Genomic DNA, 115,343 nt, shown 5'->3' with positions numbered 1-115,343 from the left:
TATCACCAGTTCATCTACTGTTTGTGTAATAGTGATGACTACAGACCCATGTGCTATTTCATAAGTATTGCCATTTTTTTTGTTTTGTAAATGACTACCCACATAATCCAATATCGTGGGTAAAACTTTATCGTATTGTTTACTATTAAACAAAGCTATTGCTTCATCCCACTTTTCTTCTTGTCTGGTAGCTACTTTTTTTGCATGTATTGGCGGAAAATAGGTGTTGTTTTTATTCATTTTACCATAGTTAATTGATGGATCTAATATTTTCTTAATAGAGAACCTCATTCAGTACCAAATCTGACTCTAATGTTCAGCCTTTTTAAGAACATGATACCAAATAAGTACTTCTTAGGAGTAAGCAAACCACCTTGTTGTAAAGATGGTTTGCTTTTTTGAATCAAAAGTTTTAGAAAGCTCTTACTGCTCGCATTTTTATGTTGCTCCCTGCTGTTCCTTTATTTAGGAAAAATGCCGCTCCATTGTTGTCGAAATAAATTAACCAAGCCGTATTACTATCATTTTGTGATGAACTCCAATAAAAAACACCAGAAGCTAAATTTGATCCTCCATTTAAAACTGCAGTATTATTTATTGTTGCTCTGTGGGTATGCATTTCCTGTAACGCATCTTTACTGGGTAAAAACCAATCGGAATATCCTCCAGAGGTACTGTTTGATGCAATATCTGCTGCAATACCAGCTGTAGCGCACTCAGCTAAAATGGCAGTTGTATTAGCTTGACCTTGTCCTATCTCTGTTCCAATAGCCCCAGCTATATTTGTGCCTTGACAACCCCATCCCCCAATTATAGGAAAGTCACTAACAGTACATACCAAACCATGACTAATATCTGAAGGATCTAGCCAAAAAATAACACCTCCATATTTAAACTCACCAATTTCATTTACATCATTAAGATTAACTGTAGCTATAGCTGTTTCGATACCTTCTGAATTACTTACAGAAATATTTGCTGTAATTGTAGGGTTGGTTTCAAAATCGAACAAGGTAGCATCGGCAATTGTTAATTCTCCAGTACTGGCATTTATACTTAACGCCCCAGCAGGTGTTTGAGAAGCAATACTAAAACTTAAGATTCCTATACCATTGGTCTGAACGGTACCAAGGATAGATCCATTGGTAGAGTTTTCATCAATAGTTGTATTGAATTGCTGGATACTTAATTCATTTACATTAGTAAGGTTAATTGTCACATCTGCACTCTCAGTATTTCCAGCATTATCAACAGTAACAGTTGCCGTAATCGCAGGGTTTGTTTCATAATCAAACAAGGTAGCATCAGCAACGGTTAACTCTCCCGTACTAGCATTTATACTTAATGCTCCTCCTGGCGTTTGAGAGGTAATACTAAAACTTAATGTTCCATCACCAGTAGCTTGCACTATACCAAGCGACTGCCCATTGGCTGGGTTTTCATCTATAGTAGCGGTAAAATCCTGAATACTTACTTCATTTATATTAGTAAGATTGATGGTGGCTGTCAAGTGTTGCATACTCCCTGAATTATCAACCGAGATAGTAGCTGTAACTACCGGATTAATTTCAAAATCAAACAAAGTAGCATCAACGACTGTCAACTCTCCTGTGTTCGCATTTATGCTTAAAGCTCCATTGGGTGTTTGAGAAGTTATATTAAAAATTAATGCTTCACCTCCGGTAACTTGAACAACACCTAATGATTGCCCATTGACTGGATTTTCATCTATGGTAGTTGTAAAATCCTGAAGACTTACTTCATTTACATCGGTAAGATTGATGGTAGCTGTCACATTTTGTGTATTTCCAGAATTATCAACCGAAATAATTGCCGTAATTACAGGATTTACTTCAAAATCAAATAATGTAGCATCAGCTACTGTTAATTCTCCTGTACTGGTATTAATGTTTAATGCTCCTTCTGGTGTTTGAGATAGTAAGCTGTAACTTACCGTTCCATCACTGGTAGCCTGAACTATACCAATAGTATCTCCATTTATCGGATTTTCATCTATCGTAACACTAAAATCTTCAGTAGTTAACTCTTTTAGATTATTTAAGTTAATGGTTATTTTTGCTGTATTTTGAGCCCCCTCAGCAGAAACAGTTGCCGTAATTGTAGGGTTTGTTTCGAAATCGAACAAGATGGCATCGGCAACGGTTAGTTTTCCTGTTTTTTTCTCTATAGCCAATGCTCCTGCTGGTGTTTGCGCAGTTATACTAAAACTCAAGGAGCTGTTATTATCTGTTTGAACTTGACCGAGAACCTGCCCATTTGCAGGGTTTTCATCGACCGTTACTTTCAAATCTTTAAGATTTATTTGAATATCATCATCTTTGCTACAACTAAAATTAAGTAACAATATAATTAGTAATAAAGGGGAAAATTTCAATGTTCTTTTCATGTTTATTTAACTTTTATTTTTTGGTAGTTTAGATTGATAAAATCTCCTGTTACCTTATAGAGAAACAGAAAACTGTTTCTTCTACAAGATGTTAGGGTTGTTGTAACTACAATCTATTGTTATATGTGTTAGTAGAGTTTTTGAGAAGTGAGAGGTACTCCTTTCAGGTATATAGGTGTCTATTTAGGAGTATAGCCTTCCATTGGTTTATTCTTCATTTCTTCCAAAAAGGATAAACAATACAACTCCTACAAGTATGAGAAGAAATCTAATCACCCAACCGATGGTATTCCCCCACAGATCTACCCAAGAGAGCACTCTGATATTGTAATTAAAAATGGAGAGTACAATAGACATGATACCCATTGCTGCCAGTAATAATCCTCCTTGACCTAACTTTGTTTTAATGTTTTCCATATGCTTTTGTTGATTGTTGATGATAAAAGTATATGGTATAAGCAGAGAAAGAAATAGATAATCTATTTCTGAAGCTTTAGAATAAATAAACGTGATACTTAAAAAAATATTCGCAAAAGAGTCGTTATACTATGTTAACAATGCATTTAAAAACAGTTCTTTTTATATAGAAAAAAACATATTTTTTCCCCCTTTACAAAAACAAAAAAACTGATTACCAACGCAATATCTCTAAAAACACTATACCTGATCCAATTTTAGTAACGATGAGTAATACTGCATTACGTATGCTTTATCTGAGATATTCTTTATTTTATATACCAAACATTTTATAGTAAAGAAGGTATTAGTTTTTTTGTAAAATATAAGGGATTACTAAGGTAACTACTGTCCCTTTTTCATTATATTTTTTTCGATCTTCAACGACAACCGATCCTCTCGTTTTAAAGTCTTTTGATAAGATCTCTAATCGCTCTGAGGTTATGATAGTGGACAATGATTTCTTTTCTTGATTTTTCTTCTTCTTCAAAGAGTCAATCCCAACGCCATTATCTGAAATCTTACAAATCAAATCATTATTCAGATATGATAAGTGTATCTCAATGATTTTCTCTTCTTCTTGATTAATAAAAGCATGTTCTATAGCGTTTTCAACAAAGGGTTGAATAAGCATGGGTGATATTCTAAATAAGGTTTCATCTATGGCATCTTCTACAAAAACAGTATACTTACACGATTTACTCTCTAAAGTTTGAAGCGCCAGGTAATTTCTTACTGCTTTTAATTCTTGGGATAATAGAACGGTTTTATCTCTTGAATTTTCTAATATAATACGAAGTAACTTTGAAAATTTGGATAAATATGAAACTGACTTTTTTTCTTCTTTATTTAATATCATTCCTTGCAAAACAGAAAGTGAATTAAATATAAAATGAGGAGTCATTTGTGAACGTAACAGTTTTTGTTCGATTACAATATGTTGAGTTTTGGATTTTTCATTTCTCAGTTTTAAAAAGAAAATGATGGCTCCCAAAAGTAATATTATAACTAAAAAAGCAATTATACCCAGTAATAAATCACGTTGTGATTTTGCTAAATCCTGAGAGGTTTTTTTTACAGTTTTTGTTAATCTTAATTCTCTTTTTTCTGCAGACTCTAATTCATTTTTGTATTTGTACTCATATTCTAATGCTGTCATTCGCTCAATCCCCTTTTTATTTAGAAGGCTATCACTTATCACTTTGAATTTTTGATGGCTAAAAAATGCTTCTTTAAAATTGCCCGTATTCTTATAAATATTTGAAAGTAATTCGTAGGCATCTTTTTTGAAATCTAAAAGATCGTGTTGTTCAGAGAGCTCTTTACTTTTTAAAACATTAGATAATGCTTTATCATATTTTTTTTGATTTGCATAAACAGTGGCTATACCCAAATAAGAATTACATAACCCTAAATTATCTTCAATCTCTAGATTAATCGTTTTGGCTTCTGTATAACTTTTAAGTGCTTTTTTGTTGTCTTTTAGTAAAAATAAATAGACATCACCAATATTATTTAAACAAGTAGAAATCTGATCTTTATATAATATCTCCCTACTTATTTCTAAAGCCTTGTTTAAAAAAATGAGGGCATTTTCACTATCACCTTTTCTATTATAAACTATTCCTAAGTTATTTAAAGCATTACTGATATATCGTTTATTTCCTACTTTTTCCTCTATTTTTAAAGACTCTTTATAATTTTGTATCGCTTTTTCATATTGCTGATTCATTTTATAAATAATCCCTATATTATTTAAAGCCTTTGAGATAGCTGAAGTGTCTTTTATTTTTTTTGCAATAAATAATGATTTATTGTAAAACTCTAAAGCAAGAGGGTTGTTTCCTTTTTCATGATATAAAATACCTATATTATTTAAGCAACTCGAAATTTCAACCTCATTATTATATTTCCTATTAATGGCTAATGCTTTATTTAAACAATTTAGCGCCTCATCATAATTACTCATATCGGAATGAGCATAAGCAATGTATTTTAAACTTACAGCAATATTTTTTTCATTTTTAATCTCTTTATTAATTTGTATAGATTGTTGATGATATCCTATAGATTTTCTATACTCATGATTATAATATGCAGTAATTCCTAAACCGGTATAGCATTTTGATAGTCCTTCTTTTAAATTAATAATTTCATATAATAGAATGGCTTCATGAAAGCTTTTAATAGCTTGATCAAACTTTGATCGGGTGGAAAAAACAACTCCGTTTAAGTATGCTACTTTTGCTTTTCCTTTTGTATAGTTTAACGCATTACTTAATTTTTCAGCTTTCTCCAAGTATAATTTGGTAGAATTCACATCTTTTCGAAGATACGAAGATGCTAAATCATATAATAAATTTACTCGAATCGTATCATTTGTTTTATGTTTTTCTAATTCATTTTTTAGACTGTCAATCTTGTTATTCTGAGCTTGTATGCCTTCTGAGAAAAGAAAAAAAACAAATGTTATGAAAATATATTTAATAGAATTCATAAAACGAATTTACTGTTGCTTGCAGAGGTGATTGAATCCTTTTTTATTTCCTGAAAACGAGGAAAATTAACATCTGAATTCAAAACGGAAAAGTCCTTAACTTCTCTAAACAAAGATACAATAGTATTAGAGACCGTTCTATTTATTTCAAAAAGAAAACAACGTTTTTGCTCTACAGTTCAATATAACAAGTATGTCTTAAAAGCTAGTAATTTCTGCTCTTATTCACCATATCAAAAACACACTTAACACCAATAGCAGTAGAAAACTATTATTTACATCTAAAATTATAAACTTAATTTTCTCTACTAATTTTAAAGCTGCTGTGTATAGTAGTTATAATCTGATAATACTCTATCTATGAATTGCAACGGTTTTTCTTCTGGACTAACCTCCATCAGGGAACTCACTTTTTCTGATAATTGCAAAATTACATTGTGTTTTCCATCTCGTTTTGCTGCTGTATAAACTGCTTTAATTTTTCTGATTTGAGCATCATCAAAAACAGTTACCTGAGGATAAACAGGAAGGTAGTCGTCCGCTACTTCCACTAAAATGGTATCTTTAAAAGATACTCGTTTTTTTTCATCAATTACAGTAGTATTAGCCGCCATATCACCTAATCGTTGTCCTTTTCCCCGTAATAATATGACGCAAATTGCAACGCCTCCAGAGCTTATAGAAATATCGACCAAGCGCAATAACCATCGAATTAAATAATCCGAAAACTTTGGTCTGGAACCGTCTAACTTTGCTACTTTTATTTTCATAGCTGCCTTTCCCGGGGTTTTTCCATCCCAGAATGTCTCCCAAAGTAAAAAGTATAAGAAAAAAGGCAATCCAAATAGTAAGGAAAGTACCCATTGATTGGTCACGGCATCACTCAGTACTCCTACTACAAAAGCCATGATAAAAACGTAGACGATTAAAATCATCAAATCTATTAAATATGCCAGAATACGTTCTCCTATCCCTGCGATGTTTTGCTGAATACTTACATTTTGGGCAGTTTCTATTTGAAAATTATCCATTAATTATGTTTCTTTGATCCTCCTAATTAATATTCACATGCGTGAAGCTACTTTCATTAAGCAAAATAAAGATAAATGGTTAAAATTTGAAAGCGTTCTGAATAATAATGCTCAAATCTCCCCTGATGAGCTATCCGGACTATATATTGAAATTACGGACCACCTCAGCTATGCCCAAACATTTTACCCTAATAGTCAAACACTTGCGTACCTAAATGGACTTGCTTCGTCTGCACATCAAAAAATATACAAAACTCGAAAAGAAAAAAAGAACAGGCTGTTGTCTTTTTGGTTTCATGAATTCCCCTTAGAATTTTATACCTATCGAAAAGAACTCTTACTTGCTTTTCTTATTGCTGTCCTATTTACCGCTATCGGCGCTTATTCTGCTGCTACAGATGGAGCATTTGTTCGCTCTATCCTCGGAGATGGGTATGTAAACATGACCCTGAATAATATTGCCAATGATGATCCTATGGCTGTATATAAAAAAATGGGAGAAACAGATATGTTTCTGGGAATTACGATTAACAACATACGAGTTGCCCTGAATTGTTTTATTCTTGGGATTTTGTTTGGAATCGGTACCTTATATATGTTGATGAGCAATTTTATCATGCTCGGTTCTTTTCAGTACTTTTTTTATGACAAAGGTCTTTTATGGGAAAGTGCCCGAACGATCTGGATTCATGGTACTATCGAAATAGCTGCAATTATCATAGCAGGCTGTGCCGGTCTGGTTGTTGGAAAATCAATATTATTCCCCCAAACATATACGCGTCTTACTTCTTTTATAAGAGGAGTAAAAGCTGGACTCAAAATTGTAATCAGTACCATCCCTTTCTTTATAATAGCTGGTTTTTTAGAAGGTTTTGTGACCCGACATACAGAAATGCCTGACTGGCTAGCAATACTAATAATCCTTATTTCACTAGGTGTTATCCTTTTTTATTATGTGATATATCCTACTCAATTACATCAAATATCAACCAATGAACAATAATACGAACTTCATTCAATTTAAAAAACGAAGAGAATTAGGAGAAATTCTTACAGATACTTTTGCTTTTATCAGAAATAACGGGAAACCATTATTAACTCTGTTACTAAAGACTTCTGCAATTCCATTTATATTATTATTGATTGCTGCTGGTTACTACACATATCTATCCGGCGATATCTTAAACTTAGAAGCCTTACAGCATGGAAATTTAATTGATACAGGAAGTTTATTTGTATCTGCGGCATTCCTCTTTATTACACTAAGTGTGTTTTATTCTTGTCTATTTGGATCTATCATGTTTTTTATCAAAGAATATATCAAAAATAAAGGCACTGTAGATATTGATAATACTACCATACAAATAAAAGATGCCTTACCTAAGCTTATTGGGGTTGGTTTAATCAGCATGTTGATTATCTCTGTTGGTTTTTTTATGTGTATACTCCCCGGAATCTATTTCTATGTTCCTCTGAACTTAGTATTTTCCATTATGGTGTTTGAAGAAAAAGGAAGTTCCGAATCAATCTCTGATAGTTTTTCCTTAATAAAGGGAGAATGGTGGATGAGCTTCGCTACTCTATTTATCGTTAGCATTATTATTTCTTTTATTGGTTTTATATTTTCTCTTCCTGGGGTTATTTATACATTAATGCAAACCTTTACAGCTTCCGAACAAGGGTCTATTGCAGATTTTTCGGTTAATCAAGACTGGGTATTTATCGCACTAAACACCTTATCTTCATTACAATATGTCTTATATGGCATTATGGCTATTTCTGTAGCTTTTATTTATTATAACATCAAAGAAAAGAAGTTTTCTACAGGAGCGTTTGAAGAAATCGATTCTCTATAATAGTTTTATGATTCGCTGTTTTTTATATCATTTCCTTTTGAAGAAAATATACCTTTTTCTTCTTCTTTGTATTTCTTTCTTTGTAGAGACCAATGCTCGTACCTTACAAGAAAATGATATTCAGCAAAAGAGGGAAATTCAGTATGATCTGAATACAGCGCCTACCATCAGAACACTCGATGCTGATAAAATTCAAGAGTTTTCCGATCAAAAAGAATTTGATTATACAGAACAGGAAGAATCGGATAACTGGTGGTCCCGTTTTAAAGACTGGATCTCTCAATGGTGGAGAAAACTGATGAACTGGTTGTTTGATATTGATAGTGTAACCGGTTTTTGGTTATACGTACTGCAAAGTCTTCCGTATATCTTAATTCTTCTTATTCTGTTACTAATAGCATGGTTATTCCTGAAAGTTAATCCCAAAGAGATCCTTTTAGAAAAAACACCTTCGCCAGATGTTTTACTGTCAGAGGAAGAAGATATTATCCATAATAAAGATATCCAACAACTGATAGATCAAGCTATATCTGATAAAAATTACCGCTTAGCCATTCGCTACTACTATCTTTTGGTTCTCAAAAAACTTTCTGCTAAAGAAATTATTGAATGGGAAGCACAGAAAACAAATGAAGACTATAGCAATGAGGTAACAGATAAGCTTATAAAAAAACAGTTTAAAACCATTACCAGAATCTATGATTTTATTTGGTATGGAAGTTTTGAAGTGAATGAAAAACTATATCGTCGGGCAGAAAAAGAGTTTAAACATATAACCACCTTAATACAATCGTAATTTGAGAAATAAAAAAACAAACATATTACTGGTTGTACTAATACTGATACTCGGTTTATTAATCTATGTAGAGACTAGTAAGCCTATTCCTGTAAACTGGTCTCCCAGTTATTCTAAAATTGATAAAATTCCTCTGGGGAGTTATGTATCTCATCGGCTGATCAAAGCATCATTAGATGATTCTATACTCAAAGATATTAACCAACCTCCTTATGAATACCTTACTGATAATCCTAATCAAGAAGGGAGCTATGTGTTTATTAATAATCATATTGATTTTGACAAAAGTGAAATGAACCAGCTGTTAGCATGGGTTGCTAAAGGGAATACCTTATTTATCTCTGCTAATACCATCGAAAAAAAACTGCTGGATACCTTACTGATAAAAACAGACCAGGAAACATCTTATGATCAGGTCACAATACATCCGCTGGTTGCTTTGGTGAATCCTATGCTAAAAAAGGAATCCCCTTTTCTATATGACAGAAATAATTACACCCGATATTTTTCAGCAATTGATACCACCCATGCTACAGTTCTGGGAGTAACGCAAATATATAGAGATAGCTTACTTATAGATCAGCCCAAATTCAATTATATAAAACATTCTTTTTATAAAGGGAATATTTTTCTTCATACTTTTCCCGAAGCATTCGGGAATTATTTCATGCTCAAAGATGGTAACTATCACTATACGCAAAACCTCTTTAGTTACATAGATGCTCAGAAGCCAATACTTTGGGATCATTATTACAAAGCTGGAAAAATATTCAACACTTCTCCCTTATATATACTACTCAATAACAAACACCTGAAATGGAGTTATTATTTTATACTCATAGGAGGAGTTTTATTTATTATTTTTGAAGGAAAACGCAAGCAGCGAAGTATTCCTATTATTCCTCCATTAAAAAATCAAACTATTGCTTTTACCAGAACAATTAGCGGGATGTATTTTGAAAAAAGAAAACATCGGGAAATAGGAAACAAACAAATTCTGTTATTTATGGATTACATCAGGAATCAATTGAGAATTCCTACGGATTCCATAACAGAGCAGACCCTGTCAGATATCGCTGCCAGAAGTAATAACGAATTAGATGACACTAAAAATTTATTTACTTACTTTAACGGGTTTAAAGAGAAAACAGTAGTTACCCCGGATGACCTGATCGAATTAAATCGCTTAATCACGAATTTTAAAGCTAAGTAAATACTAAAAACTACCATATGGAAAATGAAGAGTCAATAAATAACCCCTCCTCCGAGCCTATACAATCTATACCAGAACAGCATCAAAAACTTGATTTCGAAAATCGAATACAGCTTGGGGAGTTACAGGAAGCAGTAGCACAATTAAAATCCGAATTAGCCAAAGTAATTATTGGTCAACAAGATTTTATTGAGTTACTCATCGTCTCCTTATTGGCAGATGGTCATGTATTAATAGAAGGAGTTCCCGGTATTGCAAAAACAGTAACAGCTAAACTATTTGCCAAAACGCTAAAAACTGCTTTTAACCGGATTCAGTTTACCCCGGATTTGATGCCTAGTGATGTATTAGGAACCTCTGTTCTAAACATGAAATCAGGAGATTTTGAATTTAAAAAAGGACCTGTTTTTTCTAATATGGTGCTTATCGATGAGATCAACAGAGCTCCTGCCAAAACACAGGCTGCTTTATTCGAGGTGATGGAAGAGAAACAGGTAACAATTGATGGTATTCGATATCCGATGGAACCTCCTTTTATGGTATTAGCAACCCAGAATCCAGTAGAACAAGAAGGAACCTATGCCCTTCCTGAAGCACAATTGGATCGTTTTCTTTTTAAGATAAATGTAGCCTACCCTTCTATAGAAGAAGAAATCGAAATTCTGAAATCACATCATGAACGAAAAGCAATAAAAGCCATAGAAATGATTACTCCTGTTATTACTCCGGAAAAATTAATGGAATTTAAAAACAAAACTCAGGAAGTAATTATAGAAGATAAAATAATAGGATATATCGCTGAGATTGTTACCAAAACCCGTACACACCCTCACTTATATTTAGGTGGTTCTCCCAGAGCTTCTATTGCCATTATGAATGCTTCCAAAGCATTTGCAGCCATTAACGGAAGAGATTTTGTTACTCCCGAAGATATAAAAAAATCACTATTCCCTGTACTAAGACATAGAGTTATCCTTGCTCCAGAACGGGAAATGGAAGGAATGACGACAGAAAACGTACTGGAAATGATATTACAATCTGTAGAAATCCCCCGCTAGTGTTTTTAGAATTCATCAAATCGCTATACCTGACCAAGAGAGTATTTTACCTACTGGCTGCTATCATCATCCTCTTTTTATTCTCTAATTGGTTACCAGGAATATATCCTATCATATGGATGATCGTATGGGCTGTACTTCTGACATGCTTATTTGATGGTATCACCTTATACAAATACAAAAACGGAATAAAGGCACATCGCTTACTTCCTGATAAATTTTCAAATGGAGATTATAATGCCATTCCTGTCCAAATTACAAATAACTACCCCATTCGGATTCATACTGAAATTATAGATGAAATCCCTATCCAATTTCAAAAAAGAGATTTTTTAAAACAGATCTCTATTGCCTCGAGGGAGGTAGTAAATTTTGAATATACAATACGACCTGTACAAAGAGGAGTATATACCTTTGGCCACTTACATATCTATGCGTATACGAATATTGGTTTAATCAAAAGAAGGTTTCGATTTGATAAAGAAGCAGCTGTAAAAGTTTACCCTTCTTTTATTCAAATGAAAAAACATGATTTTCTGGCAATCAATAACAGAGTTAGTACACTAGGGCTTAAAAAGATTCGGAAAATCGGACATACGATGGAGTTTGAGCAAATAAAAGAATATGTAGTAGGTGATGATGTTCGAACAATCAACTGGAAAACTACTGCAAAACATGGACACTTGATGATCAACCAATATCAGGACGAAAAATCACAACCCATTTACTCCATTATCAATGCCAGCCGGGTAATGAAAATGCCATTTAACGGGCTAAGTCTTTTAGATTATGCTATTAATAGTGCATTGGCTTTTTCTAATATTGCTCTAAAAAAGCACGACAAGGTAGGATTGCTAAGTTTTTCTAATAAAATCAATAATTTTTTACCTGCACAAAGAAAAAAAACATATCTGAATACGATTTCTGATAGTTTATACAATATAGATACGGAATTTCTTGACGCTGATTTTGGAATGCTATACGCGCAGATTAAACGGCAAATCTCTCAGCGAAGTCTCCTGCTACTCTATACAAACTATGAGCACATCTCTTCATTAAAAAGACAACTTCCTTATCTAAAATCTATTGCTAAAAAACACCTGTTAGTGGTTATCTTTTTCGAAAACACAGAACTACAACAAGTAATTCATAAAAACACCTCCGACCTTCAAGGTATTTATGACAAAACTATTGCTCAGCAATTTGCTTATGACAAAAAAACAATGGTCAAAGAACTTCAAAAACACGGTATTCAATCCGTATTAACTGCTCCGGAAAACTTAACCGTTAATACGATTAATAAGTATTTGGAGATTAAAGCCAGAGGGATTTTATAACACTATTTTTTATTGTTTTGAAAATCCCTGCTCAATAATCAGATGCAACTATGTTAAATGCTATCCCGAAATTAACAGCCATTCTCTATAGAACATTTGTACCTGTACCTAAGTTATTTCGGATAAAATTACATTTCATCACTCCTTTTTGACAATTGGTCACATTTTTTTCATTTATACCTCTCCATTTGCTGACATTTGGAACATCAAAAACAATAAAACCATATACGATGAAAACAGTAATATTATACCTAACATTTCTTTTAATGAGTTTATTTAGTACAGCACAGGAAGTTTCTGGAATTACCATTACTGTTACCACACCTAATGTGACAGGGGATCAGGGAGAAGTAATATACGGTTTATACGATCAAAACACTTTTATGAAAGCTGCTCCCATTCAGGCAGCAAAAAGTAATATAAAAAATGGAGTCGCTACGATTACTTTTACAAATGTCCCAGAAGGAAACTATGCCATTTCATGTTTTCATGATACCAATGGAAATAATAGAATGGACTTCGAAGCTAATGGAATGCCAAAAGAAAATTATGGGATATCCAATAATAACATGAGTTACGGTCCTCCAGTATGGGCAGATGCCAAATTTGAAGTTGCCACAGAAAATATCGTTATGGAGATACGGATGTAATCAATCCATCATTGTTATAGAGAAAAAATCAGCATTATCAAAAAACGAACCCTCATCAGCTATAAAATGTGTTTTATAGCTGATTTTTTATTTATACTAAAAATATAAGCTAATTGTTTAACAAATAATAAAATAGATAAAAACAATTTTTTTAATCAAATACGATAAGATTAATCAATCGCTTTTTGTATTTTTGTTTAAAACCTAGGACTCTATGACAATTACACAACTACGATACGTTCTTGCTGTAGCAGAACATCAAAATTTTACCAAAGCTGCAGAGAAAACTTTTGTTACCCAACCTACCTTAAGTATGCAAATTCAGAAACTGGAAGAAGAACTGGATATACTTATCTTCGATCGTAGTAAAAAACCAATCGAACTGACAGATGTAGGAAAAAAACTAGTACAACAGGCCCGAAATATCGTTAATGAGAGTGAACGTATTCAGGATATTGTGGATCAACAAAAAGGGTTTATAGGAGGAGAGTTTAAAATTGGTGTAATTCCTACTATTATGCCCACCTTACTTCCTATGTTCTTAAACAATTTTATAAAAAAGTATCCCAAAGTAAAACTAAAAATAGAAGAACTGACAACAGAAGCCATAGTAGAACGTCTATTAGATGGACATCTCGATGCTGCCATTGCTGCTACTCCTTTGGAAAATGAAAGTATAAAAGAGCGTGTTCTGTATTACGAACCTTTTGTAGGCTATATCCCTTCAAATCATCGACTCAACCAAAAGAAAAACATCGATATTAGCGATCTCAATGTGGATGATATGTTGTTATTAGAAGACGGGCATTGCTTCAGAGATGGAATTCTGAATTTATGTAAGACGCAAAAGGGTTTTGACGAAGATCATTTTCAATTAGAGAGTGGTAGTTTTGAAACTTTGGTAAAATTATCTAATGAAGGATTAGGAATGACATTATTACCTTACTTACATACCTTGGACATCAATCCTAATGAAAAAGAATATCTTCACTATTTTAATGAACCTTCTCCTGCTAGAGAAGTGAGCCTTATCTTTAATAAAAGTGAATTAAAGATGCATATTATAGATGCATTACATTCTACTATAGCTGGAGTTGTTAAAGGAGCTATTACATTTCAAAATGTTCAAATTATAAGCCCTCTTTCAAAAGCAAAAAGCGACTGAAAAGTCGCTTTTTTTCTATGATTTTAAATGTATTAAACATGGTTGTAATTCTGGCCGCTCCGCGGTGAGAGAATGAATCCATATTTTTAATTCTTCAATCTCATGAGGAAGTAATCTATTTACTGCTTTAATTACTTCTTTTGTAAAAAGATTCACATCAAAACTGACTTTTTTAAGAACAGCTTTTGTGTAATCAAACATTGCTCTAGCCATAAATTAATAGGGGATTAAATTATAAAGTTAGATAAAAATATGTAAGAACTTTCTTACAATCTTTATTGATTGCTAGTCTAATATACATAAATTAATCCAATAATCTGGTATCTTAGCGCTTATTTAACAAAATTAAAAATTATTATCCCCATCCAGAATATCTCCTAATCCCCCTAAAATACTACCCTCTCCTCTACTTTTTCCTCCTGCACTTGGGGCTAATGCCAGTACTCTATTTGCTAATCTGCTAAAGGGTAATGACTGGATAAAAACCACTCCTGGACCTGTTAGTGTAGCAAAAAACAATCCTTCACCACCAAAAATAGTATTCTTTATACCTCCAACTAATTCGATATCATAAGTTACTCCTTTAGAAAAACCTATAATACATCCGGTATCTATCTTTAATTTCTCTCCTGGTTCCAGTTGTTTCATTGCTGTTGTTCCTCCTGCATGGACAAATGCCATTCCATCTCCTTCTAATTTTTGCATAATAAAACCTTCTCCTCCAAAAAGACCTCTTCCCAGTTTTCGAGAAAATTCTATTCCTACGGATACTCCTTTCGCTGCACATAAAAATGCATCTTTCTGACAAATAAATTTCCCTCCATATTTCGACAAATCTAATGGAATAATTTTTCCGGGATAAGGGGATGCAAAACTTACTTTTTTCTTTCCTCCAACCTGATTATAAAAAGCTGTCATGAACAAACTTTCTCCGGTAAGCAAGCGTTTTCCTGCCCCAAAGATCTTACCCATAATCCCTTTATCTTTCTCAGAACCATCTCCAAAAATAGTCTCCATCTTTATACCATCGTCCATCATCATAAAACTACCTGCTTCTGCTATAACCCCTTCCTGTGGATCTAACTCTATCTCTACATACTGCATTTCTTCGCCATAGATCGTATAATCTATTTCATGTGCTATCATATTATATATTGTTTAATTGATTAATGAATTCAATTAATAAGTACTAAAATATGATGATCTGTTACACACCTTTTTATAAATACAGCGAGTATGGTCGTTTTTATTGTTTTACTTTGATTGTCCATTCAAAGGCAAAGGCTGAAACTTCATCTCCCGTAGCATCTCTTCCTATTGATTTCATTGTTATTGTTTGTCCCTCTCCTGTTTCAATCGCTTTTTGAACTGCCTCTTCTACCAAATGTCCATCATTACAACTAAAAAGAATTTTTCCTGTAGCCTTCTTAGAGAAAGTTGCATTATTAGAGGCAACTAACATGGATATTTTTTGTTTTTGCCTTTGTATACACCCCATAACCAATGCTCCTGTTGTTAGCTCTGCTGCCATTCCCTGAACTGCCCAAAACATAGACCGAAAAGGGTTCTGATTAATCCATCTGTGACGTACACTTACCTGGCAGCTTGCCACCGATATTTCTTTTACCCGTACACCACATAACCATGCTGATGGTAGCTTTAACATTGTAAACAAATTGATCTTTCCTGGTGTCATTTTATTCATATTATTCTCTTACTAACTATTACTTTATTGTTTTAGGCATTAATTATATTACTAATTGTTCTAATAACCAGATGCATAATTCTTACAAGAAACCTTTTTTTTACAAAAAAACCTAGATACAAGGTCATTTTTATACCTCTATATCCAGGTTTCTTCTAAATTCTTTTAATTGTTTTAAGTGCCCTATACTTTTATAAAGTAACTACTGCAATCAATCCAATTAAATCCATAAGCAGTACTTTCCATCGATACATCGTCCGTTGTCGCATAACTGAACTCCCGAAGGTGTATTTACACAACATTTTTTATTCGAACTTTTGCATCCAAAAAAACCTGCTCCCAGTATCTCTCTTTGCTCCTCTTTGTCAATTACCTGTACTCCTGTAAGCCCCAAAATACATTTTAACATGATCTGAAAATTAAGAATTAATACTGTGATAAATGTACTATTTTCATCCCCTTTATACCTACGGACATAAGCCCTAAAAAATACGTAAAAACAGTATTTAAAAAATTCCAAACCTTGCAAAAACAAATTAAAACACTGTAATACAGTTATTTAAAAACAAATAAAATAGACTCTAAAAATAGAATAGATACTCGCTTGTTAGGGCTTTTTTGTCCTTTTTTTTCAAAACACAAATGTTAATTTTATGTTAATTTATGGTACTATGTTTTGCATAATACCTTCTTTTAGATATATATTTGCATAAGAAACTATTATATACTTTAAACCGATGTCAACAAATAATCATAAAAACATAGCTACTTTTATTCATTTGAGTATTTTTTCGAAATATTTTTTTCCATTGGGAAATTATATCATGCCACTCATCTTATGGACCGTGAATAAAGAAAAGTCATCATTTATTGACAGACATGGAAAACAGGCAATCAATTTCCAGTTGAGTATATTACTGTATACTATCATATTAGGAACTTTTTCTTTTCCTTTTTTTGTCTTTAATGTTTTTGACAATATCTCTTTTGATCATTTATCTAGTTTTCATGATCTATCAATTAACTTATCAGATTCTGGAGGATTTTGGGCGTTGACAGGAGTTTCTTTTATTGGTCTACTTGCTTTAATAGGCTTCTTTTTAGAAATCATTTTTATTATCACAGCCTCCTTAAAAGCGAATAAAGGAGAAACATATACATATCCGTTAACTATTAATTTTATCAAATAATATGTAACAGTAAATGAACTATTAATATCAAACCAAATACTTCTGAAGAAATACTATAAATAATAACTTAATCACTTATTTTTATAGCTTGCCTTAACCAAAGGATATTGACATCAGGTACATTATGTGTTTGAATAATCAATCAAAAAATGAACAGTTTAACTTTTTTTAAAACCATAGCTTTATGAAGATCGAAAACACAAAAGCGCAAATGCGCAAAGGTGTATTAGAATACTGTATACTTTCGATCCTAAAGGATAATGATGCGTACGTTGCAGAAATTCTTGAAACGCTAAAAGATGCCAAAATGCTTGTCGTTGAAGGAACTATATACCCTCTTCTTACCAGATTGAAAAATGCAGGTCTGTTAAGTTACCGATGGGAGGAATCTACATCCGGTCCTCCGAGAAAGTATTACGGATTAACAGAAACAGGAAAACTATTCCTAAAAGAATTAAATACAACATGGGATGAACTACAAAATGCAGTAGCACTGGTAACCAAACAAAAAAACAAGAAAAATGAACAAGACAGTTAATATAAATTTAGCAGGTATATTTTTTCACATAGACGAGGATGCGTACTTAAAGCTACAACGTTATCTACAGGCTATAAAACGTTCATTTACCAATTCACAGGGAAGAGACGAGATTATCGCTGACATTGAAGCTCGTATGGCGGAGTTGTTTAGTGAAAAAATCAAAGACGAAAGAAATGTTATCAGTATCAAAGAGGTAGATGATATCATTAGTATAATGGGGCAACCGGAAGATTATCAAGTAGATGAAGAGATATTTGATGACGAACCCAGGCAGCCCTATACCAAGAGAACCTCTCCACGTCAATTATATAGAGATACTATGAATTCTTATGTAGGTGGAGTTAGTTCAGGACTTGGACATTATTTTAGAGTAGATCCTATTTGGTTACGATTGGCTTGGATCTTATTAACAATTTTTTCCAGTGGTGCTTTTATCCTTATTTATATAGCCCTATGGATATTTGTTCCCGAAGCCAAATCGACAGCAGATCACCTGGCGATGAAAGGAGAAGCTGTCAATATCAGTAACATTGAAAAAAAAATTAAAGAAGGATTTAGTGGAGTCGCTGATTCAGTAAAAAATGTAGATTACGAGAAGTATGGTAATAAAGTCAAAAACAGCTCGACTACTTTTTTTGAAACCCTGGCGAGTATTCTATTAGCAATTCTCAAAGGAGCTCTTAAGTTTTTTGGAGTACTCATTGCTATGGTATCTGGAATAACACTTATCAGCTTATTTATCAGCTTATTTGCTGTAGGTATTTTTGGAATTTATGATTCTCCATGGATGGAATATCTTGAAGTAGGCAATCAGCCTAATGTACCCTTGTGGTTCCTTTCGATACTCGCCTTTTTGGTCATAGGAATCCCTTTCTTTTTCCTATTCATCCTGGGACTCAAAATTGTAATCACCAACTTAAAATCAATAGGAACTCCAATCAAGTTAGGATTACTAGGATTATGGTTGCTGGCAATGGTAGGGCTAGGAGTTATTGCAGCCAGACACGCTACACAAGAAGCTTTTGAAGCAGAAATTATATCAGAAGAAAAGTTGCTTCCTGTCTCTAAAAATGATACGCTAACCCTAAAAATGGTGAAAAACAATCGCTATTTAAAATACCTCAGAGGGTCTTATGATTACAGAGTAAAAAGAGACCCTGATGGAAATAAAGTAATTGTTCTTAAAGACGTTGAAATCTTTCTTAAAACATCAGAAAATGATTCTCTTATCGGACTATCAATAGAAAAATCAGCAGAAGGAAGTTCTTATGAGGAAGCCCGAAAAAGAGCTCAGGAAATAAAATACAATTATGAATTAGACGGAAACACCTTGTTACTTAATGGGTATGCATTAACAGATTACGTAAATAAACACAGGGATCAGCAAGTTAATATCTTTTTATCCCTCCCAGAAGGAGTAACAGTGTTTGCCGATGATAATACAGCCAGATATACAAACTCATGGGAGTATGATGACTATATTTCTCTTAATGATCAGGAAGAAAAATACCTAAAAGTAACCAATGGAAAATTCGATTGTACCAATTGTTCTGAGGAACAGAATGAGGAAAAACAATCATGGGAAGAAGATGAAGATAAAGAAGAAGGTGCCGTACGTATCAACCTCAATACAGATGACGAGAATTTTAAACTAAAAATTGACGAAAACGGTGTGGAAATCAATAATCAGCCGGTAAAGCTAAAAATCGATGAAAACGGCATCGAATTAAAAAAAGACCAAGAATAATTTAATACATCAATCAAAAAACGAACAGTAACAAAAAAATGTTTGAACTATGACAACACTAGCCAAAATATTAGCCGCAGCCCTTTTATCTTTATTTATGACTTCCTGTAACATTGTTATGGATGGCGTAAAAGGTGAAGGAGAAATTGTACGAAAAGAAAAAACAATTAATGAGACCTTTACTGCTGTAAAAGCAAAAAGAGGATTGGATGTCGTATTAATTGATAGTGATGACCGTAAAGTCGTTATCGAAGCAAATGAAAACTTACATCAGTATATTAAGGTATATGTAGAGGGAAACACCCTTTATGTGACCTCAGAAAACAACATCTACCAAGCTGATCAAAAAAGTGTTTATGTATCCTATCAGGCATTAAATAAGATTACTGCTACAAGTGGAGCAGGTATTACAGCCGATAATACAATTGTAGAAAAAGATCTTACCATCAAAGCTAGTAGTGGGGCAGGTATTGATCTAAAAGTTAACTCAGATCACTTGAATTCCTCTGTCTCCAGTGGTGCTGCTATGACCCTAAGTGGAAAGGTAAACTCGCATGATGCCAGTGCCAGTAGCGGAGCCCATATAAATGCTAAAGAGTTGATCAGCAAAAAAGCTAGTGCTTCTGCAAGTAGCGGATCTGGAATAAAAATATATGTAAAAGAAGCTTTCAACGGAAGTGCTTCAAGCGGTGCCAATGTAGCTTATTATGGTAATCCTAAGAAAGTATCAAAAAACGATAGTTCTGGTGGAGATGTCATCAAACGATAAAAAGACCTCCTAAGAATACCAAAAAAAGAAAACCAATCAATTAATGCATAAATGAGTTCCTGATATTTGATATAGTTTATCAGGTAACTTGTTTATGCTATTTTCATACTGATAAGCACAAATGAATTATAAAATTACCTTATTCACTAGTTTATTATGTCTGTTTTCTCAATTTTCTATTGCACAAGACATTTCCAAAGAGTTATTGTTAGCCATCAGAAACGGAGATACAGAAACACTTAATACTCATGTCACAGCCGATGAGTTAGATACTTGTTTTTCTTTAAAAAACAGCCAATATAATTACTTGGCTATAAGCATAAAAACAAACTCTCTTACAGCTATAAAATATTTTATCGAAAAAGGAGCCAATATTGAAGGAATTTGTACAACTAAAACTCCCTTAATGTACGCTGTAAAATCTGGAAATATAGCTATTGTAAAATACTTAATTTCTAAAGGAGCTAATATCGACGCACAGACTCCTCGTGGAGCTACTGCTATAGACTATGCTGATAAGTATAAACAGACTGAGATCAAAGCATATCTAAGTAATTTGTAAAACATGATCTCAACATTAACATATCAGAAAAAAGTCCAAAACATTTTGCTTATCTACCCCCCCCCTCTTCAACGTATTACACAAAACACACAATAGACAAAAGAGATACTTTACTAACAAAACCTAATCAATCAATAGAAAAAGCTCCTTTAATCAGGAGCTTTTTCCATTTCACCGATATTTTCTTTTTTTTCAGCTGATACATCCTGCTCTTCATTCACAGACACTGTATCTTTGAGTATAACGAATAAAATTATATCCTAATGAAAAAAATACTATTTGTACTCTTAACCGCATGCTCAATAGGAAATATATCTGCTCAAAACGAAAAAATAAAAGGAAATAAAATCGTTACTGTAGAGCGAAGAACTGTAGGAGGGTTTCACACTATAGAACTTTCTGAAAACTTTAAGGTAACATTGCAAAATAGTACGGAAAACCTGGTAAGAGTTGAAACGGACAGTAATATCCAAGATGTTATTGATGTCAAAGTAACTGATAGCGTATTAAAAATACGATCCAACAAAAAAATCAAGAAAAGTAAAACACTAAACATTACCATATCTTATGTACAACCAATCCAAAAAATGATCTTACAGGATAAAGTAGAAATCAAATCAGCTGCTTTATTAGAAACCCCCAAATTACATATAGAAACGAATGGTGATGTAGAAGCATTTTTATCAGTAAAATGTGAAGAGTTATTTCTTATTGCCGGAGGTAAATCCCACCCTGAAATTCATGCTAATGCTACGAAAGTTACCTATCAAATGAATGATGGCAGTGAACTGAAAGGAATCACTAATGCCGAAGAATGTAAAATTGAATTATATAAAAAAGCTAGTGCCAAACTGGAAGGAGAAATTAACACCTTAGCTGTCAGAGCAGAAAATGATACTGATTTTTATGGGGAAAAGCTCAGTTCTCAAAAAACATCCTTATCCGCAGAAGGTTCCAGTGATTGCTATATTCTCTCAACAGAAGAAATAACAATAGACGCTAATAATAAGGCGGAAATATACCTTTTAGGGAGCCCAAAAGTAATCATGAATACCTTTGCCGATCAGGCAATTATCTATAAAAAAGATCTTAACTATAGTCCTGGTTTGTTTTAATTGAGTCGTTCTAAAATAGGGCAATACGATATTGACCTGTTTCAGGACAGGACATAATAATTAAAAGTGGCAGAAAAACTCTGCCACTTTTTTCGTTTTTATGATGAACAGATATGTAGTATATAATGGGGTATGCGATACTTCTCGCTTATCCCTAGATCACTACTTTCATCAGGAAACTTTTTTTAAACTTGGTAATCGCTCAATCGCTTTGGGAATGATTGCATACTGTTCTTTATCTACCCATATTTCTTCTATGCTCGGAAGTTGAGTTATTTCTTTAGGAATAGACATTAACCAATTCCCGCGAACAGATATCTTTTTTAATAAAGGTAGCTGTACTATCTCTTTAGGGATACTCGTCAATTGATTATTATTTAGTATCAACACCTCCAGTTTTTGTAACGCTCCTATTTCTTTAGGAAGACTTGTCAATTGATTATTACTTAATAATAACACTTTGAGATTCGTCAATGCTTCTATTGATGATGGTATTTCTTCTAAATTATAATTAGAAAGACATAACCTCTCTACATTCTTAGGATTCCGAATGGCTTCTTTCAGCAATTTCTCTCCTGATTTACTCGTACCGAATGATCTTTTACCCTTTTTAGCCCCCCTCACAAAATGATTTCCTGGAGATATTTCCTGTATATTAGGTAGCTCCTCCACCCCCTCTGGAATACCCGTCAGTGGATTATGATCCACCCACAATACTTCCAGGTTATGTAATTTCACCATAGATGAAGGTAAGTATTCTAACTGATTATAATCTAACCAAAGTTCTCTAAGTTTATGAAGATCACCCATTTCTTCCGGCAAACTTCTCAACTGATTATGAGACAGTTCTAAAATTTCCAGATTTCGCAATTGTCCTATCGTCGTCGGAATCGTTTTTAGATCCCCATTGGTTAGCTTCAAAACACGAACCCTCTCGGGGTTTCGCAGCGCTTTTTTTAAAGAATAGTATTTCTCTTTCCGTATTATATTAGTAAGAAAGCCTTTTATTGATTCTATAATTAACCCCATCAATTTTTTTTTAAATAGTTTTTGATAAAAATGAAGTAAGGCACATTGCATATCTTTTGGACTGATCAAAAATCCAAAGTATATGCGAATATCAATAACAAGCGAGTTTTCCCTTTACCCTCTATACTTGTTGTCGTAACAAAGCTAGGTGTTTTTACCTTTCCCTAAAAAAATGTAGTCATAAAATATTGTGAAGAAAACAAGAGATCGCTTTATTTTATTAAACACAAAAAAGGTAACACTTACATAACTTATGACACTTATTTACAAACAAATAAAATTATACGTATTATTTTATCACTATTTTGCAAGCATCAACGATAACAAACTACCTCTAAACAAATGTATGAGGTATTGTGTAATAGATGTCTTTTAGTTTCAAGAGGAATCCTGAAACATTTACATCATAATGATCGAATAAAATCAATAGCATATTAACCCCTTTATCAATTATGAAAGCACCTTATTTTATCGGATTTTTTTTAACAGCTATTTTATGCATTCAATGTTCTTCTGACGACACAACTCCATCTGATCCAGGTGATAAAAATGAAGAAGAAGTGCAGGAGCTTAATTATCGTTTATCAAAAATAGATCTCAATCACAGCGCTGATCAACCTTACTACATTGATGATTTTGAGTATATCTATGACGACAGTGGTAAAATTATAAACATACGCCAATGGGGGCGTCTTTTTGAAGTAACCTATCCTAATGAATCTCTTATCCAACTAAAACAAATTGAGGATAATGTTTCTAATGCGGACCTGACCGCATTGCACGAGATACATTTAAAAGATAATACAGTAGACTATATTACTCAATTGACCATTACAAAATTCAATAACGGGCAAACAGTAAGCCAATCTGATTCTATAAAATATTCCTATACTGAAAACAGATTGATAAAAGTAGAAACCTTTACTAATGATACGAATACCAAGACTGTTGATCTTTCTTATGAAAATGGAAATATTAAAGAAACTATTACAACCCTTAATGACCGCATTATCACGGCAAGATATGAGTATGATACCAAGCCCAAAATAACACTATCTGATGCCAAATTTGAAAGCCCAATATTTAATATAAGTTCACTACATTATATATTAACACATGATAAATTGGGGGTTCAGAGTAAAAATAATCTGACCTCAACACGCATTTCTTATAATTATTCTTTGTTTGCGCCTGGATATGAAGAAATTAATTACAAACATGTGATAGATGAAAAAACTGGCTTATTGAGTGTCATCGAGCATAGTGGTCGTGCAAAATCTGATGAAGAAGAAGCGTATCCCAATTATTATCCATCCAGGACATTTGATGATATAAAAGTATCTTTTGAATATGAAACATACTAAAAATTAACTTTTAAGGAACACCCCTGGAAGTTTAAATAACTTATTATCTATAAGACTACTGATCTTTTATGTGAAAAAGATAAATTGCTAGTAATTAGAAATTATTAATAAACACTAAATAACCCTCTCTTATGAATTGGTATATTACTGCTTTAAATAAATACGCTGAATTTAATGGCCGTGCACGGAGAAAAGAATATTGGTTCTTTGCACTTTTCAATCTCTTATTCGCCATTGTAGCAATTATTTTGGACAATGTGCTGGGAATCGCCATCCGTGAAATCGGATACGGTCCTCTTTATGGGATTTATGCCTTGGCAACCATTATTCCCGGATTAGCTGTTGCTGTAAGACGTTTACATGATATTGGGAAAAGTGGCTGGATGATTCTAATCGCTTTCATTCCTTTTATTGGTGCTATCTGGTTACTCATTCTTTTTACCACGGATAGTGACCCCGGAGAAAATGAATACGGCCCTAACCCTAAACAATTTGAAGATATCGCCCCAATAGAAGAACAATCATCCAATGGGGATCTTATTTTGATCTTGGTTGTTTCATGGATGCTTTTTTCTAGGACATTTTATACCTTTCTTCCGAAAATTATAGATAATTTTTATAGTTTGGGCTGGTTCAAACCATTAAGTACACTTATGGGGCTGGTATGGTCCTGTATTCCTTTAGCACTTGGTTTTATTGTAAAAGACAAGACTAAACAACTTCTAGTTTTTATTCTTGGAGGCGTATATATCTTATTGGAATTATACAGTTTGATTACACAATTTCTTTTCTAATTTACGAGCCCTATATAGACTAAAAAAATAACCTCTTTTCGAGGTTATTTTTTGTATGTATCAATCTCCGGTTTTGCTTCTGAAAATTATTTTTTTTATCACAACATCATGATAACCAAATAAAAAAGTAACATTTTGTTTTATAACGACACTTACCTATAACCAAATGTACATCAATAACCCAAAACCAACGATATGCTACTCAATTACAACCAAAAAGAGGCTAATTATCTAACCATTATTCTGACATTACTCAATGCATTTATATATCTATACATCGGTTATGAGACACATCGATTTATAGCCCGTACTATTTTACTATTAGGGCTCATCCCCTCATTCTTCTCTATTATTGCCGTATCATTGCCTAAACTAAGAGCTTCCTTAACCCCCGAAGAGATCAAATACGCTCATCGTCCGGGTATCATTGCCATCGTAGGACTGATGATTATGAATTTTCAAATTATAAGTAATAGCATCATTTCTAATAATGGTATTGCCATTTTCATCTTTTTTTCTAATAGTATTTGTATCTCTTTACTATTCTTTACTATTTTTTCTAAAAAGGCAAATAACTACACCCCTCTTGAATTTTATAAGCAGAATCAAAGTCACCTATATAAAATAGCTGTTTTTATTGCTGTTTTTTCTATGATCAATACAATGGTAATGAGTATTCGATATATGGAAATCACTCCCTTACTTGCTAACTTAATATTCTTCATTCCTTTATTTTTTACGGCCTATCAAAAAAAGAGAGTAACTAAGAAAATTTACCATATAGTATTAATCTGTTTACTCCTTATTTTATTGTCATTTACAATAGTTGTTGCATTTCAAGATCATCAAACGCCTTTATCAATTTGTCTATACTTCATCCTCACTTTAGCGCTTCTTATGTTTCATATATATGCGATAAAAATCTATACTTCAACTAAATGCATTTCTATATAGTCTCAAAACCTGGTTTCAGAAAATAAACTAAAGGGTTACTCCAATATTTCGAGACAATATATTATCAACTAAATAGTATTTATATGACTCACTCTTTTCTAACAAAAATTCTTCTATCAGATAAGAATAAAAAACGCTTGTTAATCTGTTGTTAAGTCCTTGTTAATCATATCTACTTTAAATAATGACATATGATATATTCCTTACTTTTATAAAAAAGAAATCCCGTATTCAGTAATACCTATAAAATTCATGACACCAAGAGAACTAATAGAAAAATGGATTGAAATTTTTAACGAAGGAAATGCCGATAAAATAATGGAATTATACCATACAGATGCTATTAATCATCAAGTGGCTAACCCCCCTGTCAAAGGAAAAAAAGCTATCGGAGCAATGTTTGCTGCTGAGTTTAGCACTGCTGATATGACTTGCATTCCCATAAATATTTTTGAAGATGGAGACTGGGCTATTTTGGAATGGAAAGATCCTTTAGGGCTAAGAGGCTGTGGTTTTTTTCAGGTAATGGACGGCAAAATCAAATTTCAACGTGGATATTGGGATAAGCTATCTTTTTTAAAGATGCATAATCTTCCCATCCCTTCAGCATAGGATATAGATATCAAAAAACAGTTTATTCTACTATGTAACTATCTCCCTATCTTTTTATTTTTGGTAACTAGCATATATCAGGAAAATCTTTGTTTGTTATGATCCAAACTTGTAAAAAATACATTTTAAATATAAAGAATATGTTTCGGCAAAAGACCATTACCGTCGAAACTGACAGGGATAGTGTATGTGCAGGAGATGACATGACACGACATAATAAGTTTTTGGATATTCCGGAAAACTACAGTGTAAAAAAGCTAGTCAAAACATTATCAAAACACTACCCAATAGCAAGTAACTGGGCTATTTGGGCGGGTTCTTATGAAAACCATAAGTGCATCAGAGATAGATATGGTAATTGGCTAATCGATGAAAAAACAAGTATCAAAACCTTTTTTCAGGATATCGAAACCTTTGTATTCTTTGATAAAGAATCTTTTGGAACAAAATGTACAAAAGAGATTGCTTCCTCATGAATAAGTAATCAAATTAAGGGATAATACAACCTACACAAAAAATGCCTTCACTATGTTTGCTGAAAAATGTCAGAAAATTCGGTAACATTTTAGCTGCTTTTGACATACATATATACGACCCATATGAATCAAAGTACTATATATGAAAAAACGCTACTTAAAAATACTTCAGGCATTACCTGTATATGCTGATCATGAAAACAATGCCAAAAAAATCTTGACATTAATCCCTCAAGAACTGATTCCTTTTAATCGCGAAAAAAGGAGAAATGGTATCAACTGGATGGAAATCTATTTGGAAAATGATAAAATAGGGTATATCAAGAAGCTACCCGGTGCTTTTTATAAGTGTGAACAAGTTTCTCTTGATGATGAAAGTGTCAAAGGATTTAGCTACTCCTATAGAACTGATAATACAGAAGAACAACTTCCTATGGATCGCCTTTTCTTTCCTCAGGGATATCTTAATCCAGATAAAGAACAGATCGGAACCATCAAATTAGAGTGTATCGAAAAAGCGGAAGAAAATAAAATGAGTTATATCGATCTTGAATATCCGGCAGCACTGATAGACGTAGAAGAGATTCGTTTTAGAAAAGGAGATAAGTTTTACATTACTCATAAAAGTGACGACAAGCACGATATTTTTATGGAAGTTGATAATTTCTTGGGAAAACAAGGTTTTTTATTAAAAAAAACAAATACTTCGAACCTCGAAGATAAATGGATGTACTCAATTTCCATTACTATAGCTATTCTAACGGTATTAGGGATTTTTCTAGGTTTCTTAGCTAATGGATGGATCGTCGTGAGCGGTTTAATGATACTCGTAGGAATCGTAGTTGCCTTTATTTTTGTCTTTGTATTGCAAATTATACTAATGATTCTAAAGGGAATCTTTAATCAAATCAGAAAACGATTCTGATGCATGGAAAGCAACAATCCCTTCATCTATACAAAACACTATAGAAATAAATTGTAATCTCACTTATCTAGTAAAAAGGGGGCTTCTTCTATTGTTCTGACATAAAAACGATTAAATGAACTACCTATCAAAATAGAATCACTGTATCATATATGCTTAGAGCATCACAGGATTCTTAGTTATGGGGTTATTTGGTAAAGAGTTCATTTATTAAGAAGAAGCCTCTCTTTCTGCCCCTTCCATAATGCCCTTCCTATTATCAGAGTAAACTACCTCAGGGTAGGCTTACGAAGTATTCATTAGAAACAAATTTTCAATTTCAGGGAAAACCCTAAGGTATTATATCCTTTGATGATGCCAATAAAAAATACAATTCCTGAATTAGTAACGTTTTTTACTATTGCGACACTTATTCACTAAGGACTAACATATCACTCACACATCATGAAAAATATTTTTCTAAGTTTTGTATTTATTTTTATTAGTAGCAACCTTACTTTATTCGCGCAATCGACAGATTCACTAGATATACACTTAAAGCTATATCAAAAAATAAAGATGACTGACGGAACGCAACTCTCAGCGAATATCTATATGCCCAATGATCTGAGTAAAAAATATCCCACTGTCTTGATTATAACTCCCTACGTATCGGATGAAAACCACGTTAGAGGGCTTTTCTTTGCGCGAAATGAATACGTTTTTGTAACAGTTGATTGCAGAGGAAGAGGAAACTCTGAAGGAACATTCATCCCCTTCGAACACGATGGAAAAGACGGATACGAAATCATCAATTGGATTGCTCAACAATCATGGAATGATGGGAATATCGGAATGTTTGGTGGATCTTATCGGGGAATGAATCAATGGTTAACCCTAAAGCAATTTCCCAAAAACCTAAAAACAATTATTCCTATTGCCTCAGTAGGTCCTGGAAGGGATTTCCCAAAATACAATAATATTTTTTTCCCTTATATGTTGCGTTGGTTAACATTCACCAGTGGAAAAACAAGAAATGGAAAATTATTTGGAAATGCGTTTTGGCAAATCAAACAAGAAGCATTATACAAGAAAGAAATTCCTTTTTATGCTTATGACAGTATCGTAGGAACTCGAAACAAGGTATTTCAAAAATGGCTTAGCCACCCTGCACATGATACCTTTTGGCAAAGCTTCTACCTCACTCCAGAAGAAAACAACAAAATTCAAATCCCCATTCTGTCCATTACAGGTCATTTTGATGCTGATCAGCCGGGAGCAATGTTGTATTATAACGATCATATGAAGCACGGAAATCCCAGAGCAGTAAAAAATCATTTTTTGCTCATAGGACCATGGAGTCATGGGGGAACCAGAAGCCCCAAAAGTAAATTCGGAGGATTGACATTTGGTGAAAATGCAGTCATTGATATGAACCAATTGTATCTGGATTGGTTCAATTGGACACTAAAAGGAAAAGAAAAACCTGCCATACTCAAAAATCGTGTCATGTATTATGAAATGGGAACTAATCAATGGCAATACACAACAGATTTAACATTGTTATCCAACGAACAATTATCTCTCTACCTGGAATCAACCACCACTAATGCGCGAGATTTATTTTCCTCAGGAACATTAACAACATCTCCTCCTGCAAAAGATATACTTCCCGATTCTATTATATATGACCCTTTAACTAAAAAAGGAATAGATAACCCCAGCTATCAAGATACCAGTTCCAATTACTATACTAGTCAAAGCTATACGAATGATGCTAATCAATTAGTATATCATTCTGCGCCACTATCAAAAAACATTACTGTTAACGGAAAAATTAGCTTCGAAGCCTATATTTCGATAGATGTCCCTGATACTGATTTTATGTTTACTGCTTATGAAATAACTACAGACAATACTTCTATATTTTTACAAAAAGATTACCTCCGTGCCAGGTACCGAAATAACCTTGAAAAAGCACAAAAGGTTCCTAAAAATGAGATTGTAAAATATACATTTGATGGAGAAAACCTTTTTAGCAGGGTACTGAAAAAAGGAAGCCGTATCAGACTTATTTTTTCTACTATTGACTCTCCAGAAATACAAAAGAATTATAACTCCTGGATCGATCCTTCTGTACAATCTGGAAAGCATGCACAGAAAGCACATATAAAGTTATATCACAATAAAAAATACCCCAGTAGACTTATTCTCCCGGTCAAAACAACAAAAAAATAACAATTATCTTTGTTTGCTTTTTATTAAACAATTTACATCCCTCAGGAAAAATGAACATACGAGAAGTTTATAGTAATGATTTAGAGCAATTAGCCGTTTTGTTTGACGGTTATCGCGTATTTTATAGAAAACCATCAAATATTGATGCTGCCAAACGTTTTTTAACCGAGCGTATCCAGCATAAAGATTCCGTAATTTTTGTTTGTGAAAATGAAGCAAATCAACTTCTTGGCTTTGTACAATTATATCCTCTTTTCTCATCTACCAGAATGCAAAAATTATGGCTCTTAAATGATCTTTTTGTATCTCCGGAATCCAGAGGATTAGGAATATCAGTACAACTTATCGAAAGGGCCAAAAAACTGGTACAGGATTCTAAAGCATGTGGAATGTTTCTGGAGACAGAGAAATCCAATCACATAGGGAATTCATTGTATCCTAAAACAGGTTTTGAATTAAACGAAGGAGCTAATTATTACGAATGGACTACTAAATAACTGACTCTCCAAAAAAAGAACATATTACATTATCAACTATTTTCTTATTGCCCAACATATTGGGCAATAAGAAATACTCTCAGGTTTCTGTTCAGATAACTTGTTAACTTCTTAATCACTACTTTTTAATTACGAAGCAAAAAGCATGTGTTAATTGCTCCGGTCATAATAATCTTCTTACCTCTATACAGTTCTATGGATAAGATAATTTCCTGTTTTTTTCTCGAACAACTGTAACAACAAGCAATATCCGTTATCTATAAGAACAAACTATTGCTGGTGCTTCTCAATCCTTTTCAGAAACATTTTTTTGGTTGATACAACATCAGAAAATTAATAGCTCATTAAGTAAATCTAAGTTTATGCGAACAAATATTACTTTTATACTCCTTATTTTTTGGGCAATTACAGCTTGTCAAAAAAAACAACCACCTCTTCAGTCTCTTAATGGAAATTGGGAATCAATCGCCTCTGGTTGGATACTTACTATAAAAGATAGTACTCATTATTCTTTTTATGATACAACCCCTATATCTTGTATCCTAAATCGGCAAGGAGCATTTCAAGAAATAGAAAAATCCTTGCGCATACAGAACGATACACTTTACCTCCAAAACGGGGTAATTACCTATAAATTTCTAAAAACCGACACTCTCCCTGATCTGTGCTCAACTACGGTTACAGCAGAAAAGAAAGCTGATCCTATATACAACTTTGAAGTGTTTGCTGAAACCGTAAAAGAGCATTATGCTTTTATGGAGCTTAATTCTATTAATTGGAAAGATTTATATACGACACAAAAAGAAAAATTAGGTTCAAATGCTACTAATGTAGAGTTATATCAAGTCATTGAAGAAACATTAGAAAAGCTCAATGACAATCATGCATATCTAGAGGCTGATGATACCACCTCTGCATTAATTGATCAACTTAATACTGAGGAGGAAAGTGAGCAAGAGGATTTACCCAAATATGGAGATTTTCAAATAGCAGAAATAGTAGCTAAACATCACTTAGAAGAAGAAATGACTAAAGACTCCTGGCTAATTCAATGGGGAAAATTCAATGATACAACCGGGTATATTCAAATAAAAGCAATGTGGTTATACGCTGCCTTGGATATCCCTAAATCATTAATTAAACAAAAAGGATATGTAGATGCCTATGTAGAAACCTTTAATAAGATGTATGAAGGAGCATACATAGAAAAAGAAGTAATCGGTGTAGCCAATAGTATGGATCAGGTAATGAATGACCTGTCTGATATGGAATCATTAATCATAGACGTTAGATTTAATGGTGGTGGTCAGGATGCTGTCAGTTTTGAAATATTAAGCCGGTTTATTCCTCAGAAGCTTCAGGTCGCAACACAAAAACTTAAGTATGGAGTACAATTTTCTCCTACAATTCCATTATACATTCCAGCAACTGACAATGCTTATACAAGACCTGTATATATTCTTACTTCACAACAAACAGGTAGCGCAGCAGAAGCATTCTCTATTGCCTCCATGGCTATGAAGAACGTAAAACGAATAGGAAGCCCCACCTCTGGAGCAATGTCTACAGAATTACCTAAAACACTTCCTAATGGATGGCATTTTTCTATATCCAATGAAATATATATGGACAATGCCGGAAACTGCTATGAGAATAAAGGTATTCCTGTTCACTATGAGCTAAAGTATCCAGAAGAAAGACAAGCATTTTTTAGGAGTATTGCTAATGACCTGAAAAATGATAAAACCCGTATTTCACAAGCTATAAAAGCATTACAAAAACCATAATACATCTTTTTTTTACAAAGTTTTAAGAAACCTGGGCTTTTTACCTGATTAAAAAGCCCTTACTTTTGTATGGATCATATGACGATATCACTCCCTCCTCTGATACCTTAATTTCTTTAACAATAGTAAATTCCCTCGAAGTAAGCCCATAAAGCTACCAAAGGAACTACTATAAAATATTCCGATACAAGTACCGGAGTATTTACATCTTACTTAGTGAGTAAACTCCCTCAAATATGGACATCGGTTATTGAGTAAATCCACTCAGGAAACGTTATTGAGATTCCTACACAAAGCATTATCTCGTTTGTTTCTTAACTATTTCTGAAAGATAAAATTGCAGCCGTGAATGAATACAAAAAAAACAAGAATGTTTAGACTTATTATACGTTGTATCCTCCCTATCACAATAATTTCATTTGGAGTACTGACCCAATGGTGGTATGGAATTGTTATCGACGGTACGGATACTTTTTTCTACGGATTTCCTTTTATTTATAAATGTCGTGCCTTTCATACATCAATGGCCACTCAATATTTTATATTAGAAATGAGCATCGACTTAGGTATTTATTTTGTGTTTTGGGGAACTATATGTTACTGTATTAATAGATTACGCCCTATTCGTATTCCTCGCTTAGCATCTCAATTATTCTGGATTGGATTTGGCATATTTTTATTAGCTTTTATGTATGTATCTAAAGCTTTTAATGATGTTTATATTTTCAAACGAAATTTTGAGATAAAAATAATCGATACGGGAGGAGCTATTTTTGAAAATAGACCCAAAAGAGAGTACTATACTTATGAGCTGGAAAAACAGTTTCAAAATAACACCATTCGCAATCGACCATCTTCTGATTGATTCTAAAATTCTAACATTACAACATTACATATACGCAATCGATAATCAAGGGTATAATTCATTTCTTAATATAATTCTAAAGTGTACCGAAGTAATTAGTTACACTTTCTTTTTTTGATTAAAAACTTGTCCTTCTTTCTTCTGAGTCTCTAAAGGAATAGAAACGAATATACTTTTCCCTCTCCTTATTTTTTATCACATATGTTAATCTATTTTTAATAGATAGTATTGCTAGGTATAGTTTTATATCTTCGAATTTCGAAAAATCCCGGTCTCTTACCTAGAAGACCAAATCTTATCAAATAAAGATACTATCCCAAATGAAAAAAATTATATACATACTTCTAATAATCCCAATAATCGTATCAGGACAAACTGGAAAATTTAATGAACATACGTATCAGTGTCTTGATACTATAGAGCGTCCTTTTATACTATACACGCCAACAACTATAAACAAAACACAAAAAAGACCTTTACTAGTCTATCTACACGGAGCCATCTCCAACAAAAGTCTTAAGAAAGACCCTTTGGCCTATATGAAAAAGTCTAAGCTCATTAAACTGGCTGAAAAAGGAGGTTTCTATTTAATGTATTGTTATGGTCAGAAGGGAGCTACCTGGTTCGATCCTGTCGGAATGGATATGATTCTAAAAGAAATTGAAATTGTAGCTTCTAAATATGCTATACATAAGGACAAAATATTTCTAAGCGGATTTTCTGACGGAGGCTCCGGAGCATTATATATGTCAATGGTTCATCCAGAACCCTTTGCAGGTTTTATAGCGATGAATGGCCATCTAAAAGTAGCTGATAAATTAGGTACTTATGCATTATACCCCGCCAATTCAAATCATAAACCTACTTATATCATCAATACGAAAAAAGATATGTTATATCCCATAAAACAAATTAAACCTGCTATTTCATATTTGCAAAAATTTAATACAGCCATTACCTTTAGTGAAGTCGATGGAAATCACGATATGAGTTATCTACAGAAAGAGCAAAAAAAACTCATCGATTTTATTACCACAACTACTCGTAGAAACAAGTATAAAATATCCTGGGAAACTTCAGATCTATCAAATAATTCTTATGAGTGGATATCCATTCTAGAAATGGATACCAAAACAAAAGACGCACATCCAAATCACACCCCATATTCATTGGAAATATTTAATGACAAAGCTGTTTTTGGGATTAAGTACGACTATAGTTTTCGTGGTCCCGGTCTAAAAGTAAGTGATTTCAAAAGCGATACTTGCACCGCTAAAAAAATAGGTATAAAAAAGGGAGATATTATTCTAATGATGGAAAAAGATACCATGACCTCTCCATACGCTCCTTATTTTTATATTGCAAATAAGCTTGCCGGAGATCAAACCTCCCTTACTATCAAAAGAGGAGATAACAAAATAAAAATAGAAGGAGCTTTTAATCAAGGACATACGTATTCTGTCTTCAATCACAAAAAAACTACTGCAAGAGTATGGGCAACAATAGAAGAAGAAACATTATTGATAACAACTTCCAGAACTAAAAAAATAGCAATTCGTTTTTCTGATATAAAAAATAAAACCATTCGAAAATTGATTATCAATGGAAAAAAATATTCTTCTTCCTATAAAGGAACTCAGGAGATAACAATCAAACAACAGTGATAGTGATCGCTATGATTTTAAAAAATTAGATTATTATCATACGTCGTCTTTCTTATTAATGATAAAAAAGGCGGCTGTTCCCCTTATCGCCCCATTAAAAGTTCTCGTATATTTGTTATAGACATATCATATGATCGTAAACCTGTACAGCTGTTTTTAAGCTCTTTTTATTCCTAATAATCTATGACTAGCTCCCACTTTCTATATACTATTTTCAAGCCAGAAAACTTTAGTAAAGAAGAACTTCAATTGGTTATAGATCAATTTCAGGAAGTTGTTTTTTCTAAAAATGAATACCTGATAGAAAAAGGAAAGACAGCGAATTATTATTACTTCTTAGAAAGTGGATTTTTGAGATCATACACACTCGATTTGCAGGGCAATGATATTACCACTAAATTTTTTATCTGCAATGATATTGTCATCGACTGGCATTCTTATTTTCTAAAAACAGCATGCAAAGAATCCATACAAGCACTAACCAAAGGAAAATGTTGGAAAATTAATTTTTCTGACTTCATGAAACTATTTCACATAGAAGCTTTTAGAGAAGTAGGAAGAACACGGCTGGTTAATAATTATTTCGAACTAAAAAACCATTCTGTTTCTATAATCGGAGATCATGCCAAAGAACGGTATTTGAATTTGCTAAAAGAAAAACCGGCTCTGGTTCAAAATGTGCCTCTAAAACATATTGCTACCTATTTAGGAATCACTGACACGTCCTTAAGCCGAATACGAAAAGAAATCACTCTGTAAATTCATTTTTTATGTTTGCATCACAAGTTCCTATTTTTATTTCCGTTTTATTTCTACTGGCTATTCTTGTTCCAATTCTGTTAATTGCCAAATTGGTAAAAACAACATCCTATAAGAAAAGATCTTCTTTTGTCATTCTTTTTTACCTTAGCTATTTATCATGTGTTACAATAGCCTGTTTCATGGGCGTATTTAATGTACAAGCATTACCTCCCCGTATCATACTAGTCACAACCGTTCCTTTGCTCCTATTTTATCTCTTCATTGTTTACAACTCTACATTTTATAAAACGATATTAAAAGAGAGTACGTTATCTCAATTAGTAGCAGTACATATTTTCAGGTTGATTGGTGTATTCTTTCTTATTTTATTATGGCAACAACAACTCCCTCCAGTATTTGCTATTATTGCAGGAACAGGAGATATTCTTACTGCTATCAGTAGTATTTATGTAGCAAAAGCCATTCGCTCTCAAAAAAAATATGCCAAGAAAATAACCTTTCTTTGGAATAGTTTTGGTCTGATAGATATTCTCATCACCTCTGCCACTGCTGTTATACTAACCAAAATCAGCATTGATACAGGAAATCTTGGAGTTGATATTTTAACACAATTTCCCTATTGTTTTATTCCTTCTTTTGCTCCTGCTACAATTATTTTTATCCACCTCTCCATTTATCTAAAAATGTATCATAAAAAATTTCAATAATTGTCATTTCTTGTCATAAGCAAAGATTTTTCTTTTTTCTGCTTTTTAATTTTGATGTATCAATAATCATTAATATTAATTCAGATGAAAAAAGAACATTATTTTATGATGCTATTCAGGTATATTCCTGACTTTGAGTATCAACCTACTCTACAGGAACAAGCTGATATAAAAGAGCAATGGGGCACATTCATAGGCACTATTGCGATCAAAGAAAAACTGGTTCATACGTATCAATTGGGTTTTGAAGGAAGGCAACTAATGCCCGATCAACAATTGAGCAATGAAATCCTGATACATCAAAAACAGACGCTCAGCGGAACCATGACTGTTAAGGCTAATTCTATAGAAGAAGTTACTGAAATGGCCAAGAGCTGTCCTATCCTGAAAATCGGAGGTACCGTAGAAATTCGTACCATCCTTCCTATGATTCCCTAATCAGTTAGCCTTTCCGGACAAATAACCTCATACAATTCAATACATAGATAAAAATGAAAAAAATGATACCAATACTTATACTATTAATAGTTTTAGTGCTAGGGTACGCTTTATACCAAGCCCGTAGCCTGCAACATATTCGAATAACTAGAACCGTACAGATTCACGGTGATATGCAGACCGTTTTTGATCAGGTTGTATATTTGAAAAATTTCAAAAAATGGTCTCCCTTTTTAGAAGCTGATCCTTCTCAAAAAATACAGATAACAGGAGAAGACGGAAACGTAGGAGCACAATATCACTGGATAGGAAATAATGGAAAAGATGTAGGATATCAGGAAATCAAAGATATCCAACCACTTCACTACATTAAAATGGGATGTGAAATTCAGAAACCATTTGTATCCAGCCCTCTTTTTGAGTACTCATTTTCACAGGAAGGAACCACTACCAAAGTAACCCAGAATTTCACCCTAAAATCTGGATTTGTCGATGCCTTCTTTATGTGGATATTCGGAGTAAAGAAAGACATGATAAAAATGAATACACGAGGGATGGAATTACTAAAAAAAGTAGTCGAAGCAAATGAATAACGTTTTTCTGTCAAAGAGATATCTCTTTCTACAAGCCTCATTTTTATAGAGGCTTTTAGGCATTTATAACAAAAATGAAAAATCCAATACTTGGCATAGTAACATTTTTCTTACAAAGAACATATCTTAGTATAAAGAAATAGTACGCATAAAAGAACCGAAATGACAGGCAAATTGCATCCAACTGTTCAATCTAAAAAGAAACCAATGAAGAAAATATGTATTCTTATAGGGGTGGTTACATTGATTTTTAGCTGTAAAAACGAAAAACAAACTATTACAGAAGAAAAAACAGTGTCTCCGATATCGGAGATATCTGATAAACAACCTGTGATTGCTATTCTGGGAACCTTTCATTTTGCAAACACTAGTGATTACTCTGCTATTGTTCTAGAAGATGGGTTCTCTCCTAAACGGCAAAAAGAAATGAAGGAAATCGTAGCACAATTAGCGATGTACAGACCTACAAAAATATTGGTAGAACGAGAACCATCTTATACAGATACACTGAATCTGCAATTTTCCAAATACCTGAACAACGAATTCGAATTGCCTATTAATGAACTTTACCAAATCGGGTTCAGACTTGCCAAAAAACTTGGTCATAAAAAACTCTATGGTATTGATAAACACATGAATTTAGGAGATGAAGATTTAGTCGCTCATCTCAACAAACATGGATTAATGGACTCTTTCTCTACTACTATTAAAAATGCCAGTACATATGGTAAAAAACACACTGCTTACCTGAAAGAACATTCCATAGGAAAAACACTCATTACTATTAATACCAAAGAAGGAGAAGACTTTAATAGAAATTTATACCTCGATCATATTCTAACCAGTTCCGAACTGGAAAATGCTCCTTCAATTACCTATGTCACTAATTGGTACAAACGAAATATTCATATCAAGCACAATATTGATCGAATTACCGAGAAAAAAGATCGGATTCTGGTTATTATAGGAGCAGGACATAGTGCAATTCTGAATGATTTTTATCGAAACAGCCACGTAATTCAATACGCAGAAATAACAGACTATCTAACAGACGAATAATAAATAGTTTTTAAAAGAAAATTAAGTTTCTCTTCTCACTAATTTTGAGCTAGTTTTTATACATTAGCACTTTAATCCCATCTGATTTTATAAATAAAATAACTCTCTACAGGTATGAATAAACTGTTTAGTAGCTATATCGGTATTCTGATATTTTTTCTATCATGTAAACATCAAAAAGAAGCACCTTCTTATGTATATGAGAGTTCTTCTATGAAAATCATCCAGCTAAGCCCTCATGCCTATCAGCATATTACCTACCTCAAAACCAAAGAATATGGCAATGTCCCCTGTAATGGGATGATTGTTACTGATACTAATGAGGCAATCGTTTTTGACACACCAGCAGATAATAAGGTTGCTACAGAACTAATTAATTGGATAGAGGACAGCCTCTCTTCAACTATTACAGGAGTTGTCACTACTCATTTTCATATAGATTGTCTTGGAGGATTACAGGCATTTCACGATCGGAAAATACCATCATATGCCAATACTAAAACAATTGACCTGGTTAAATCAGCAAAGAAAGAATTACCTAAAAATGGTTTTGATACTTCTATGGAGATCAAAGTGGGGACTAAAAAAGTAATCAATAGTTTCATAGGAGAAGGACATACTGCTGATAATATTATTAGCTATTTCCCTTCAGAAAAAATCCTTTTTGGCGGTTGTCTCATAAAGTCCTTAGGTGCTAAAAAAGGAAATCTGAACGATGCAAATGTACAGGAATGGTCAGAAACGGTTAAACGCATCGCTTCTAAATATAATGAAGTTGAAATCGTGATTCCAGGACATGGTGCTACAGGAAATCAGGAGTTATTACAATATACTATCGAATTGTTCCAAAATTCCTCTGTAGAATAAATCTATCATTTACTAAAAAAACTCCATTCTTTTACAGAATGGAGCGGATAATGTGCACATCGAAGTGCTTATTTTTATGGTCTGTCCCTATGCAGAAACCTTTTCTCCTGTTTCTATAGATGCTAAATAACGTTCTGCATCTAAAGCTGCCATACATCCTGTTCCTGCAGCAGTAACTGCTTGTCTGTACTCTTTATCCTGTACATCTCCTGAAGCAAAAACTCCCGGTATATTAGTTTTGGTAGATTTTCCTTTTGTTATGATATATCCAGTATCGTCCATATCTACCTGTCCTTTAAAGATATCTGTATTTGGTTTATGCCCGATAGCGATAAACAATCCGGTGATTTTAATATCTTCTTTTTTTCCTGTTTGATTATTAACCATTCGCAATCCCTCTACGACCTGCTCTCCTAATACTTCATCTACCTCAGTGTTATACAATACCTTAATATTTTCTGTACTAGTTACTCTATGCTGCATTGCTTTGGAAGCTCTCATATAATCCTTACGGATCAACATGGTTACCGAATTACAGATATTTGCCAAATAGGTTGCCTCTTCTGCAGCTGTATCTCCTGCTCCAACAATAGCTACATCTTGTCCTTTATAGAAAAATCCATCACATACCGCACATGCAGATACTCCTCCTCCTCTCAGGCGTTGCTCACTTGGCAATCCTAAGTATTTTGCAGTAGCTCCTGTAGAGATAATAATTGTTTCTGCTTCAATCTCTTTAGAGTTGTCTACAGTCACTTTATGAATTCCTCCAACTTCTTTACTAAATTCTACATTGGTAACCATTCCTATACGTACCTCAGTACCAAAGCGTTCTGCCTGTTGCTGTAACTGCACCATCATCGTAGGACCATCTACGCCTTCCGGATACCCTGGAAAATTGTCAACCTCTGTAGTCGTTGTTAATTGACCTCCCGGCTCTAATCCTGTATATACTACAGGTTTCATATCTGCTCTGGATGCATAAATCGCAGCAGTATATCCTGCCGGACCAGAACCTATAATCAAACATTTTATTCTTTCAATAGTATCTGACATGTTATTCTAATTTACGTAAGGTAAAAGTAGCAATTTGATCAGAAAACTTACAGTAAAATCATTAAGAATAATTATGCTGATATAAATCGGGACAATGAATCTGGCTAAATTAATTTCTTCTCTTTGCCCATATCCTGAGGTTTTACATGCGGTTTAGCACCTCTGGAGAAAACCTAAAATCTATTTCTCTTTTTTTTATTATTAATAGCAGATCCCCTATTTTTGCCTAAAAAGAAATGACTCTTTTTGATGCATTAGATTTATTGGGAGTAACAGCCTGTGCAATCTCGGGTGCATTGAGTGCAATGAATAGAAAGTTTGATCTTTTTGGGATTTTTATTATTGCATTTGTTACCGCTATTGGAGGAGGAACTGTTAGAGATGTACTTATAGGACAGACACCTGTATCCTGGATGCAAAGCACATTAACCATCTATCTTATTGGTTGTGTAACCACTTTATCTATTATTTTTAGAAATAAGTTGTATTATCTAAAAAAATCTTTGTTTTTGTTTGATTCTATCGGACTAGGCGTTTTTACTATCATTGGGGTCGAAGCAGGAATAAGAACCGGATTGGATCCTATTTTTTGTATTTCACTTGGCGCAATAACTGGTTGTTTCGGTGGTGTTATCCGGGATATTCTTTGTAATGAAATCCCAGTCATTTTTAGAAAAGAAATCTATGCAATGGTTTCTATCTTAGGAGGTATTTGCTTTTTAGTACTGAATGCATTTCATGTAAAAGCTAATATTATTTATATCGCTACGGTATTACTTATTATTTCTATTCGATTACTCGTAGTTACCTACAAGGTTTCACTTCCCTTATTTACTGTAAAAAATAATAAAGAATCATAAACATACTACCTTACTAGTTAACTATTGTCCTAGATGGACAATATCCCATGTCCTAATTTGGCGTAGTATTGTATAGAATTAACATATACGCTATGAACCACCAAACACAATTAGATCGGTATAAAGCACTGATTGATTATATACAGACAAACTACAAAGAAGAGATCACAGTTACAGATATAGAAAACATTTGTTTTTATTCTTACAGAAATATCAACCGTATCTTTATGGCATTACATCATGAAACGGTTGGACAGCATATAAAACGATTGCGATTAGAAAAAGCAGCCGAGTATTTAAAATTTTCTAATGCTCCTGTCAGTGACATCGCTTTCGAAATAGGATATAGTGATCTTGCTGCTTTTAGTAAAGCCTTTAAAAACAAATTCGGATGTGCTCCATCATCTTTCAGAGAATCCATTAAGCTACAACAAAACATCATTCATAAAAGCCTTTATCCCGAAAGCACTACTCCAAAAAAAGAACTTCCCTATGAAATAGAAATACTCCCTGATATGAAAATTCTCTTTTTGGAATATAAGGGGCGACATGATGACCTTAAAGGAATTGAAAAAACATGGGATCAATTGATCCGATATGCAGCTAGAAAGAATATGCTTACTGAGGATACTATCTATATGGCAGAAATTCTGGACGATGAAGCAATTACAGAAACTATCCATTGGAGATATCACGCCGCTATCTGTATAAAAGATCCCTCTCAATATACAAAGGATGGTTTATTTACAACCAAAACAATTAAAGAACAAAAATATGCCAAGTTTATTCATAAGGGAAGCCATGAATCATCTCTAGAAACATACGATCGAATCTATGCTCAGTTCATATTAGAAGAGGAATTTGAATTACATGATGCACCTACCTTAGAATTTTATTTAAATGACAGTAATGATACAAAAGAAGAAGATCTTCTTACTGAAATTTATATTCCTATTGTATAAATCGGAGATGGTCCCCCCGAAAATATTTAATAACTCTTTAACAAGAACTCCTGAGAATAATAGTTAGTTTTCGACCATGTGAAGAGAAGGTATCAACATAAGCAACTCGATAAATATGCAGTTTTCCTAGCTTATCCCAAAAGATCAAACCTCATTTAGTGCCTACTATTTAATTTATTAAGTACTATCAAAAGGTATTGGTCTTATTTCCTTTTCCTTCACTATTTTTTAATAAACCAATCAAAAAGAAATCGTACTACCTATGAAGTCGTATTACTTAATTTTTATGTATCTCTTATCATTATCCTATTCTTTCTCACAGGAAAAAAATGCCATAGAAGTAACTCCTGTTTTACCAGAAATCACTTCTGAATTAGGGCAATTACGTGATTTTACAATGGCACCGACACAAGATGAAGCATATTTCACAATGCAAAGTTTTTTTGGAGAAATTTCAGCGATTGTAAAAATCACTAAAAAAGGAACTACCTGGTCAGCTCCTTCTATCGCTCCTTTCTCCGGACAATTTCATGATATGGAGCCTATGTTCTCTCCTGATGGGTTACAATTATATTTTGTTTCTAACAGGAATACCGGAAAAATAAACCCAAAAGCTACAGACTATGATATTTGGTTTATCAGAAGGGAAAATAAAAATGCCCCATGGTCCGATCCAATCAATCTGGGAGCTCCTGTAAATACCGAAAAAGATGAATTTTATCCCTCGATTGCCACTAATGGTAATTTATACTACACCAGCACTGCTACTCCTACAAAAGGACAAGATGATATTTTTATGAGTGAGTGGAAAAACAATAGCTATACCACTCCTATATCGTTAAGCGAAGCTATCAATACCAAAGGAATGGAATTTAATGCTTTTGTAGCTCCTGATGAGTCTTTCATATTATATACAGCATACAAGCGCAAAGGAGGAATCGGAAGTGGAGATCTATACATATCGTATAAAAATAAAGAAGGACAATGGACACCTTCTGAAAACATGACTCAAATTAACAGCAGCACGATGGATTATTGCCCGTTCTATGATACAAAAACCAAAACTATTTACTTCACTAGTAAAAAGAACACGATCAACCCTCACCTTAATAAGCCTCAAAATATCAAACAGTTAACTGATATAATTTTTCAATATGAAAATGGCTTGAGTAGAATCTATAGTGCACGACTTGATATACTCAAAAAGTGATTGCTCAACTTTTTGAGATTTTGTAGGGGAAAACAAATTTCATTAGTACCTTTGCTGCCTAATTTTGCAGGTACTAGTGAGAATTGTTTTTTCCATACTTCTTTTTATTTCCTTTGCCATTCGTCCAACGATGGAGATTAGTTCTATTCTCTATTACCAGCTTAACATTGATTATATCGTAGAGAAATACTGTGTCAACAAAAAACGACCAATGCTGAACTGTAACGGGAAATGTTTTTTGAACAAACAACTCAATATACAAAAACAAAGTAGCTCCGATCAAAATGATGGAATCGTTATAAATGCAGAAACATTTTTACCACTCTATTTTGAAAAAAACAAGAGTTATGCATTACACTATGCCTCTCTTACTTCTCTGCAAAAAAACAATTGGTCTTTAAAAGAATTACACCCATTCGATATTATTCGCAGTATCGACCACCCTCCTAATAAAGCTTGAACGAATTTATAGGTTTCTACTACAAACATCAGCAGGTAAAGTCTCTATATAAATATATGAGTTACCTCAGTACTAATATACAACACATTCACAGGAAGTAAATTGTAATTCGGGATAGGTCCGACATTTTACACCTTAATTATCTACTACTATATAAAACGAGTATTTGGTAATAGTGTTTTCTATGTTTAGAAATGTAGTTTCGAAATAAATTCGACAAAACCAGGAATTGGCTATCAGCATCAATATACTTCTTTCTAAAAAAAACAGATAGCAAGCTGTATTGTGAATGTGACATTGAACTATGCTATTTCACTATAAATATTAAAAAATGCTCTCTGTATTGATAGCAGTGTACAATCTAATTCCTGCATAAAGACTATATAATCATTTATTAAAGAAAAATTACTGAGAAAGTATTTTCTAGGTGGATTTTTATCCATTAGCTATAGGGAACAGAATTCTTACAGATTGTTATTTTTATTATACATCCTGCTACAACCAAAAACGAATAAAGCTGATTTACAATAAAATATAACAACACAAAGTACGTTGTTTCATAAAACTATAACTAACTATGGTAATATCCCCTATAGTACTTTCACACACATTATCCCATGAAAAAAGCAACATTCATTATATTGCTATTAACAAGCATTATAACTCAAGCTCAACAATTATTTAAAGGAAAAGTAACTACTGCCTCCAACCACCCTTTATCCGGTGCAACCATCACTGTATCTTCAGACCCTTCTGTTGGCACTACCAGTGATCAAAATGGAGAATTTAGTCTTGAGGTTACAAAAAACACCGAAATTCTGATTAACTATATTGGATATACTTCAAAAAAAATAGTCTTAACAGCCTCTTATACCCAAATAGTTTTAGAAGAAGAAAACCAAATATTAGAAGAAGTACTAGTTACTTCTGCCAGTAGGGAAACTCAAAAAAGATCTGAAGTTCCTGGCTCTATTGCTACTCTTAATGCCAAGAGTATAAAAACCAGTAAGGCCTTCGGAATTGACCAATTGGTAAATCAAATTCCCGGAGTATTAATGTCTACTTCCAGAGCCGGGAGTAATGAACAACATTTTATGGCAGTACGTTCTCCTATTTCTACCAAATCATTATTCTTATATTTAGAAGATGGGCTTCCGATTCGTCCTACCTCTGTATTCAATCATAATGCCTTATTAGAAATGAACAATACTTCTTTTGGTCGCATAGAAGTACTAAAAGGACCTGCATCCAGTATCTATGGTAGTGAAGCTATCGGAGGAAGTTTTAACTTTATTACTAAGAATCCTACCGAAAAACTGAGTGGAGGTTTTGATTATCAACAAAATGACCTGGGATTCAGTAGATATGAAGTAGAAGTTTCTAATCAGGCAAATGAAAAATTAGGTTTTTATGTTGGTGGACATTATGCCAAAAGAGAAGATGGTCCTATTGCACATAGTGATTATGAAAAATTAGCCTTTACCTTAAAAACCGTATATGACTTTTCTCCCAATACCCGATGGACATCAGTAATAGATGCTGTTGATTATCGCTCTGATATGGCAGGTTCCCTTAGTGAATCTGATTACTCAAATGGTAATTATGAAAGTGATCAAACCTTCACAGAAAGAGATGCAGTTAGTTTTAGGTTTCGTTCTACTCTGGATCAACAATGGAATGACAATCACAAAACAGCTGTGAACCTCATCTTCAGAAGTAACAGAATGGATCAGATCCCATCCTATAGAATTCGTCAATTCAGAAATCAGGGAAAACTAACCGGTAGCGGATCTGGAGAAGTTAATTCTAATAAATTCACAAGTTATGTTGGACTTATTCAACATAAAATAAATTTTGATTTTGCTGCTTCTTCCTTAATCATTGGCGCATCTACTGATTACTCTCCTCAAAAATATGAGGCAGAAAGAATCAGTGTTTTTGTAGATCCTACAACAGGAATCAATACAGGGTATGAAAAGAAACATCAGGATTATATTCTTAATTATCATGCTGATATTTTTAATCACGCAGCTTATATGCAATACGAAATAACTCCAATAGAAGCATTAAAAATTACTGCTGCTTTGCGATATGATTATTTCAAATATGATTATGACAATCAAAACGACGGTATTTCGGGAGCAAAAGATTCTGAAAACAATTATGATAATATTGCACCAAAGCTAGGAATCAATTATAATTTTAATAAAAAATCAGGAATATATGCCAATTATTCCAATGGGTTTACTCCTCCACAAACCTCTACTCTCTATAGAAACAGCTTTGTTGGAGTAGATGGAGAAGTTTTTGACCTAAAACCAAGCAGGTATGACAATTATGAGATTGGAGGATACTTTGTACTTCCGTCTAAATTAAAATTTGATGCTGCTATCTATCTTTTAGAGGGGAAAAATACCCTAATCACATTACGAAATGAAAATGATGAGTTTTTTAATAGTAATGCTGGAAAAACCAGATCCTATGGAATTGAATACGGACTTACATATATGCCTGTAAAGGGAATATCCCTAACACATAATGGAAGCTATGCTAAGCATAGGTACGTTACTTTTTATGACAGAGGAGTCGATTATTCCGACACTGATAGAAATACAGCTCCTTCTATCACGGGGATTTCCATTGTTTCTTATCAAACAAAAATATCAAAAGAGCTTGCTTTCAACATCGCTGCCGAGCATGAGCTCGTAGGGGCTTATAATACTAGTTTTGAGAACCAGGTAATTGTTGAGGATGCAGACGGAAACCCGATTCTTACACCAGAAGGAGACGAAAAAAGAACGACAGCTACCTATGACGGGCATTCTATTTTTAATCTCAGAGCCAGCATACAATATAAAAATATAGAAGTATGGGGGCACTTTCTGAATGTATTTGACGAATTATATGCCGTTAGAGCTTCCTATAACAGGTTTAGAGGTTCTAATAGCTATTCTATTGGAAACCCAAGAGCTTTTCACCTCGGGCTACGATATAACCTATAACACTTTATCCCGATCCTTTCTATAGAAAGGGTCGGGAAAATTTCTATAAAAACAACACCTATGATCGCTAAACTGTACAAATGGCATAAAAAATTAGGGCTTTGGGTTCTAATTCCTATGATTCTATGGACCATCAGTGGAGTATTGCACCCAATAATGGGGTGGATTAAGCCTGATATTGCGAATAGACGAGTTCATACCATTCCTATCACAAAAGAAACAGATAGTAGCCTGATCAGTACCATTCTTACAAAAAACCAACTGCCGGAAATCAAAAATATACGGATGGTCTCAATGCTGAATAAACAGTATTATCAAGTTGAAAAACCAGATAATACATTGGCATATATAGAAACACAAACGCATATTCCTCTGACACATGGAGATCAACAATATGCAAAAGTATTAGCACGTCATTTTTCTGGAGAACAAGAACTACCGATTTCAGAAATTACACTACTTCATAATTTCACTAATACCTATCGGGAAATTAACCGATTATTACCGGTCTACAAAGTGCGCTTTGAAAATGGCAAAGATGTATATGTTCACACACCATCCAGCAGATTAGGAACCATTAATGATCGTACCAGAATAATAATGCTCTATGCATTTAATATGATGCACAACTGGGATTTTATCTGGTTTAGCAAAGCTGTTAAGCTGACACTTATTATTGTTTTGGCACTACTCAGTTTACTTACTGCTCTTTCCGGGGTTATTTTTTATACTGCCTTCTGGAAAAAATACAAACGTACTATTGCTACTTCCAGGCAGAGTAAATTCAGGAAATATCATAGAATTACGGGAATGACCATTTCGATTTTTATGATGCTTTTTGCTTTTAGTGGATTATATCATGCATTTGTAAAATTTGATATGGTTTCCGGTCCTGCCAAACGATACTCTAAAGTATATGACTCGAAAACACTGCAATTCTCTCTTACAGATATTGTCGAAAAAAATTCACATACTCCTGTAAACTTTCGCTTGACTTCTTTTGACCAGCAAAATTTTATTCAGGTTTTTTCTGCTAAGAAAAAAGTGGCATACCTACACCTAAACACCAGATCTATTGAAAAAGAAGGGAATGCAAAACACGCATTTTTTTTAGCTGATTATTTCTCTGGACTGAAAGACGCAAAAAAGAACACTCCTCAAAAAATAGCACGTTTCTCTGGAGAATACGGTTTTATAAACAAGCGGCTTCCTGTATGGAAAATTGCGTATAAAACAGTTCAAAAAGACACCTATTATGTAGAAACAACCACAGATAGACTTGCTTCAAAAGTGGATGCTTCAGCTAGAAGAGAAGGGTTTAGCTTTGCTTTTCTGCATAAATATCATTATCTAGACTTTCTGGGAAAAGATACCAGAAACGGTATTATGATCGTTATTACCCTAATGGTAGCTATTGTTTCTATTCTTGGATTATCCATTTATTATCAAAAAAATGAAAAAAAGAAAACTCGTAAGAAATACGCGTAAGTGGCATCGTTACCTGGGACTATTGCTCGGGATACAATTCTTTTTATGGACCATAGGAGGGCTGTATTTTAGTTGGACAAATATTGACGAAATAAGAGGAGATAATCTAAAAAAAGAAAAAACTCCTATTACAATTCCCAAAGGTATTATAGCTCCATATTCGCAGCTATATAACCACATACCAAATCATACCCCTGTACTAGATGTCCGGCTAAAAAAAGTATTGGATACTCTATACTATGAAGTAACATATACACAAGGTCATCAGAAGCAGTATCTTTTATTCAATGCGATAACAGGAAAGAAAGCAAAAAAAATGTCTGAAAACAAAGCAGCATTAATCGCCAAAGAAAAGTTATCAATCGCTTCAGAAATCACTAATATAGAACGCATTACTACAACCAACAAGCATCACGAATACAGGGGACGCCCGCTTCCTGCTTACGCTATTCGTTTTGATAAACCGGCAAATACCACAATTTATGTATCCGAACCGCGTTTTCAAGTCGAAACTTTTAGGAATAATCAATGGAGAATATTTGATTTTCTATGGATGCTACACACCATGGATTATCAAGAAAGAGACAATATGAATAACTGGGTTTTGAGGATATTTTCTATTTTTGGGCTGTTCACTATTATGAGCGGTTTTCTATTATATATATTAACTTCTAAAACATTAAATAAAAAAAAATAACCCCACAAAGCAAGAACATATGCTACTATCCTTTTTTTTAATTGCTATTATACTCTGTATAATAGGTATTGCATGGCAAGAACGAAAAATGAATAAAATTGCCAAACAATACAAACGAGAGAATACTCAAGAAAAAAATACCAAAAACATTAATTTAAATTCACCTTATTAACTATTGCACCATGAAAAAAATATCAGGAATCATCTGTATATGTCTTACGACTTTGTTTTTCATCTCTTGTAATAAAGAAACGCAAAGCAAAGAAGAAAAAGAGTTTGATGCTTTAATGAAGCAAGTTATAGACATCCATGATGAAGTAATGCCCAGAATGGGAGAAATCAGTTCCTTAATTAAGGAATTAAAACCAAAAATTGATACTACCGCTCAAGGCAAAGTATATGAAAAATCTCAATTAGAGTTAAAAAAATCATATGATCATATGATGAGATGGATGAGTGATTTTGGTAGAAAATTCTCCTCTGGTCATGGGCATGATCATGGAGATGGGCATGATGAAGCAACACATGAAGAAGAAAAATTTGATTACGTAGCTAAACTAGCACTATTAAAAAAAGAAAAAGTTGCTGTCGGCGAGCTTCGTGATGAAATTAATAGCAGTATAGAAAATGCCAAAAAACTACTCGGAAAATAGCATATCATTTTTCTGAAAAAAAAATTAAAAAGCATGATTATACAAACAGTTAATCATGCTTTTTATATAAGATCATACCATGATCTCGTTATTTTTATTAATCAAAATATTTTACTTTAGCATATAGAAACCCATTTAACCGTTAAAAGTCGTAGAAATATAACTTTTATAAAAAAGGGTATGTATTAAAAACCGATAATGTAACCGATGAAAAAAATTATTGTATTCTTCTCCATTTCTATCTTAGGGCTTTCCTCCATAACTGCTCAGAAAAAGAAAGATTTACTTGCCGAAATAGATAAATTAAGACAAGAAATAAACACTGTAAAAAGTGAATTACACGAGTCCCGAAAAAAAGAAAAAGTAGGTTTATCTAAGGTACAATCCTTAGAAAATCAGGTGAATGACCTAAGAGAAACCAATGCTTCTTTACTGGCTAACATGGGAAATTTCACGGAACTCTCTAAAAAGAAAGCTCAAAACTTAGAAAAATCTTTGGAAACGATTAAAGAAAAAGATTTGCAATTAAATACCGTTAATAAAGCTATCAGTAGTAGTGACTCTACCAGACTTGCTGTATTAACACTGTTTAAAAACAACCTGAAAGGAGCTGCTGCCAATGAAGCTTCCATTGGTGTAAAAAAAGGAACAATTTATATCACCTTAGCCAATAGTTTTTTATTTGGTAATGATGATAATACCACAGTAACCGATAAAGCCAAAGTTACGTTAGAGAGTATTGCTAATACGATTAATAGTACTCCTGACCTTTCTATTTATGTAGAAGGAAACAGCAATGCGATAGAGTTTAAAAATAAGACTATCAAAGACAACTGGGATTTGAGTAGCTTACAAGCTGCCGAGGTTATCAGAACACTTCAGAATAAATACAAAGTAGATCCTAAACGAATTGACCTCATCGCTAAAAGTGAATATGGTTCTGAAAGTATAGAAACCTCTACACGGATTGCCATCAACCCTAAATTTGATCACTTTTACAATACTATCAAAGAAAGCATGAAATAAACTACCTGTTAAAGTTTTTTTAAAGGGAGTATCCTTTCTACACAAAAAAATACTGATTTATTTTTGTAAAGCGCCTGATTTTATACATCAGGCGTTTTTTTTACACAACTAATTATCAAAAACATACAATAAAAAACCGTTTTTCATATACGGAAATACCTTTTTATTTTCTCTCTTATAGGGGTGTTCTCTATTTCCTGCGACTTGTTTACAAAGGCCTTTAAAAATTGCATACTTTTTTGAAATTCAAAACAAGAAGACGAAAAAGTATCAATAATAAAAACAATTCAATACCTAATGATTAAAGGAGGAAAACATGATCTCGTATAAAAAACAACTATGCGGCTACTGCAAAACCCGGTTGATACTACCTATCTTTTTATTTCTGGTAGCTGGTATTATCCAAAAAGGGTATTCATTTCAGGAAAATAATGAAAAATATACCATCAGCGGATATGTAAAAGAAAGTGGAAGCGGCGAACTGTTACCAGGAGTATCTATATACATCACTGCTCTAAAAAAAGGAGTTGTCACCAATGATTTTGGCTTCTATTCATTAACGCTTCCTTTGGGAACGTATGATGTTAACTACTCATATATTGGTTTCAAAACAGTTACAACAACCATCTCATTAACCCAAAATATCCAAAAAGACATTGACTTAACTATAGAAAGTAACCTATTAGATGAAGTCATTATTGACTCGAGAAAAAATGAACGGATTTCATCCAAAGTACAAATGAGTACTTTATCGTTACCAGTTGAACAAATTCAGGATATTCCTGCCTTACTGGGAGAAAAAGATGTGTTGAAAGTATTTCAGTTAATGCCAGGAGTCAGTGCCGGATCAGAAGGAAGTTCGGGGCTTTATGTACGAGGAGGTGGTCCTGATCAAAATTTATTTATTCTGGATGATGCAACTGTATACAATGCGAATCACTTATTTGGTTTTTTATCTGTATTTAACGGAGATGCTATTAAATCCGTAGAAATGTATAAAGGAGGATTTCCTGCCAGATACGGAGGTCGATTATCATCTGTACTAGATATACGAATGCTGGATGGAAATAAAAATGAACTTCACGGTAAATTTGGTATTGGATTACTTTCGTCCAATATTACACTTCAAGGACCAATCAAAAAAGGAAAAACTTCATTTCTTTTTTCAGGAAGAAGAACCTATTTAGATCTGTTTACCAGATTAGCGAGTACTTCTGAGAGCAAGGTTTCTCCTTATTTCTATGACTTAAATGCAAAAATAAATCATGAATTCGACAGTAAAAACAAACTCTATATAAGTAGTTATATGGGACGTGATATTTTCAAATTAAAAGAAAATTATGACAATGAAAAATACAAAACCCGGCTAGGGTGGGGAAATCAAACAGCAACGATTCGATGGAACCATCAATTTAATGATAAATTGTTTTCGAATACATCATTAATTTACAGTAATTTCAAATTCTTCCTGGATGTTGAAGAGGAATATTCCAATCAGCAGTATGATGCCAAATTCCACTCCGGAATTACAGACCTTGGTGTAAAACTAGATTTTGATTATTTTCCTTCATTAAACCATCATTTGCGATTTGGTGCACAAGCATTGCATCATAACTTTACACCACATACCAGCGTTATTAAGGAAAAGGGATTCCCTGATAACCGATCCAAAACTGAATTTCGTTCTATAGAATCCGCTGTTTATGTAGAAGATGAATGGAAAATCTCTGAACGTTTTAAAACGAATCTCGGAATACGTGTGAGTAGTTTTAATTACAAATCTCTAAACTATATCAACCCGGAATCTAGAGTATCCCTCGCTTATAAATTAAATGATGTATCTGCTGTAAAAGCTTCTTATTCTTCTATGAATCAATACATTCATTTATTGAGCAATTCAGGAATTGGTCTACCAACTGATCTTTGGGTGTCTTCGACCGATCGGGTAAAACCACAAAGCTCTCATCAGGTTGCACTGGGATACTCCAGAGACTTTATCGATGAAAACTTTACCTTATCACTGGAGGGGTATTACAAAAAATCCAACAATGTTATAGGGTATAAAGAAGGAACTGATTTTATATTTGATGCACGAGAGGATAGCGAAAAAACTTGGGAGGATAATGTCGTATCAGGAGAGGCAGAAGCCTATGGATTAGAGTTCCTATTACAGAGAAAGTTTGGTAAATTTACAGGATGGATTGGCTATACTCTCGCCTGGTCAGATCGGCAATTTGATGAACTCAACCAAGGGAAACGCTTTTTTGCCCGATACGATCGTAGGCATGATGTTTCTTTGGTTGGAATTTATAAACCCAGTAAAAAAATTACATTATCCGGTTCATGGATTTATGCTTCAGGTAGTAATTATACCTTACCAAACGGTGAGATTAAAACGCCTATCAATGATAGACACGATCTCAGTCAAAGCAACATTTTTAACAATAGAGGAATTTCTAAAAACTACGAAGAGCGCAATAACTTTAGAGGAGAAAGTACCCATAGACTTGATCTTTCGATTCAATTTCATAAAAAGAAAAAAAGAGGAACCAGAACATGGGATTTTAGCATCTACAATGCTTATTTCAGAAAAAACCCATTCACTTATATATTTAAAAGAAAAAATGGTGTCAGAGAGCTCAATCGAATTTCGATTCTCCCAATTATTCCATCAATCACTTACAAGTATGAGTTTTAATCAACAACACTATCCTTATAAAACAAACGAATTATGAAAACATATATTCACAGCCTGATAGGAACTTTATTGCTATCATTATTGATGAGCAGCTGCGGAGAAGATACTTTTGTTACTCCGGTTGATATCGGATCTTTTTTATCTACTGATAATGAAATTGTGATTACTAGCTTTATCGCCCCTCAAAATGATTTGATAGAGGTGGAGATTTCTAAAACATTTCCCTTATCTGTAGTCTTAAACAATCCTAAAATCCCAGAAGAAGATTTTTTGATTAAAGATGCATCTGTAACCTTAAAAAATTCAAAAAATGAAGACATAACGGTTCCATACAATCCTACAAGCAAAAAATATGTAGTCGCATCCAAAGACTTCCCTATTCTGGCAGGAGAAACTTATACGATAGAAGTAACTGCTTTGGCTAAAACAGCCACTGCCAGTACAACAATACCTGGTAATGCAAGTACAGAGCTTGAAAAACCTATCATCAAAAAAGAAGAAGCCAGATTCGGTAGTAGCACCTATCTCAGTGCTGAAATTAGCTGGAAAGATATTGCTTCTGAAGAAAATTTTTATCATGTGATCGCTATAGCAAATGAAGATGTTGAAGATATTGACAATTCTTTCGAAATAAACCTGACTCAATTCGATTTTAATCACCACCTCTTTTACGAAGAAGATGATTTTGGGATAGAAGATGACACGAGGGAGTATATCAGCGATGCAGGACGGGATGGTGCTTTCTTAAAAGCAAAAGGAATAACCGGAAATACCCGAGAAGTAAAAAAGGTAACGGTAAAAATTCTCACGGTAGATAAAAATTATTTTGAGTACCACCAGGCGATAAAAAAACAAGAATTTTTCGAAGATGAAATCTTTGTAGAACCAATTACTATTCCTTCTAATGTCAATGGAGGAAAAGGAGTTTTCTCATCATATCAAATTACAGAAGAGGTGTTTACTTTCTAAATACTACCTAAACCATATCTTTATTAATGCAAAAAGCTCCTGATTCTATCAGGAGCTTTTCTATTAGAGCAATATTATCTAATTAATTGAGGTTTATTTTACTCTTTAACCCATTTGTATACTTTCTTTTTTCCGCTTTCATATACTTCTAATAAGTAAATTCCAGATGGTAATGCACTTGTATTAAAAGATACTGTCTCGTTTGTAGGGTGATTGTCTCTCTTAAAAACGCAAATTCCACCAACATTATAAACGGCTAAGTCTACATATTTACTCTTTACTTTTACAAATTCTATACTAGCTAGTTCGCTATATTTTGGAGGAATCACGCGGATATCCTGCCCGGATAATGGTTCTATAGATTCAGTAACGATACCTGATTTAGCTAAAGTAGTAGCTGGAATACAAAACCTCTTTGTATCTACACTTGCAAAGTTTCCTCCTTCTATCAGTACAGTTCCTTTATTTGATAATTTGTAATAACCATTACCGTAGCTACAGCAAATCCCATCCCCATACGTATCTTTGATTTCAAAATTGTAACAAGCATCTTTTAACTCAAATGTTTTTTTAATCAGTTGTCCCCTTCTTCCATAGTTACCTCCTTTATACAATACAGTTCCTTGTGCATCTTTAACCTCCCAGGAAGTTTCTCTCGGATAATTATCCAATTTTAGTTCAAAATTCACTGTAGTCATTCCCCCTCCTCCACTGGTCGTTGCTTTTGCTGTATTGGAATACGTCGACTGGTTCGTGTTGTTAAACGCTTTTACCCTATAATAGTAAGTCGTTCCTGCTTGTAAACCTGTATCTGTATATGAACTGGCATTAGCTCTTACGCTTTTTATTTCTGTAAAGTTGGTTCCATTCGTACTACGTTCTATTTTGAATCCAGTTTCGTCTGTACTATTGTCTTTCCATTGCAACCGTATTTCGCTGTTAGAAGTACTTCTGGCAGTTAAGTTTGATGGGGCATTGATTCCCGGGCTACCATCAGAAATCTTTTTAATTGCTGCTTTTAGATTTGGTATCGGTCCGATATGACCACCACTTCCCTGAGCAATTCCTGTGGAAATTAATAATTCTCGCATCTCTCTGGGAGCAATATTCTTTCCTAATTTTTCTTTTGCATATGATTGAATACAAGCTACTGCACTGGTTACAACCGGTGTCGCTGAACTGGTTCCATTAAACCTCGCAGTATATTCTTTTCTATAATCATTATCATAGGTTACATCTCCATATCCTGTGGTAAAAACATTGTGTCCCCACCCCTGAACATTTACTCGTTGTCCATATGTGCTAAAATTTAGTTTGGAATGAGTAGTATTAGAGCTTCCTGCTCCTACTATAATACTTCCATTATCTCCTCTGTTTCTATAGGAACTATAAGAAGAGCTATCCAGGTTTGCATTTCCATTTCCAGCAGCAGCTACTACTAAAATTCCAGCATCTGTTGCTGATTTTACGGCATCCCATACAGATTGATTAACATCTGCAGGAGCTAGTTTTCCATCGGGTCCCCCGGTTTGCATTTCTAATACAATAATATCTCCTGCCTGAGAGTTTTGAGCTGCTTTTAAGATCGCAGTAGCTCGTCCTTGTATTTCACTAATTACTCTTCCGGTTGCTTTTGGAGCTGTTCCTTTAATTCCCACTCCGTTATCTTCATCTCCTACCAGAATACCCATCACTGCAATTCCATGATCTTTGTAATTGTCTGTATAATGCGATGTAACATATGACATCCCCTGATTTACAAACTCTTCATGATCTAATTTCCCCCAGCTGTATTCAATATCTGTAATTTTTACTCCTTGCCCCATGGCACCAACTGACCAGGCATAATCAACATCTATTCCTGGATTTGCTTTTCTATATCCTTGCCGGGCAGTTAAATCCGGGGTTGGAGCAAATGAGAAAAAACCAGGAGGTGGAGGAGATTTAACTGGCTCCAATACACAGTATTCAACTTCTTCTAATTCTTCTAGCTTTTTTCCCAAAGCTAATAATGCATGCTTATCTTTTATAGAAGATTGCACTTCGCACAAGCCTGCAAAATCTAAAATATTGAATCCTTTTTCATCCGATTGGCTTCGCATTGTCGGACTCCTTAATGCTGCCTTTTGGGCTTCCGTGAATTCAATTAAAGGTCTAAAAAAAAGCCCTCTCAAATTCTTGGAGGACTTCTCGCTAAATGAGGAATTCAATAATGCTACTTCCCCCTTGTTTACAACTGGCATCAATGCTGACTTAAACTTCACCAGAAGTTTATATTCATTTACATCATCCAGTACATAAAGTTGATTTTTTAGCGGATCACTACTTTGCGCATAAAAAATGCTGGTCATACATAGACACAGCATTAAATTAATCATCTGTTTCATAGTTATATATAAGTTTGGTTAAATGATATTATGAAAGTACACAAATTAGCTAACCATCAATAATTCAGTATTTTATTTTAACATATTTTAATAAAACTCTTACATTTTTTTAATAAAAAATCACAAAAACCTTTTATAATGTAAATAGGCACCCTTTGAAATGCAGCAATAAAAAAACTCTTGAAAATTTCAAGAGTTCTTTTTTCTTATCTCAATATATCGATGGTTACTTTACTTCCAGATATACTTTAGATTTATAGGCTTTAATTCTAAGTTTGAAAGCAGTTAGAGGTAAAATTGCATAGATTGCTACAAAATCTTCGTGATCACTCTTATTATTGTTATACACCACTACTCTATCATCATGCTCAGTATAATCTATACTTCTCGCTTTGTAGGCTGCTGTGTTTTTAATTGCTCTTATAATTTTTTTTGTTCTTTTCTTTAGCATGTTTTTAAGTTTTAAGGTATTTGATAATCAATGTTGGTTATTTTATCTATGGCATTTTTTGTGCCATTTTCACAAAATACTCGTATACAACACGTTAAAAAAACATCATTAAAAAACCTTATGCATTTAATCAGGTTATCGGTTCGTAGTTCTTTTTATATATCCTGTAAAATTATGAGATTATCAACTACTTTTTTTCACGGAAAGTAGCTCCATTTCCGTCTTTGCAGTCCTTTAGTAAATTATAATATTGATCAGAGAGCCTTTTTTAGATGATACAAAGATTTTTTCTTTCTATTTAGTACTAGAAAAATTCATTTATAATTAATTTTCTCTTCTATAATTTTATGTAAAATTGCTTGATTTACAACAGTTCTTTTGGGACAAAAGGGACTTTTTTATGAACTCACCTTCAATATATAACCTTTACTTTTATGTAAAAACTATCTTTCTCTCATTACTTTCTTTTACTTCCCGATCGAATTCTTTTTAACTTAAAACCATTTTCTAAAGTTCCCTTGACCTCATATTGATGTAACATATTTTCATCATCTCTCAGGTCAATAATAAACTCATACTCTTCTTCTTTATTTTCATAAGTAGCATAAATAGTTAGCTTACTATATGTATTAGAACTATACTTGCTGAAATCTATTGGAAATTCCTGATCCCATTTCAGCATTCCTTTTTTTAAATGTATTTTACTAATAATTGCCTCACAACCATAGTTTTTTAATCGTAAAGACATTTGTTTTTTAATATAATCCACTCCTTTACCATCTGTGACTAGATAAGGTTCTTTATAAATTGAGGCTGCCTCTTCTATAATCATTGTAGTTTCGAAAATATGAATCCCTTTATTTTTACTCGAAGATCCGTATTCTCGTAATATTGCTTTTTTTAGTGTATCTATTGACACCCATTCTGCTGGTAAATTAGCGGCATATGTCTCATAGTACTTCTGAACTTGATAAGAAAGTCTATCTTCATCATATTTGAGATCCGTATGCAATTTTACTAATTGTATACTATCCTTATAAATATTCTCTACTTTAGCATATAACCCATCTGTTCGGAATGACCTTTTTGTATCTCTAATTTTAAAATACACATGAGTATCAAGACTATCCAGTAGCTGAAGGCTATGATCTCTTGTCTGGTTAAATTTTTCTTTATAATATGCCTTAGTTTGATAATTTTTTATCCCTAAATTCCCAAAATAAAAAGTTAGTCCTACTAACAAAATTATAGGGCCTAAAAATGTATACCAGGGTGTTTTAGGTTTTTCTTTAATCTGAGATGCTATTACTGTACGAATATGTTCAGGAATTTCATATAACTGTTGATCTTCTTTTCGTAATCTCAATACTTTCGTAGTAGGAAATAGAGGTAAAAAATGAAGGTGGAAATAGTTTTGTCTATATTCAACTCTCATTTTAGCATTTACCTCATTTTCAAGACCTAATTCCCTTAGTGAATAGCTTTTTAAGCGTACACTGCGTATTCCAAATTTAATAGTACTCACTTATTTGTTTTTTTTGATAAATTTCAATTTACATATAATTAATGTTTTAAGTATTGAAATTGTTACCAAATTAAAAACATTACAAAAGTTAAAAAAACAAAAAACCGCAAGACATCAAAATGACTTGCGGCAGTCGGGATGAGAGGATTCGAACCTCCGATCTCTGGTCCCCCAGACCAGCACTTTAACCGGACTAAGCTACATCCCGTTTTTTCAAAGACGCAAATATAATAATCCTTTCCGAATTCTAAGGGTTATTTTTCTCTAGAATTTTAATCATCTTAAAAGATTTTAGCAAATGGAATAATCCAGGTAAAACAATTAGACCGGCAATTAACAAAGTAATTGCTAAGGTAGAAATTACGCTATCCGGCGCTATCTTTTCTAATAAACTAACACTTGATCCATCAACTAATATTATATGAGGAAAATGGGCTATAAATGCAGCTAATAAAATTAAAAACACCTGTAGTCCGGCAAAAAATCGGCTCCAGATTACATTTCCTCCTTTTATCAGAAACCACATCGGTACAAGTAATATTCCTGATATCCCGAGTAGTGCTATAGCAAATGGGGTTTGAATTATTTTTACAATAAATGTGTACTCAAAATAAATCCCATACCCAAATACCAACCCTCCTACCAGAAAAACAACAGCTGTAGCGATCATGGCTTTTCTCACATACATCTTCTTTCCTTCCTGCTCTGACTCTCCTATTAATAACACAGCTGATAAAAAAGCACATAAAGCAGTAAAAAACATTCCTATCAGAATACTGAATATGGAACTCCATGGCTGGATAAAAACATCGTAAAAACTTGTAGTTGCATTTACTGCCTCTAAATGAATATCCCCACTAACCAGCCCTCCGAAAATCATCCCTAAAAACATAGGAGTAATAAAACTGGATATTTTAAATAGTGTATCGTATAATTTCTGTGAGTCATCCACAATGGCATCATAGTGCCTAAATACAAAGGCCACTCCCCTCAACGTCACTCCCAACAACATCATTGTTAATGGAATATGCAGATGCACCACCATGATATTATAATATTGAGGAAAACCTACCCATAAAATAACAATCACAATGATAATCCAAATATGATTCGCTTCCCATACAGGTCCCATTACTCTATAAATGGTCTTTTTTGTTATTTTTTGATTTTCTACAGAGGAGAATAACTCTACAATTCCTGCTCCATAATCAGCTCCTCCCAGCACTACGTATAGATATAAAGCAAAAAAGAGGAAAAATAAAACAACGTATAACATATCACTTACTTTGAAGAGTTTAACACTTTAATTTGTCGAGTCATTAGCCAGGTTACTGCTACTGTCAACAATAAATAAACAACCAGATAGCTGTAAAAACTAAAAACGATACCTGGCATTGGCGTCACAGCATCTTTAGTTTTCATAATTTTATGAATAATCCAGGGTTGGCGCCCAACTTCTGTTACAATCCAACCTGCCTCTAACGCAATAAACCCCAAAGGAGAAATGATTGCAAATAACAACCAGTATACTGTACGTTGTTGCCATTTTTTCTTTTTTCTGGAAATAAAGTAAAAGATTCCTATCATCATTAAAAGTCCTCCGATTCCTACCATTATCTGGAAAGAATAATGAACCACCGGAACATTGGGACGTTCATCTTCTGGAAAATCATTCAACCCTTTTACTTCTGCGTTCACATCTCCAAATGCCAAAAATGATAGCATCTTAGGGAGTTCTATTTTATAAGATACCTCCTGGGTTTCTGGATTCACAATTCCTCCTATATATAAAGGGACTCCTTTTTCTGTAGTATAATGAGCCTCCATGGCTGCTAGTTTTACCGGTTGTCTTTTTGCGATATCTTTTGCTGAGATATCTCCACTTATGGGTTGTAATATTGCTGCAATAGCACCAAAAGTAATGGCAATATTAAATGCCTTTTTATGAACAGCTACTTTTTTCTTTTTATAAATCTGATATGCATGTACTCCTGCTACAGCAAAACCAGTTGCCGTAAACGCTGCCAGTACCATATGCAATGCTTGTGTAAACCAGGCTGGATTAAGCAATGCTTGTACCGGATCAATATTTAAAAACTCTCCATCAATATAATCAAACCCGCTCGGGGCATTCATCCATCCATTGGCGGCTACCACTAATATCCCAGAAGAAACCCCAGACAATCCAATAATGACTCCTGTAAACCAATGAAATTTTTCTGGTAACTTATTCCACCCATATAAATAAAACCCCAATGCGACAGCTTCTACAAAAAAGGCTGCCCCTTCTAATGAAAATGGCATTCCTATAATAGGACCTGCATGTTTCATAAATTCCGGCCACAATAGACCTAATTCGAAAGATAATGCTGTACCAGAAACCGCACCTGTTACAAAAAAAATAGCAACCCCTTTTTGCCAGGACTTGGTAAGTTTCAGATAAACAGCATCTCTTGTTTTTAACCATTTATAATGAGATACCACCATAAAAAAAGGCATTACCATCCCAATACATGCAAAAACAATATGAAATATTAGGGTAAATGCCATTTGGAGTCTTGCCGCATCAAGATTTTCCATACACTAAAATTTAAGAAAGAATTCACTTCAGATTATCGCATATAAAGATACGACTCAATCCCCTTATACTTATGGTTTTTTATTAGTTTTTATTGATTAAAAATAACCTGTAATACACAGGTATTTTACTCCTTTCTTCTTTCTTTAAACTCCCTATATCAAATTCTTTAGTTTTTAATAAACAATTAATCTAAATAAATTTGTTAGACATGACTAACTTTTTATATTTGCATCACCTAAACACATGAAATCAAAAAAATGAAATATTACGTTATACTCTTAAGTATGCTCTATTGTTCCATATCTTCTATATACGGTCAAAAGACCACCCTAAAGGGTCAAATTACCGCTGGCGGTCAAGAATTAGCTTATGCCGTTATTCAAGTTAACGGAACAGACTTTTCTACAGGAACATCGGCTAATGAACATGGGGAATACCAACTAGCATTAGCGGAAGGACACTATAAACTAACAATTGCACTCATGGGATACACTACATTATATACCAATGTGCAAATAAAAAATAGTGAAAGTATTACCAAGAACTTTGACTTAACTCCGGATCGTTTAAACCTGGAACAGGTAGTCGTAAGTGCCACCCGAAATCGGGTTAATCGAAAAAAAGCTCCTGTAGTTGTCAATGTTCTTAGTCCTAAACTATTAACTGCCACACAGTCTATAGCCTTAGCAGATGGATTGAATTACGCCCCTGGTGTTCGGGTAGAAACCAATTGTCAAAACTGTGGTTTTACCCAGGTTCGACTTAATGGGCTGGACGGAAGCTATACACAGGTCTTAGTGAATAGTAGAGCTGTATTCAGTGCCTTAAATAGCGTCTATGGACTAGAGCAAATTCCTACTAATATTATAGACCGCGTAGAAGTTGTGCGTAGTGGAGGGTCTGCTTTGTATGGCTCTAATGCCATTGCAGGTACCGTAAATATCATTACCAAAGACCCAGTATTAAATTCCTGGGAAATAGGTACCAATCTAAGCTTAATCGATGGAAAAGCCCCGGATCGTACAGTGACTTTTAATTCTTCAATGGTTAGCGATGACCTCATGAGCGGTATCACCCTTTTCGGGACCTATAGAGACCGGGAAGAATTTGATGCCAATGGAGATGGTTTTACTGAAATAACCACGTTAACGAATAATACATTTGGAGCAAAAGCTTATTTAAAACCAAATGAAAGAAGCCGACTCTCGCTGGATATAACTTCTCTAAAAGAATTTAGAAGAGGTGGGGATCAACTCGATATAGCTCCTCATTTTACAGATATTACAGAACAATTAGATCATACTACCTTCCTAGGAGGTATTGCATATGATCTTCAGAATAAGAAATTAACAAACAAATTCTCTATATATTCTTCTGCGCAGTACACGAACAGAGATAGCTTTTACGGAGGTCTGGGAGGCGAAAGAACTGCACAAGACAGTATCTTAGCGAGTAATTCTTATGGAAACACCAAAGATTTAGCTATTGTTAGCGGGATTCAGTTTACTCAAAATTTCAGTAATGAAGATATTCTTACTGCTGGAATAGAGTACAATATCAGTGATACAGAAGATGCTATTGCAGGATACAACCGGTTAATTGATCAAAATGTAAAAACAATTGGTACTTATGCACAATATGAGTGGAAGCCTACAGAGCAATTCACCGCTCTTGTTGGAACACGTTTGGACAATGTGAAGGTAGAAGGAGATTACAACATCGGAGGAATCTCCCGAACGGTTTCCGTAGACCAAACTGTGCTAAGCCCTAGAATAACACTTTCCTATCAAATCAGCAATGCATTAAAGTTCAGAGGAGGGTATGCCAGAGGTTTTAGGTCTCCGCAAGCGTTTAATGAAGACCTTCATATTTCTTCTGTAGGAGGTGAACCACAATTTGTTATACTATCGGAAAATCTGTCTACAGAATTTTCTAATGCGTATACGGGATCTTTGAATTACAGCAAAAACTTTAATAAGGTACAAACGGACTTTCTCGTAGAAGGTTTTTTTACTGAATTAAAAGATCCATTTACCCTTGTTAGTACAGGTGCTGCATTACCTAATGGATCTATCCTTGAGGAGGTGAGAAATGGATCAGGTGCCACTGTATACGGTTCTAATATTGAAATTGGGGTTTCTCCTTCAAAAAAATGGCAATTTCAGATTGGAGGAACTTATCAGCAATCAAAATATAAAGAAACACAATTGCTTTTTGAAACAGATGGAAGTGTCCCGGGAGAAACGAACATCAGTGTGGATAAATTCATCAGAAATCCAGAAACCTATGGATATTTTAATCTTTCCTGGATTCCATTAGAAGATTTGAATATTGATTTTACAGGAACATATACTGGTACCATGACTGTTCCTCATGTAATTAGTGACTCTGGGTTTATGGAGCTTGTAGAAAGTGATTCTTTTTATGATCTGAATCTAAAATTAGAATACCATATAGATATTACAAATGATTTTCAGCTAACTTTTAGTGGAGGAGTTAAAAATATGTTTAATAGTTATCAGGATGATTTTGATACTGGAGCAAGTAGGGATTCTGATTATATTTACGGTCCTGCGGCTCCCAGAACTTTCTTTTTTGGTATAAAATTTGGTAAAATGCATTAATATGATGTCGCTTTTTAAAAAACATAGTATTACTGGAATCTTATACTTGCTTCCATTATTGATTTTCTCTCAGAAACATGAAGAAATTCACTGGATCACATTTGAACAATTAGATGATTCTTTAAAAGTAAAATCCAAAAAAGTATTTATTGACTTCTATACTGACTGGTGCGTGTATTGCAAGAAAATGGATCGGGTGGTATTTACCAAACCGGAAGTAATTGCTAAAATTAACAAAGAATACTATGCCGTAAAAATGAATGCGGAGCAAAAAGACACCATCAGTTTTGACGGAACCAACTTTATCAATAAACATCACAAAACAAAACGAAATGCAATACACGATATCCCTTTACTACTTGCTAGTAGAAAGGGATATCCTTTTTCACTTCCAGCTATGGTCATTCTCGATGAAAATTTTAGCGTTAAAAAACGTTTTTTTGAATATCTGGACAGCAAAAAATTACTAAACGCTTTATAAAATTATAAACAAACAACCTATGCAATAAAACTACTCAATGCTCTTAATTCCTTTTTTACCAAAATCAATACAAAAAGAATTATAGAACAGACCTTTCCGGTCCTTAAACAAGAACGCTCATGTAATACACAAATCATTAAAAAACTTATTTCACTTATGAGTACATCAGAATTACTTCATATAGAAAATCAATGGAAAGTATACACCATTTCCGGAAATGCCTTGTTTAGCAAAGGTAAATTTGAAAAAGCTATTATTCACTATACAAAAGCTTTTTCCGAAGCTTCCAAACTTGTTCGGCATATGTTTAGCAGCTTGCAATTTGGAATTCCCATTGTCTCCACTTTTATTATTTCTTGTAATAATTTATCCAATACCTACTGGGAAATAGGAAAGCTCAACGAGGCAGATACACTCTACAGACGTGCTATTTTCTTTATTGTATACCTATCCGAGAACCAAAACGTTCACCAAAATCTAGATGCCACTATCAGGCGTGAATTCCCCAGGGTTCTATTGACATATAATGCCTTTTGCGAAAAAACAGACCGTCGACATAAGATTGCAGATTTATTAAAAGAAATTCAGATCAATAAAAACTATTTTCATTAATCAGGCGTTTACCTTTTGCAGGAAGACAATAGTTTTATCATATGTAAAATCAACATGTTGAAACGCTTGATGTTTTGTCAAGTCTCTTAAGTATCTATTTTATTTTTAGATACAAACCATCTTATAAAACTAGTAACCAACAAGAAATAAGACAAATAGGATTTTTATTAAAACACACTAAAAACGTACTGTATAGATGAAAAACTTAACATACCCAATTCAAATATTGGAGCAGGAAAAGAAAAAATTGGAAAGAACGATCAAAAAGGAAGAGTTGATGAAAAAAAATATGACACATGCCAGTGCTCAACTCCGTAAAGTAGCACAATTAACAAATGCTATTAAATATATAAAGCAAAAGCAGGTTAAGTAAAAAATCATTAAACCATGCTTTTTTCAGACATATTTAGCTCAAAAGAAGTACTCTTAATACTGTTATAACTTTTTTAAAATCTCCTCCTAAAAACTACATATTATTTATATTTAGGATTTTGTATTAAATTATCTTATCATAATTAAGAGTATGATCCTACTTGATGCTAAATATGTCTGTCTTTTTTCTACAAAAAAGGTTAATTCTATAACCAATTGCAAAGAAGTGCTCCTCCTAACAGAGCATACAAACTGTTTCCCCTTCTCGAATTCAGCAAAACACATACAATACAATATAAAAGATAGGGGCACTACATTGACCTTATCTCCTTATAACACGAAGGAAATTTTCATACAATTCGGCATACTACCTAAAATTAAAGAAAGAATTGATTCTGGTTTTACCAAAAACGCATCAGTCTATCAATATACGAAGCGAGCCATGAAAAAAAATTTGACATCTATTAAAAATAAATATCTGGTTCGTTCTATGCAACTACTAAACATTATTATAAACACATGAAATACATTATGAAATCATCACTTCTTACACTTTCTATTTTATTTTTTTCTATGGGATATGCACAAAATACCTCCGAAACATTACCCTATCATCAGATTCCGGATGCTCCAGAGCAATATAGTCCTGGTAGTGTCGCTGCTAGGTTTATTGACGGGCTAGGATATCGATATTACTGGGCTACTGAAGGGTTAACAAAAAAAGAACTGGATTTCTCTCCTTCTGCTGATGCCCGAAATGCCATTGAGACATTAGAACATATCTATGATCTATCTACCACTATTCTCAACGCTTCCTTAAACCGTCCTAATGAAAAACAAGCTGATGCACCTGCCCGTACATTTGCTGAGACTCGAAAACAAACCTTGCTGAATCTACAAAAGGCCAGTCAGCTTATTAGAGGTAAAAATGAAAAAGAACTTGCAGCCTTAACTATTATTTTCAAAAGAGGAGATAAAGAAATTACATATCCTTATTGGAATATGATGAATGGTCCCATTGCAGATGCTATTTACCATGTAGGACAGATCGTATCCTTTAGAAGAAGTGCTGGCAATCCTATGAATCCTAAAGTTAGTGTATTTACAGGAAAGAACCGTTCATAAAATAACTAACGGGCATTACTATTACTAACTACAAATTCATGTAGGCTATGTAATGCCTGTTTCCCACTCTTTTTTATTTCTTTTTTTACCAATAAAAAGAGTACCATTTTTTTTATCCACGACTTTGTTGTTATATATACCTCCAGCTCCAAAATACAGGATTGCTCGGTGACTGGTGTAATCACAAAAAATTGATATAGCTCATCCACCGGTGGTAAACTCGTCGTATACTCTCCATAAACCAACTGTCCCGGTTCTCCTTCCTTTACGACTGTTGTAAAGTCAAAATGCTTGCCATTAATCACACAAACATGTTCAGTTCCCAGTCGTGTCACTTCCTCTTCATTATACGTTACCTTATCAACACCTTCAGTCCAATAATGGCGATATGAATAGTTTGTAATATATTCTAAAAGTTGCGTTGCTGATATTGGATATTGTTGCTTAATCACAAAACTTGGTAAAACATCAAAATTCACTGTTCTTCCCTTGGAAAAAGGAATTAATTGCAGGTCTTCTTTTTCTATTTCTGAATAGAGATATGGAAGTACTTTCCCATCATATTCATTTGCTCCCTTGTAAAAAGTAAATAATTTGTTTTTAAAACCTTCCGAAACAGCAATAGAATCTGCCAGAGATGAACTCAATAAAACATATTGATCATGTGGCACATCATTCTTCAATAATCGATGTACCTCGATTACCTGATTCCCAAAAGGTTTCCGTTTTCCTTTGACATTTATAAATTGTAGTACTCCACTATGGATAACGATCTTCAGCTGTAAGTTTGGTGCTAAAGAACAGGCCTGGCAAGGACAAATTCTGTTTTTCTTCAATACCTCCAAATGACTGTAAAAATCTGTAAACATACGCTCCACCTGAGCAAATAGCGTTTCTGCATCCGGAACCTCATTTTCTTTATAGAAAAACAACGCATCTCCTTCTATCTCTGCCAGTTCCAAATCTAACATATTAGCTTCTATAAGTACTTCTAATAATTCGGCTATAACATGTTCACTATGTCTGGCTTCTGTTGTTTGTACAAACTCCGTAAAACCAGAAATGTCCGGAAGAAATAATAATGACTTGTCCATACTGTATCCTTAGCTGGCGAAAATACTATATATCTAAGAAAACAAGTTACACATTTATTTTTTCTTCCAAAATTATCGGTTCAACAATCGACTTAAGCAAACTATTTCAGAGTAAGCCTGCAAAGCATTTATTAGAAACAATTTTTCAACTTCAAGGTCAGCCATGGGGTATTTTATACTCTTTGGTGATATCAATAAACTCCTCTGCCCTCAACAGTTTTATCATGTATCTCGACAGTAATTATTCTGATATCGATATTATCAAAAACAAAGAATATCGTTTAACAAAAGAAATGCCTCCTTTTATATTTTTAAAAAATTTAAACAAAATACTCCTCCAAACACCTACCCACTCATTGGAAATTCTCTTATTTAATAAGAGTATAAAAACCTAATAAAATATAACATTGATATTTACTTATCAATATGGCAAATAATCATTTTATTGTGGCTCTACATCTATAAACGATAAAATAATTAAAAACAAAACAACGTATCGAAACGTCTCTGATTAAATAAATTATCTAGAAATAATAGCTTTACGAATCTTCCCCAAATCAAATCTATAACAATGATCTTCAAAAGTATCCTTTCTTAAATCAAAAGCCTGACAACTATTAAAGTCATCAGGCTTCTTCAAACAAACAAGTAATTAACCATTACTATGATTAATGTTTCTTTATAAAAAATCTCCTCCTTTTTTCTCATTCGCATCTCGTTTCTTTCGTTTTAATCCGGTGTGTTTTTTCCCAAACCGATAAGAAAGTCCTAAATATACTGTTCGGCTGTTCCAGTTAAACGTACCTATTTGTGTAATTGGTCGATATGCATTGAATGAGAATTGTTGAGTATTAAACACATCATTCATATTCAGACTGACAGTCCCGCTACGATTAGCAAAACTGTATCGTGCTCCTGCATTGACAAAATAGAGCGCCTTTGTCTCATATTGCAAGTTATCATTAGCCCCTCTATACATCCCGAATAGCTGTAAACTGAATTTTTTATTCACTTTGAAACTATGGGTCATTCGCATATTGTATAACACATTATCAACTGCTATTTCTTCTCCTTCAGTAACTCCTTTCTGGGTTTGTGCATATACATCAAAACTAACATTGCCATTCCACCAGCTAAAGGGTTTATAACTACCGGAAATTTCGAACCCATAAGCGGTATTGTCTTTATAATTATTATAGGAAAATAAAATTTGAGCAGGCAATTCCGGATCCTGAAATGCAAACCGGGTAATCTCATCAGAGATACTGCGATAAAATATGCCTGTGGTAATACTTCCTTTTGGTAATCGTCGGGTATAATTAGCTTCAATCGAATTGGTAAACTGTGGATTGAGACTGGGATTTCCTACATTAGTAACTCGTGCAGAAGACCATACCCGTATAGGAGTAATCTGATTTAAACCAGGACGATCTACTCGCCTGCTGTAACTGAGCTGATAAGAATTATTTTGTGTTTCTATATTAGGAGTATACTTGATAAAAGCAGAAGGATATATACTAAAAATTACATCTTCAAAAAGCTGTGGCTCTTTATTACTTTCCTTAAAATCCCCTGTCGCTTCATAGTTTTCGAAGCGCGCTCCCAACTGATAACTCCATTTTCCTAAATTTTGTCCAAAAGTGGTATACAAAGAATAAATATCTCTCGAGTAACTATAGGTTGCATCTTCATTATGAAGATTTGTAGTCATAAACGTATTATCTATCTCCTGTAATCTGGCTTCTGCTCCTATTTCCAAAGTTGTTTTCTTAGATATCGGATATACGTAGTCCAGATTTAATACCGTATTATCACGGGTATCAGAAACATCTTCCAGATAAATATTGCTTCCCTGCTCATTCCCTACAGAAAAATCAGCATTATCGCTTCCCTTATACCGATTATAATCTGCTTCAAACTCCAGAGTTTGTCCTTTATTAAATTCCTGTTTAAAATCAATATTATAACTCGCATTTGTATTTTCTCTGAGACTAGTATAATGCTGATTAATAAATGCTGTAGCTCCAGTAAACGACACCTGATTATCCGCCAATATATCATTCTCAAAAATATTCTGATTTGTATATAATGACAATTTACTTTTTTTGCCAATCGTGTAATCTAACCCAATTTTAAACAACTGTGAATTCCCATCTCTGTTAGAATACCAGTCCTCATTGGATGCATCCAGAGGACGACGAATATTTCCGATCACTCTTCTTTTTCTCAGGTTTGTTCCATAACTTCCATATATATTGATATCTCCTGTTTTATAATTAAGGTCTGTACTCCCATTAAACTGTATATGATCCCATACAATAAATCCCGTATTTACAGACCCATTGAAACCTGTAGTAACTTCTTTGCGCAAAACCACATTAATAATTCCACTCATTCCTTCTGGGGTATACTTCGCACTAGGATTGGTAATCAATTCTATTTTTTTGATAGAAGTAGATGGAATCTGTTGTAATAGTTGATCACTACTAATGTTGGTTGGCTTTCCATCTATGAATACCTGGACATTGGTATTTCCTCTCAGGGAAACATTCCCATCCTGATCAACATCTACTGATGGTATATTACTCATAATATCTGCTGCAGAAGCTCCTGCAGTGGTCAGATCTTTTCCTACATTAATTACTTTACGGTCTATTCGCTGTTCTATTGTAGAACGTTCTGCTATAATATCCACACTTGCCAAGGCTTGTGCTTCTTCAGAAAGAGAAAGGATTCCCATATCTTCAATGGTATTCTTCAGGCTAATTTCTCTGCGAATCGTTTTATATCCAATAAACTGAATCAACACCACAATATCTCCTGAAGAGATCGCTTCGATTTCAAACTTCCCTTTATCATTAGAAATCCCTCCGGTAAGAGTAATTTGATCCTGTTTTGATTTTACTACAATAGTCGCATATGGAATAGGACTTTGGGTACTTGCATCTACTATAACTCCTTTAATCCCTCCTGTTATTACTTTTGCTTGCTGTGCTTTCAACCTATGGATTCCAAATAATGTATTAATGAGCAATACCAAGCATAAGAACTGTTGTAATTCTCCTTTCATAGTTATAAAATTTGAGACAATACTATGAATTGATTTTCAGGAAAACATGCTATTGATAATACATTGACGTACAGATACTGTACATAGACGGCATACCATTTTATCAGGAGTACACATACCGTATTTGTACAAATATCACTACTAAAAATTAGTTGTTTTTTTATAAAAAACAGTATTAAAAAAGAATCATTTTCTAGTCATATGATTTTAATACAATCATCTAAGAATTCTTTTTGAAAAAGAGTTACTGTAATCCCATCATTCTCCCTTATAGCCTATACGATCATTATACCTATTACTCCTTATATTAGCTCCCCGAAGCCTTAATCGGACTATCTCGAAGAGTTGTTTTAATCAATTGAAGAATTAATTTAATGCTTCGAAATACTTTTTGGTGGGTAAGCCCCCATACAGGAAAGAGATCCCTTCCTTGCTTAATATCTACAACTGTAGAGAACATTTATACGTAAAAAATATAGTGCCCTTTTTTATTAGATGAACCAGATTTTTGCATCAACACAATTTTAGTCTTGGTACAATATCAGCGTATATGAAGCATTATATAGAAAATAAATTTAATCCATTTTTCTTATTAAATAAAAAACCTGATAATCCGATGACTATCAGGTTTTATGTCGGGGTGGCAGGATTCGAACCTGCGACCTCCGCGTCCCAAACGCGGCGCGATAACCGGGCTACGCTACACCCCGATGCAGTTATCTTTTGCGGGGGCAAATATATACAAATATTTAATATTTCATACAGGAAATGTTATTTATTTTCACTTTCTAAATATTCTACATAATTTTTTATTTATCTCCGCTTAGTATCCCTCTTAAAATCCTTGTTTTTTTTATACTTTCCAAAATCAATTACAATAGATTAATTTGTATTTTTCGGCAAGAATACACCCCCTAAAAACATCACTAAATGGCAATCAACACATATCATGTAATAGGACTGATGTCCGGAACTTCTTTGGATGGGTTAGATATTTCCTTTACCAGGTATGAAATAATTGACGATGTATGGTCCTTTAGCCTGTTAGAATCTCAAAGCCTGCCATATACATCTCAGTTAAAAAAATCTTTACAAGATAGTATGCACCTTACTGCTTTTGAGTTAATACGGTTTCATAATGAATATGGCACCTGGTTAGGGAAACAGGTTCTTCAGTTTATAAAAACCCATAAATTAGAAGTGGATTTTATAGCAAGTCATGGACATACTGTATTTCATCAACCAGATAAAGGGGTAACATATCAGATAGGCTCTGGACAACACTTGGCTAATGCTAGTAATTATAAGGTAATCTGTGATTTCAGAACGAATGATGTACTTCATGGAGGACAAGGAGCTCCTCTGGTACCTATTGGTGATCAGCTCTTATTTGGAGCATACGATTACTGCCTGAACCTGGGGGGATTTAGTAATATTTCATATACAGCTCAACAAAAGCGAATTGCTTATGATATCTCTCCCGTCAATATGATGCTTAACTACTTATCTTCCAAAATTGACATGGAATACGATCATAATGGTGTCGTTTCTCAATCCGGAAAAATCATTCCTACACTAGCAAAAGAACTCGATGCATTACCATATTATTACCAGTCTCCACCAAAATCATTAGGCAAAGAATGGTTTACAGAGATAATTATTCCCCTTTTAGAGCAATATCAAGCCCCTGTTCCTGATCTGTTACATACAGCAACACTACACATTGCCACGCAAATTAGTAATGATATCAAAAGAACATGCACCAAAGGAAAGACCTCTACCCTTTTTATTACTGGAGGGGGTGCAAAAAATAGTTTTTTGATAAACTCTCTTCGGGAAAAAATAAAAAACATCGCTACTGTAATCATTCCTGAAGAAACTATTATTGATTTTAAAGAAGCAATTTTATTTGGTTTTATGGGCGTATTAAAAGAGAGAAATGAAGTCAATTGCCTGCAATCCGTTACCGGAGCATCCAGAGACTCCTCTTCTGGAGTTATTTTTTTCCCGGCATGATAACTCATTTATAAAAATCTAGAAGACCAATATTGATAATCCATATTAGAATATTCAGCTGGTAAGACTTCTTTATGTACACACGTTATATAAGAAATGTTTTCGATTCTTAAGTAGTCTTCAAAAAATCAAATCTCGATTATCGAGTAAATCTATTAACAAAAGTTTTATATTAACATACAATCTTTAAATTTGCACAAAAAACAAGAAATGCTCATTATTGGTATTGCAGGTGGTACCGGCTGTGGAAAAACGACAGTTGTCAATCAAATTATCAATGAATTACCAACAGGTAAGGTAACTATAATCTCTCAGGATTCTTATTATAAAGATACCAGTCATCTCACCTATGAAGAACGAACATTGATCAACTTTGATCACCCTCAGTCTATTGATTTTGATTTACTGGCAGAACACCTAGCTATCTTAAAAAAAGGGCAAAAAATAGCCCAACCTATTTACTCTTTTGTAGAGCATAACAGAACAAGCGAAACGATCGACACCTACCCTAATAAAGTGGTGATTGTAGAGGGGATCCTAGTCTTAACACATCCTAAAATCCGCGAGATGTTGGACATTAAGATTTATGTACATGCCGATAATGACGAACGTCTTATCAGAAGACTCAAAAGAGATATTTCGGAACGCGGAAGAGATATGAAAGAAGTACTGGATCGATATCAAAATACCTTAAAACCGATGCACCAACAATTTATAGAACCTACTAAAGAGTTTGCAGATATTATTATCCCTAATAACCAATATAATAATGTAGCCATAAACATTATGAAAACGATAATAAACGAACGCTTGAATTAACTTTTGTACCTTTACACCATACTATTACAAACACACTTTGAAGCTAAAGAGTTATTTTAATACATTAAAAAATAAGCCTGCATTGATTCCTGTATTTGCCATATTTCTAAACAAATATGTGCTAATCATTACAGTATTTATTTTTTGGATGTTGTTTTTTGATACAAATTCATGGCTCATTCATCAGGAACTAGACCAGGAAATTCAGGAATTAAAAGACAACAAAGAATACTATATCAAAGAGATTATAAAAGATCAAAAAGATATTGTAAAACTAAAAGACAGTACCGAAATAGAGCGGTTTGCCCGTGAAGAATATTTCATGAAGCGAGAAGGTGAAGAAATTTTTATTATAGAATACGAAGATAGTTTACCTAAATCCAAAAATGATGAGTAAGACATTGTTTGATAATTTCGAAAAAGTTTCTGCTAAAGAATGGAAACAGAAAATCCAATTTGATTTAAAAGGTGCGGACTACAATGAAGCACTTATCCATAGAACTTTGGAAGGAATTGATATAAGACCTTTTTATACTAATGAAGACTTATCAGACACCTATACAGTCACTACCACTTCCTCCTGGCGCAATGCTCAGAAAATAGATGTTATTGATGCCATTACTGCTAACAAGATTGCTCTAGAAGACATAAAAAAGGGTGCCGAAAGTATCTATTTCAGAATTTCTGATTCGAGTATCAACCCTGAAGAATTAATTGCAGGGATTACTGAGAAAACAATTCTTTATATAGAAACCCTCTTTTTATCTCAAGAATATGCTCAGGTACTGGAGAATGCTGCGGGGCGTACAAAACTGTCAATATACTACATAAATGACCCTATAGGAAAATTAGCAGCTACCGGAAACTGGTTTCAGAATGGAAACGAGGATTTACAAAAAACGCTTACTATCTGTAACAACAATACTCATTTACGCTCCTGCCTCAGTATTGACATGGCATTATATCAAAATGCAGGTGCTACTATTGTTCAGCAATTAGCCTATGGTTTAGCACATGCAAATGAGTATTTAAACCAATTTAATAACAGCACTAAAAAATACGTAGAGAACTATCCCATAGTATTCAAAATAGCAATTGGCGGCAACTACTTTTTTGAAATAGCGAAACTTAGAGCTTTTAGACTCTTATGGAGTTCTTTGGCTTCAGAATATGAAATCCTAAAAAAAAGTCATATATTAGCATATCCTTCACACAGGAATAAAACTATATTAGATTATAATGTAAACATGCTTCGTACAACTACCGAATGCATGAGCGCAATCTTAGGTGGGGCTGACACTATTCTCAACAACCGATATGATGACATCTATCATCATGATAATGATTTTGGGAGAAGAATTGCCATTAATCAATTATTAATACTCAAAAACGAAAGTTACTTCGATATTGTTCATAATCCTGCTGCAGGATCATATTATATCGAAAGTATAACAAAACAATTAGCTGACAAGGCATTGTTACTGTTTAAAAATATAGAGCAAGGAGGAGGATTCTTAGAACACCTGAAATCCGGAACCGCCCAAAAGAAAATAAAAGAAAGTGCAGAAAAAGAGCAACTTCTTTTTGATCAGGAACAAATAGTTCTGACAGGAACTAATAAATACCGAAATAAAAATGAAATAACTCCGGATATGGAAAAAGCTCCATTCCCGGAAAAAAACATACATAAAACACTGTTCGCTCCGATCATTAAAAGGAGACTAGCTGAAACTATGGAAAAAGAAACATTAACAAACACAAACAATATGAATGCTTAATAAAAAACCCTAATCGTACTATGCCCCTAAATACAATTAAATTTTTTCTGTTTCTATTAACCATAACAATAATAGTTCCTTCCTCCTATGGTCAGAAATATGATTGTCTGAGCCTGGAAGAAAGCGGTGCTATTAAGAAGTCTTTTGCTTCTTTTGAAAAGGATTTATACACATACTATAACCTAAACAATAACCCAGTAAAGGCATACAAAACATTTTTAGCAGAAATAACAAATCTGTCTATAGATCTTAAAAAATTCCCATCAAAAACCTCCATAGAGCTTGCCAGAACTTTTAAGAAGATTGCCAATGGAAAAAATTCCCTTTGGATCAAACTAAGTGAATACGAAGCTTCTGAAGACGGCAAAAAGGCTCCTATCCCCGATACTGCAAAAAAAAACCAGGAAGAAGTAATGATTTTTAATTACAGAGGAGGGTTTATTCAGTGCATCAAAAACAACAGTAATAGTCAAGCCTTTAAAAATATCATCAACACCCTGGAACTAGATGGCAACGTAAGCCCCTCCGTGATTGCACAACGCCTCAATAATCTTTCGGATAAAGAAATCGATACTTACGAGGTCAAAAAGTTTATAGCTTTTGATATCTATTATTCTATTCTGATGGTTATAGAAAAAGCTTTCGGGTAGCCCTATTTGTTATTAAAGTTTTATTTCCCTGCTACTAATTCGTGTTATTCTCTAAAAATCACGGATAAAAATGTATTTTTACATGCTGTCTAATGGTTTTTTCTATCCATAGGCAGTATAAAATCATAAATACTATATGCGCTTGTGATTTTATATCAGTTATGATTTGACACTACTGAAAAGGAAAGCGATGTTTTTTATAAGTAGTTACTTTTGAAAACATAACAAATCAATCAATAATGATATATCAAAAATGACGAGAAAAGATCTTCAGCACCTCGAAATAGACACTAGAGAACTCTCAAAAGATGCTTCCGACATTACCCCCTTTATAACCCAGGAAGGAATCCCTATCAAATCTTTTTATACTCCAAAAGATATCAAAGAGGCAGAACACTTGCAGTTTGCCGCGGGAATCCCTCCTTACCTCAGAGGACCGTATTCTACCATGTATGTTCGACGCCCATGGACGATACGCCAATATGCAGGGTTTTCTACCGCAGAAGAAAGTAATGCCTTTTACAGAAGAAATCTGGCTGCCGGACAAAAAGGACTCTCTGTCGCCTTTGATCTCGCTACTCACAGGGGATACGACAGTGACCATGAACGTGTTGTAGGAGATGTTGGGATGGCAGGAGTAGCTATCGATACCGTAGAGGATATGAAAGTACTATTTGACCAGATTCCATTAGATAAAATGTCTGTATCTATGACAATGAATGGAGCTGTATTACCGATCATGGCCTTTTATATTGTAGCAGCTGAAGAACAAGGAGTAGACAAACAATCCTTATCAGGTACGATCCAGAATGATATCCTAAAAGAATTCATGGTTCGAAATACCTATATCTATCCCCCTACTCCCTCTATGAGAATTATAAGTGATATTTTTAAATATTGCTCGAAAAACATGCCTAGATTTAATCCCATCAGTATCTCTGGTTATCATATGCAGGAAGCAGGAGCAACCTGTGATATAGAATTAGCATATACCTTAACAGATGGATTAGAATACATACGAAAAGGAATAGAAGCAGGAATGGATATTGATTCCTTTGCTCCAAGACTCTCTTTTTTCTGGGCCATTGGAATGAACCACTTTATGGAAATAGCCAAAATGAGAGCTGCCAGAATGCTCTGGGCAAAACTCATTAAACAATTCAATCCTAAAAACCCAAAATCACTAATGCTCAGAACTCACTGTCAAACCAGCGGTTGGAGCCTTACCGCTCAGGATCCTTTTAACAATGTAGCCAGAACTTGTATCGAAGCTAGCGCAGCTGCATTTGGTGGCACACAAAGCCTTCATACAAACGCATTAGATGAAGCCATTGCCCTTCCTACTGATTTTTCAGCAAGAATTGCCAGAAACACTCAGATTTTCCTGCAAGAAGAAACAAATATTACCAAAACAGTTGATCCCTGGGCAGGAAGTTACTACGTAGAAAATCTAACCAACGAGATTGCCGAAAAAGCATGGAAACTAATTCTCGAAGTAGAAGAATTAGGAGGAATGACCAAAGCGATTGAAGCCGGCATCCCAAAAATGAGAATCGAGGAAGCTGCTGCCAGAAAACAAGCCAGAATTGACAGTGAACAAGATATTATCATTGGAGTAAACAAATACCAACTAGAGGAAGAAGAAGCAATCAGCACCCTAAAAGTAGACAATCAGTCTGTACGATTACAACAAATCGCCTCTATCAAAAAAGTAAAAGCCTCCAGAGATGAAGCAGCTGTACAAAATGCTTTGAAAAAAGTAACCGAGGCAACTAACAATGAAGAACTTAATTTATTATCTTTAGCAGTAGAGGCTGCCAGAGCTCGTGCAACACTTGGAGAAATCAGTGATGCATTAGAGAAAAAATTTGGACGTTATAAAGCAGAAATAAAATCATTTACTGGAGTGTATGCCAAAGAAATAAAAAACGATGTCTATTTTGACAAAGCAAGAGAACTTGCTAACACCTTTGCCGAGCTAGAAGGAAGAAGACCTCGTATTATGATTGCCAAAATGGGACAAGACGGACATGATAGAGGAGCTAAGGTAGTAGCCACCAGCTATGCAGATGTCGGTTTTGATGTAGATATAGGTCCCCTATTCCAAACACCAGCAGAAGCAGCTAAGCAAGCAGTGGAAAATGATGTTCATATTGTGGGAGTATCTTCTCTCGCGGGAGGACACACTACACTCGTTCCACAAATTGTTGAAGAATTAAAAAAATACAATAGAGAAGATATTATGGTAATTGTCGGTGGAGTAATCCCCCCAGATGATTACGAGCATCTTTTTCAATCAGGAGCTGTAGCTGTCTTTGGTCCAGGAACCAAAATTAGTAATGCCGCTATCACTATTTTAGAAATCCTAATTTCAACATTTGATGATCTCGACTAAAAAAAATACTATGCATGCATAACTTTTTAAAGTTTTAACCGTACATTAGCACTACTCATTTTAATTAGCAAAGAAACCAAAACATATGAATTACAAACAAAAAATGCTTCGTGACGGAGCTTTAGAAGGAAAAAACATCATCGTTACTGGTGGAGGAAGCGGTCTTGGAAAATCCATGACAAAATATTTTCTAGAGCTCGGTGCTAAAGTAGCTATTACTTCCAGAAATCTGGAAAAACTTGAAAAAACCGCAAAAGAGCTGGAAGAAGAAACAGGAAGCACTTGTTTACCCGTTCAATGTGATGTAAGGCATTATGATCAGGTTGAAAATATGAAAAATACAGTAATCGAAGCTTTTGGAACAGTGGATATTTTGCTGAACAATGCTGCAGGGAACTTTATATCGCCTACAGAACGTTTATCAGCCAATGCATTCGATACTATTATAGATATTGTATTAAAAGGAACTAAAAACTGCACATTATGCTTGGGAAAACATTGGATTGACACCAACTATAAAAATACAGCAGTACTAAATATTGTTACTACCTATGCCTGGACAGGTTCTGCCTATGTAGTTCCTAGTGCAAGTGCAAAAGCAGGTGTTTTAGCAATGACCAGATCACTCGCTGTAGAATGGGCTAAATACGGAATGCGATTTAATGCAATTGCACCAGGTCCTTTCCCTACCAAAGGTGCATGGGATAGATTACTCCCCGGAGAGCTAAAAGATCAGTTTGACTTATCTAAACGCGTTCCTTTAAATCGAGTTGGAGATCATCAGGAATTAGCAAATCTGGCAGCATATCTGGTATCTGACTTCTCAGCATATGTAAACGGTGAAGTCGTTACACTGGACGGAGGAGAATGGATCAAAGGAGCCGGGCAATTCAATCTTCTTGACCAGATCCCTGAAGAAATGTGGGATGCATTAGAAGCAATGATACGAGCAAAAAAGAATAAGTAATTTTTTTTTAAGGTTAGAATCCCTTAACCCATAAGCACTAATCCAACTTTTGGGTAAGGGTGTTAACATTTTTCATTTTTATAATTTATAATTAATTGTATTTTTACCTCTCAAATCCAAATCTTCCCCTATGGGTAAAATAATAGCAATTGCCAATCAAAAAGGCGGGGTTGGAAAAACAACCACCTCAGTTAATCTAGCAGCATCTCTTGGTGTTTTAGAAAAGAAAGTACTTCTCATAGACGCTGATCCTCAAGCCAATGCGACATCAGGACTTGGATTAGATGTAGAAGCAATAGAAAAAGGTACTTATCAAATTCTGGAACACACAGTAGATCCTTTGGACGCTATTATCGAAACGAGCTCTCCGAATGTAGATATCATTCCTGCTCATATCGATCTGGTAGCAATCGAGATCGAATTAGTCGATAAAGACCAAAGAGAATATATGCTAAAATCAATTTTGGATCCAATTAAATCCAAATACGATTATATTTTAATAGATTGTGCTCCATCACTAGGATTACTAACACTAAATGCACTTACTTGTGCAGATTCTGTGATTATACCAATCCAGTGTGAATACTTTGCCTTAGAAGGGCTTGGGAAATTATTGAATACAATAAAGAGCGTTCAGAAAATACACAATGTCAATTTAGACATTGAAGGGTTATTATTAACCATGTACGATTCTCGATTACGATTATCCAATCAGGTAGTCGATGAAGTACAAAAACATTTTAACGAAATGGTTTTCAAAACGATTATACAAAGAAATATTCGTTTGAGTGAAGCCCCTAGTTATGGTGAAAGTATCATTAATTACGATGCATCTAGTAAAGGAGCAACTAATTACTTGAGCTTAGCGCACGAAATTATAAAGAAAAACAGTTAAGGATTCATGGCGAAGGCAACAAAGAAACAAGCATTAGGAAGAGGATTATCAGCATTATTAAAAGACCCGGAAAATGATATCAATTCCGTAGAGGATAAAAATGCAGATAAACTTGTAGGAAATATCGTAGAACTGGAATTAGATAAGATTGAAATCAATCCTTTCCAGCCAAGAACAAATTTTAATGACGAAACACTTAAAGAACTTTCAACTTCTATTAAGGAAATTGGTGTAATTCAGCCAATAACTGTTCGGAAATTAGAATTTGACAAATACCAGCTTGTTAGTGGAGAACGTCGATTAAGAGCTTCTAAACTTGCCGGACTAAAAACTGTTCCCGCATACATTCGTATTGCCAATGATCAGGAATCCCTGACGATGGCCTTGGTAGAAAATATTCAGCGACAGGATTTAGATCCTATAGAAATTGCCCTATCCTATCAAAGATTAATGGACGAAATCAAACTTACACAAGAACAACTAAGTGATCGTGTAGGAAAGAAAAGATCTACTATCGCGAATTACCTGAGATTATTGAAACTGGATCCGATTGTACAAACAGGAATGAGAGACGGTTTTATATCCATGGGACATGGTCGGGCACTAATCAATGTAGACGATCCTCAAAAACAATTAGAAGTTTACGAAAAAATAGTAGGAGAAGGACTATCTGTAAGAGATACCGAAAAATTGGTACGAGCTATTAACAACCCTGCAAGTGCTTCAGAAAAAGAAGTAAAAGGCTCTAATGTGCTTCCCGGATATATTGCAGATGAATTACAAGGAATTTCTGAGTACTTTGGCGCAAAAATTGATGTAAAAGTTTCTGGAAAAGGAAGAGGAAAATTAATTATCCCCTTTTCTTCCGAAGAAGATTTTAAACGCATAAAGAAACTTATCAGTAGTGAAGAATAAATCGCTCTATATAATTCTCTTTTTTTTCATTGGTACACTACACTACACCTGGGCACAAGAAAAAAATGACGAAGTAAAGATCAAAACGGAAAAAGTAGCCGTTAAAAAAAAGAAAAACAACATTAAGCCATATGAACCACTTGCCCCGGCAAAAGCTGCTTTCTATTCAGCAATTGTTCCGGGCTTGGGACAGGCTTACACCAAAAAATACTGGAAAATACCTATTGTCTATGCAGCAATCGGAACTGGTGTCTATTTCTACACAGAAAACACCAACCAGTATAATCGATTTCGCGATGCTTATAAACGTCGTATTGCAGGAATTCCCGATGAGGAATTTAAAGATTTTAGCGACGACCAGTTAATCTCTATCCAACGAAGATATCGAAGAGAACAGGAGTTATCACTACTGGTTACTGTTGGGCTCTACTTACTGAATATTGTAGATGCCAATGTTACTGCACACTTACAAAACTATAACATATCAGAAGATCTTACATTGCAGCCAAAAATCAACATCGACAGATTTAATACTTCTCCGAATTACGGCCTATCATTTAGCTATAGTTTTTAACGTATAATCTACGTACTTTTACAAAAAAATAAATTGCTTACAGAATAAGATTTACATAACTGCATTCCCCAGAAGGTGGTTTGCTGTTATCACTTCTTATGAGACACAACTAAAAAAAAGAACTGATGAAAATTGCACTATTAGGATATGGAAAAATGGGAAAAACTATTGAAAAGATAGCCCTGGAAAGAGGTCACTCGATCGTCCTTAAAGTTGACAAAGAAGACACTAATTATGACATATCCGTGGCAGATGTAGCCATAGACTTCAGTATTCCTTCAGCAGCTGTAAACAATATAACTACCTGTATCAATGCAGGGGTTCCTGTTGTATCAGGAACCACAGGGTGGCTAGATCAATACAATGATATTCTTCAACTTTGTAAAGAGAAAAAAGGAAGTTTTATTTACGCTTCTAATTTTAGCTTAGGGGTTAATTTGTTTTTTGAGTTAAATAAAAAATTAGCTCAAATGATTAGTCCTATTAAGGAATACGATGTTAGCATGGAAGAAATTCATCATACACAAAAATTAGATGCTCCTAGTGGAACTGCGATCACATTAGCAGAAGGAGTAATCGAACACAGTGCTAAAACAGCCTGGAAATTAGATGAAGGAGATATTAACACAATTCCTATTACTGCTGTAAGAGAAGCCGATGTCCCTGGAACACACAGCATTGCATACACTTCCGAGGTAGACACCATAGAGATAAAACACACTGCGCATAACAGGCATGGATTTGCACTGGGAGCCGTTGTTGCTTCTGAATGGTTACATGGTAAAACAGGAGTATTTTCAATGAAAGATGTATTAGGATTGTAATTATGTGTAACTTTTTTCTATAAATCACACTTATACTTATAAAAAACACAGAAGATGACACTTACAGAATGGTTTATATTTTTCTTAATAGTTCAGGTTATTCATTTTTTAGGAACCTGGAAACTCTATATTAAAGCAGGAAGAAAAGCTTGGGAAGCTGCAGTTCCCGTATACAACGCAGTCGTCCTCACCAAAATTATAAATCGTCCATGGTGGTGGGTCATCCTCCTGTTTATTCCGGTGATTAATGTAATCATGCTTCCGGTAGTATGGGTAGAGACTATTAGAAGTTTTGGTCAAAACACTACAAAAGATACGATTCTTGTTGTTGCCACTTTAGGCTTCTACATCTACTATGTAAATTACATGCTCGATGTAACCCATATTGAAGATCGAAGTCTGAAACCTAGAACTAATGGAGGAGAATGGGTTAGTTCTATATTATTTGCAGTAGTTGCTGCGACAATCGTTCATACGTACTTCATGCAACCTTATACAATTCCAACCGGATCTTTGGAAAGAACATTACTCGTGGGAGATTTTCTTTTTGTAAGTAAATTTCACTATGGAGCCAGAACCCCTATGACGGCAGTCTCCTTCCCTATGGTTCATGACACAATCCCGGTAGTCAAAACAAAATCGTATACCAGCAAACCTCAATATCCATATTTCAGGTTACCTGGATTTCAAAAAATAAAAAGAAATGACATCGTTGTATTTAGTTGGCCTATAGACACTGTTCGCTATTTTAGAGATCCTTCTGGTATACATGTACATAAGCCTATCGATAAAAAATCGAATTATGTAAAGCGATGTGTAGGAATTCCAGGAGATTCTTTATCCATCATTGATGGAAAAGTCCATATCAACGGAAAACCAACACAATTACCCGGAAGAGCAAAAGTACAGTTTAGTTATAATATCAAAACAAAGAGTGGATTTAATCCCGCAGTACTTTACGAAAGATACAAGCTGATCTATGGAAAAAACATCTTCCCTGTCAATAAAAGTGGAGACTATTTAGTAGTAGAATTGACCGAGGAAAATGCAGCAAAACTGAAAAACCACCCTCATGTAACTGCAGTAGAACGTATTATCGCCAAAAAAGGACAGAAAGACACTGGAATTTTCCCAAATAATAGAAAAGTACACTGGAACACTGATAACTTCGGTGCCATTTACATTCCTGAAGCTGGTAAAACGGTAAAAATGGATCTTCAAAGCTTCTCTTTATATCGCAGAATTATCGAAGTATATGAAGGTTCTGAAATGGGAATTGACAATAAATTAAGTGTAAATGGAACACAAGTATTACTGAATGGCAATCCAATAGATTCTTATACATTCAAACAGGATTATTACTGGATGATGGGAGACAACCGACACAATAGTGAAGATAGTCGTGTTTGGGGATATGTTCCTGCAAATCACATTGTAGGGAAACCTGTATTTATCTGGATGAGCTGGGATTCCAATGTCAAGGGACTATTCAATAAAATAAGATGGGAGCGTCTTTTCACAACTGTTGGAGGAGATGATACCCCCAGATCGTATTTCTATTACTTCCTGATCTTAGTTGGTGGCTGGATTGTATTTAGTAAAATAAGAAAGAGAAAGAAAAACGCATAAAATATACGAAGCACATTTTATTATATCGCACTATTCCTCTGCTGCATAAACACATGAGAGATTAGATAAAATAATTGTTACCTTCTCAGAAAAACACTCACATTCTGATGGTCGAATAAAATGTGCTTCTTTAATCTTTGTATTTTTTAGAGAATTGAAAAAGATAATCTTACATCCTATGTATTTTGGAACTATAGCACAGTATAGTGCTATAGCTCAGGCGAAGGAAATCATTTTTGAAAATGAAGATAACTTCCAAAAACAAACCTATAGAAACAGAATGCATGTTTATGGTGCTAACGGCAAGCTTCTTTTGAGCATTCCTACAAAACACAATAAGGACATTGGAAGAAAAAAATACAAAGACATCCTGATTGAAAATGATTTTGCCTGGCAAAAAAATCACTGGAAATCATTAGAATCTGCCTATAGAACTTCTCCCTTTTTTGAATTCTACGAAGATGACATTGCTCCTTTGTTTCATACAAAGAAAGATTTCCTTTTGGATTTTAACTACGAATGCATAGATGTAATCACTGATTGTTTACAGCTAGATTATGCATATACAAAATCCACTTCTTTTCTAGCAGAAGATACTGCTGATACTATTGATTTACGTTCCCTTGTAAACGCGAAAAAAGAAACAAGCTTCCAACAAGCCCCCTATACGCAGGTCTTTAATGAGAAACACGGTTTTATTCCTAATCTATGCATCCTAGATCTTCTATTCACAGAAGGACCTAATGCATTACATTATTTAGAAAACCAACCGATTATCCCATAATGACACGTTTTCTAATCCATTATGGTTGTCATTTTATCATCCCTGTATTTTTTGCACTTATATGGTATCCAAAAACATGGAAAAAAACATACCTTATTTTTTTAGCTGCCATGCTGATTGATCTCGATCACTTATTTGCTAATCCTGTATTTGACCCTAACCGATGTAGCGTAGGCTTTCATTACCTTCATACATACATCGCTATTGGTTCATATTTCGTATTAACCGCATTTAAAAAAACCAGACTCATAGGTTTTTCTCTATTGTGGCATATACTCACAGATCAAATAGATTGCTGGTTGATGTAAGCTATGACACGCGAAGAAGATCACAGTTTTACACTTGAGAATATCGGGAAATGATCTGAAAACTCTCTTGTATCACTTTTAAAACTCAATACCTCATACTCCTCAGGAACTAATATAAAGTCTATTCTGGCCGGGAATAAATCAAACTTAAACGTCTTACCAAACCCCTCTCCTGCTTCTTTATATGCATCTTTCAATCCTTTTGATTTGATTTTTTCATATACATACGAATAAGCTGTATTATTAAAGTCACCCATAATAATATTTTTATAAGGAGAAGCTGACATATGCGTCATTAATTTCTCTGCCTGGGTTTGTTGCTTTTTAAACGACACCTGAATACTCCTTAATAACTTATCCGAGTTTTCTTCGTTGAGATCCAAATCCTCTATCTGCGAATTCAGCTTATGAGATTGTAAATGCACATTATAAACCCGTACAGTATCATTCGGTATTGCTATATCCGCAAAAATGATGTTATTCGCTGTATTTTTCAGATTTAGTGATCCTTTGTGAACAATTGGATATCTGGTATAAATAACCAGTGCCAATTCTCCGTTATCATTATTGTAGATTTGATACTTATGCGCATACTGACTAAAATCTATATCCGGATTATCGTAATATTCCTGTGCGCAAAAAATATCTGGTTTTACCTCTTTCACCAACTGAGAAATATTTACAGGTATTGAATCTGAGTCGATCCAGCGAAAACGATTAAAACTATGCACATTATAACTAAGCAAAGAAAGCGAGTTCCCTGCCTCTTCTTTCACTTCTTTTCCTTTAATTTTATACAAAGAGCGCACATGAGACACCCCTAACAGCAATACAATCAACGACAACAATAACTTTCGCTTGAATAAAATTGCCCAATACATAAAAAAGAGTACGTTGATAACGATCAGAACAGGAACTGCCAAACTAAGAACCGACAATAACGGAAATGTCTTAGGAGAAACATACGGCAATAAATATGACAATAACAGCGTAAAAGCTGCTATTGAATTCACAAAAAAAATAATTTTATTGAATAGTTTTCTCATCCCCTATTCTTTCCCTGCTTTAAACAAAAGATCTTTTTCTTTTTTAGTCAAACTCTCGTACCCACTCTTACTTATTTTATCCAAAATCGCATCTATTTCTTTTTGATTTGGACGTTCAGCTCTTGAGCTTCGAGAAGTATTTTTAGATGTTTTATGAGTTTTGTGCACTGTTTTTAACGGACTTTTCTTTTTCGGTTTAAAAAAGCTTACCAAACTATCCATCCATTTCTCAAACCAAGCTCCAATATCATTTCCTTTCTTTAATTGCAACGCATAGATATATCCAAAAAGAGCCCCTCCTAAATGAGCAAAATTACCTCCTGAATTTTCCATAGTAGGAATACTTATAATATCCTGCATCACAAAAAACAAGGCAATCCACCAAAAACTAATTTCTCCTAAAAAAAACAATCGTACTTTCAGATGCGGGGCATAGCCTACCACAACAAACATCACAGCCATAATAGCTCCTGAAGCACCTCTGAGGTTGTTTGCCGATATCGATTCAAAAAGAGGAAACACTCCATATGCCAATGAAAACAGAACAGCCCCACAAACGCCTCCAAGCAAATAGACCGTCAACAAACGTTTTCCCGAAAAATAAGTACTAAAAAATCTAGCAGAAAAATGAAATACTATCATATTCAACAAAATATGCCATAATCCTTCATGAAAAAACGCATAACTAAACAGTGTCCATGGCTTTATCAACAATTCCGAAACTTCTTGCGGAAATGCCAGCCAGGTATTCAAATCAAAAGCTTTTACCTGAAATAAACGCAGTGACGTATTTATCAAATGATAACACACAAAAATGATTAGATTGATTGCTATCAGTCTTTCTGACATAGACGCCAGACTATACTTACGCTTTAAATCATCGAGTAGCGCCATATTAGTTCCATCTATTTTGATTAAAAGAATTCTTTTTCCAGTACCACATAATAATAAACCCTAATACTGCTCCCCCGATATGCGCCCAATGCGCAACATTCGAAGGACCTAAAATTGCCTGCCCCGTGATTCCTGCATATAGATCCAATAGAAAATAGCCTCCGATGAGATATTTTGCTTTTATCGGAATAGGGATAAACATAATATACAAGGGTAAATTCGGATATAGTACCGCAAAAGCTGCCAGTACTCCAAAGATGGCACCAGAAGCTCCCACCATAGGCGTTTGATACGATGTAATCATTGTATTAGTTACTTCTTGTGGAATCTGCGGATACACACTAAATCGCCCTTTAGCTAATGCATCTTCTATAAACTTAATAACTTCTGCGTCAGATAAGCCTGCATCCATATAAGCCTGATATCCTGGCATAAACTGAAAATAGGTAAAAAGAATCTGAAATGCAACCGCTCCTAAACCTGCTGAGAAGTAAATGAACAAAAACTTATTCTGACCAATGGTATGCTCCAAATGACTTCCAAACATATACAGCGCAAACATATTAAAGAAGATATGCCCCGCACTCCCATGCATAAACATATGAGTAAGCAACTGCCAAATCTGAAAACTTGAATTTTTAGGAAACCACAAGGCAAATAAATTATACGCTGCATCCCCCAGGGTCAGCGAACCTATAAAAAAAATGATATTAATAATCAAGATGGTTTTTACCGTATCTGTAATTCTTCCCATATTTTTCTAAAACTTCTTATCTATTTCGTCTAAGGTTAACGTGATGAATGTAGCCTTATTATCTGGTGTTACGGAAGGTTCCGTACATGCAAAAAGACTATTAACAATGTGCTGCAACTGCTCTTCTTCCAGATTCACTCCTGTTCTGACCGCAATACTTTTAGCCATAGACCTAGCTAATACATCTGTCTGAGAGAATCCACTATCCGGCACTTCATTTTCTAAGTCCCCTATCAGCTGCTCTAACAATACAGAAACTTCACTTTCTGTTACAGCTGTAGGAATTCCTTTAATCTCTACTTCTTCTTTTTTTATTTCCCCAAAAACAAAACCTGTATTTTCTAATTGTTCTTTTATTGTTTGTAAGGTTTCTACCTCCTGAATAGAAAATGATAACTGAAGAGGAAATAACAATTGCTGACTTACTGCATTTGCCATAGTAATATCTTTCAGTAACTCTTCGTATAATATCCGCTGGTGTGCCCGGTGCTGATGGATAATAATCATACCACTTTTGATCGTAGTAACAATATATTTTCTCCTTAATTGATAGGTCGCATTGGTATCCTGCGAAGTTACTGTATCATTTTCAAAAAGAGAACCTGTTACAGCAGTACTTTCATATTGTATAGAAGATACTTTCTCTTCTTCTCCGGATGACTCAGCTGCTTCTACATTTTCCAATCCCACATATAAATTCTCCCAGTCGGCTGTTTTCTCTTTTTTGAACACAGGGAAGGAACTCTTTTCTGTATTCTTCGAAAAAGAAGACGATTTTGTCACCGGCTCCGATGACGATGTATGTTGAACAGAAGAAAAAGATCCCTCTTCTTTAAATGGATTAAAACTACGATCCACTTCAATAACCGGATTTTTGATCGCCTTATCCTTATATTCATACGGAGTATCCATGGAAGCATCTCTATCAAAATCCAATACTGGAGCTACATTAAACTGTCCTAAGCTATGCTTAATAGTAGATCGCAACATTGCATATAAAGAATGCTCATCATCAAATTTTATTTCTGTTTTTGTAGGATGAATATTAATATCAATAGATTTTGGATCCACCTGCAGGTAAATAAAATAACTCGGATGTGTTTTTTCTTTTAGCAGTCCTTCAAATGCAGAGTTCACCGCATGGTTTAGGTATGCACTTTTTATAAAACGATCATTTACAAAAAAGAATTGCTCTCCTCTGGTTCGTTTAGCAAACTGTGGTTTTCCTACAAAACCAGTGATCGTTACCAAATCAGTTTCTTCTTGTATTGGCACTAATTTTTCATTGGTTTTTCCTCCAAAAATCCGAACGATACGCTGGCGTTGATTAGACCCTGGCAAACTAAACACCTCTGTATTATTGTGATACATTTCGAATTTAATATCCGGGTGTACCATAGCTACCCGGTGAAACTCATCAATAATATGCCGTAATTCTACTGAATTAGATTTTAGAAAGTTCCTTCTTGCCGGAATATTATAAAACAGATTTTTAACACTAATTGAGGTCCCCTGAGGTGTAACACAAGCTTCCTGAGCAATAACTTTACCTCCTTCAATTTTAATTTCTGTTCCTACTTCATCTTCTGCTCTTGCTGTTTTTAATTCTACATGGGCTATCGCCGCTATAGAGGCTAGCGCTTCTCCTCTAAATCCTTTAGTAGTGAGATCAAAAAGGTCTTCTGCTTTTCTTATTTTGGAAGTTGCATGACGCTCGAAACTCATTCGCGCATCCGTAACACTCATCCCCACTCCATCATCAATAATCTGGATCAGGGTTTTTCCTGCTTCTTTTACAATTAGTTTTATACTGCTTGCCTTCGCATCAATAGCATTTTCCAGAAGTTCTTTTACCACTGAAGCCGGGCGTTGCACCACTTCTCCTGCGGCAATTTGATTCGCTACATGGTCAGGTAATAATTGAATAATATCAGACATCTATCGTCGCGCACTAAAAATGGATAAATCAAAATCTATTAAATACAAAAAGATAAAAATCAATATCAGCGCTATATAGATAACACGCCTATTAATTTCTCTATTTCCTCTATGGCGACTTGCTTTTCTGGCTTCCGACCATTGCGCACCAAAATCGCTAGAGTTGGTAGTTTCACGATATTTTACAATCCTGTTTTCAAAATCATAAATATTCCCCTCGCTCTTGCCTTTGTAATATCTGGGGGTATAATTAAACCTTCTGTTTTCTTTCTTTTTTAGGATATTTACTTTCATGCGCTACTCCTCTCTTTTTTGTATGATTCAAATATACTCAAAAAGCATTGTTTTCTAAAGGATTTAGAAACACAATACCTTGTGAAATATTAACAACAAGGATAATGCCGCATTTGGTATTCTACCACCAAAATTGAATTAAAACGTAGCTTCTTTTCTCAACTGTGCCATTTTTATAGCGGCAATTGCTGCCTCCGTTCCTTTATTTCCATGTTTTCCTCCAGAACGATCTATAGATTGCTGTAATGTATTATCAGTCAACACACAAAAAATAACCGGAATATCCCCCTGTATATTTAGATCCTTAATCCCATGGGTAACTCCTTCGCACACATAATCAAAGTGCTTCGTCTCTCCCTGTATCACACTCCCAATAGCAATCACTGCATCGAGCATATCATAACTTTCTCTCATCTTTTTGCATCCGTAGATAAGCTCAAAACTCCCTGGAACATTCCATCGGACAATATTATCCTTAAGAACTCCACAATCTGTAAGTGCATCAAAAGCCCCCTGAAATAACCCCTCTGTTATTGCATCATTCCATTCTGAAACAACAATCCCAAACCGAAAGTCCTTCGAATTTGGGATTGTTGCTTTATCGTAATTTGATAAATTTTTATTTTCTGTAGCCATATATTTACTCGGTCATCGAGATTTGAATGTTTCGGAATATAATTTCCGAAATTAAAATTCATATCTATGTAATACCTCATGTCATGTATCTCTACAAATGAGGATCTACTACATTATTTTCTAATTAAGCATAGCTTCTGCACGCCCTAAGTGTACATCTACCTGATTTGCTTCTATACTTTTAGAAAACTCTTCTTTTATTCTATTTAAATGAGTGATAGCTACATCAGCTTTTCCTAATTCAATTGCAGTAATTGCTGATTTTAATAAAAACCTAGGTGCTGTGTAGTCATTACTTTTTGACTTTGCTGCTTTTTCATAGTATGATAACGCATCGTCTAATTGTCCTAGTTCAGAGAAAGAATCTCCTATAACCCCAAGAGCTAAAGGTCCTAACACTTCTCCTCCTCCATCAAACTTATCCAGATGATCAATTGCTTTTTGATATTCTTTTGTTTTCAAATAACAAACACCTGCATAGTAGCTTGATAAGTTTGCAGCTTTTGTCCCTCCGTATTCTTCAATAATACTCAAGAATCCGTACTGCCCATTACTTCCGTTTAATGCTAGATTAAAAAGAGAGTCACGAACGGCTGTATTTCCTGTCAAGGCATCATCAAAGTACTTCTGAGCCTGAAACATTTCATTGGCTGCTGTTTGCTCTTTTGGTTCTTGAATAAACTTTTGAAAACCAAGATACCCCAATACTACTATTGCAATAGCTCCAACTACCATAAAAATATATTTCTGATTGTTGGCTACCCACTCTTCTGTTTTGGAGGCTCCTTCATCTAAAGTATTAAAAACTTCAGCAGTAGTCGACTGCTCTTCTACCTGTTCTACTTCTTCTACTTTATTCTTTGGTTTATATCCTCGTTTTTTATAAGTTGCCATGAGTTTAGTTTTAGGTAAGCGCAAAAATAAAATTTTTATTCATAATTAAAAGCGAAAATATTTGATATTTTTCAATATTTTGCGCTCGTAATTTAAATACTTCACAAAGGTTCTTATCTTTTGAATGTTAAAAATTTATGATTCTAAAATCCCTGTCCTTATTAAATTATAAAAATTTTGAGTCGATTAATTTTGATTTTGACGAGAAGATAAACTGCCTTGTTGGGAATAATGGGGTTGGAAAAACAAATGTTCTGGATGCCATTTATCACCTGTCTTTTGGTAAAAGCTACTTTAATCCTATCACGAGTCAGAATATAAAACACGGAACTGATTTTTTCTTAATCGAAGGAGCATATCAAAAAAATGAACGTGATGAAAAAGTTACGGTAAGTACCAAAAAAGGACAAAAAAAAGTCATTAAAAGAAACGGAAAGACTTACGATACTCTTAGCGAACATATAGGGTTTCTTCCTCTGGTAATTATATCACCTGCTGATAGAGACTTAATTTCTGGAGGTAGTGAAGGACGACGTAAGTTTATAGATGGGGTAATTTCTCAGAGTGACCCTACCTACCTAACGACCTTATTAAAGTATGCGAAACTCATTTCACAGCGTAACTCTTTACTAAAGTATTTTGCTGCTAATCATACATTCGACGCAACTACGCTCGACATCTATAATCAGCAACTTCATGAGTACGGTTCTATTATCCACGAAAAACGCACTAACTTTTTAGAGATATTTACGCCTATCTTTATTAACAGATATGAAATGATCAGTTCTGGAAAAGAAAAAATAGCATTGCATTACCAAAGTAAACTCTCTGATAAACCACTACTCGACTTATTGGAGGAAAATATAGCAAAAGACAGAGCACTACAATACACAAGCGTGGGTACCCATAAAGATGATTTATCTTTTGAAATTGAAGCGTACCCCATTAAGAAGTTTGGAAGTCAGGGACAACAAAAGTCTTTTCTAATTGCTCTTAAATTAGCCCAATTTGATTTTATAAAAAAAGAAAGTAATGTCAACCCATTACTTCTATTAGATGATATTTTCGACAAATTGGATGAAAAACGAGTAGAGCATATCGTAAAACTAGTCGATGATCAAAATTTCGGACAGTTATTTATTAGTGATACTCATGCAGAAAGAACGGAGACCGTTGTCAAAAGAATTTCTCAATCGTATAAAATCATCAAACTATAGCCTCCTTATGACATTCAAATCAATACTCCCTACCAGCGTACAATACCTTTTTGCTATATTCCTATTGGTATTCAGTAGCTGTTCCCGGAAAAACCCTGAAGACTTAATCCCTTTTATTAACGGTTATTGGGAAATCGAACGGGTAAGGTTGCATGATGGTTCTCTAAAAGAATATGGATTCAACCCCATTGTAGACCATTTTACTATTGAAGGACTAAAAGGGATGCGTACAAAGCTAAAACCTCGATTAGATGGTACTTTTGTCCGAACCAATCCCGGAGAACCTATCGAGCTAAAAATAGAAAATGACAGCCTGTTTATCTATTACCAAAAAGCAAATTCCCCGTATAAGGAAACTGTTATTTCTGCCAAAGAAAATGAGATTGTCCTCAAAAATGCTATTGGAAATACGTATTTTTACAAACCTTATAAAAAGATTGTAATACAACCATGAGCAAACGACAGAATGATCATCAGTTACTGAAAGATGTTCTCAAGGATTTTGTAAAAAGCAATAATCTGGAGAATGGTCTGGACAAAGTAAATGTACGGGACGCCTGGCAACAGGTCATGGGAAGTGCTATTAATAAATATACCCATACCATCACACTGGAGAAAAGCACCTTATATATAGGACTCACCTCATCAGTGTTAAGAGAAGAGCTTAGTTACGGTAAAGAAAAAATTATTTCTAACCTGAATGAAGCCCTTAGAAAAGATCTGATAAAAAAGATTGTACTTCGATAATTTTGTTAGGCTATACTTTTACAAGATTGGAAATACCGAATATTATTACGGACAATATTATGCCACTACAGGCAAACCACTTGTAAAAAGAAGTGCTGCTAATAAAAGAGTTTTTTTACAATCATTGGGATATAACAAAATTCCATATGGCTATGAAATTGATCATATAAAACCTTTATCTGAAGGAGGTACAGATGACCCAAGTAATATGCAGTTACTAACCATTGAACAACACAAAAGAAAAACAGCGCGAGAAAGAGCCAAGAGAAGCAACTCTTCTTACCCAGTCCTAAAACAAAAACAGTATTCAAATTCAACTTATCATAATAGACACAACACTTCTTCTATTTCGAATTCAAGTTACTTAGAAACTGATCTCAAAAAACAAACCATTTACACTGGAAAGAACGGAGGAAAATCCTACATAATCAGCAATGAAAAAAAAGTATATCTAAGCCCTAAAAAAAGGACATCCAACAGGTATTACTCATCTTCCTCCTACCCAATCCCCACCTATTCAACTCCAAACAATTCATCGAGAAGAACAATTCTAACCGGACCAAGAGGAGGAAAATATTACATTAATTCCAATGGAAATAAAACATATATAAAGAAAAAACACCAAACAAAATTACCTAACTATAGATAGTAGGGGTTGTTACATAGAAATGAATTGTAACTATAAGTAAATTCTTACTGGTATTTCTCCCTTTTATCAAACAACCTTTATATTTCTACTCAAATTTAAAAACATCATATCTTTTTCGTCAAAAAAATACATTTATACAACTCTTCGACTGTTTTTATTCATTGATTCCTTTTTTAACAAAACTTTCACCCGTTAAAAGAATTAAATCCCTTTCATTTTCTGTACTTTAAACTCCTATACAGTCTAGTTTCCCCTTACTTTAAGTATACTGCACATCATGAAACATACACCTCTTCATCAATCGACCAATACTCTTTTTTGGGCAGATCACCTAAGGGTTTTTGCTACAATCAGCGTCATCTTATTACATGTCTCTGCTCCTATTTTATACGAATTCAAAAAAATTCCAGATAACCTTTGGTGGGTTGGTAATATATACGATGGGGCTACCCGTTTTTGTGTTCCTATTTTTTTTATGCTTACGGGGGCGTTATTATTCCGAAAAGAATATTCTTTGACTACTTTTCTAAAAAAACGATGCTACAGAATCATTCCTCCTTTTCTTTTCTGGAGTTGTATCTACATAGCCTATGATTTTCCTTACCATAAATTGCAATGGGATTTTTCATCCCTTATATTAGTGTTCAAAACTATATTTAGCAACTTATTAAGAGGTAGTGAATATCATCTTTGGTTCGTTTACGTGTTAATTGGTATCTATTTATTAATCCCTATCCTAAGTAAATGGATAAAAAATGCATCAAAAAAAGAAATACAGTATTTTCTAGTCATCTGGGGAATCACAAGTCTTATTGACATTCCTGGAGTTCGTGAGTACATCCGCTTTGTTGACCTAAGAAATTTTAGTGGCTTTATTGGCTATACTATACTGGGATACTACTTATCCGTTTATAAAATCTCTAATAAAAACATCTGGTATATTTTTCTGGCAATAGGTAGTGCCATCACTATTATTGGTACTTATTACCTAAGTGAAAAAAATAACAGCTTTACTAATTATTTTTACGGGTATCTCACATTTGATACAATCTTATGCGCTACCGCTATTTTTATCCTCTTTAAAAAAGCTGTCATTACCAATCCGAAATACCAAAAAGTGATTCACAGTCTCAGCAAGAAAAGTTACGGAATATACTTATGTCACATCCTCATTCTTTCTCTATTAAGCTCATTCAATATTGATTGGAAAATATGTCACCCAAGCATTAGTATTCCTGTTGTAACAATTTTGTGTTTTACGATCTCTTCTCTTCTTATTTTTTTCATAGGAAAAATCAAAAACACCACTTATATTACCGGGTAAAAAACATCCTTGTTACTCAATGAATATACCCCATTCCTTTTATAGTAAAACAAAGCAACAACAGCGTTTTTTTATATTCAAAATCATATGCCTCGCCTTGCTTTGTTTCTTCATAAGTATCGTAATCGCTTATGCTACTACCTTATATTTTTTCCCTTTTATTATTCTTCCTGTCATTATTTCGATCATAGCCCCTTTTATAGATGTTCCTTCATTAAAGGCTACTAAAAAAATCACCTACTACGCCCCTCTCTTTATTGCAGAAAAAGAAAAGAATAAACGTATCAAAATTCATGGTGGAACTTTGTTAGATTATTGCTTTACTATCAATAAAAATTCCAATGCAAGAGAACGAACCCGTTTTATTCTATACAATTATATTGAAGGGCTTCTCAAATTAGTTGAAGAACTGGAAACGAATTCAAAAACGCAATACATCATTCAAGGTACATCGTATATTATCAACGAGCGAACAGCTAATAAAATCGGATTAAAACGCACAAAACAAGATGGTATCCAATTGCTTATTTTACTTTTCAACTATCCCCTGCTCACCCTTACCTATTCTATTACCAAAACGAAACTCAGTTTCCCAAACTATAGAACAGTTGCCACTTATGAAGGAAAGGTATCAGATATACTGGTACATAAAAAATCCCTGCTGTTATTACGAGACAAACTCTCCTAAAAACAAAAAACCACCTCTAGCAGGTGGTTTCGATATAATTAAAAACAGTATTTTATTAAAACTGCTCTCTTCCGGCAAAATGAAATGCTCCCTCAATAGCAGCATTCTCATCGCTATCACTACCATGAATAGCATTTTCACCAATAGAAGCAGCATATTTTTTGCGGATAGTACCTTCTGCAGCCTCTTCAGGATTTGTAGCACCGATTAATGTTCTAAAGTCTTCAACTGCATTATCTTTTTCTAAAATTGCAGCTACAATTGGTCCGCTAGTCATATATTCAACCAACTCTCCGTAGAAAGGACGCTCACTGTGTACTGCATAAAAAGCCTTTGCATCATCCGTAGTTAATTGTGTAAGTTTCATCGCTACAATTCTAAAACCTGAAGCAGTAATTTGCTCAAGGATTGCTCCGATATGTCCATTTCTTACCGCATCCGGCTTAAGCATTGTGAAAGTTCTGTTTGTTGCCATTTTTATGTCTTAATTTGTATAATTTTCAGCTCTAATTAATAAAGAGCAATAATCAATGATTATTAAAATTTATTTTTTGCAAAAGTATGTATAATGATTATAAAAACAAGAGTTATCTATAGTAAAGTACACTTCATTTATAAAAAACGGGGACACATCTCTTTTTGACATACTATCAATGTATATAGATCATACAGAACTCTCTTTAAAATTCAAAAAATATCATACCAACCAACTGGCTCAGACTACATACACCTAGTCCCTTTTTAAACGATACATTTCGATTTCAGCACAAACTCCAAAACATTCTCCCTCTATCATCACGTAAACTCTCTCGAGGAAAATCCACGAAGCATTCGTCAGAAACAATTTTTTAATTTTAAAGCAAGTCTTAGGATATTATACTCTTTGGCGACACCAATAAAACCAAGGGAACTGATTGCAATAATAATACACAAAAACAGATATATTATATTTATAATCCAGCGACTCTTCTTTCTATCGATTGTACAAAACAGGAAGCTTTACCCCTCTCCATAAGGCTGTTGAGTTTTTTCAAAAAAAGTCTTAAATATGTACTATTTCAACCGAATTAAAGATGGTTTTTCTTAAAATTAAACGAACAAAGGATCACAAAATATTTATATATTGTATATTCGCTTCCTTATGAATGCAGATGAAATATTAGAAATCAAGGAGCTTTTATCTACTCCAAAAAAAATCGTTATTATCCCACATAAGAATCCGGATGGAGATGCTATTGGTTCTACATTAGGGCTATCACTCTATTTAAAAGGATTAGGTCATGATTCGACAGTGATCACTCCTAATGATTATCCCTCCTTTTTGAAATGGATTCCCGGGGAAGAAACAATTCTTAAATATGAGAATGAAACAGATGCATCTCAAAAATTGATCGAAGAAGCTGATATCATATTCACCCTGGACTTTAATCATTTCTCAAGAACCGGAGACATGGAAGCTTTTCTGGAAAAACAAGCGACTACTTTTATCATGATTGATCATCATCAGCAACCTGATGATTATGCTACGTATACTTATAGTGATACAAGTATGAGTTCCACCTGTCAAATGGTATATCATTTTATTGAACAACTCGGTGATACAGAAAAAATAAGTCCGGAAATAGCTACCTGCATTTATGTAGGTATTATGACTGATACCGGATCATTCAGATTTAGATCTACTACCAGTACTACTCATAAAGTAATTGCAGCCCTCATCGATAAAGGAGCAGACAATACTGCTATACACGAACGTATTTATGATGCCAATACCTATTCGAGATTGCAACTACAGGGTGTAGCACTAAAGAACCTAAAAGTACTACCAGAATATAAAACAGCTTATATTACCTTATCTCAAAAAGAGTTAGATGACCACCAATTCAAAAAAGGAGATACAGAAGGTTTCGTAAATATGGGATTATCTCTGGAAGGAATTATCTTTGCTGTGATTTTTATTGAAAACAAAGGAGAAAATATTATAAAAATATCCCTACGCTCAAAAGGAGCGTTCTCTGTAAACCAATTTTCCAGAAATCATTTTGAAGGAGGAGGTCACCATAATGCTGCCGGAGGAAAAAGTAATCTTAGTATGGAAGAGACGGTTGAGAAATTTATTAATATCTTACCGTCCTATAAAACCGAATTATGCGATTAACGACCATTCTCTTATTATTTTGTCTGGGTATTGCTACAATCTCATGTAAGACTCCGGAAGCCAGAAGACCTCTCAGTACTTCTTCGGGTTCTTTTATGAGCGAATCTATTCATAGAAACAAGGAACTATCTGCCAGAGAAGAAGCACTCATCCTCAAAATCATCGCCCTCGATAGTACCAATACCTACATTGCTTCTGAAAATGGTTTTTGGTATTATTATCAAAAAAAAGACACACTTACCAACCGAACTCCTAAGTTTGGAGATGTTGTTCGTTTTACCTATAACCTAAGTGATTTGAACAATACTATTATTTATAGCGAAAAAGAATTAGATACTGTCACCTATGCAATTGATAAGGAAGAATTGTTTTTAGGTCTTAGAGAAGGTTTAAAGCTCATGAAACAGGGAGAAAAAATAACATTTCTCTTTCCCTCATATCAGGCATATGGATATTATGGGGATGATCACAAGATTGGGACAAATATTCCGTTAAAAGCAGAAGTAACATTAAACTCTATAAAACAAGAATCAACAACAAAAAATTAATACTTAACACAAAAAATGAAAAAACTAAATCTTTTATTGTTAGCACTTATCACAATTGCTTTTAGTAGCTGTGAAGACAAATACCCGGATTTGGAAAACGGTTTATATGCAGAAATCATTACCAACAAGGGAACCACTGTTGCCAAATTACATTATAATGAAACACCGCTTACAGTAGCGAACTTTGTTTCTCTGGCAGAAGGAACCAATACAGCTGTAGATAGCACTTATAGAGGAAAAAAATACTACAACGGTATCATTTTCCACAGAGTTATCAAAGACTTCATGATTCAAACCGGAGATCCATTAGGAACCGGAACCGGAGACCCAGGGTATAAATTCCCTGATGAGTTTGTAGATTCTCTTACACATAACTCTAAAGGAATCCTTTCTATGGCGAATTCTGGTCCTGCTACCAATGGTAGTCAATTCTTCATTACACTAAAAGAAACTCCATGGCTAAATAAAAAACATACCGTATTTGGAGAAGTTGTTATTGGTCAGGATGTGGTAGATAGCATCGGAGTAGTAGAAACAGCTCCTGGGGATAAGCCTAAATCAGAAGTAAAAATGCTAGAAGTAAACATCATCAGAAAAGGAGACGAAGCAAAAGCTTTTGATGCCACAAGCGTATTTGATGAAAAACTAAAAGCATTAGAAGAAGAAAAAAAGGAGAAAGAGCGTATCGCTAAAGAAAAGCAAGAAAAAGTTGCTGCTAAATACAGTGAACTAAAAGGAAAAGCTAAAAAACTGGAAAGTGGTCTTGAAATCTTAGTACTTACTGAAGGAGAGGGAGAGAAGCCAAAACCAACAGATTTCGTTAACATCAACTACCAAGGATTTTTCGCTACCGGAAAAATATTCGACACGAATATTGCTGAAAAAGCAAAAGAGCACGGAATATTTGATGAACGTAGAGCGGCACACCCTAAAGGATATGCTCCTATGGAAATGCCATATTCTCCAGAAGCACAAATGATCCCAGGATTCAAAGAAGGAGTACAACAATTAAACGTTGGAGATAAAGCTATTCTTTTTATTCCTTACCACCTAGGATACGGGGAAAAAGGAAGAGGTCCTATTCCTCCTAAGACTGATTTAATCTTTGAAATTGATTTAGTTAGCATTGTTAACAAAACTCAGGAAGAAGCTCCTAAATAAGATCGTAAACAACCTTATATACATAAAAACGTCCGTTGATCAACGGACGTTTTTTTATGAAGAGATCCTCTGAGTTTATCAATTCCCCCAGAATAAAGAAACCTTTTTCTTATTTTTTTACAAATGTTTTATTAATTGTTTTTTCGGGAGTTACTACACTCACAAAATACATCCCCGCAGGTAAATATTTCACACTATAATCCATTTTATAAGAATAAAGTTTTGCCTTTTCAATAGTATTTCCCAATACATCTCTGACAATGAATATTGTCTTTACTTTCTCATCATATTGAGGATAATATAAGTGCACTACAGAAGAACTAACCGGATTCGGATATAGTATCAGCCCTGTAAATTCATTTCCTTCTTCCTTTTCAGTAAACGCATCGTCAAAAGAGTCTTTCTGGGTATTTCCTTTAGCAATAGATATTATTTTTATATGATCAATTGCCATATCACTACTCCAGCTATTGCCGGTAACCCCCTTTATCTGTAACTTAATCACTGTTCCCGCATAATTAGACAAAGCGACAACTGCCTGATTCCAATTAGATCCCTGACTTCCTGATCGGGACCAAATAGATGTATATGTATTTCCATCATCCGTACTCAATAATACTTCCATCTTCCCCATTGCATTTCCTCTCATATGATACCCGAACTCCAACGAATAATTACTCCCTGCACTTAAGTCAATACAGTCACTGGTCAGTAAAGCTACTTTATTAGGATTTCCCACGGGAGTGGTATTAGAAGACGCTTCGGTATAAAGATAATAAGCTCCTTGTTGCCCCGATGAGGGACCTGTACCAAATGAAGGGGTTCCTCCCGAATCTCTGGTCCACTGAATATCATCTCCTAGCTCATTTGTCCACATACCTAAACCTGTTTCAAAACTTTCTGTGTAAGGAAAAACACTTACTCCAGAACAAGAAGGGGTCGCAGTTGTTGTTACATTAACCACATTACTATTTCCCGAAATATTTCCTGCTGCATCTGTAGCTCTTACATAAAAGCGATAAGCTGTAGTAGGCGAAAGCCCGACAACCTGATAAGAACTGGACGCTGAAGTTCCCACTTTTACTCCATCCTGAAATATGTCATACCCAGTGACTCCTACATTATCCGTAGATGCTGTCCATGAAAGAAGTATTGAATTAGAAGAAACAGAGGAAGCCATTACTGCCGTTGGAGGAGTTGGTGACTCATTATCTGGTACCATTTCTAAAATACGAAGGTTATCCAATGCCATATCACTACTCCATCCACTCCCTGTAACACCTTTTATTCTCAGTTTAATAACCGATCCGGCATATGGAGACAAAGAAACCCTTGCCTGATTCCAGTTACTTCCCTGAGTTCCTGTTTTTGACCAAAGTGATGAATACGTTACTCCATTATCTGTACTCACTAATAATTCCATGGTTCCCATAGCAGTCCCTTTCATATGATATCCAAATTCCATCGAATAATCTGCTGTTCCTTTTAGGTCGATACATGGGCTATCCAAAATAGCTACTTTATTAGGACTCCCTACCGGGCTTACATTAGTAGAGGCTTCTGTATAAATATAATAGGCTCCCTGTTGTCCCGATGAAGGTCCCGTTCCTGTAGAGGGAGTTCCTCCTGAATCTCTGGTCCATTGGATATCATCAGTAGTTGCGTTTACCCAAACGCCAAAGTCTGTTTCAAAGCTTTCTGTATACGGAAATGAAGTTACTCCAGTACATGCTGGTGTTGCTACAGTGGTAACACTAACTGTATTACTATTGGTCGATACGTTTCCAGCACCATCTTTCGCCTTTACATAAAAACGATAAGTGGTTAACGGGCGAAGCCCGGTAACAGTATATGCCGTATCCGTAGAAGTTCCTACACGAACTCCGTCCTGAAAAATCTCATAGGATGTCACTCCGATATTATCCGTTGCCGCGTTCCATGAAAGTGCTATCGTAGTTGAATATACTCCAACTGCGGTTACATTTGTAGGAGGTGTTGGAGGTATCGTATCTGGATTTGTTTTAATTCCATTTATCACCAAAGAAAAATCTTGTGAATTATTACTTAGTGTTCCTTTATGTGTGACCTCAATTCGGTACGTCCCTGCTGGTAAAACGGCATCAATTTTCTCTACATTGTCTCTAAAGTTATCTCCTTTTTGTGCAGGGTCAGTATAATTATCATAGGTTGCATTGGGAACCATCACCCAAGGAAAATAAGTATTATTCCCTCCTATAACCCTAAGATCCAAATCATTTACTAATGCCAATGCATTTCCCGAAGTTGGGGTTCCTGCCGGATCATTCCACACTACAGTAACTGCCAAAGGAGTTCTTCCATCAGAAGTAATTGACCGAGTATATGTTCCCCCAGAGCGAAGTCTAGTCTCTTCGATAACAGCTGCGGCTCCATTATTGGTAATAACTGCTGCAGCTCTTTCTGCATTTACCAATCCCCATCCTCCTCTAAAGTCAGGACCATCATGAGCTCCTATTTCATCTGCCGTACCTATAACAAGTGCTTTTGCGGTAGCAGCTTTCATATATACTCCGTTTTTACTTTTGTAATACTGCTGCAATAAGGCAACAGTCCCAGCAGTAGCAGGAGTAGACATCGAAGTTCCTGTTTTAGAACTATAACTGGTATCACTAATAGCATCTGATGAATATACATCTACTCCATTATTGGTAATATCAGGTTTTACTCTCCAATCTTTAGGAGGTCCATAGGTACTGGAACTTGCCATAGTTACCGATGTTGGTCCTGTATAATTAGGTACATCATTCGCATTGGCAACAACAAATAAATTCTTAGCTAATTGGTTTCCATATATAGATCCATATCTTCCTCCGTTATTTCCTGCTGATTTGCAATGTAGATAGAACGGGGCATTATAGGCTACATTATCCATATCTCTGGCATTATCATCATACAAACCATAAGGACCAATTGGAGAATTTGAATTATTTGCCAGGATTCCTCCGGCAGCCGCAAAACTGGCAGCTTCTGCGACCATTCCTGTTGCAGTATAACTTTTTAATGTTGCCTCTGAAGCAAATCCTCTAGCTGCTGGAACAATTCCTTTGGCAATTAGCGTCCCTCCTGTATGGGTTCCGTGATTCGTTGGCAAAGCCCCATCTCCATTAGAGGTACTTCCTCTGAGCTCCTGATGGGTTGGACTGGCTGCACCACTCTCCCAAACACCAATTTCGATCCCTGAACCTGTTAGATTTAATCCCGTACTTCCTCCTCTCCATATCTTATTCGCCCGACAACTAATCGCAGCATCGACATTATCATCATAAGCATATACCGGATTTCCTTGTTTATCAAAAGAATACAAGACTCCCAGAGCACCATCTTTATTAGTTCTGCTTAGGGGGATTTTTTGTTTAGTAGCCTTTGTAAAATTATTTTTGAGCTGACGCTCTGACTGTTCAATAATCTTCTGTAACGCTTGTACGTTTGTCTGTTGTTTTATTTGCTCTCTATCTGCTTTATCCTGCGCTGTGACGAAAATCGAAAACAGTAAGAAAGCCAACAAAACATTCTTTTTTGTAATCATAAGTTGAGTTTTAAAAGTTAAAAAAATTGTGTGTATATAAGTTAGTGAATTACCCCGAAGTAAAAACACGAGGTATTCGTTTGAAACAAATTAGTAATTTCGGGGTAAAATGTAGATCAAACTTTGTGATTTCTTCTAAGCCAAGTCTACAAAGCATGATACAGGAAATAAATTTTAATTTCTTAGCAAACCAAAACATCAAAGACTTCCCTAATAGGTAAATAGTATCTGCATTTTTTTCTTTGCATGGCAGCGATATAACAAAACAATGCTGTATCTTCAGATAAAGGCTGTGTATTACTCATCCTCTTTTTAATATTAGTTTCCTTTAGGTAAGTCCAAGAAAACATGTCTTTTTTCTCAAAGAAATTTCATCCAAATACTTCGTTTATCATAAAAAACACTTTATCAACCATTTAATAAAAAAATAAAATCTTGAATACATACTAAACTAAATTATACCACTGGAATCGTTTTCTATACCAATGACTCCTTTTTTATACATAACCTGCAACTATTCAGATTATAAAAGTGAAAAGCATCAATGACATATTTTCTTTATAAACTTTTTTTCTTCTAATCGGGTGCCATTCTGGTTTGTTAAAAAAATACAATAAAAACATAAAACTCCCTTAAAAAACTCGTTTCCCGCAACATACACTTTTTGAAATGAGTCACTGGTACAATTATTGAATTTGAGACACTCAAAAAAATCTTAATTATTTTTATGAAAAAACATGTACCCTTTATTCTCGTATTATTAATACAGTTTGGTTTTTCTCAGGAAATCGACATTGAAAAACTCACATTAGATGACTACTTATCGGATTTAGAAACACTTGACAAAACGATTGAAGCTCAACACCCTAATCCGTATAAGTACGTATCAAAAGAATTACAATTAAAAAACAAAAAAAATGCGATCAAACGTTTAAAAAAAGAGCCTTCCTATCATCATTTTATACAAGCGTTAAATCGATTCGGAGATGGTCATCTCAGTTACACTCCTCCTGAAGATTTTATAGATTACACTATTATGAACGACATTTTCTTTCCTTTTCCTGTACTCGTAAGGGGTGGAAAAATGTTTATTAATTATAAAAACACCACCCTTCCCTTTGGAACGGAGATTACTGCTATAGAAAAAATAGCTACAAAAGAAATCATAGATAAACTTCACTACTATATTCATGGAGATGGGTATATCAAAACAAATACAGAAACAAACATTTCATCTGACTTCCCTTTTTATTACTCTAATTACATTCAAAAAAATGTTACTTCATTTTCAATAGAATACAAGAACATAAATACAGGTTCTCTGAAAACAATTCAAGTTCCCGCTGTAGATTATTATGAATTATACAGAAGAGCTTTTCAGGCAATGCATCCGATTAATAAACTGGAACAATACAAAACAATTCACGGTCATTATCTTCCTGATTCGAAAACGGGAATTCTAACAGTTAATAGTTTTAATATAAACGAAGCATACGCTTATAAAGAATTTAGTAAGTTTTTCAAAAAAATGAATGCTGATCAATATAAGACGGTTATTATCGATATTCGAAACAATCCCGGGGGAAATCCAAATATTGCAGCTTTATTATTTTCATTTATTACAGATACTAATTTTAAAAATCTATTTAATTATAAGACTAGTACTATTAAATTGTATTCTGAAAATCTGATCGATGAAAATGGAGCACCTGTAGGGTATGAAGGAATTAAAAATTTCGAAAACTTCCTGTACCAACGTTTTGATAAAAAAGACAGTATTTACATCGGAAATGATCGATTAAAAGAAGGAATTTTAGAAAACTTCCCTCCGGACAAAGACAATTTTAAAGGAACTGTATATACTACTATAGGAGGAAATACTTTTTCTGCGGCCGTGTATTTCGCTAAACTATTCAAAGATCATAAAAGAGGAAGTATTGTAGGAATAGAAACAGGTGGAAATGAAAACACCACTTTTGCCGGGTGGTTCATGAACTATAAACTTCCAAAAACGAAATTAAGAGTTCGAATTCCTATTACCGAACTATATTTTGGGGATGTGATTGACACCCCACATGGAATTATTCCTGATCATATAGTTCCTGTAGATCAATACATGAAGTATCTTCTAGAAGAAAAAGATCCTGAACTACAATTTATCCTTGATCGAGAACATAAATAATTACCATATACCAAGAAGCCATTCATGAATTGAATGGCTTCTTTTTTAGAGTTAAATTACTTTTTACTGTTTCGGAATATTTGCTAAAATCTCTTTGACAAACTTCCAATATTTTTGTAGGGAAGAAATGCTTGCACGTTCATCCGGGGAATGTGCTCCTAAAATGGTAGGACCAAAAGAAATCATATCCATATCCGGGTAGTTTTGTCCTAATATTCCACATTCCAATCCTGCATGACAGGCTGCTATATGTGCTTTTTCTCCATTTAACTTTTGATATAATGTATCTAAAACCTTTAAAATCGGAGACTCCATATTTGGTGCCCATCCAGGATAATCACCACTTGTCTTCACCTGACATCCGCATAGCTCAAAAGTAGCTGTTAAGGTATTTACGACATCCTCCTTAGAAGATTCTACACTACTCCTGGTCAGACATTCGATAATAACCTCTCCTCCCCCTATTGTTACTTTGGCTATATTATTAGAGGCTTCTACAAGATCTGCTATGGAAGGACTCATTCTATACACTCCATTATGCGCGGCGTATATCGCTTTTATTAACTTAGTACTTACCGCTTCACTTACGACCTGTAAAGGGACTTCTGTATTTTCTATTACAATTTCCAAATCGGCTTCTGTAATAGAAAAATCATTTTTAATAGTTGCTATTAACCTCTTACTTTCAGCTTCAAATGCTGTAACTTCCGCTACAGGTACTTGTACTTTGGCAAAACTTTCTCTTGGAATGGCATTTCGTAAACTCCCACCACGGACCTCATGAACTCTCAGTCCAAACTGAGTAATCCCAAGATGCAATACGCGATTCATTATCTTATTCGCATTTCCTAACCCTTTATGAATATCCATCCCGGAATGTCCTCCATTCAAACCTCTTACAGCAATTGAATATCCGGCATATGCACCTTCTAATGTTTCTTCTTTATAGGACATCGAAGCTGTTACATCGATTCCTCCAGCACAGCCTACTCCTATTTCATCATCTTCTTCTGTATCCAGATTTAGTAAAATATCTCCTGTTAACCATCCAGCTTCTAAACCCATTGCCCCGGTCATACCAGTTTCTTCATCAATCGTAAACAGTGCTTCAATAGCAGGATGCGGAATATCTGTCGATTCTAATATAGCCATAATCGTAGCTACTCCTAATCCATTATCAGCACCAAGTGTTGTTCCAGCTGCTTTTACCCAATCTCCCTCTACATACATTTCTATTCCCTGTGTGTCAAAATCGAAAACCGTATCCGCATTTTTTTGATGTACCATATCAAGATGTGATTGCATCACTACCGTTTTTCGATCTTCTAATCCAGGAGTAGCCGGTTTATTAATAAATACATTTCCTATTTTATCTACCTTTGTCTCCAATCCCAATGACTCTCCAAAAGATTTCATAAATGCGATAACCCGCTCTTCTTTTTTTGAAGGTCTGGGAACCTCATTAAGATCTGCAAACTTATTCCAGACTGATACCGGCTCCAGCTTTCTTATTTCTGAACTCATAATCTTGTATGTTTTAATGGTAAAATTACGTTAAATCGTTGTTTTGCTTTCCGCAAAGAACGGATTTTTTAATTTTAGATCATACATTTACCTTATGCAATTGACAACAAAACGTATTCTTGTATTTTTACTCCCATTACAAATAGTAATTGTAAAAATACTCTCTCTTGTCCCGGAGTTTGTAGAACAATATTATAGTAATGGTATTTATCCTTTTATCAGTACATTGTTGCGATATGCTTTGGGCTGGTTGCCCTTTTCTTTTGGAGATATCGCCTATATCCTTCTCATTTTTTTACTCCTTCGGTTTTTATACAAAGTACTCTTCAAAAAAAAGTATTCCTGGAAAGAGATCCTAATAGAAATCGGAGCTACTTTATCAATTGTATATGCTTGTTTTCATATATTATGGGGATTAAACTACTATAGAATGCCGCTTCATTCCATTCTTCAAATCGAAGATCAATACGATGAAGAAGCCCTTATCAAAGTGACTGAACATTTAATAGAGCAAGCTAATGCACTTCATTCAGAACTAGAACAAAATGATTCAGTTTCCGTACGAATTCCATATTCTAAAGATGATATTTTTCAAAAAACAGTTCCTGCCTATCAGGAATTGGGGAATACATATCCCAATTTTCGATACCAACCTGGAAGTATAAAAAAATCTTTATTAAGTCTACCTTTGACATATATGGGATTTAGTGGGTACCTAAACCCTGTTACGAATGAAGCACAGGTAAATGCCTTAATCTTACCTTTTAAATTCCCTACAACAAGTTGCCATGAAGAAGCACATCAATTAGGGTTTGCTAAAGAAAATGAAGCTAATTTTATTGCTGTATTAGCAACACTGGCTTCAAAGGACCGATATTTTAATTATAGCGGAACTACCTTTGCACTCAGATACTGCATAAATGATTTATACCTGAGAGATGAGCAAAAAGCAATTTGTTTACTCGAAAAATTACGTCCGGGAATCCGTAAAAATTATCAGGAAGTGCGAGATTTCTGGGATCAATATCAAAATCCTATTGAGCCACTTTTCAAAAGTACTTATGACAGCTATTTAAAAGCTAATAATCAACCGGATGGAATTGAAACATACAGCTATGTTTCGGCTTTAATTGTTAACTATTTCAAAGATAAAAGCTTCAAAAAGTAATAAATTTCAACCTCAGCTGTTAAAAATTTACTAATTCCTTAAGTCTTTCTCTCCTAAGATTTATCTTTAAAACCCATATAACATTTAATATTTAGTATCATAGACACTTCTTTGCTTGAGGAGCAATGCCTATATCGCAAAGATTGATGGGGGATATCTATATATCATCCCCAGTAAACACAAACAATATCATTAACAATGAAAAAAACATTACTGCTATTTGCTTTGATGTTCGGTTTTTTTAGTGGTCATTCACAAGAATATTTCCCTAAAAATGACGGTGTTAAAACATCGGACACCAATTACACCGCACTTCAGAATGCAACAATTCACACCACCCCCACTACAGTTATAAAAAACGGTACCTTATTAATTCGGAAAGGAAAAATTATTCAGGTAGGAAAATCTGTTAATATTCCGGTAAACAGTACAGTTATTGATCTCAAAGGGAAGCATATCTATCCTTCTTTTATTGACCCTTTTACCTCATTTGGAATAAAAAAGCCAGAAGGAAAAGGAGGGAATCCATACAGCAACCCTCAATTCCACCCGTCCAGAGAGGGGTATTACTGGAATGATCATATACGCCCTGAAACCAACGCACTCCAAGAGTTTGTGTATGACAAGAAAAAAGCTTCAGAATATATCAAAGAAGGTTTTGGAGTTCTCAACACACATGTAGCTGATGGAATTGCCCGAGGTACTGGTTTATTGGTTGCACTAAATAATGAGGGAAATGATGGAGATCGACTTATAGAAGATCGTTCTGCTCATTATTTTTCTTTTAAGAAAAGTAAAAAAAGTAAGCAATCCTACCCTACCTCTCTTATGGGGTCGATGGCATTACTCCGGCAAATGTACATAGATGCTGCATGGTATGCACAAGGAAATATAGAAAATAAAGATCTGTCACTGGAAGCATTATTAAGAAATAAAAATATTCCTCAAATCTTTGCTGCAGAAAGTAGAGAAAACAGTTTGAGAGCTGATAAGGTTGGAGATCAATTTAATATTCAGTATACGCTGGTAGGAGGAGGTGATGAATATGCCCGCATACAGGATGTAAAAGCTACAAATGCTACTTACATCATCCCGCTCGATTTTCCAGATGCTTATGATGTATCAGATCCTTATATGCAAAATGCAATAAGTCTTGGAGATATGAAACACTGGAATCAGGCTCCCACCAACCCAATGGTACTCAAAAAAAACAACGTCCCTTTCTCTCTTACTACCTATAAACTAAAAAAGGTAGCTGATTTAAAAACCCGGATAAAAACAGCAATTAAGCACGGACTGGATAAAACCACTGCTTTAGAAGCCTTGACCACTATCCCCGCTAAAATATTAGGAAAAAGTAACCTTATTGGCACATTACAACCGGGCGCCTATGCCAATTTCTTAATCACCAACAAAGCTTTATTTGGGGATGATACGATACTTTATGAAAACTGGGTACAAGGGAATAAAACCATAATCAATGATATGAATATTATTGATATCACCGGAACTTATGATCTTACTATAGGGGCTAAAAACTATACTGCGGTGATTTCAGGATCCCCCTCCAAACCCAGCATTACGGTATCATCAGGAGCGCATACACTGGGTAGCAAAATCGAGTACAAAGATAACTGGGTAACTATTACTTTTACTTCTCCTGATGTTACTAAAAAAACATACAATCGAATCGTAGGAAAAATAGAAACTGACACTGCTAACTGGAGAGGAAAAGCGATTACAACCGATGGAACAACTACCACATTTACAGCTAAGAAAAAATCAGATAAAAAATCAGATAAAAAGGATACAAAAGAAGTCAATACAAAACCAGAAGTACTCCCTGTAACCTATCCGAATATCGCTTATGGAAATTCAAAAATTCCAACCGCCGCTACCATTTTGTTTAAAAATGCTACCGTCTGGACTAATGAACAAGATGGGATTCTCTATGAGACTGATGTCTTGGTCAAAAATGGTAAAATTGAAGCAATTGGAAAAAACCTACGAGCAGGAGGGGCAAACGTTATAGATGCTACCGGAAAACATCTTACTTCAGGAATAATCGATGAACATTCTCATATTGCAGCAGCATCTATAAATGAGGCCGGTCACAACTCTTCGGCAGAAGTAAGTATAGAAGATGTTGTCTTATCAGATGATATTAATATCTACAGAAACCTTGCAGGGGGTGTTACTACCATTCAGATCCTACACGGTTCTGCCAATCCTATTGGGGGAAGATCTGCTATTATAAAACTTAAATGGGGAGAAAGTGCCAATAACTTATTATACCCGAATGCTCCTAAATTTATAAAATTCGCATTAGGAGAAAACGTCAAACAAAGTAACTGGAATAGCAGAAGTCGCTTTCCACAAACAAGAATGGGTGTAGAACAAGTATATATCGATTATTTCTCCAGAGCAAAAGCCTATGATGCGTTAAAGAAAAGCGGGAAACCGTATCGAAAAGACATCGAATTAGAAACACTGGCAGAAATTCTAAACAAAGAACGATTTATCAGTTGCCATTCGTACGTACAAAGTGAGATCAATATGTTGATGAAAGTTGCCGAAAAATTTAATTTCAACGTAAATACTTTTACACATATTCTAGAAGGATATAAAGTTGCTGATAAAATGGCTAAACACGGTGTTGGTGGGTCTACTTTTTCGGATTGGTGGGCTTATAAATACGAAGTGAATGATGCGATCCCATACAATGCGGCAATCATGCACAACCAGGGAATTACTGTCGCTATTAATAGTGATGATGCAGAAATGTCCCGGAGATTAAATCAGGAAGCTGCAAAAGCTGTGAAGTATGGAGGGCTTGATGAAGTGAGCGCCTGGAAGTTAGTCACCTTAAATCCGGCAAAACTATTGCATATCGACGATAAAGTAGGAAGTATTAAAGTAGGGAAAGATGCAGATCTTGTACTATGGAATAACAATCCTTTATCTATCTATGCCAAAGCCGAAAAAACCCTTATCGAAGGAGCTATTTATTTTGATATAGAAAAAGACAAAGCGATGAGGAATACTATTGCAGATGAGAAAAACAAACTAGCTCGTCTGTTGTTACAGGCAAAAAATAAAGGTATGAAAACGCAACCTGCCAAGAAAAAAGAGCATCAGCATATGGAATGTGAGACAATAGAAACCATACACCAATAATAAAAACAGGAATCACATGAAAAATTTTATATACAGTTGCGCTTTGATAACTGCTTTTATTGGAAAAGGAATTGCGCAACAAACTCCTGCAAAACCACAACATGAAGCTATTACCATTGTAGGAGCCAAAGCTCATATTGGTAATGGAGAAGTTATCAATGAGAGTATTCTTATTTTCGAAAATGGAAAAATCACCACTATCGAAAAAGCCGGAACCACTGCCCCAAAAGGTCGTGTAATAAAAGCAAAAGGAAAACATATATACCCTGGATTTATCGCTCCAAACACCACATTGGGTCTTATAGAAATTGATGCTGTCAGAGCTACGGATGACGATAGTGAATTAGGAGACTACAATCCACATGTACGCAGTATTATCGCATATAATGCCGAAAGTAAAATTGTAGAAACCATGCGTCCTAATGGGGTACTTATTGCTCAAACAACTCCAAGGGGAGGTCGCATTTCCGGAACTTCATCAATTGTACAGCTAGATGCATGGAACTGGGAAGATGCTGCTGTAAAAACTGATGATGGTATCCATATTAACTGGCCTGCTGTTTTTTCTCAAGGTCGTTGGTGGATGGGAGAAGAACCCGGATTAAAACCTAATAAAAACTACAACAAGGCGGTTACTGAATTAGGAGCCTATTTTTCGGATGCCAAAGCTTCGATCAAAGCAAATACTCCTGTCAATAATTTACCTCATTATGCTTTAAAAGGGCTTTTTGATGGTTCAAAAACTGCTTTTATACATATCAACTCTGAAAAAGCAATACTGGATATGATTTCATTTGCAAAAAAATATGAGATCAAAAAAGTAGTTATTGTAGGAGGAACAGAAGCATATAAAATTGCTTCTGAAATTAAAAAATCAGGAATTCCCGTCTTAGTAAACAGAACACACTCTACTCCTGACAATGAAGATGATGATTATGATTTGCCTTATAAAAATGCAAAACTCCTTATGGATCAAGGGATATTAGTAGGATTACAAAATAGTGGAGGAATGGAGCGCGCCAATACCCGAAACCTTCCATTTCAGGCCGGTACTGTAGCTGCTCATGGGTTGGACAAAGAGAAAGCACTGCAACTGATTACTGCTAACAATGCCAAAATTTTAGGAATTGATAACTCTATGGGGACGCTGACTGTTGGAAAAGATGCTACTTTATTTATAAGTAATGGAGATGCACTGGATATGAGAACCAACTTAATAGAAAGTGCTTTTATTCAAGGTCGGGATATCAGCTTAGAAAGTCATCAAACAAAACTTTGGAAACGATATCAAAAGAAATATACGGAATAATAGTACATACTTTAATGCCGGAGAAACATTAAATGAATATTATCCTAAGATAAATAAACAGAGTATATAGCTCTATTATTTAATAAGTGAGTTATATTTTTACTATAAAAAAGTGGCTTGAGATCTCAAGCCACTTTTTTTAAGTTCTTATATTGGTCGTTTAAAAATATAGCGGGTAATAAAAATTCCTTTCCCATCTTTTGATCCTGCATCACTCTCTACAGCACTTGCTACAAAAACCAAATCCCATCCCTGAGAAATCATATCAGTAAGTTTAGAAGAAACAACAGCATCATTAGCTGCTATATTCTGAAAACGAATTCCTCCTAAGTTATAGAAGTTTAGCAATTTTGTTTCCTCAAAATCTTTAACTCGGATTTCTTTTCTATCTGATTTATTTCTCTCATTTTTTTCTTCTGTTCTATGAGAAGTAAACTTTTTATAATCCCTTTGTTCATTTGTAGAGATTAACCTAGAACGTCCTAATCCACTCCCTACAATAGATTCTACACTAGTTATTACTTTTACTTCATACTTCGGGGTTGCGTCTTGTGCTTTCATTCCATAAGCAGTGGCAAAGGTCAGTACGATTGATAAAATAATTTTTTTCATTTTCCTGTTTTAAATTAGTATTGGTTTATTAAAATTTCCCCTTTTTTAGAAAAGGTATCTCCACCAAACCAAAGAACATGCCAAAGTCTGACTTTTAAATTCCCTACAATACTCCAGATGTTATTTATAAAAACAAAGACTGCTATAAAGCAGTCTTTATCAATTAATTAATATAAACCTGATGTAAGAAAAATGCTTTAAAAAAGAATCAAATTTCTTAAATCAACCTTATATCATTACTAAATTCCCATTTTGGCCATGTGAAACTCAGACTTGAAGTTAATTGCAACTCTTCCTCTCACCGCTTCATAAATATCGTCATTCTTTGATCTCCAAACAGCCTTCACTCCTTCCTTTACCAACCAGCTAAAACTTGGAGTGTACGTTGGCCTTGGTACCAGATCCATTAAATGAGAAGCATCTAAAGCTTCTGCAAACATCTCTGCTGCCAAATCTCTCAATTCATTATTGAGATCGTGTTCTAAAATAGGTTCGCCTGGGTAGAAAAAAGTAAGAATGTCGATGACCATCTTATCATCACTTACACTTGTTGTGGTAGCCATAAAAATGATATTAAAAATTAATGATTTATGTAAACAGAAGATTAACTTTTATTAGTAGCGTTATCCCCTTTCACAAATTTCAAAATTTATAGCGCATTAAACCACCCTGTTTTCAGTGAAAAACAGGAAACTCAGGTCTTTTGTTTTTTCTTTTTAGCGGCAGGAAACAGAATATTATTGAGGATGAGTCGATATCCAGGAGAATTGGGGTGTAATTCTAATTCTGTTTTAGGATCACCTACTCTATGACGATAATCTTCGGGATCATGTCCCCCATAAAATGTAAAGAACCCTTTTCCTTTTATTCCATGAATATACCGAGCTTCATTATTTGTTCTATTTTCTCCTAGTATCAGTACATTTGATTTAATCTCTCGATGATCATACGCAGTAGTTTGCCCCAAAAAACCTTTAACCAAAGCTGTATGGTTCTGGCATAACATGGTAGGGATCGGATCCCATTTTGCAGAAAAATCCATGAGTGTAAAATAATCCGTAGTTTCAGGAATCCTTCTTTTTCTCGTCATATCAATGGTGGAGAACTCATAGACTGTCGGGCTTCTTTCCAAGGTAAAATTGGTAAAAGCAAATGTTTTATTATAATCTATTTTGGATTGGTATCCTGGTTCACTG

General features: G+C 34.3%; 105 protein-coding genes and 2 tRNA genes (2 of these 107 cut by a window edge). 74 read left to right on the top strand and 33 right to left on the bottom strand.

From position 1 onward, the window contains the following. The 5 genes from HN014_RS14475 to HN014_RS14455 all read right to left on the bottom strand — a co-directional run. Positions 1–240, bottom strand: partial view of a hypothetical protein gene (locus HN014_RS14475; protein WP_176029564.1) — the 5' end (the start) only. The gene continues 966 nt to the left of window position 1, outside the view; only the first 240 of its 1,206 coding nucleotides appear in the window; the start codon lies at positions 238–240; the stop codon falls past the left edge of the window. A 172-nt stretch (positions 241–412) separates the two neighbouring features. Further along, positions 413–2,407, bottom strand: coding sequence for a hypothetical protein (locus HN014_RS14470; RefSeq protein WP_176029563.1), 1,995 nt, complete (start codon positions 2,405–2,407; stop codon positions 413–415). A gap of 207 nt (positions 2,408–2,614) precedes the next feature. Continuing rightward, positions 2,615–2,824 (bottom strand): hypothetical protein, encoded by a 210-nt coding sequence (locus HN014_RS14465; protein ID WP_176029562.1) that lies wholly within the window; start codon positions 2,822–2,824, stop codon positions 2,615–2,617. Positions 2,825–3,170: 346 nt separating this feature from the next. Next, the gene (locus tag HN014_RS14460) at positions 3,171–5,360 is read right to left on the bottom strand and encodes a tetratricopeptide repeat protein (RefSeq protein ID WP_176029561.1); all 2,190 of its coding nucleotides are present in this window, start codon (positions 5,358–5,360) and stop codon (positions 3,171–3,173) included. Between the two features lie 314 nt (positions 5,361–5,674). Continuing rightward, positions 5,675–6,391, bottom strand: coding sequence for an RDD family protein (locus HN014_RS14455; protein WP_176029560.1), 717 nt, complete (start codon positions 6,389–6,391; stop codon positions 5,675–5,677). Positions 6,392–6,428: 37 nt separating this feature from the next. Between HN014_RS14455 and HN014_RS14450 the strand changes: the two genes are divergently transcribed. From HN014_RS14450 to HN014_RS14415, 8 genes are all read left to right on the top strand, one after another. Beyond that, positions 6,429–7,394, top strand: a complete 966-nt coding sequence (locus HN014_RS14450) for a stage II sporulation protein M (RefSeq protein ID WP_176029559.1) — start codon at positions 6,429–6,431, stop codon at positions 7,392–7,394. Then, positions 7,384–8,247, top strand: coding sequence for a hypothetical protein (locus tag HN014_RS14445; protein WP_176029558.1), 864 nt, complete (start codon positions 7,384–7,386; stop codon positions 8,245–8,247). The genes HN014_RS14450 and HN014_RS14445 overlap by 11 nt, the downstream gene beginning before the upstream one ends. A gap of 37 nt (positions 8,248–8,284) precedes the next feature. Beyond that, the gene (locus HN014_RS14440; protein ID WP_176029557.1) at positions 8,285–9,043 is read left to right on the top strand and encodes a DUF4129 domain-containing protein; all 759 of its coding nucleotides are present in this window, start codon (positions 8,285–8,287) and stop codon (positions 9,041–9,043) included. A gap of 1 nt (position 9,044) precedes the next feature. After that, positions 9,045–10,256: a DUF4350 domain-containing protein gene (locus HN014_RS14435; RefSeq protein WP_176029556.1), complete on the top strand. Its 1,212-nt coding sequence runs from the start codon at positions 9,045–9,047 to the stop codon at positions 10,254–10,256. Positions 10,257–10,273: 17 nt separating this feature from the next. Beyond that, complete coding sequence (locus tag HN014_RS14430) at positions 10,274–11,314, top strand: MoxR family ATPase (protein ID WP_176029555.1); 1,041 nt, start codon at positions 10,274–10,276, stop codon at positions 11,312–11,314. Beyond that, complete coding sequence (locus HN014_RS14425; protein WP_176029554.1) at positions 11,314–12,651, top strand: DUF58 domain-containing protein; 1,338 nt, start codon at positions 11,314–11,316, stop codon at positions 12,649–12,651. The genes HN014_RS14430 and HN014_RS14425 overlap by 1 nt, the downstream gene beginning before the upstream one ends. A gap of 230 nt (positions 12,652–12,881) precedes the next feature. After that, positions 12,882–13,301 (top strand): DUF2141 domain-containing protein, encoded by a 420-nt coding sequence (locus HN014_RS14420; protein WP_176029553.1) that lies wholly within the window; start codon positions 12,882–12,884, stop codon positions 13,299–13,301. Positions 13,302–13,515: 214 nt separating this feature from the next. Next, positions 13,516–14,466, top strand: coding sequence for a LysR substrate-binding domain-containing protein (locus HN014_RS14415; protein ID WP_176029552.1), 951 nt, complete (start codon positions 13,516–13,518; stop codon positions 14,464–14,466). Between the two features lie 15 nt (positions 14,467–14,481). Here HN014_RS14415 and HN014_RS14410 read toward each other — a convergent pair whose 3' ends face one another. The 4 genes from HN014_RS14410 to HN014_RS14395 all read right to left on the bottom strand — a co-directional run bounded on the left by HN014_RS14410 (position 14,482) and on the right by HN014_RS14395 (position 16,580). Next, entirely contained in the window at positions 14,482–14,679 is a 198-nt protein-coding gene (locus HN014_RS14410; RefSeq protein WP_176029551.1) for a hypothetical protein, read from the bottom strand. A gap of 132 nt (positions 14,680–14,811) precedes the next feature. Further along, the gene (locus tag HN014_RS14405; protein ID WP_176029550.1) at positions 14,812–15,612 is read right to left on the bottom strand and encodes a TIGR00266 family protein; all 801 of its coding nucleotides are present in this window, start codon (positions 15,610–15,612) and stop codon (positions 14,812–14,814) included. A gap of 100 nt (positions 15,613–15,712) precedes the next feature. Further along, complete coding sequence (locus HN014_RS14400) at positions 15,713–16,171, bottom strand: DUF4442 domain-containing protein (RefSeq protein ID WP_176029549.1); 459 nt, start codon at positions 16,169–16,171, stop codon at positions 15,713–15,715. A gap of 220 nt (positions 16,172–16,391) precedes the next feature. Next, positions 16,392–16,580: a hypothetical protein gene (locus HN014_RS14395; RefSeq protein ID WP_176029548.1), complete on the bottom strand. Its 189-nt coding sequence runs from the start codon at positions 16,578–16,580 to the stop codon at positions 16,392–16,394. Between the two features lie 328 nt (positions 16,581–16,908). Here HN014_RS14395 and HN014_RS14390 point away from each other — a divergent pair, with 328 nt between their 5' ends. The 6 genes from HN014_RS14390 to HN014_RS14365 all read left to right on the top strand — a co-directional run bounded on the left by HN014_RS14390 (position 16,909) and on the right by HN014_RS14365 (position 22,095). Beyond that, on the top strand, positions 16,909–17,361 hold the full coding sequence (locus tag HN014_RS14390) for a DUF4870 domain-containing protein (RefSeq protein ID WP_176029547.1): 453 nt from the start codon (positions 16,909–16,911) through the stop codon (positions 17,359–17,361). Positions 17,362–17,545: 184 nt separating this feature from the next. Then, positions 17,546–17,899, top strand: a complete 354-nt coding sequence (locus HN014_RS14385; protein WP_176029546.1) for a PadR family transcriptional regulator — start codon at positions 17,546–17,548, stop codon at positions 17,897–17,899. Continuing rightward, a complete protein-coding gene (locus tag HN014_RS14380) occupies positions 17,883–19,649 on the top strand; it encodes a PspC domain-containing protein (RefSeq protein ID WP_176029545.1) in 1,767 nt (588 codons plus the stop codon). Before HN014_RS14385 ends, HN014_RS14380 begins: the two co-directional genes overlap by 17 nt. A 49-nt stretch (positions 19,650–19,698) precedes the next feature. After that, complete coding sequence (locus tag HN014_RS14375; protein WP_176029544.1) at positions 19,699–20,418, top strand: head GIN domain-containing protein; 720 nt, start codon at positions 19,699–19,701, stop codon at positions 20,416–20,418. A gap of 121 nt (positions 20,419–20,539) precedes the next feature. Further along, positions 20,540–20,980 carry an ankyrin repeat domain-containing protein gene (locus HN014_RS14370; protein WP_176029543.1) on the top strand — a complete coding sequence of 147 codons (441 nt, stop codon included), beginning with the start codon at positions 20,540–20,542 and terminating at the stop codon, positions 20,978–20,980. Between the two features lie 263 nt (positions 20,981–21,243). Continuing rightward, complete coding sequence (locus tag HN014_RS14365; RefSeq protein WP_176029542.1) at positions 21,244–22,095, top strand: DUF2807 domain-containing protein; 852 nt, start codon at positions 21,244–21,246, stop codon at positions 22,093–22,095. A 171-nt stretch (positions 22,096–22,266) separates the two neighbouring features. Here the strand turns inward: HN014_RS14365 and HN014_RS14360 are convergent, their stop codons facing one another. Next, on the bottom strand, positions 22,267–23,124 hold the full coding sequence (locus HN014_RS14360) for a leucine-rich repeat domain-containing protein (RefSeq protein WP_176029541.1): 858 nt from the start codon (positions 23,122–23,124) through the stop codon (positions 22,267–22,269). A 452-nt stretch (positions 23,125–23,576) separates the two neighbouring features. Here HN014_RS14360 and HN014_RS14355 point away from each other — a divergent pair, with 452 nt between their 5' ends. The 17 genes from HN014_RS14355 to bla all read left to right on the top strand — a co-directional run bounded on the left by HN014_RS14355 (position 23,577) and on the right by bla (position 39,705). Beyond that, positions 23,577–24,488, top strand: coding sequence for a hypothetical protein (locus tag HN014_RS14355; protein ID WP_176029540.1), 912 nt, complete (start codon positions 23,577–23,579; stop codon positions 24,486–24,488). 131 nt (positions 24,489–24,619) lie between these two features. Then, the gene (locus HN014_RS22810) at positions 24,620–25,282 is read left to right on the top strand and encodes a DUF805 domain-containing protein (protein ID WP_176029539.1); all 663 of its coding nucleotides are present in this window, start codon (positions 24,620–24,622) and stop codon (positions 25,280–25,282) included. A 195-nt stretch (positions 25,283–25,477) separates the two neighbouring features. After that, positions 25,478–26,236, top strand: a complete 759-nt coding sequence (locus HN014_RS14345) for a hypothetical protein (protein ID WP_176029538.1) — start codon at positions 25,478–25,480, stop codon at positions 26,234–26,236. Between the two features lie 252 nt (positions 26,237–26,488). Continuing rightward, entirely contained in the window at positions 26,489–26,848 is a 360-nt protein-coding gene (locus tag HN014_RS14340; protein ID WP_176029537.1) for a nuclear transport factor 2 family protein, read from the top strand. 140 nt (positions 26,849–26,988) lie between these two features. Next, positions 26,989–27,324: a hypothetical protein gene (locus HN014_RS14335; protein ID WP_176029536.1), complete on the top strand. Its 336-nt coding sequence runs from the start codon at positions 26,989–26,991 to the stop codon at positions 27,322–27,324. Positions 27,325–27,466: 142 nt separating this feature from the next. Then, the gene (locus tag HN014_RS14330) at positions 27,467–28,249 is read left to right on the top strand and encodes a hypothetical protein (RefSeq protein WP_176029535.1); all 783 of its coding nucleotides are present in this window, start codon (positions 27,467–27,469) and stop codon (positions 28,247–28,249) included. A gap of 444 nt (positions 28,250–28,693) precedes the next feature. Further along, positions 28,694–30,466 (top strand): CocE/NonD family hydrolase, encoded by a 1,773-nt coding sequence (locus tag HN014_RS14325; RefSeq protein WP_176029534.1) that lies wholly within the window; start codon positions 28,694–28,696, stop codon positions 30,464–30,466. 50 nt (positions 30,467–30,516) lie between these two features. Further along, on the top strand, positions 30,517–30,963 hold the full coding sequence (locus HN014_RS14320; protein ID WP_176029533.1) for a GNAT family N-acetyltransferase: 447 nt from the start codon (positions 30,517–30,519) through the stop codon (positions 30,961–30,963). A 362-nt stretch (positions 30,964–31,325) separates the two neighbouring features. Further along, complete coding sequence (locus tag HN014_RS14315; protein ID WP_176029532.1) at positions 31,326–32,750, top strand: S41 family peptidase; 1,425 nt, start codon at positions 31,326–31,328, stop codon at positions 32,748–32,750. Between the two features lie 370 nt (positions 32,751–33,120). Beyond that, positions 33,121–33,615, top strand: coding sequence for a hypothetical protein (locus HN014_RS14310; RefSeq protein WP_176029531.1), 495 nt, complete (start codon positions 33,121–33,123; stop codon positions 33,613–33,615). Between the two features lie 320 nt (positions 33,616–33,935). Beyond that, positions 33,936–35,279, top strand: coding sequence for a phospholipase (locus tag HN014_RS14305; RefSeq protein ID WP_176029530.1), 1,344 nt, complete (start codon positions 33,936–33,938; stop codon positions 35,277–35,279). Between the two features lie 183 nt (positions 35,280–35,462). Further along, complete coding sequence (locus tag HN014_RS14300; RefSeq protein ID WP_176029529.1) at positions 35,463–36,038, top strand: Crp/Fnr family transcriptional regulator; 576 nt, start codon at positions 35,463–35,465, stop codon at positions 36,036–36,038. 11 nt (positions 36,039–36,049) lie between these two features. Beyond that, positions 36,050–36,748, top strand: a complete 699-nt coding sequence (locus HN014_RS14295) for a hypothetical protein (protein WP_176029528.1) — start codon at positions 36,050–36,052, stop codon at positions 36,746–36,748. An 84-nt stretch (positions 36,749–36,832) separates the two neighbouring features. Beyond that, positions 36,833–37,186 carry a YciI family protein gene (locus tag HN014_RS14290; RefSeq protein ID WP_176029527.1) on the top strand — a complete coding sequence of 118 codons (354 nt, stop codon included), beginning with the start codon at positions 36,833–36,835 and terminating at the stop codon, positions 37,184–37,186. A gap of 62 nt (positions 37,187–37,248) precedes the next feature. After that, positions 37,249–37,779: an SRPBCC family protein gene (locus HN014_RS14285; protein ID WP_176029526.1), complete on the top strand. Its 531-nt coding sequence runs from the start codon at positions 37,249–37,251 to the stop codon at positions 37,777–37,779. A gap of 207 nt (positions 37,780–37,986) precedes the next feature. After that, positions 37,987–38,838 carry a DUF5694 domain-containing protein gene (locus HN014_RS14280; protein WP_176029525.1) on the top strand — a complete coding sequence of 284 codons (852 nt, stop codon included), beginning with the start codon at positions 37,987–37,989 and terminating at the stop codon, positions 38,836–38,838. A gap of 114 nt (positions 38,839–38,952) precedes the next feature. Then, entirely contained in the window at positions 38,953–39,705 is a 753-nt protein-coding gene (bla, locus tag HN014_RS14275; protein ID WP_176029524.1) for a subclass B1 metallo-beta-lactamase, read from the top strand. A gap of 87 nt (positions 39,706–39,792) precedes the next feature. Here the strand turns inward: bla and trxB are convergent, their stop codons facing one another. Then, positions 39,793–40,761 carry a thioredoxin-disulfide reductase gene (gene trxB / locus HN014_RS14270; protein WP_176029523.1) on the bottom strand — a complete coding sequence of 323 codons (969 nt, stop codon included), beginning with the start codon at positions 40,759–40,761 and terminating at the stop codon, positions 39,793–39,795. A gap of 236 nt (positions 40,762–40,997) precedes the next feature. On the opposite strand from trxB, the gene HN014_RS14265 reads away from it, so the two are divergent. The 11 genes from HN014_RS14265 to HN014_RS14215 all read left to right on the top strand — a co-directional run bounded on the left by HN014_RS14265 (position 40,998) and on the right by HN014_RS14215 (position 54,786). Next, entirely contained in the window at positions 40,998–41,621 is a 624-nt protein-coding gene (locus HN014_RS14265) for a trimeric intracellular cation channel family protein (RefSeq protein WP_176029522.1), read from the top strand. 92 nt (positions 41,622–41,713) lie between these two features. Continuing rightward, complete coding sequence (locus tag HN014_RS14260; RefSeq protein ID WP_176029521.1) at positions 41,714–42,583, top strand: GyrI-like domain-containing protein; 870 nt, start codon at positions 41,714–41,716, stop codon at positions 42,581–42,583. A gap of 262 nt (positions 42,584–42,845) precedes the next feature. Continuing rightward, positions 42,846–43,793, top strand: a complete 948-nt coding sequence (locus tag HN014_RS14255; RefSeq protein WP_176029520.1) for a PD40 domain-containing protein — start codon at positions 42,846–42,848, stop codon at positions 43,791–43,793. 76 nt (positions 43,794–43,869) lie between these two features. Then, the gene (locus HN014_RS14250) at positions 43,870–44,253 is read left to right on the top strand and encodes a hypothetical protein (protein WP_176029519.1); all 384 of its coding nucleotides are present in this window, start codon (positions 43,870–43,872) and stop codon (positions 44,251–44,253) included. 617 nt (positions 44,254–44,870) lie between these two features. Further along, positions 44,871–47,255 (top strand): TonB-dependent receptor, encoded by a 2,385-nt coding sequence (locus HN014_RS14245; RefSeq protein ID WP_176029518.1) that lies wholly within the window; start codon positions 44,871–44,873, stop codon positions 47,253–47,255. A gap of 60 nt (positions 47,256–47,315) precedes the next feature. Continuing rightward, positions 47,316–48,743, top strand: a complete 1,428-nt coding sequence (locus HN014_RS14240) for a PepSY domain-containing protein (RefSeq protein ID WP_176029517.1) — start codon at positions 47,316–47,318, stop codon at positions 48,741–48,743. Further along, the gene (locus tag HN014_RS14235; RefSeq protein ID WP_176029516.1) at positions 48,709–49,440 is read left to right on the top strand and encodes a PepSY domain-containing protein; all 732 of its coding nucleotides are present in this window, start codon (positions 48,709–48,711) and stop codon (positions 49,438–49,440) included. Before HN014_RS14240 ends, HN014_RS14235 begins: the two co-directional genes overlap by 35 nt. A gap of 182 nt (positions 49,441–49,622) precedes the next feature. After that, the gene (locus tag HN014_RS14230; protein WP_176029515.1) at positions 49,623–50,093 is read left to right on the top strand and encodes a hypothetical protein; all 471 of its coding nucleotides are present in this window, start codon (positions 49,623–49,625) and stop codon (positions 50,091–50,093) included. Positions 50,094–50,300: 207 nt separating this feature from the next. After that, complete coding sequence (locus HN014_RS14225) at positions 50,301–51,119, top strand: OmpA family protein (protein WP_176029514.1); 819 nt, start codon at positions 50,301–50,303, stop codon at positions 51,117–51,119. Positions 51,120–51,435: 316 nt separating this feature from the next. Continuing rightward, positions 51,436–53,817 carry a TonB-dependent receptor gene (locus tag HN014_RS14220; RefSeq protein WP_176029513.1) on the top strand — a complete coding sequence of 794 codons (2,382 nt, stop codon included), beginning with the start codon at positions 51,436–51,438 and terminating at the stop codon, positions 53,815–53,817. A 33-nt stretch (positions 53,818–53,850) separates the two neighbouring features. Continuing rightward, positions 53,851–54,786 (top strand): DUF4249 domain-containing protein, encoded by a 936-nt coding sequence (locus HN014_RS14215; protein WP_176029512.1) that lies wholly within the window; start codon positions 53,851–53,853, stop codon positions 54,784–54,786. A gap of 98 nt (positions 54,787–54,884) precedes the next feature. Here the strand turns inward: HN014_RS14215 and HN014_RS14210 are convergent, their stop codons facing one another. The 6 genes from HN014_RS14210 to HN014_RS14185 all read right to left on the bottom strand — a co-directional run bounded on the left by HN014_RS14210 (position 54,885) and on the right by HN014_RS14185 (position 61,729). Then, complete coding sequence (locus tag HN014_RS14210; protein ID WP_176029511.1) at positions 54,885–57,137, bottom strand: S8 family serine peptidase; 2,253 nt, start codon at positions 57,135–57,137, stop codon at positions 54,885–54,887. A gap of 262 nt (positions 57,138–57,399) precedes the next feature. Then, on the bottom strand, positions 57,400–57,624 hold the full coding sequence (locus tag HN014_RS14205; RefSeq protein ID WP_176029510.1) for a hypothetical protein: 225 nt from the start codon (positions 57,622–57,624) through the stop codon (positions 57,400–57,402). Positions 57,625–58,081: 457 nt separating this feature from the next. Beyond that, positions 58,082–59,149 carry a hypothetical protein gene (locus tag HN014_RS14200; protein ID WP_176029509.1) on the bottom strand — a complete coding sequence of 356 codons (1,068 nt, stop codon included), beginning with the start codon at positions 59,147–59,149 and terminating at the stop codon, positions 58,082–58,084. Positions 59,150–59,282: 133 nt separating this feature from the next. After that, positions 59,283–59,357, bottom strand: a tRNA-Pro gene (locus HN014_RS14195). Positions 59,358–59,396: 39 nt separating this feature from the next. Continuing rightward, positions 59,397–60,425 (bottom strand): cytochrome d ubiquinol oxidase subunit II, encoded by a 1,029-nt coding sequence (locus HN014_RS14190; RefSeq protein WP_176029508.1) that lies wholly within the window; start codon positions 60,423–60,425, stop codon positions 59,397–59,399. Between the two features lie 5 nt (positions 60,426–60,430). Beyond that, positions 60,431–61,729, bottom strand: coding sequence for a cytochrome ubiquinol oxidase subunit I (locus HN014_RS14185; protein ID WP_176029507.1), 1,299 nt, complete (start codon positions 61,727–61,729; stop codon positions 60,431–60,433). 258 nt (positions 61,730–61,987) lie between these two features. On the opposite strand from HN014_RS14185, the gene HN014_RS14180 reads away from it, so the two are divergent. The 5 genes from HN014_RS14180 (at position 61,988) to HN014_RS14160 (ending at position 66,944) form a co-directional block, all read left to right on the top strand. Further along, positions 61,988–64,354, top strand: a complete 2,367-nt coding sequence (locus HN014_RS14180) for a TonB-dependent receptor (RefSeq protein ID WP_176029506.1) — start codon at positions 61,988–61,990, stop codon at positions 64,352–64,354. A gap of 1 nt (position 64,355) precedes the next feature. Beyond that, a complete protein-coding gene (locus tag HN014_RS14175) occupies positions 64,356–64,835 on the top strand; it encodes a thioredoxin family protein (RefSeq protein ID WP_254884013.1) in 480 nt (159 codons plus the stop codon). A 156-nt stretch (positions 64,836–64,991) separates the two neighbouring features. Then, positions 64,992–65,447 carry a tetratricopeptide repeat protein gene (locus HN014_RS14170; RefSeq protein WP_176029505.1) on the top strand — a complete coding sequence of 152 codons (456 nt, stop codon included), beginning with the start codon at positions 64,992–64,994 and terminating at the stop codon, positions 65,445–65,447. 196 nt (positions 65,448–65,643) lie between these two features. After that, positions 65,644–65,820, top strand: coding sequence for a hypothetical protein (locus HN014_RS14165; protein ID WP_176029504.1), 177 nt, complete (start codon positions 65,644–65,646; stop codon positions 65,818–65,820). Positions 65,821–66,350: 530 nt separating this feature from the next. Next, entirely contained in the window at positions 66,351–66,944 is a 594-nt protein-coding gene (locus tag HN014_RS14160; RefSeq protein ID WP_217704333.1) for a DinB family protein, read from the top strand. A gap of 5 nt (positions 66,945–66,949) precedes the next feature. Here HN014_RS14160 and HN014_RS14155 read toward each other — a convergent pair whose 3' ends face one another. From HN014_RS14155 to HN014_RS14145, 3 genes are all read right to left on the bottom strand, one after another. Further along, entirely contained in the window at positions 66,950–68,038 is a 1,089-nt protein-coding gene (locus HN014_RS14155; protein ID WP_176029502.1) for a DUF2652 domain-containing protein, read from the bottom strand. Between the two features lie 679 nt (positions 68,039–68,717). After that, positions 68,718–71,108 (bottom strand): outer membrane beta-barrel protein, encoded by a 2,391-nt coding sequence (locus tag HN014_RS14150; RefSeq protein ID WP_176029501.1) that lies wholly within the window; start codon positions 71,106–71,108, stop codon positions 68,718–68,720. A gap of 635 nt (positions 71,109–71,743) precedes the next feature. Next, positions 71,744–71,818: transfer RNA gene (locus HN014_RS14145), tRNA-Pro, on the bottom strand. Between the two features lie 220 nt (positions 71,819–72,038). On the opposite strand from HN014_RS14145, the gene HN014_RS14140 reads away from it, so the two are divergent. The 14 genes from HN014_RS14140 to HN014_RS14075 all read left to right on the top strand — a co-directional run bounded on the left by HN014_RS14140 (position 72,039) and on the right by HN014_RS14075 (position 85,662). After that, on the top strand, positions 72,039–73,124 hold the full coding sequence (locus HN014_RS14140; protein WP_176029500.1) for an anhydro-N-acetylmuramic acid kinase: 1,086 nt from the start codon (positions 72,039–72,041) through the stop codon (positions 73,122–73,124). 210 nt (positions 73,125–73,334) lie between these two features. Beyond that, a complete protein-coding gene (gene udk, locus HN014_RS14135; protein ID WP_176029499.1) occupies positions 73,335–73,943 on the top strand; it encodes a uridine kinase in 609 nt (202 codons plus the stop codon). Positions 73,944–74,025: 82 nt separating this feature from the next. Then, positions 74,026–74,340 carry a septum formation initiator family protein gene (locus HN014_RS14130; protein WP_303246396.1) on the top strand — a complete coding sequence of 105 codons (315 nt, stop codon included), beginning with the start codon at positions 74,026–74,028 and terminating at the stop codon, positions 74,338–74,340. Beyond that, on the top strand, positions 74,330–75,721 hold the full coding sequence (locus tag HN014_RS14125) for a methylmalonyl-CoA mutase subunit beta (protein WP_368660059.1): 1,392 nt from the start codon (positions 74,330–74,332) through the stop codon (positions 75,719–75,721). The genes HN014_RS14130 and HN014_RS14125 overlap by 11 nt, the downstream gene beginning before the upstream one ends. Positions 75,722–75,741: 20 nt before the next feature. Beyond that, entirely contained in the window at positions 75,742–76,371 is a 630-nt protein-coding gene (locus HN014_RS14120) for a hypothetical protein (protein WP_176029498.1), read from the top strand. 253 nt (positions 76,372–76,624) lie between these two features. Next, positions 76,625–78,766: a methylmalonyl-CoA mutase gene (gene scpA, locus HN014_RS14115; RefSeq protein ID WP_176029497.1), complete on the top strand. Its 2,142-nt coding sequence runs from the start codon at positions 76,625–76,627 to the stop codon at positions 78,764–78,766. An 85-nt stretch (positions 78,767–78,851) separates the two neighbouring features. After that, positions 78,852–79,733, top strand: a complete 882-nt coding sequence (locus HN014_RS14110; RefSeq protein WP_176029496.1) for an SDR family oxidoreductase — start codon at positions 78,852–78,854, stop codon at positions 79,731–79,733. 130 nt (positions 79,734–79,863) lie between these two features. Then, on the top strand, positions 79,864–80,628 hold the full coding sequence (locus HN014_RS14105; RefSeq protein ID WP_176029495.1) for a ParA family protein: 765 nt from the start codon (positions 79,864–79,866) through the stop codon (positions 80,626–80,628). A gap of 6 nt (positions 80,629–80,634) precedes the next feature. Then, complete coding sequence (locus HN014_RS14100; protein ID WP_176029494.1) at positions 80,635–81,543, top strand: ParB/RepB/Spo0J family partition protein; 909 nt, start codon at positions 80,635–80,637, stop codon at positions 81,541–81,543. After that, the gene (locus HN014_RS14095; protein ID WP_254884011.1) at positions 81,533–82,117 is read left to right on the top strand and encodes a DUF5683 domain-containing protein; all 585 of its coding nucleotides are present in this window, start codon (positions 81,533–81,535) and stop codon (positions 82,115–82,117) included. The genes HN014_RS14100 and HN014_RS14095 overlap by 11 nt, the downstream gene beginning before the upstream one ends. A gap of 125 nt (positions 82,118–82,242) precedes the next feature. Next, positions 82,243–82,941 carry a 4-hydroxy-tetrahydrodipicolinate reductase gene (gene dapB / locus HN014_RS14090; RefSeq protein WP_176029493.1) on the top strand — a complete coding sequence of 233 codons (699 nt, stop codon included), beginning with the start codon at positions 82,243–82,245 and terminating at the stop codon, positions 82,939–82,941. A 54-nt stretch (positions 82,942–82,995) separates the two neighbouring features. Further along, positions 82,996–84,570 carry a signal peptidase I gene (gene lepB, locus HN014_RS14085; RefSeq protein WP_176029492.1) on the top strand — a complete coding sequence of 525 codons (1,575 nt, stop codon included), beginning with the start codon at positions 82,996–82,998 and terminating at the stop codon, positions 84,568–84,570. Between the two features lie 178 nt (positions 84,571–84,748). Then, a complete protein-coding gene (locus HN014_RS14080; RefSeq protein ID WP_254884010.1) occupies positions 84,749–85,354 on the top strand; it encodes a WbqC family protein in 606 nt (201 codons plus the stop codon). Continuing rightward, positions 85,354–85,662 carry a DUF6122 family protein gene (locus HN014_RS14075; protein ID WP_176029490.1) on the top strand — a complete coding sequence of 103 codons (309 nt, stop codon included), beginning with the start codon at positions 85,354–85,356 and terminating at the stop codon, positions 85,660–85,662. The genes HN014_RS14080 and HN014_RS14075 overlap by 1 nt, the downstream gene beginning before the upstream one ends. A 20-nt stretch (positions 85,663–85,682) precedes the next feature. Here the strand turns inward: HN014_RS14075 and HN014_RS14070 are convergent, their stop codons facing one another. The 7 genes from HN014_RS14070 to HN014_RS14040 all read right to left on the bottom strand — a co-directional run bounded on the left by HN014_RS14070 (position 85,683) and on the right by HN014_RS14040 (position 92,118). Further along, positions 85,683–86,675 (bottom strand): endonuclease/exonuclease/phosphatase family protein, encoded by a 993-nt coding sequence (locus tag HN014_RS14070; RefSeq protein WP_176029489.1) that lies wholly within the window; start codon positions 86,673–86,675, stop codon positions 85,683–85,685. A gap of 36 nt (positions 86,676–86,711) precedes the next feature. Beyond that, positions 86,712–87,602, bottom strand: coding sequence for a rhomboid family intramembrane serine protease (locus HN014_RS14065; protein WP_176029488.1), 891 nt, complete (start codon positions 87,600–87,602; stop codon positions 86,712–86,714). Between the two features lies 1 nt (position 87,603). Continuing rightward, positions 87,604–88,356 (bottom strand): rhomboid family intramembrane serine protease, encoded by a 753-nt coding sequence (locus HN014_RS14060; RefSeq protein WP_176029487.1) that lies wholly within the window; start codon positions 88,354–88,356, stop codon positions 87,604–87,606. A gap of 6 nt (positions 88,357–88,362) precedes the next feature. Then, on the bottom strand, positions 88,363–90,294 hold the full coding sequence (gene mutL / locus HN014_RS14055) for a DNA mismatch repair endonuclease MutL (RefSeq protein WP_176029486.1): 1,932 nt from the start codon (positions 90,292–90,294) through the stop codon (positions 88,363–88,365). Beyond that, positions 90,295–90,588, bottom strand: a complete 294-nt coding sequence (locus HN014_RS14050) for a hypothetical protein (protein ID WP_176029485.1) — start codon at positions 90,586–90,588, stop codon at positions 90,295–90,297. A 138-nt stretch (positions 90,589–90,726) separates the two neighbouring features. Further along, positions 90,727–91,224: a 6,7-dimethyl-8-ribityllumazine synthase gene (gene ribH, locus HN014_RS14045; RefSeq protein WP_176029484.1), complete on the bottom strand. Its 498-nt coding sequence runs from the start codon at positions 91,222–91,224 to the stop codon at positions 90,727–90,729. 120 nt (positions 91,225–91,344) lie between these two features. Continuing rightward, positions 91,345–92,118: a tol-pal system YbgF family protein gene (locus HN014_RS14040; RefSeq protein ID WP_176029483.1), complete on the bottom strand. Its 774-nt coding sequence runs from the start codon at positions 92,116–92,118 to the stop codon at positions 91,345–91,347. 137 nt (positions 92,119–92,255) lie between these two features. Here HN014_RS14040 and HN014_RS14035 point away from each other — a divergent pair, with 137 nt between their 5' ends. The 6 genes from HN014_RS14035 (at position 92,256) to HN014_RS14010 (ending at position 96,743) form a co-directional block, all read left to right on the top strand. Next, complete coding sequence (locus tag HN014_RS14035) at positions 92,256–93,335, top strand: DNA replication/repair protein RecF (protein ID WP_176029482.1); 1,080 nt, start codon at positions 92,256–92,258, stop codon at positions 93,333–93,335. Between the two features lie 7 nt (positions 93,336–93,342). Next, positions 93,343–93,789, top strand: a complete 447-nt coding sequence (locus HN014_RS14030; protein WP_176029481.1) for a lipocalin family protein — start codon at positions 93,343–93,345, stop codon at positions 93,787–93,789. Beyond that, on the top strand, positions 93,786–94,082 hold the full coding sequence (locus HN014_RS14025; protein ID WP_176029480.1) for a DUF721 domain-containing protein: 297 nt from the start codon (positions 93,786–93,788) through the stop codon (positions 94,080–94,082). Before HN014_RS14030 ends, HN014_RS14025 begins: the two co-directional genes overlap by 4 nt. After that, a complete protein-coding gene (locus HN014_RS14020) occupies positions 94,069–94,731 on the top strand; it encodes an HNH endonuclease signature motif containing protein (RefSeq protein ID WP_176029479.1) in 663 nt (220 codons plus the stop codon). The genes HN014_RS14025 and HN014_RS14020 overlap by 14 nt, the downstream gene beginning before the upstream one ends. Positions 94,732–95,008: 277 nt before the next feature. Next, the gene (locus HN014_RS14015; RefSeq protein WP_176029478.1) at positions 95,009–96,055 is read left to right on the top strand and encodes an acyltransferase; all 1,047 of its coding nucleotides are present in this window, start codon (positions 95,009–95,011) and stop codon (positions 96,053–96,055) included. A 19-nt stretch (positions 96,056–96,074) separates the two neighbouring features. Beyond that, a complete protein-coding gene (locus tag HN014_RS14010; RefSeq protein ID WP_176029477.1) occupies positions 96,075–96,743 on the top strand; it encodes a hypothetical protein in 669 nt (222 codons plus the stop codon). Between the two features lie 55 nt (positions 96,744–96,798). Here HN014_RS14010 and HN014_RS14005 read toward each other — a convergent pair whose 3' ends face one another. Next, on the bottom strand, positions 96,799–97,218 hold the full coding sequence (locus HN014_RS14005) for a nucleoside-diphosphate kinase (protein ID WP_176029476.1): 420 nt from the start codon (positions 97,216–97,218) through the stop codon (positions 96,799–96,801). 666 nt (positions 97,219–97,884) lie between these two features. Here HN014_RS14005 and HN014_RS14000 point away from each other — a divergent pair. Genes HN014_RS14000 through HN014_RS13990 form a run of 3 tightly spaced genes read left to right on the top strand, consistent with a single transcriptional unit; the run spans position 97,885 to position 100,610 of the window. Further along, positions 97,885–98,901 (top strand): bifunctional oligoribonuclease/PAP phosphatase NrnA, encoded by a 1,017-nt coding sequence (locus tag HN014_RS14000; RefSeq protein ID WP_176029475.1) that lies wholly within the window; start codon positions 97,885–97,887, stop codon positions 98,899–98,901. Further along, positions 98,892–99,449, top strand: a complete 558-nt coding sequence (gene gldI / locus HN014_RS13995; protein WP_176029474.1) for a gliding motility-associated peptidyl-prolyl isomerase GldI — start codon at positions 98,892–98,894, stop codon at positions 99,447–99,449. The genes HN014_RS14000 and gldI overlap by 10 nt, the downstream gene beginning before the upstream one ends. A 15-nt stretch (positions 99,450–99,464) precedes the next feature. After that, a complete protein-coding gene (locus tag HN014_RS13990; protein ID WP_176029473.1) occupies positions 99,465–100,610 on the top strand; it encodes a peptidylprolyl isomerase in 1,146 nt (381 codons plus the stop codon). A 109-nt stretch (positions 100,611–100,719) separates the two neighbouring features. Here the strand turns inward: HN014_RS13990 and HN014_RS13985 are convergent, their stop codons facing one another. Next, entirely contained in the window at positions 100,720–104,175 is a 3,456-nt protein-coding gene (locus HN014_RS13985; protein WP_176029472.1) for a S8 family serine peptidase, read from the bottom strand. A gap of 727 nt (positions 104,176–104,902) precedes the next feature. Here HN014_RS13985 and HN014_RS13980 point away from each other — a divergent pair. Further along, a complete protein-coding gene (locus HN014_RS13980; protein WP_176029471.1) occupies positions 104,903–106,357 on the top strand; it encodes a S41 family peptidase in 1,455 nt (484 codons plus the stop codon). A gap of 63 nt (positions 106,358–106,420) precedes the next feature. On the opposite strand, the gene HN014_RS13975 is transcribed toward HN014_RS13980, so the two are convergent. Continuing rightward, the gene (locus HN014_RS13975) at positions 106,421–107,881 is read right to left on the bottom strand and encodes an aminoacyl-histidine dipeptidase (RefSeq protein WP_176029470.1); all 1,461 of its coding nucleotides are present in this window, start codon (positions 107,879–107,881) and stop codon (positions 106,421–106,423) included. A gap of 94 nt (positions 107,882–107,975) precedes the next feature. Here HN014_RS13975 and HN014_RS13970 point away from each other — a divergent pair, with 94 nt between their 5' ends. The 3 genes from HN014_RS13970 to HN014_RS13960 all read left to right on the top strand — a co-directional run bounded on the left by HN014_RS13970 (position 107,976) and on the right by HN014_RS13960 (position 113,535). Further along, a complete protein-coding gene (locus HN014_RS13970; RefSeq protein WP_176029469.1) occupies positions 107,976–109,049 on the top strand; it encodes a DUF3810 domain-containing protein in 1,074 nt (357 codons plus the stop codon). A gap of 198 nt (positions 109,050–109,247) precedes the next feature. Beyond that, positions 109,248–112,226: an amidohydrolase family protein gene (locus HN014_RS13965; protein WP_176029468.1), complete on the top strand. Its 2,979-nt coding sequence runs from the start codon at positions 109,248–109,250 to the stop codon at positions 112,224–112,226. Positions 112,227–112,242: 16 nt separating this feature from the next. Further along, positions 112,243–113,535, top strand: coding sequence for an amidohydrolase family protein (locus HN014_RS13960; RefSeq protein ID WP_176029467.1), 1,293 nt, complete (start codon positions 112,243–112,245; stop codon positions 113,533–113,535). Between the two features lie 147 nt (positions 113,536–113,682). Here HN014_RS13960 and HN014_RS13955 read toward each other — a convergent pair whose 3' ends face one another. The 3 genes from HN014_RS13955 to HN014_RS13945 all read right to left on the bottom strand — a co-directional run. Beyond that, a complete protein-coding gene (locus tag HN014_RS13955; protein ID WP_176031122.1) occupies positions 113,683–114,096 on the bottom strand; it encodes a hypothetical protein in 414 nt (137 codons plus the stop codon). A 290-nt stretch (positions 114,097–114,386) separates the two neighbouring features. Further along, complete coding sequence (locus HN014_RS13950) at positions 114,387–114,710, bottom strand: hypothetical protein (RefSeq protein WP_176029466.1); 324 nt, start codon at positions 114,708–114,710, stop codon at positions 114,387–114,389. 131 nt (positions 114,711–114,841) lie between these two features. Next, positions 114,842–115,343, bottom strand: partial view of an asparagine synthetase B gene (locus HN014_RS13945; RefSeq protein ID WP_254884009.1) — the end only. 836 nt of this gene lie beyond the right edge of the window; the window shows 502 of its 1,338 coding nt (coding positions 837–1,338); the start codon falls outside the window, past its right edge — the gene reads right to left on this strand; its stop codon occupies positions 114,842–114,844.

The sequence above is a fragment of the Aquimarina sp. TRL1 genome, assembly GCF_013365535.1.
Lineage (GTDB): Bacteria > Bacteroidota > Bacteroidia > Flavobacteriales > Flavobacteriaceae > Aquimarina > Aquimarina hainanensis.
Note: the sequence above shows the minus strand (reverse complement) of the source record. Positions and strands in the feature narration are given on the sequence as shown.

Bases quoted from the DNA above. Each gene is read 5' to 3' on its own strand.
- HN014_RS14180 (WP_176029506.1), top strand. From the start codon at position 61,988: ATGAAATATTACGTTATACTCTTAAGTATGCTCTATTGTTCCATATCT.
- HN014_RS14210 (WP_176029511.1), bottom strand. From the start codon at position 57,137: ATGACCAGCATTTTTTATGCGCAAAGTAGTGATCCGCTAAAAAATCAA.
- HN014_RS14395 (WP_176029548.1), bottom strand. From the start codon at position 16,580: ATGTTAAAATGTATTTTGGGGCTTACAGGAGTACAGGTAATTGACAAA.
- HN014_RS22810 (WP_176029539.1), top strand. From the start codon at position 24,620: ATGAATTGGTATATTACTGCTTTAAATAAATACGCTGAATTTAATGGC.
- HN014_RS14240 (WP_176029517.1), top strand. From the start codon at position 47,316: ATGATCGCTAAACTGTACAAATGGCATAAAAAATTAGGGCTTTGGGTT.
- HN014_RS14185 (WP_176029507.1), bottom strand. From the start codon at position 61,729: ATGGAAAATCTTGATGCGGCAAGACTCCAAATGGCATTTACCCTAATA.
- HN014_RS14080 (WP_254884010.1), top strand. From the start codon at position 84,749: ATGTATTTTGGAACTATAGCACAGTATAGTGCTATAGCTCAGGCGAAG.
- HN014_RS14040 (WP_176029483.1), bottom strand. From the start codon at position 92,118: ATGGCAACTTATAAAAAACGAGGATATAAACCAAAGAATAAAGTAGAA.
- HN014_RS14245 (WP_176029518.1), top strand. From the start codon at position 44,871: ATGAAAAAAGCAACATTCATTATATTGCTATTAACAAGCATTATAACT.
- HN014_RS14305 (WP_176029530.1), top strand. From the start codon at position 33,936: ATGAAAAAAATTATATACATACTTCTAATAATCCCAATAATCGTATCA.
- HN014_RS14050 (WP_176029485.1), bottom strand. From the start codon at position 90,588: ATGAAAGTAAATATCCTAAAAAAGAAAGAAAACAGAAGGTTTAATTAT.
- HN014_RS14025 (WP_176029480.1), top strand. From the start codon at position 93,786: ATGAGCAAACGACAGAATGATCATCAGTTACTGAAAGATGTTCTCAAG.
- HN014_RS14005 (WP_176029476.1), bottom strand. From the start codon at position 97,218: ATGGCAACAAACAGAACTTTCACAATGCTTAAGCCGGATGCGGTAAGA.
- HN014_RS14450 (WP_176029559.1), top strand. From the start codon at position 6,429: ATGCGTGAAGCTACTTTCATTAAGCAAAATAAAGATAAATGGTTAAAA.
- lepB (WP_176029492.1), top strand. From the start codon at position 82,996: ATGACACTTACAGAATGGTTTATATTTTTCTTAATAGTTCAGGTTATT.
- HN014_RS14000 (WP_176029475.1), top strand. From the start codon at position 97,885: ATGAATGCAGATGAAATATTAGAAATCAAGGAGCTTTTATCTACTCCA.
- HN014_RS14165 (WP_176029504.1), top strand. From the start codon at position 65,644: ATGAAAAACTTAACATACCCAATTCAAATATTGGAGCAGGAAAAGAAA.
- HN014_RS14455 (WP_176029560.1), bottom strand. From the start codon at position 6,391: ATGGATAATTTTCAAATAGAAACTGCCCAAAATGTAAGTATTCAGCAA.
- udk (WP_176029499.1), top strand. From the start codon at position 73,335: ATGCTCATTATTGGTATTGCAGGTGGTACCGGCTGTGGAAAAACGACA.
- HN014_RS14260 (WP_176029521.1), top strand. From the start codon at position 41,714: ATGAACCACCAAACACAATTAGATCGGTATAAAGCACTGATTGATTAT.
- HN014_RS14120 (WP_176029498.1), top strand. From the start codon at position 75,742: ATGCCCCTAAATACAATTAAATTTTTTCTGTTTCTATTAACCATAACA.
- HN014_RS14335 (WP_176029536.1), top strand. From the start codon at position 26,989: ATGTTTCGGCAAAAGACCATTACCGTCGAAACTGACAGGGATAGTGTA.
- HN014_RS14340 (WP_176029537.1), top strand. From the start codon at position 26,489: ATGACACCAAGAGAACTAATAGAAAAATGGATTGAAATTTTTAACGAA.
- HN014_RS14230 (WP_176029515.1), top strand. From the start codon at position 49,623: ATGAAAAAAATATCAGGAATCATCTGTATATGTCTTACGACTTTGTTT.
- HN014_RS14470 (WP_176029563.1), bottom strand. From the start codon at position 2,407: ATGAAAAGAACATTGAAATTTTCCCCTTTATTACTAATTATATTGTTA.
- HN014_RS14375 (WP_176029544.1), top strand. From the start codon at position 19,699: ATGACAACACTAGCCAAAATATTAGCCGCAGCCCTTTTATCTTTATTT.
- HN014_RS14105 (WP_176029495.1), top strand. From the start codon at position 79,864: ATGGGTAAAATAATAGCAATTGCCAATCAAAAAGGCGGGGTTGGAAAA.
- HN014_RS14420 (WP_176029553.1), top strand. From the start codon at position 12,882: ATGAAAACAGTAATATTATACCTAACATTTCTTTTAATGAGTTTATTT.
- HN014_RS14370 (WP_176029543.1), top strand. From the start codon at position 20,540: ATGAATTATAAAATTACCTTATTCACTAGTTTATTATGTCTGTTTTCT.
- HN014_RS14235 (WP_176029516.1), top strand. From the start codon at position 48,709: ATGAAAAAAAGAAAACTCGTAAGAAATACGCGTAAGTGGCATCGTTAC.
- HN014_RS14265 (WP_176029522.1), top strand. From the start codon at position 40,998: ATGACTCTTTTTGATGCATTAGATTTATTGGGAGTAACAGCCTGTGCA.
- ribH (WP_176029484.1), bottom strand. From the start codon at position 91,224: ATGGCTACAGAAAATAAAAATTTATCAAATTACGATAAAGCAACAATC.
- HN014_RS14290 (WP_176029527.1), top strand. From the start codon at position 36,833: ATGAAAAAAGAACATTATTTTATGATGCTATTCAGGTATATTCCTGAC.
- gldI (WP_176029474.1), top strand. From the start codon at position 98,892: ATGCGATTAACGACCATTCTCTTATTATTTTGTCTGGGTATTGCTACA.
- HN014_RS14360 (WP_176029541.1), bottom strand. From the start codon at position 23,124: ATGGGGTTAATTATAGAATCAATAAAAGGCTTTCTTACTAATATAATA.
- HN014_RS14315 (WP_176029532.1), top strand. From the start codon at position 31,326: ATGCGAACAAATATTACTTTTATACTCCTTATTTTTTGGGCAATTACA.
- HN014_RS14015 (WP_176029478.1), top strand. From the start codon at position 95,009: ATGAAACATACACCTCTTCATCAATCGACCAATACTCTTTTTTGGGCA.
- HN014_RS14410 (WP_176029551.1), bottom strand. From the start codon at position 14,679: ATGGCTAGAGCAATGTTTGATTACACAAAAGCTGTTCTTAAAAAAGTC.
- HN014_RS14065 (WP_176029488.1), bottom strand. From the start codon at position 87,602: ATGGCGCTACTCGATGATTTAAAGCGTAAGTATAGTCTGGCGTCTATG.
- HN014_RS14465 (WP_176029562.1), bottom strand. From the start codon at position 2,824: ATGGAAAACATTAAAACAAAGTTAGGTCAAGGAGGATTATTACTGGCA.
- HN014_RS14460 (WP_176029561.1), bottom strand. From the start codon at position 5,360: ATGAATTCTATTAAATATATTTTCATAACATTTGTTTTTTTTCTTTTC.
- HN014_RS14100 (WP_176029494.1), top strand. From the start codon at position 80,635: ATGGCGAAGGCAACAAAGAAACAAGCATTAGGAAGAGGATTATCAGCA.
- HN014_RS13965 (WP_176029468.1), top strand. From the start codon at position 109,248: ATGAAAAAAACATTACTGCTATTTGCTTTGATGTTCGGTTTTTTTAGT.
- HN014_RS14035 (WP_176029482.1), top strand. From the start codon at position 92,256: ATGATTCTAAAATCCCTGTCCTTATTAAATTATAAAAATTTTGAGTCG.
- HN014_RS13980 (WP_176029471.1), top strand. From the start codon at position 104,903: ATGAAAAAACATGTACCCTTTATTCTCGTATTATTAATACAGTTTGGT.
- HN014_RS14155 (WP_176029502.1), bottom strand. From the start codon at position 68,038: ATGGACAAGTCATTATTATTTCTTCCGGACATTTCTGGTTTTACGGAG.
- HN014_RS14110 (WP_176029496.1), top strand. From the start codon at position 78,852: ATGAATTACAAACAAAAAATGCTTCGTGACGGAGCTTTAGAAGGAAAA.
- HN014_RS14405 (WP_176029550.1), bottom strand. From the start codon at position 15,612: ATGATAGCACATGAAATAGATTATACGATCTATGGCGAAGAAATGCAG.
- HN014_RS14170 (WP_176029505.1), top strand. From the start codon at position 64,992: ATGAGTACATCAGAATTACTTCATATAGAAAATCAATGGAAAGTATAC.
- HN014_RS14280 (WP_176029525.1), top strand. From the start codon at position 37,987: ATGAAGAAAATATGTATTCTTATAGGGGTGGTTACATTGATTTTTAGC.
- HN014_RS14175 (WP_254884013.1), top strand. From the start codon at position 64,356: ATGATGTCGCTTTTTAAAAAACATAGTATTACTGGAATCTTATACTTG.
- HN014_RS13970 (WP_176029469.1), top strand. From the start codon at position 107,976: ATGCAATTGACAACAAAACGTATTCTTGTATTTTTACTCCCATTACAA.
- HN014_RS14140 (WP_176029500.1), top strand. From the start codon at position 72,039: ATGGCAATCAACACATATCATGTAATAGGACTGATGTCCGGAACTTCT.
- HN014_RS14380 (WP_176029545.1), top strand. From the start codon at position 17,883: ATGAACAAGACAGTTAATATAAATTTAGCAGGTATATTTTTTCACATA.
- HN014_RS14345 (WP_176029538.1), top strand. From the start codon at position 25,478: ATGCTACTCAATTACAACCAAAAAGAGGCTAATTATCTAACCATTATT.
- HN014_RS14225 (WP_176029514.1), top strand. From the start codon at position 50,301: ATGAAAAAAATTATTGTATTCTTCTCCATTTCTATCTTAGGGCTTTCC.
- mutL (WP_176029486.1), bottom strand. From the start codon at position 90,294: ATGTCTGATATTATTCAATTATTACCTGACCATGTAGCGAATCAAATT.
- HN014_RS13950 (WP_176029466.1), bottom strand. From the start codon at position 114,710: ATGGCTACCACAACAAGTGTAAGTGATGATAAGATGGTCATCGACATT.
- HN014_RS14390 (WP_176029547.1), top strand. From the start codon at position 16,909: ATGTCAACAAATAATCATAAAAACATAGCTACTTTTATTCATTTGAGT.
- HN014_RS14220 (WP_176029513.1), top strand. From the start codon at position 51,436: ATGATCTCGTATAAAAAACAACTATGCGGCTACTGCAAAACCCGGTTG.
- HN014_RS14150 (WP_176029501.1), bottom strand. From the start codon at position 71,108: ATGAAAGGAGAATTACAACAGTTCTTATGCTTGGTATTGCTCATTAAT.
- HN014_RS14060 (WP_176029487.1), bottom strand. From the start codon at position 88,356: ATGGGAAGAATTACAGATACGGTAAAAACCATCTTGATTATTAATATC.
- HN014_RS14075 (WP_176029490.1), top strand. From the start codon at position 85,354: ATGACACGTTTTCTAATCCATTATGGTTGTCATTTTATCATCCCTGTA.
- HN014_RS14400 (WP_176029549.1), bottom strand. From the start codon at position 16,171: ATGAATAAAATGACACCAGGAAAGATCAATTTGTTTACAATGTTAAAG.
- HN014_RS14385 (WP_176029546.1), top strand. From the start codon at position 17,546: ATGAAGATCGAAAACACAAAAGCGCAAATGCGCAAAGGTGTATTAGAA.
- HN014_RS14365 (WP_176029542.1), top strand. From the start codon at position 21,244: ATGAAAAAAATACTATTTGTACTCTTAACCGCATGCTCAATAGGAAAT.
- HN014_RS14320 (WP_176029533.1), top strand. From the start codon at position 30,517: ATGAACATACGAGAAGTTTATAGTAATGATTTAGAGCAATTAGCCGTT.
- HN014_RS14255 (WP_176029520.1), top strand. From the start codon at position 42,846: ATGAAGTCGTATTACTTAATTTTTATGTATCTCTTATCATTATCCTAT.
- scpA (WP_176029497.1), top strand. From the start codon at position 76,625: ATGACGAGAAAAGATCTTCAGCACCTCGAAATAGACACTAGAGAACTC.
- trxB (WP_176029523.1), bottom strand. From the start codon at position 40,761: ATGTCAGATACTATTGAAAGAATAAAATGTTTGATTATAGGTTCTGGT.
- HN014_RS14415 (WP_176029552.1), top strand. From the start codon at position 13,516: ATGACAATTACACAACTACGATACGTTCTTGCTGTAGCAGAACATCAA.
- HN014_RS13985 (WP_176029472.1), bottom strand. From the start codon at position 104,175: ATGATTACAAAAAAGAATGTTTTGTTGGCTTTCTTACTGTTTTCGATT.
- HN014_RS13955 (WP_176031122.1), bottom strand. From the start codon at position 114,096: ATGAAAGCACAAGACGCAACCCCGAAGTATGAAGTAAAAGTAATAACT.
- HN014_RS13990 (WP_176029473.1), top strand. From the start codon at position 99,465: ATGAAAAAACTAAATCTTTTATTGTTAGCACTTATCACAATTGCTTTT.
- bla (WP_176029524.1), top strand. From the start codon at position 38,953: ATGAATAAACTGTTTAGTAGCTATATCGGTATTCTGATATTTTTTCTA.
- HN014_RS14330 (WP_176029535.1), top strand. From the start codon at position 27,467: ATGAAAAAACGCTACTTAAAAATACTTCAGGCATTACCTGTATATGCT.
- HN014_RS14285 (WP_176029526.1), top strand. From the start codon at position 37,249: ATGATACCAATACTTATACTATTAATAGTTTTAGTGCTAGGGTACGCT.
- dapB (WP_176029493.1), top strand. From the start codon at position 82,243: ATGAAAATTGCACTATTAGGATATGGAAAAATGGGAAAAACTATTGAA.
- HN014_RS14160 (WP_217704333.1), top strand. From the start codon at position 66,351: ATGAAATCATCACTTCTTACACTTTCTATTTTATTTTTTTCTATGGGA.
- HN014_RS14445 (WP_176029558.1), top strand. From the start codon at position 7,384: ATGAACAATAATACGAACTTCATTCAATTTAAAAAACGAAGAGAATTA.
- HN014_RS14030 (WP_176029481.1), top strand. From the start codon at position 93,343: ATGACATTCAAATCAATACTCCCTACCAGCGTACAATACCTTTTTGCT.
- HN014_RS14310 (WP_176029531.1), top strand. From the start codon at position 33,121: ATGTTTAGACTTATTATACGTTGTATCCTCCCTATCACAATAATTTCA.
- HN014_RS14125 (WP_368660059.1), top strand. From the start codon at position 74,330: ATGATGAGTAAGACATTGTTTGATAATTTCGAAAAAGTTTCTGCTAAA.
- HN014_RS13960 (WP_176029467.1), top strand. From the start codon at position 112,243: ATGAAAAATTTTATATACAGTTGCGCTTTGATAACTGCTTTTATTGGA.
- HN014_RS14355 (WP_176029540.1), top strand. From the start codon at position 23,577: ATGAAAGCACCTTATTTTATCGGATTTTTTTTAACAGCTATTTTATGC.
- HN014_RS14325 (WP_176029534.1), top strand. From the start codon at position 28,694: ATGAAAAATATTTTTCTAAGTTTTGTATTTATTTTTATTAGTAGCAAC.
- HN014_RS14205 (WP_176029510.1), bottom strand. From the start codon at position 57,624: ATGCTAAAGAAAAGAACAAAAAAAATTATAAGAGCAATTAAAAACACA.
- HN014_RS14295 (WP_176029528.1), top strand. From the start codon at position 36,050: ATGTTTGCATCACAAGTTCCTATTTTTATTTCCGTTTTATTTCTACTG.
- HN014_RS14300 (WP_176029529.1), top strand. From the start codon at position 35,463: ATGACTAGCTCCCACTTTCTATATACTATTTTCAAGCCAGAAAACTTT.
- HN014_RS13975 (WP_176029470.1), bottom strand. From the start codon at position 107,881: ATGAGTTCAGAAATAAGAAAGCTGGAGCCGGTATCAGTCTGGAATAAG.
- HN014_RS14215 (WP_176029512.1), top strand. From the start codon at position 53,851: ATGAAAACATATATTCACAGCCTGATAGGAACTTTATTGCTATCATTA.
- HN014_RS14430 (WP_176029555.1), top strand. From the start codon at position 10,274: ATGGAAAATGAAGAGTCAATAAATAACCCCTCCTCCGAGCCTATACAA.
- HN014_RS14190 (WP_176029508.1), bottom strand. From the start codon at position 60,425: ATGTTATACGTTGTTTTATTTTTCCTCTTTTTTGCTTTATATCTATAC.
- HN014_RS14010 (WP_176029477.1), top strand. From the start codon at position 96,075: ATGAATATACCCCATTCCTTTTATAGTAAAACAAAGCAACAACAGCGT.